Annotated in this window: 113 protein-coding genes, 4 pseudogenes and 1 riboswitch (2 of these 118 only partly in view); of the genes and pseudogenes, 68 read left to right on the top strand and 49 right to left on the bottom strand. The window is 63.1% G+C overall.

Going from position 1 to position 110,041, the window contains the following annotated elements:
- The 7 genes from tkt to ACSQ3L_RS07160 form a co-directional block, all read left to right on the top strand.
- A protein-coding gene (tkt, locus tag ACSQ3L_RS07190) for a transketolase (protein WP_436159311.1) crosses the window boundary here: on the top strand, positions 1-1,554 show its 3' portion. It extends 438 nt beyond the left edge of the window; 1,554 of the gene's 1,992 nt are visible here — the last part of the coding sequence; its start codon lies off the left edge, out of view; it ends in the stop codon at positions 1,552-1,554.
- Positions 1,555-1,710: 156 nt separating this feature from the next.
- A complete protein-coding gene (gene gap, locus ACSQ3L_RS07185) occupies positions 1,711-2,721 on the top strand; it encodes a type I glyceraldehyde-3-phosphate dehydrogenase (RefSeq protein ID WP_436159310.1) in 1,011 nt (336 codons plus the stop codon).
- Between the two features lie 217 nt (positions 2,722-2,938).
- The gene (locus ACSQ3L_RS07180; protein ID WP_436159309.1) at positions 2,939-4,828 is read left to right on the top strand and encodes a potassium/proton antiporter; all 1,890 of its coding nucleotides are present in this window, start codon (positions 2,939-2,941) and stop codon (positions 4,826-4,828) included.
- Between the two features lie 146 nt (positions 4,829-4,974).
- Positions 4,975-6,171 carry a phosphoglycerate kinase gene (locus ACSQ3L_RS07175; RefSeq protein ID WP_436159308.1) on the top strand — a complete coding sequence of 399 codons (1,197 nt, stop codon included), beginning with the start codon at positions 4,975-4,977 and terminating at the stop codon, positions 6,169-6,171.
- Positions 6,172-6,318: 147 nt separating this feature from the next.
- Positions 6,319-7,344: a class I fructose-bisphosphate aldolase gene (locus ACSQ3L_RS07170; RefSeq protein WP_436159307.1), complete on the top strand. Its 1,026-nt coding sequence runs from the start codon at positions 6,319-6,321 to the stop codon at positions 7,342-7,344.
- A gap of 157 nt (positions 7,345-7,501) precedes the next feature.
- Positions 7,502-8,242 (top strand): DUF899 domain-containing protein, encoded by a 741-nt coding sequence (locus ACSQ3L_RS07165; RefSeq protein ID WP_436159306.1) that lies wholly within the window; start codon positions 7,502-7,504, stop codon positions 8,240-8,242.
- A gap of 62 nt (positions 8,243-8,304) precedes the next feature.
- On the top strand, positions 8,305-9,018 hold the full coding sequence (locus ACSQ3L_RS07160; RefSeq protein WP_436159305.1) for an SGNH/GDSL hydrolase family protein: 714 nt from the start codon (positions 8,305-8,307) through the stop codon (positions 9,016-9,018).
- A 17-nt stretch (positions 9,019-9,035) separates the two neighbouring features.
- Here ACSQ3L_RS07160 and ACSQ3L_RS07155 read toward each other — a convergent pair whose 3' ends face one another.
- Together ACSQ3L_RS07155 and ACSQ3L_RS07150 are read right to left on the bottom strand one after the other, a co-directional pair.
- Complete coding sequence (locus ACSQ3L_RS07155; RefSeq protein WP_436159304.1) at positions 9,036-9,197, bottom strand: hypothetical protein; 162 nt, start codon at positions 9,195-9,197, stop codon at positions 9,036-9,038.
- 117 nt (positions 9,198-9,314) lie between these two features.
- A complete protein-coding gene (locus tag ACSQ3L_RS07150; protein WP_436159303.1) occupies positions 9,315-10,262 on the bottom strand; it encodes a ring-cleaving dioxygenase in 948 nt (315 codons plus the stop codon).
- A gap of 309 nt (positions 10,263-10,571) precedes the next feature.
- Between ACSQ3L_RS07150 and ACSQ3L_RS07145 the strand changes: the two genes are divergently transcribed.
- From ACSQ3L_RS07145 to ACSQ3L_RS07130, 4 genes are all read left to right on the top strand, one after another.
- A complete protein-coding gene (locus ACSQ3L_RS07145) occupies positions 10,572-10,739 on the top strand; it encodes a hypothetical protein (protein ID WP_436159302.1) in 168 nt (55 codons plus the stop codon).
- A gap of 88 nt (positions 10,740-10,827) precedes the next feature.
- On the top strand, positions 10,828-11,418 hold the full coding sequence (locus ACSQ3L_RS07140; RefSeq protein ID WP_436159301.1) for a DJ-1/PfpI family protein: 591 nt from the start codon (positions 10,828-10,830) through the stop codon (positions 11,416-11,418).
- A gap of 73 nt (positions 11,419-11,491) precedes the next feature.
- Positions 11,492-11,899, top strand: a complete 408-nt coding sequence (locus tag ACSQ3L_RS07135; protein ID WP_436159300.1) for a hypothetical protein — start codon at positions 11,492-11,494, stop codon at positions 11,897-11,899.
- Positions 11,900-11,969: 70 nt separating this feature from the next.
- Positions 11,970-12,689, top strand: coding sequence for a helix-turn-helix transcriptional regulator (locus ACSQ3L_RS07130; RefSeq protein ID WP_436159299.1), 720 nt, complete (start codon positions 11,970-11,972; stop codon positions 12,687-12,689).
- Positions 12,690-12,740: 51 nt separating this feature from the next.
- On the opposite strand, the gene ACSQ3L_RS07125 is transcribed toward ACSQ3L_RS07130, so the two are convergent.
- The 3 genes from ACSQ3L_RS07125 to ACSQ3L_RS07115 all read right to left on the bottom strand — a co-directional run bounded on the left by ACSQ3L_RS07125 (position 12,741) and on the right by ACSQ3L_RS07115 (position 15,167).
- Positions 12,741-13,436: a DUF1013 domain-containing protein gene (locus tag ACSQ3L_RS07125; protein ID WP_023810957.1), complete on the bottom strand. Its 696-nt coding sequence runs from the start codon at positions 13,434-13,436 to the stop codon at positions 12,741-12,743.
- 399 nt (positions 13,437-13,835) lie between these two features.
- Positions 13,836-13,976, bottom strand: coding sequence for a DUF1127 domain-containing protein (locus ACSQ3L_RS07120; RefSeq protein WP_352864678.1), 141 nt, complete (start codon positions 13,974-13,976; stop codon positions 13,836-13,838).
- 180 nt (positions 13,977-14,156) lie between these two features.
- A complete protein-coding gene (locus tag ACSQ3L_RS07115) occupies positions 14,157-15,167 on the bottom strand; it encodes an NAD(P)H-quinone oxidoreductase (RefSeq protein ID WP_436159298.1) in 1,011 nt (336 codons plus the stop codon).
- Positions 15,168-15,289: 122 nt separating this feature from the next.
- Here ACSQ3L_RS07115 and ACSQ3L_RS07110 point away from each other — a divergent pair, with 122 nt between their 5' ends.
- The 3 genes and pseudogenes from ACSQ3L_RS07110 (at position 15,290) to ACSQ3L_RS07100 (ending at position 17,118) form a co-directional block, all read left to right on the top strand.
- Positions 15,290-15,484 (top strand): DUF1192 domain-containing protein, encoded by a 195-nt coding sequence (locus tag ACSQ3L_RS07110; RefSeq protein WP_436159297.1) that lies wholly within the window; start codon positions 15,290-15,292, stop codon positions 15,482-15,484.
- Positions 15,485-15,562: 78 nt separating this feature from the next.
- Positions 15,563-16,822, top strand: a pseudogene (locus ACSQ3L_RS07105) (MFS transporter); the annotation flags it as partial.
- A gap of 32 nt (positions 16,823-16,854) precedes the next feature.
- Positions 16,855-17,118 carry an ArsR/SmtB family transcription factor gene (locus ACSQ3L_RS07100; protein WP_292186609.1) on the top strand — a complete coding sequence of 88 codons (264 nt, stop codon included), beginning with the start codon at positions 16,855-16,857 and terminating at the stop codon, positions 17,116-17,118.
- A gap of 74 nt (positions 17,119-17,192) precedes the next feature.
- Here ACSQ3L_RS07100 and ACSQ3L_RS07095 read toward each other — a convergent pair whose 3' ends face one another.
- Both ACSQ3L_RS07095 and ACSQ3L_RS07090 read right to left on the bottom strand, forming a co-directional pair.
- Positions 17,193-17,849: a glutathione S-transferase family protein gene (locus tag ACSQ3L_RS07095; RefSeq protein WP_436159296.1), complete on the bottom strand. Its 657-nt coding sequence runs from the start codon at positions 17,847-17,849 to the stop codon at positions 17,193-17,195.
- 105 nt (positions 17,850-17,954) lie between these two features.
- Complete coding sequence (locus ACSQ3L_RS07090; protein ID WP_436159295.1) at positions 17,955-18,791, bottom strand: alpha/beta fold hydrolase; 837 nt, start codon at positions 18,789-18,791, stop codon at positions 17,955-17,957.
- Positions 18,792-18,889: 98 nt separating this feature from the next.
- On the opposite strand from ACSQ3L_RS07090, the gene ACSQ3L_RS07085 reads away from it, so the two are divergent.
- From ACSQ3L_RS07085 to ACSQ3L_RS07075, 3 genes are all read left to right on the top strand, one after another.
- Positions 18,890-19,411: a winged helix-turn-helix transcriptional regulator gene (locus tag ACSQ3L_RS07085; protein WP_436159294.1), complete on the top strand. Its 522-nt coding sequence runs from the start codon at positions 18,890-18,892 to the stop codon at positions 19,409-19,411.
- Between the two features lie 77 nt (positions 19,412-19,488).
- Positions 19,489-19,722 (top strand): hypothetical protein, encoded by a 234-nt coding sequence (locus tag ACSQ3L_RS07080; protein WP_023810948.1) that lies wholly within the window; start codon positions 19,489-19,491, stop codon positions 19,720-19,722.
- A 161-nt stretch (positions 19,723-19,883) separates the two neighbouring features.
- Positions 19,884-20,315: a GlcG/HbpS family heme-binding protein gene (locus ACSQ3L_RS07075; protein ID WP_436159293.1), complete on the top strand. Its 432-nt coding sequence runs from the start codon at positions 19,884-19,886 to the stop codon at positions 20,313-20,315.
- A 108-nt stretch (positions 20,316-20,423) separates the two neighbouring features.
- Here ACSQ3L_RS07075 and ACSQ3L_RS07070 read toward each other — a convergent pair whose 3' ends face one another.
- From ACSQ3L_RS07070 to ACSQ3L_RS07060, 3 genes are all read right to left on the bottom strand, one after another.
- On the bottom strand, positions 20,424-20,825 hold the full coding sequence (locus ACSQ3L_RS07070) for a hypothetical protein (RefSeq protein ID WP_292186587.1): 402 nt from the start codon (positions 20,823-20,825) through the stop codon (positions 20,424-20,426).
- A gap of 244 nt (positions 20,826-21,069) precedes the next feature.
- On the bottom strand, positions 21,070-21,252 hold the full coding sequence (gene rpmF, locus ACSQ3L_RS07065; RefSeq protein WP_008834724.1) for a 50S ribosomal protein L32: 183 nt from the start codon (positions 21,250-21,252) through the stop codon (positions 21,070-21,072).
- A 141-nt stretch (positions 21,253-21,393) separates the two neighbouring features.
- Positions 21,394-22,155, bottom strand: a complete 762-nt coding sequence (locus ACSQ3L_RS07060) for a biosynthetic peptidoglycan transglycosylase (protein WP_436159292.1) — start codon at positions 22,153-22,155, stop codon at positions 21,394-21,396.
- Between the two features lie 222 nt (positions 22,156-22,377).
- On the opposite strand from ACSQ3L_RS07060, the gene ACSQ3L_RS07055 reads away from it, so the two are divergent.
- The 3 genes from ACSQ3L_RS07055 (at position 22,378) to ACSQ3L_RS07045 (ending at position 26,761) form a co-directional block, all read left to right on the top strand.
- The gene (locus ACSQ3L_RS07055) at positions 22,378-23,295 is read left to right on the top strand and encodes a polyprenyl synthetase family protein (RefSeq protein ID WP_436159291.1); all 918 of its coding nucleotides are present in this window, start codon (positions 22,378-22,380) and stop codon (positions 23,293-23,295) included.
- 159 nt (positions 23,296-23,454) lie between these two features.
- Positions 23,455-24,261 (top strand): class I SAM-dependent methyltransferase, encoded by an 807-nt coding sequence (locus ACSQ3L_RS07050; RefSeq protein ID WP_436159290.1) that lies wholly within the window; start codon positions 23,455-23,457, stop codon positions 24,259-24,261.
- 160 nt (positions 24,262-24,421) lie between these two features.
- Positions 24,422-26,761 carry a response regulator gene (locus ACSQ3L_RS07045; RefSeq protein ID WP_436159289.1) on the top strand — a complete coding sequence of 780 codons (2,340 nt, stop codon included), beginning with the start codon at positions 24,422-24,424 and terminating at the stop codon, positions 26,759-26,761.
- Between the two features lie 12 nt (positions 26,762-26,773).
- Here the strand turns inward: ACSQ3L_RS07045 and ACSQ3L_RS07040 are convergent, their stop codons facing one another.
- The 6 genes from ACSQ3L_RS07040 to ACSQ3L_RS07015 all read right to left on the bottom strand — a co-directional run bounded on the left by ACSQ3L_RS07040 (position 26,774) and on the right by ACSQ3L_RS07015 (position 31,387).
- Positions 26,774-27,256 (bottom strand): GNAT family N-acetyltransferase, encoded by a 483-nt coding sequence (locus ACSQ3L_RS07040; protein ID WP_436159288.1) that lies wholly within the window; start codon positions 27,254-27,256, stop codon positions 26,774-26,776.
- 88 nt (positions 27,257-27,344) lie between these two features.
- Positions 27,345-28,109 carry a Stf0 family sulfotransferase gene (locus tag ACSQ3L_RS07035; RefSeq protein ID WP_436159287.1) on the bottom strand — a complete coding sequence of 255 codons (765 nt, stop codon included), beginning with the start codon at positions 28,107-28,109 and terminating at the stop codon, positions 27,345-27,347.
- Between the two features lie 48 nt (positions 28,110-28,157).
- Complete coding sequence (locus ACSQ3L_RS07030; RefSeq protein WP_436159286.1) at positions 28,158-28,709, bottom strand: chloramphenicol phosphotransferase CPT family protein; 552 nt, start codon at positions 28,707-28,709, stop codon at positions 28,158-28,160.
- A 50-nt stretch (positions 28,710-28,759) separates the two neighbouring features.
- Positions 28,760-29,614, bottom strand: a complete 855-nt coding sequence (locus ACSQ3L_RS07025; RefSeq protein ID WP_436159285.1) for a lytic transglycosylase domain-containing protein — start codon at positions 29,612-29,614, stop codon at positions 28,760-28,762.
- A gap of 5 nt (positions 29,615-29,619) precedes the next feature.
- Positions 29,620-30,873: a flavodoxin-dependent (E)-4-hydroxy-3-methylbut-2-enyl-diphosphate synthase gene (ispG, locus tag ACSQ3L_RS07020; RefSeq protein ID WP_436163387.1), complete on the bottom strand. Its 1,254-nt coding sequence runs from the start codon at positions 30,871-30,873 to the stop codon at positions 29,620-29,622.
- A 334-nt stretch (positions 30,874-31,207) separates the two neighbouring features.
- Positions 31,208-31,387, bottom strand: a complete 180-nt coding sequence (locus ACSQ3L_RS07015; RefSeq protein ID WP_013529217.1) for a YdcH family protein — start codon at positions 31,385-31,387, stop codon at positions 31,208-31,210.
- A gap of 240 nt (positions 31,388-31,627) precedes the next feature.
- Between ACSQ3L_RS07015 and ACSQ3L_RS07010 the strand changes: the two genes are divergently transcribed.
- Entirely contained in the window at positions 31,628-31,831 is a 204-nt protein-coding gene (locus ACSQ3L_RS07010; protein ID WP_023757446.1) for a YdcH family protein, read from the top strand.
- A gap of 24 nt (positions 31,832-31,855) precedes the next feature.
- Here the strand turns inward: ACSQ3L_RS07010 and ACSQ3L_RS07005 are convergent, their stop codons facing one another.
- Positions 31,856-32,644, bottom strand: a complete 789-nt coding sequence (locus ACSQ3L_RS07005) for an IclR family transcriptional regulator (RefSeq protein ID WP_436159284.1) — start codon at positions 32,642-32,644, stop codon at positions 31,856-31,858.
- A 127-nt stretch (positions 32,645-32,771) separates the two neighbouring features.
- Between ACSQ3L_RS07005 and ACSQ3L_RS07000 the strand changes: the two genes are divergently transcribed.
- The 18 genes from ACSQ3L_RS07000 to ACSQ3L_RS06915 all read left to right on the top strand — a co-directional run bounded on the left by ACSQ3L_RS07000 (position 32,772) and on the right by ACSQ3L_RS06915 (position 48,979).
- Positions 32,772-33,644, top strand: a complete 873-nt coding sequence (locus ACSQ3L_RS07000) for a transporter substrate-binding domain-containing protein (protein WP_292643047.1) — start codon at positions 32,772-32,774, stop codon at positions 33,642-33,644.
- A gap of 240 nt (positions 33,645-33,884) precedes the next feature.
- Positions 33,885-34,550 carry an amino acid ABC transporter permease gene (locus ACSQ3L_RS06995; protein ID WP_436159283.1) on the top strand — a complete coding sequence of 222 codons (666 nt, stop codon included), beginning with the start codon at positions 33,885-33,887 and terminating at the stop codon, positions 34,548-34,550.
- 1 nt (position 34,551) lies between these two features.
- Positions 34,552-35,202, top strand: coding sequence for an amino acid ABC transporter permease (locus ACSQ3L_RS06990; RefSeq protein ID WP_436159282.1), 651 nt, complete (start codon positions 34,552-34,554; stop codon positions 35,200-35,202).
- A 2-nt stretch (positions 35,203-35,204) separates the two neighbouring features.
- The gene (locus ACSQ3L_RS06985; protein ID WP_436159281.1) at positions 35,205-35,999 is read left to right on the top strand and encodes an amino acid ABC transporter ATP-binding protein; all 795 of its coding nucleotides are present in this window, start codon (positions 35,205-35,207) and stop codon (positions 35,997-35,999) included.
- A 38-nt stretch (positions 36,000-36,037) separates the two neighbouring features.
- Entirely contained in the window at positions 36,038-36,499 is a 462-nt protein-coding gene (locus ACSQ3L_RS06980) for a RidA family protein (protein WP_436159280.1), read from the top strand.
- A 26-nt stretch (positions 36,500-36,525) separates the two neighbouring features.
- The gene (locus ACSQ3L_RS06975; RefSeq protein WP_436159279.1) at positions 36,526-37,731 is read left to right on the top strand and encodes an aminotransferase class V-fold PLP-dependent enzyme; all 1,206 of its coding nucleotides are present in this window, start codon (positions 36,526-36,528) and stop codon (positions 37,729-37,731) included.
- A gap of 155 nt (positions 37,732-37,886) precedes the next feature.
- Entirely contained in the window at positions 37,887-38,834 is a 948-nt protein-coding gene (locus ACSQ3L_RS06970; RefSeq protein ID WP_436159278.1) for a metallophosphoesterase family protein, read from the top strand.
- Positions 38,835-38,858: 24 nt separating this feature from the next.
- Positions 38,859-39,203, top strand: a complete 345-nt coding sequence (locus ACSQ3L_RS06965) for a cupredoxin domain-containing protein (RefSeq protein WP_436159277.1) — start codon at positions 38,859-38,861, stop codon at positions 39,201-39,203.
- 46 nt (positions 39,204-39,249) lie between these two features.
- Positions 39,250-39,789 carry a sigma-70 family RNA polymerase sigma factor gene (locus ACSQ3L_RS06960; RefSeq protein ID WP_436159276.1) on the top strand — a complete coding sequence of 180 codons (540 nt, stop codon included), beginning with the start codon at positions 39,250-39,252 and terminating at the stop codon, positions 39,787-39,789.
- Complete coding sequence (locus tag ACSQ3L_RS06955; RefSeq protein ID WP_436159275.1) at positions 39,786-40,703, top strand: anti-sigma factor family protein; 918 nt, start codon at positions 39,786-39,788, stop codon at positions 40,701-40,703. The genes ACSQ3L_RS06960 and ACSQ3L_RS06955 overlap by 4 nt, the downstream gene beginning before the upstream one ends.
- A 197-nt stretch (positions 40,704-40,900) precedes the next feature.
- Positions 40,901-41,890 (top strand): sugar phosphate isomerase/epimerase family protein, encoded by a 990-nt coding sequence (locus ACSQ3L_RS06950; RefSeq protein ID WP_436159274.1) that lies wholly within the window; start codon positions 40,901-40,903, stop codon positions 41,888-41,890.
- A gap of 43 nt (positions 41,891-41,933) precedes the next feature.
- Positions 41,934-42,986, top strand: coding sequence for a sugar ABC transporter substrate-binding protein (locus ACSQ3L_RS06945; RefSeq protein ID WP_436159273.1), 1,053 nt, complete (start codon positions 41,934-41,936; stop codon positions 42,984-42,986).
- 67 nt (positions 42,987-43,053) lie between these two features.
- A complete protein-coding gene (locus ACSQ3L_RS06940) occupies positions 43,054-44,571 on the top strand; it encodes a sugar ABC transporter ATP-binding protein (RefSeq protein ID WP_436159272.1) in 1,518 nt (505 codons plus the stop codon).
- A 5-nt stretch (positions 44,572-44,576) separates the two neighbouring features.
- Positions 44,577-45,545: an ABC transporter permease gene (locus ACSQ3L_RS06935; RefSeq protein ID WP_436159271.1), complete on the top strand. Its 969-nt coding sequence runs from the start codon at positions 44,577-44,579 to the stop codon at positions 45,543-45,545.
- Positions 45,542-46,417, top strand: coding sequence for a MurR/RpiR family transcriptional regulator (locus ACSQ3L_RS06930; protein WP_436159270.1), 876 nt, complete (start codon positions 45,542-45,544; stop codon positions 46,415-46,417). The genes ACSQ3L_RS06935 and ACSQ3L_RS06930 overlap by 4 nt, the downstream gene beginning before the upstream one ends.
- Complete coding sequence (locus ACSQ3L_RS06925) at positions 46,414-47,307, top strand: ribokinase (protein WP_436159269.1); 894 nt, start codon at positions 46,414-46,416, stop codon at positions 47,305-47,307. The genes ACSQ3L_RS06930 and ACSQ3L_RS06925 overlap by 4 nt, the downstream gene beginning before the upstream one ends.
- Positions 47,308-47,408: 101 nt before the next feature.
- Positions 47,409-47,906, top strand: a complete 498-nt coding sequence (gene purE, locus ACSQ3L_RS06920; protein WP_436159268.1) for a 5-(carboxyamino)imidazole ribonucleotide mutase — start codon at positions 47,409-47,411, stop codon at positions 47,904-47,906.
- A complete protein-coding gene (locus tag ACSQ3L_RS06915; protein ID WP_436159267.1) occupies positions 47,903-48,979 on the top strand; it encodes a 5-(carboxyamino)imidazole ribonucleotide synthase in 1,077 nt (358 codons plus the stop codon). Before purE ends, ACSQ3L_RS06915 begins: the two co-directional genes overlap by 4 nt.
- A 9-nt stretch (positions 48,980-48,988) precedes the next feature.
- Here ACSQ3L_RS06915 and ACSQ3L_RS06910 read toward each other — a convergent pair whose 3' ends face one another.
- Complete coding sequence (locus tag ACSQ3L_RS06910; RefSeq protein ID WP_436159266.1) at positions 48,989-49,411, bottom strand: lysozyme inhibitor LprI family protein; 423 nt, start codon at positions 49,409-49,411, stop codon at positions 48,989-48,991.
- Positions 49,412-49,652: 241 nt separating this feature from the next.
- On the opposite strand from ACSQ3L_RS06910, the gene ykgO reads away from it, so the two are divergent.
- The 3 genes from ykgO (at position 49,653) to ACSQ3L_RS06895 (ending at position 51,691) form a co-directional block, all read left to right on the top strand.
- Positions 49,653-49,778: a type B 50S ribosomal protein L36 gene (gene ykgO / locus ACSQ3L_RS06905; RefSeq protein WP_006327841.1), complete on the top strand. Its 126-nt coding sequence runs from the start codon at positions 49,653-49,655 to the stop codon at positions 49,776-49,778.
- 109 nt (positions 49,779-49,887) lie between these two features.
- Positions 49,888-50,493: a tetratricopeptide repeat protein gene (locus ACSQ3L_RS06900; RefSeq protein ID WP_436159265.1), complete on the top strand. Its 606-nt coding sequence runs from the start codon at positions 49,888-49,890 to the stop codon at positions 50,491-50,493.
- Between the two features lie 130 nt (positions 50,494-50,623).
- Positions 50,624-51,691, top strand: coding sequence for an alpha/beta fold hydrolase (locus ACSQ3L_RS06895; RefSeq protein WP_436159264.1), 1,068 nt, complete (start codon positions 50,624-50,626; stop codon positions 51,689-51,691).
- Between the two features lie 15 nt (positions 51,692-51,706).
- Here the strand turns inward: ACSQ3L_RS06895 and pyk are convergent, their stop codons facing one another.
- On the bottom strand, positions 51,707-53,143 hold the full coding sequence (gene pyk / locus ACSQ3L_RS06890; RefSeq protein WP_436159263.1) for a pyruvate kinase: 1,437 nt from the start codon (positions 53,141-53,143) through the stop codon (positions 51,707-51,709).
- Complete coding sequence (locus ACSQ3L_RS06885; protein ID WP_436159262.1) at positions 53,140-53,628, bottom strand: DUF1036 domain-containing protein; 489 nt, start codon at positions 53,626-53,628, stop codon at positions 53,140-53,142. Before ACSQ3L_RS06885 ends, pyk begins: the two co-directional genes overlap by 4 nt.
- Positions 53,629-53,873: 245 nt before the next feature.
- On the opposite strand from ACSQ3L_RS06885, the gene ACSQ3L_RS06880 reads away from it, so the two are divergent.
- The 3 genes from ACSQ3L_RS06880 (at position 53,874) to ACSQ3L_RS06870 (ending at position 56,304) form a co-directional block, all read left to right on the top strand.
- On the top strand, positions 53,874-54,671 hold the full coding sequence (locus ACSQ3L_RS06880) for an N-formylglutamate amidohydrolase (protein WP_436159261.1): 798 nt from the start codon (positions 53,874-53,876) through the stop codon (positions 54,669-54,671).
- 11 nt (positions 54,672-54,682) lie between these two features.
- A complete protein-coding gene (locus tag ACSQ3L_RS06875) occupies positions 54,683-54,991 on the top strand; it encodes a DUF1244 domain-containing protein (protein WP_013529201.1) in 309 nt (102 codons plus the stop codon).
- Between the two features lie 137 nt (positions 54,992-55,128).
- Positions 55,129-56,304 (top strand): MFS transporter, encoded by a 1,176-nt coding sequence (locus tag ACSQ3L_RS06870; RefSeq protein WP_436159260.1) that lies wholly within the window; start codon positions 55,129-55,131, stop codon positions 56,302-56,304.
- Here ACSQ3L_RS06870 and ACSQ3L_RS06865 read toward each other — a convergent pair.
- Entirely contained in the window at positions 56,268-57,176 is a 909-nt protein-coding gene (locus ACSQ3L_RS06865; RefSeq protein WP_436159259.1) for a LysR family transcriptional regulator, read from the bottom strand. The genes ACSQ3L_RS06870 and ACSQ3L_RS06865 overlap by 37 nt on opposite strands.
- Positions 57,177-57,287: 111 nt before the next feature.
- Here ACSQ3L_RS06865 and ACSQ3L_RS06860 point away from each other — a divergent pair, with 111 nt between their 5' ends.
- Together ACSQ3L_RS06860 and ACSQ3L_RS06855 are read left to right on the top strand one after the other, a co-directional pair.
- The gene (locus tag ACSQ3L_RS06860) at positions 57,288-57,497 is read left to right on the top strand and encodes a DUF680 domain-containing protein (protein WP_436159258.1); all 210 of its coding nucleotides are present in this window, start codon (positions 57,288-57,290) and stop codon (positions 57,495-57,497) included.
- A 64-nt stretch (positions 57,498-57,561) separates the two neighbouring features.
- Positions 57,562-58,521 carry an SDR family oxidoreductase gene (locus tag ACSQ3L_RS06855; RefSeq protein WP_436159257.1) on the top strand — a complete coding sequence of 320 codons (960 nt, stop codon included), beginning with the start codon at positions 57,562-57,564 and terminating at the stop codon, positions 58,519-58,521.
- A gap of 98 nt (positions 58,522-58,619) precedes the next feature.
- On the opposite strand, the gene ACSQ3L_RS06850 is transcribed toward ACSQ3L_RS06855, so the two are convergent.
- The 6 genes from ACSQ3L_RS06850 to ACSQ3L_RS06825 all read right to left on the bottom strand — a co-directional run bounded on the left by ACSQ3L_RS06850 (position 58,620) and on the right by ACSQ3L_RS06825 (position 66,863).
- Entirely contained in the window at positions 58,620-58,778 is a 159-nt protein-coding gene (locus tag ACSQ3L_RS06850; protein WP_436159256.1) for a DUF3309 family protein, read from the bottom strand.
- Between the two features lie 149 nt (positions 58,779-58,927).
- Positions 58,928-62,107 (bottom strand): efflux RND transporter permease subunit, encoded by a 3,180-nt coding sequence (locus ACSQ3L_RS06845; RefSeq protein WP_436159255.1) that lies wholly within the window; start codon positions 62,105-62,107, stop codon positions 58,928-58,930.
- An 86-nt stretch (positions 62,108-62,193) separates the two neighbouring features.
- Positions 62,194-63,366, bottom strand: coding sequence for an efflux RND transporter periplasmic adaptor subunit (locus ACSQ3L_RS06840; RefSeq protein ID WP_436159254.1), 1,173 nt, complete (start codon positions 63,364-63,366; stop codon positions 62,194-62,196).
- Positions 63,367-63,520: 154 nt separating this feature from the next.
- The gene (locus ACSQ3L_RS06835) at positions 63,521-64,129 is read right to left on the bottom strand and encodes a hypothetical protein (RefSeq protein WP_436159253.1); all 609 of its coding nucleotides are present in this window, start codon (positions 64,127-64,129) and stop codon (positions 63,521-63,523) included.
- The gene (locus ACSQ3L_RS06830; protein ID WP_436159252.1) at positions 64,126-66,399 is read right to left on the bottom strand and encodes a molybdopterin cofactor-binding domain-containing protein; all 2,274 of its coding nucleotides are present in this window, start codon (positions 66,397-66,399) and stop codon (positions 64,126-64,128) included. Before ACSQ3L_RS06830 ends, ACSQ3L_RS06835 begins: the two co-directional genes overlap by 4 nt.
- 2 nt (positions 66,400-66,401) lie before the next feature.
- Complete coding sequence (locus ACSQ3L_RS06825) at positions 66,402-66,863, bottom strand: (2Fe-2S)-binding protein (protein ID WP_436159251.1); 462 nt, start codon at positions 66,861-66,863, stop codon at positions 66,402-66,404.
- Positions 66,864-66,986: 123 nt separating this feature from the next.
- Here ACSQ3L_RS06825 and ACSQ3L_RS06820 point away from each other — a divergent pair, with 123 nt between their 5' ends.
- Complete coding sequence (locus tag ACSQ3L_RS06820) at positions 66,987-67,583, top strand: TetR/AcrR family transcriptional regulator (RefSeq protein WP_436159250.1); 597 nt, start codon at positions 66,987-66,989, stop codon at positions 67,581-67,583.
- A 33-nt stretch (positions 67,584-67,616) separates the two neighbouring features.
- On the opposite strand, the gene ACSQ3L_RS06815 is transcribed toward ACSQ3L_RS06820, so the two are convergent.
- From ACSQ3L_RS06815 to ACSQ3L_RS06805, 3 genes are all read right to left on the bottom strand, one after another.
- Positions 67,617-68,747: a patatin-like phospholipase family protein gene (locus ACSQ3L_RS06815; RefSeq protein ID WP_436159249.1), complete on the bottom strand. Its 1,131-nt coding sequence runs from the start codon at positions 68,745-68,747 to the stop codon at positions 67,617-67,619.
- Positions 68,748-68,796: 49 nt separating this feature from the next.
- Positions 68,797-69,630, bottom strand: coding sequence for a 3-hydroxybutyrate dehydrogenase (locus ACSQ3L_RS06810; RefSeq protein WP_436159248.1), 834 nt, complete (start codon positions 69,628-69,630; stop codon positions 68,797-68,799).
- A gap of 135 nt (positions 69,631-69,765) precedes the next feature.
- Positions 69,766-70,854 (bottom strand): citrate synthase/methylcitrate synthase, encoded by a 1,089-nt coding sequence (locus ACSQ3L_RS06805; RefSeq protein ID WP_436159247.1) that lies wholly within the window; start codon positions 70,852-70,854, stop codon positions 69,766-69,768.
- A 93-nt stretch (positions 70,855-70,947) separates the two neighbouring features.
- Between ACSQ3L_RS06805 and ACSQ3L_RS06800 the strand changes: the two genes are divergently transcribed.
- The gene (locus ACSQ3L_RS06800) at positions 70,948-72,087 is read left to right on the top strand and encodes a citrate synthase (RefSeq protein WP_436159246.1); all 1,140 of its coding nucleotides are present in this window, start codon (positions 70,948-70,950) and stop codon (positions 72,085-72,087) included.
- 89 nt (positions 72,088-72,176) lie between these two features.
- On the opposite strand, the gene phaR is transcribed toward ACSQ3L_RS06800, so the two are convergent.
- Positions 72,177-72,788 (bottom strand): polyhydroxyalkanoate synthesis repressor PhaR, encoded by a 612-nt coding sequence (gene phaR / locus ACSQ3L_RS06795; RefSeq protein ID WP_436159245.1) that lies wholly within the window; start codon positions 72,786-72,788, stop codon positions 72,177-72,179.
- 298 nt (positions 72,789-73,086) lie between these two features.
- On the opposite strand from phaR, the gene ACSQ3L_RS06790 reads away from it, so the two are divergent.
- The 6 genes from ACSQ3L_RS06790 to ACSQ3L_RS06765 all read left to right on the top strand — a co-directional run bounded on the left by ACSQ3L_RS06790 (position 73,087) and on the right by ACSQ3L_RS06765 (position 81,161).
- A complete protein-coding gene (locus tag ACSQ3L_RS06790) occupies positions 73,087-74,265 on the top strand; it encodes an acetyl-CoA C-acetyltransferase (protein WP_436159244.1) in 1,179 nt (392 codons plus the stop codon).
- A gap of 126 nt (positions 74,266-74,391) precedes the next feature.
- Positions 74,392-75,117, top strand: a complete 726-nt coding sequence (phbB, locus tag ACSQ3L_RS06785) for an acetoacetyl-CoA reductase (protein ID WP_436159243.1) — start codon at positions 74,392-74,394, stop codon at positions 75,115-75,117.
- Between the two features lie 691 nt (positions 75,118-75,808).
- The gene (locus ACSQ3L_RS06780) at positions 75,809-79,234 is read left to right on the top strand and encodes a helicase-related protein (protein WP_436159242.1); all 3,426 of its coding nucleotides are present in this window, start codon (positions 75,809-75,811) and stop codon (positions 79,232-79,234) included.
- A 16-nt stretch (positions 79,235-79,250) separates the two neighbouring features.
- On the top strand, positions 79,251-79,637 hold the full coding sequence (locus tag ACSQ3L_RS06775) for an RNA-binding S4 domain-containing protein (RefSeq protein ID WP_436159241.1): 387 nt from the start codon (positions 79,251-79,253) through the stop codon (positions 79,635-79,637).
- A gap of 236 nt (positions 79,638-79,873) precedes the next feature.
- A complete protein-coding gene (fdxA, locus tag ACSQ3L_RS06770; RefSeq protein WP_095487362.1) occupies positions 79,874-80,212 on the top strand; it encodes a ferredoxin FdxA in 339 nt (112 codons plus the stop codon).
- Between the two features lie 367 nt (positions 80,213-80,579).
- On the top strand, positions 80,580-81,161 hold the full coding sequence (locus ACSQ3L_RS06765; protein ID WP_006327799.1) for a CarD family transcriptional regulator: 582 nt from the start codon (positions 80,580-80,582) through the stop codon (positions 81,159-81,161).
- A 116-nt stretch (positions 81,162-81,277) separates the two neighbouring features.
- Here the strand turns inward: ACSQ3L_RS06765 and ACSQ3L_RS06760 are convergent, their stop codons facing one another.
- The 3 genes from ACSQ3L_RS06760 to ACSQ3L_RS06750 all read right to left on the bottom strand — a co-directional run bounded on the left by ACSQ3L_RS06760 (position 81,278) and on the right by ACSQ3L_RS06750 (position 83,659).
- Positions 81,278-82,069, bottom strand: coding sequence for an amino acid ABC transporter ATP-binding protein (locus tag ACSQ3L_RS06760; RefSeq protein ID WP_436159240.1), 792 nt, complete (start codon positions 82,067-82,069; stop codon positions 81,278-81,280).
- Positions 82,066-82,746 carry an amino acid ABC transporter permease gene (locus tag ACSQ3L_RS06755; protein ID WP_095089467.1) on the bottom strand — a complete coding sequence of 227 codons (681 nt, stop codon included), beginning with the start codon at positions 82,744-82,746 and terminating at the stop codon, positions 82,066-82,068. Before ACSQ3L_RS06755 ends, ACSQ3L_RS06760 begins: the two co-directional genes overlap by 4 nt.
- 139 nt (positions 82,747-82,885) lie before the next feature.
- A complete protein-coding gene (locus ACSQ3L_RS06750) occupies positions 82,886-83,659 on the bottom strand; it encodes an amino acid ABC transporter substrate-binding protein (protein WP_436159239.1) in 774 nt (257 codons plus the stop codon).
- A gap of 327 nt (positions 83,660-83,986) precedes the next feature.
- On the opposite strand from ACSQ3L_RS06750, the gene ACSQ3L_RS06745 reads away from it, so the two are divergent.
- Positions 83,987-84,850 (top strand): RNA polymerase factor sigma-32, encoded by an 864-nt coding sequence (locus ACSQ3L_RS06745; RefSeq protein WP_436159238.1) that lies wholly within the window; start codon positions 83,987-83,989, stop codon positions 84,848-84,850.
- Positions 84,851-84,902: 52 nt separating this feature from the next.
- On the opposite strand, the gene ACSQ3L_RS06740 is transcribed toward ACSQ3L_RS06745, so the two are convergent.
- From ACSQ3L_RS06740 to ACSQ3L_RS06720, 5 genes and pseudogenes are all read right to left on the bottom strand, one after another.
- The gene (locus ACSQ3L_RS06740) at positions 84,903-86,372 is read right to left on the bottom strand and encodes a M48 family metalloprotease (protein ID WP_436159237.1); all 1,470 of its coding nucleotides are present in this window, start codon (positions 86,370-86,372) and stop codon (positions 84,903-84,905) included.
- Between the two features lie 261 nt (positions 86,373-86,633).
- Positions 86,634-87,415: pseudogene (thiQ, locus tag ACSQ3L_RS06735) on the bottom strand (thiamine ABC transporter ATP-binding protein).
- Entirely contained in the window at positions 87,408-89,018 is a 1,611-nt protein-coding gene (gene thiP, locus ACSQ3L_RS06730; protein ID WP_436159236.1) for a thiamine/thiamine pyrophosphate ABC transporter permease, read from the bottom strand. The pseudogene thiQ and the gene thiP overlap by 8 nt, the downstream one beginning before the upstream one ends.
- 247 nt (positions 89,019-89,265) lie before the next feature.
- Complete coding sequence (gene thiB, locus ACSQ3L_RS06725) at positions 89,266-90,264, bottom strand: thiamine ABC transporter substrate binding subunit (RefSeq protein WP_436159235.1); 999 nt, start codon at positions 90,262-90,264, stop codon at positions 89,266-89,268.
- A gap of 43 nt (positions 90,265-90,307) precedes the next feature.
- Positions 90,308-90,422, bottom strand: a riboswitch (TPP riboswitch).
- Positions 90,423-90,479: 57 nt separating this feature from the next.
- A pseudogene (locus tag ACSQ3L_RS06720) lies at positions 90,480-90,709 on the bottom strand (DDE-type integrase/transposase/recombinase); the annotation flags it as partial.
- A 95-nt stretch (positions 90,710-90,804) separates the two neighbouring features.
- On the opposite strand from ACSQ3L_RS06720, the gene ACSQ3L_RS06715 reads away from it, so the two are divergent.
- The 7 genes from ACSQ3L_RS06715 to ACSQ3L_RS06685 all read left to right on the top strand — a co-directional run bounded on the left by ACSQ3L_RS06715 (position 90,805) and on the right by ACSQ3L_RS06685 (position 96,431).
- Positions 90,805-91,086, top strand: coding sequence for a hypothetical protein (locus ACSQ3L_RS06715; protein WP_436159234.1), 282 nt, complete (start codon positions 90,805-90,807; stop codon positions 91,084-91,086).
- 54 nt (positions 91,087-91,140) lie between these two features.
- Positions 91,141-92,235: a hypothetical protein gene (locus tag ACSQ3L_RS06710; RefSeq protein ID WP_436159233.1), complete on the top strand. Its 1,095-nt coding sequence runs from the start codon at positions 91,141-91,143 to the stop codon at positions 92,233-92,235.
- A gap of 199 nt (positions 92,236-92,434) precedes the next feature.
- Positions 92,435-92,851, top strand: coding sequence for a hypothetical protein (locus ACSQ3L_RS06705; RefSeq protein WP_436159232.1), 417 nt, complete (start codon positions 92,435-92,437; stop codon positions 92,849-92,851).
- Entirely contained in the window at positions 92,851-93,420 is a 570-nt protein-coding gene (locus ACSQ3L_RS06700; protein WP_436159231.1) for a hypothetical protein, read from the top strand. The genes ACSQ3L_RS06705 and ACSQ3L_RS06700 overlap by 1 nt, the downstream gene beginning before the upstream one ends.
- Positions 93,421-93,463: 43 nt before the next feature.
- Positions 93,464-95,437 carry a VWD domain-containing protein gene (locus ACSQ3L_RS06695; RefSeq protein ID WP_436159230.1) on the top strand — a complete coding sequence of 658 codons (1,974 nt, stop codon included), beginning with the start codon at positions 93,464-93,466 and terminating at the stop codon, positions 95,435-95,437.
- A gap of 9 nt (positions 95,438-95,446) precedes the next feature.
- Positions 95,447-95,905 (top strand): hypothetical protein, encoded by a 459-nt coding sequence (locus ACSQ3L_RS06690; protein ID WP_436159229.1) that lies wholly within the window; start codon positions 95,447-95,449, stop codon positions 95,903-95,905.
- A complete protein-coding gene (locus tag ACSQ3L_RS06685; RefSeq protein ID WP_436159228.1) occupies positions 95,898-96,431 on the top strand; it encodes a hypothetical protein in 534 nt (177 codons plus the stop codon). The genes ACSQ3L_RS06690 and ACSQ3L_RS06685 overlap by 8 nt, the downstream gene beginning before the upstream one ends.
- A gap of 20 nt (positions 96,432-96,451) precedes the next feature.
- Here ACSQ3L_RS06685 and ACSQ3L_RS06680 read toward each other — a convergent pair.
- Positions 96,452-96,709, bottom strand: a pseudogene (locus tag ACSQ3L_RS06680) (IS6 family transposase); the annotation flags it as partial.
- Positions 96,710-96,811: 102 nt separating this feature from the next.
- On the opposite strand from ACSQ3L_RS06680, the gene ACSQ3L_RS06675 reads away from it, so the two are divergent.
- The 4 genes from ACSQ3L_RS06675 (at position 96,812) to ACSQ3L_RS06660 (ending at position 99,990) form a co-directional block, all read left to right on the top strand.
- The gene (locus ACSQ3L_RS06675; protein ID WP_436159227.1) at positions 96,812-97,456 is read left to right on the top strand and encodes a thiamine diphosphokinase; all 645 of its coding nucleotides are present in this window, start codon (positions 96,812-96,814) and stop codon (positions 97,454-97,456) included.
- 1 nt (position 97,457) lies between these two features.
- Positions 97,458-99,278: an ABC-F family ATP-binding cassette domain-containing protein gene (locus ACSQ3L_RS06670; protein ID WP_436159226.1), complete on the top strand. Its 1,821-nt coding sequence runs from the start codon at positions 97,458-97,460 to the stop codon at positions 99,276-99,278.
- 170 nt (positions 99,279-99,448) lie between these two features.
- Positions 99,449-99,691 (top strand): type II toxin-antitoxin system CcdA family antitoxin, encoded by a 243-nt coding sequence (locus ACSQ3L_RS06665; protein ID WP_013529165.1) that lies wholly within the window; start codon positions 99,449-99,451, stop codon positions 99,689-99,691.
- Complete coding sequence (locus tag ACSQ3L_RS06660; RefSeq protein WP_436159225.1) at positions 99,691-99,990, top strand: CcdB family protein; 300 nt, start codon at positions 99,691-99,693, stop codon at positions 99,988-99,990. The genes ACSQ3L_RS06665 and ACSQ3L_RS06660 overlap by 1 nt, the downstream gene beginning before the upstream one ends.
- 19 nt (positions 99,991-100,009) lie before the next feature.
- On the opposite strand, the gene ACSQ3L_RS06655 is transcribed toward ACSQ3L_RS06660, so the two are convergent.
- The gene (locus ACSQ3L_RS06655) at positions 100,010-101,662 is read right to left on the bottom strand and encodes a hypothetical protein (protein WP_436159224.1); all 1,653 of its coding nucleotides are present in this window, start codon (positions 101,660-101,662) and stop codon (positions 100,010-100,012) included.
- 75 nt (positions 101,663-101,737) lie between these two features.
- Positions 101,738-103,036 carry an adenylosuccinate synthase gene (locus ACSQ3L_RS06650; RefSeq protein ID WP_292188139.1) on the bottom strand — a complete coding sequence of 433 codons (1,299 nt, stop codon included), beginning with the start codon at positions 103,034-103,036 and terminating at the stop codon, positions 101,738-101,740.
- Positions 103,037-103,243: 207 nt separating this feature from the next.
- Between ACSQ3L_RS06650 and ACSQ3L_RS06645 the strand changes: the two genes are divergently transcribed.
- Positions 103,244-104,164 carry a DMT family transporter gene (locus ACSQ3L_RS06645; RefSeq protein WP_436159223.1) on the top strand — a complete coding sequence of 307 codons (921 nt, stop codon included), beginning with the start codon at positions 103,244-103,246 and terminating at the stop codon, positions 104,162-104,164.
- 6 nt (positions 104,165-104,170) lie between these two features.
- Here the strand turns inward: ACSQ3L_RS06645 and ACSQ3L_RS06640 are convergent, their stop codons facing one another.
- From ACSQ3L_RS06640 to glmM, 7 genes are all read right to left on the bottom strand, one after another.
- Positions 104,171-104,365, bottom strand: a complete 195-nt coding sequence (locus tag ACSQ3L_RS06640) for a type II toxin-antitoxin system HicA family toxin (protein WP_436159222.1) — start codon at positions 104,363-104,365, stop codon at positions 104,171-104,173.
- Positions 104,366-104,468: 103 nt separating this feature from the next.
- Complete coding sequence (locus tag ACSQ3L_RS06635) at positions 104,469-104,681, bottom strand: DUF1902 domain-containing protein (protein WP_436159221.1); 213 nt, start codon at positions 104,679-104,681, stop codon at positions 104,469-104,471.
- Positions 104,682-104,778: 97 nt separating this feature from the next.
- On the bottom strand, positions 104,779-106,380 hold the full coding sequence (gene serA, locus ACSQ3L_RS06630; RefSeq protein WP_436159220.1) for a phosphoglycerate dehydrogenase: 1,602 nt from the start codon (positions 106,378-106,380) through the stop codon (positions 104,779-104,781).
- 69 nt (positions 106,381-106,449) lie between these two features.
- Positions 106,450-107,625: a phosphoserine transaminase gene (locus tag ACSQ3L_RS06625; RefSeq protein WP_436159219.1), complete on the bottom strand. Its 1,176-nt coding sequence runs from the start codon at positions 107,623-107,625 to the stop codon at positions 106,450-106,452.
- A gap of 203 nt (positions 107,626-107,828) precedes the next feature.
- The gene (locus ACSQ3L_RS06620) at positions 107,829-108,593 is read right to left on the bottom strand and encodes an outer membrane protein (protein WP_436159218.1); all 765 of its coding nucleotides are present in this window, start codon (positions 108,591-108,593) and stop codon (positions 107,829-107,831) included.
- A gap of 211 nt (positions 108,594-108,804) precedes the next feature.
- Complete coding sequence (locus ACSQ3L_RS06615; RefSeq protein WP_436159217.1) at positions 108,805-109,641, bottom strand: outer membrane protein; 837 nt, start codon at positions 109,639-109,641, stop codon at positions 108,805-108,807.
- Between the two features lie 252 nt (positions 109,642-109,893).
- Positions 109,894-110,041, bottom strand: the end of a protein-coding gene (gene glmM / locus ACSQ3L_RS06610; RefSeq protein WP_436159216.1) for a phosphoglucosamine mutase. The gene runs 1,205 nt beyond the window's last position; the window shows 148 of its 1,353 coding nt (coding positions 1,206-1,353); its start codon lies off the right edge, out of view; it ends in the stop codon at positions 109,894-109,896.

Genomic DNA, 110,041 nt, shown 5'->3' with positions numbered 1-110,041 from the left:
GACCACTACACCTATGTGCTGGCCGGCGACGGCTGCCTGATGGAAGGCGTTTCCCAGGAAGCCATCGCACTTGCCGGCCACCTCAAGCTCAACAAGCTGATCGTCTTCTGGGACAACAACAACATCTCGATCGATGGCCCGGTCTCGCTGTCCGACAACACCGACCAAGTCGCCCGCTTCCAGGCCTCCGGCTGGAATGCCAGCCACATCGACGGCACCGATCCGGAAGCCATCGCCTATGCCATCGAGGCAGCCCGTCATTCCGACAAGCCGACGATGATAGCCTGCAAGACGACCATCGGCTTCGGCGCGCCAACCAAGGCCGGCACCAACAAGGCGCACGGCTCGCCGCTCGGCGCCGACGAGATCGCCGGCGCGCGCAAGTTCTTCAACTGGGATTTGCCGCCCTTCGAGATTCCGGCCGACATCCTCGACGCCTGGCGCACCGCTGGCAAGGCCGGCGCCAAGGCACGCACCGACTGGGAAGGCCGCCTGGCCAAGGCCGACGCCAAGCTGAAGGCCGAGTTCGAGCGCCGCCTCAGCGGCAAACTGCCGTCCAATTTCGACGCCGTCATCTCCGACTACAAGAAGAAGCTCTCGGTCGACAAGCCGAAGGTCGCCACGCGCAAATCGTCCGAAATGGCGCTTGAGGTCATCAACGGCGCCGTGCCCGAGACCATCGGCGGCTCCGCCGACCTGACCGGCTCCAACAACACCAAGACCAGCCAGACCAAGAACATCACGTCGGACGACTACGGCCAGCGCTATGTCCACTACGGCATCCGCGAGCACGGCATGGCCGCCGCGATCAACGGCCTGACGCTGCATGGCGGCCTCATCGCCTATGGCGGCACCTTCCTGTGCTTCTCCGATTACGCCCGTCCGTCGATGCGGCTTGCCTCGCTGATGGGCATCCGCTCGATCTTCGTCATGACCCATGATTCCATCGGTCTGGGTGAAGACGGCCCGACCCACCAGCCTGTCGAACATATGGCCGCGCTGCGCGCCATCCCCAACCACAATGTCTTCCGCCCGGCTGACGCGGTAGAAGCCGCCGAGTGTTGGCAGATCGCTCTCGAGTCTGAAAAGACACCTTCGACGCTGGCGTTGACCCGACAGAACCTGCCAACGGTGCGCACTGAGTTCGTTGCTGAGAATCTCAGCAGCCAGGGCGCCTACGAGCTGGCAGCCGCCAGCGGTGAAGCGGCGGTGACGATCTTCGCTACCGGGTCCGAGGTCGAGATCGCGCTCGGCGCCCGCGACCTGCTGGAAAAGCATGGCCATCCGACCCGCGTCGTCTCGGTTCCCTGCTTCGAACTGTTCGACAAGCAGAGCGACGGCTACCGCAAGAAAACGATCGGCAACGCGCCGGTGAAAATGGCCATCGAAGCCGGCATCCGCCAAGGCTGGGATCAATTCATCGGCTCCGACGGCATCTTCGTCGGCATGACCGGCTTCGGCGCTTCAGGCACGATCGAGCAACTCTATCCGCATTTCGGCATCACCGCTGAAGCGGCTGCCAAGGCGGCGGAAGCCCGCCTGCATACCAGGTAGGTTCAAAGTCTGGCGAAACCGCGCAAGCGGCTTCGCCGGGCTGGCCTAACTTAATCGATTTAAATCCATGCCACTGCGGCTGGATTCTTTCTGCTTCCGCCGCTATGAAACTGCGGACCCATCGTCTGCCCTCCAACTCCCAGGGAGAGAATAATAATGACCGTCAGAGTTGCCATCAACGGATTCGGCCGCATTGGCCGCAACATCCTGCGCGCCATCCATGAATCCGGCCGCAGGGACATCGACGTCGTTGCCGTCAACGACCTCGGCCCGGTCGAGACCAATGCGCACCTGTTGCGCTACGACAGCGTGCATGGCCGCTTCCCGCATGAAGTCTCGGTATCCGGCGACCAGATTACCGTCGGCAAGGAGACGTTCAAGGTCACCGCGATCAAGGATCCGACGCAGCTGCCGTGGAAGGAACTCGGCATCGACATCGCGCTCGAATGCACCGGCATCTTCACCGCTCGCGACAAGGCAGCCGCCCACCTGACCGCCGGCGCCAAGCGCGTCGTCGTTTCGGCCCCGGCCGAAGGTGCCGACCTTACCGTGGTCTACGGCATCAACCACGACCAGCTGACCAAGGACCACATCGTCATCTCGAATGCGTCGTGCACCACCAACTGCCTGGCGCCGCTGGCAGCCGTGCTGCACGAGACGGTCGGCATCGAAAAGGGCATGATGACGACGATCCATTCCTACACCGGCGACCAGCCGACGCTGGATACCATGCACAAGGATCTCTACCGCGCCCGCGCCGCCGCCCTGTCGCAGATCCCGACCTCGACGGGTGCCGCCAAGGCGATCGGCCTGGTGCTGCCCGACCTCAAGGGCAAGCTCGACGGTATCTCGATCCGCGTGCCGACCCCGAACGTCTCGGTCGTCGACTTCAAGTTCATCGCCAAGCGCTCGACCACGGTGCAGGAGATCAACGACGCGGTGATCGCCGCTTCCAACGGCAAGCTGAAGGGCATTCTCGGCGTCACCCATCACCCGAATGTGTCGATCGACTTCAACCACGATCCGCGCTCCTCGATCATGGCGCTCGACCAGACCAAGGTGATGGACGGCAACTTCGTTTCGGTGCTGTCTTGGTACGACAATGAATGGGGGTTTTCCAACCGCATGGGCGACACCGCTGTCGCCTTCGGCAAGACCATCGCCTGATCGCAAAGCTCTCTTTTCGAGACCTGAAACGCCCGGCTTTGTCCGGGCGTTTTCATGTGGGGTGGCTTGCGTCCAGCTAATTTGTGTCCTGAGCGTCAAAAGACCCGAAAATCAGCGGCATAGGCCAAAAAGCCACCCTGCCGCCTTGCACTGGTCACGTCTTCGCCCCACTCTGTCGCGAAGCAGGAGGCAGACGAATTCGAGGGGCAAATCACGGATGGAGCACGCGATCTATCTCGTTACGCTGGTCGGCACAGCGCTTGTCGTCGCCGCCGCGTTTTCGAGCCTGATCGCCTTCCGCTTCGGCGCTCCTCTTCTGCTCCTGTTTCTCTGCATTGGCCTGGCCACAGGCACCGACGGTCTCGGCATCCAGTTCGACAACGCCCGCATCGCTTATTTTGCCGGCTCACTGGCGCTGGCGGTCATCCTGTTCGATTCCGGTTTCGGCACGCCGCTCAATGCCTTGCGGCAGGCGGCGGGTCCGGCTCTGTCGCTGGCGACCTTCGGCGTGCTTCTGACCACCGGCCTGTTCGGCGTCGCCGCCCACTATCTGCTCGATCTCACCTGGCTGGAATCCTTCCTGCTCGGCGCCGCCGTCGCCTCCACCGATGCGGCGGCGGTGTTCTTCCTGCTGCGCGCCGGCGAGATCAATCTGCGCGAACGCGTGCGCTCGACGCTCGAGGTGGAATCGGGCACCAACGACCCGATCGCCATTTTCCTGACGATCACGCTGGTCGAGATCATTGCCGCCCACGCCAATCCCGAGACCAATGTCCTGGTCACCAGCCTGTTCCTCGGCTTCCTCCTCAATATGGGCCTCGGCGCTGTCGTCGGCGTGCTCGGCGGCCTCGCCATCGTGCGCCTCGTCGACCGGCTCAATCTCGACCACGGCCTGCTGCCGATCTTCGTGCTGACCTTGTCGCTGATGGTCTTTGCCGCGGCCGGCGCCATTGGTGGCTCGGGTTTCCTGGCGGTGTATATCGCCGGCCTCATATCAGGCAATTCCGATATCCGCGCCGTCACCATCCTCAAGCGTTTCCAGGACGGCATGTCGTGGCTGGCGCAGATCATCATGTTCCTCATCCTCGGCCTGTTCGCGACCCCGTCGCAGTTTCCGGCGATCATGGTGCCGGCGGTCGCGCTCGGCCTGTTCCTGATGTTCGTGGCGCGGCCGATCGCCGTCTGGCTCTGCCTGGTCCCCTTCCGTCTGCCGCGCCCCGAAGTGGCCTTCGTCTCCTGGGTCGGCCTGCGTGGCGCGGTGTCGATCTTGCTCGCTATCACCCCGCTGCTCGGCGGGCTGGAAAACGGCCGTGTCATCTTCAACACCGCCTTCATCATCGTGCTCGTGTCGCTGGTCATCCAGGGCTGGACGGTCGGACCGCTGGCGCGCCGCCTCGGTCTGATCGTGCCGGCGCGGCTTGGGCCGCTGGACAAGGTCGAGCTGGAACTACCCGGCTCGGCCCATCACGAGCTTCTCGCCTATCGCGTCGCACACGGCAGTCCTGTGGCGCGCGGCGAGCGCATCCCGCGCTGGGCACGTCCCTCGCTGGTGCTGCGCGACGGCCGCTCGATGCGCTTCCAGGACATGGGCCGGCTTGCCGCCGGCGACCAGGTCTACATTTTCGTGCCGGATCGCTATCCGCGCCTGCTCGACAAGCTGTTCGCCAGCCGCGCCGTGGTCGACCCGGAGGACGCCGATTTCTTCGGCGCCTTCGCCGTCGACCCCGCACGCTCCGCCGCCGAACTGGAGGCGGCCTACACGCCAGGCCTGGATGAAGCGGAGCAAAAACTCACCGTTGGCGCGCTGGTCACCGCGCGGCTCGGCGGCCATGCCGAATATGCCGACCGCGTTCTGCTCGGCCCGATCGAGCTGATCGTCCGCGACGTCGACGACAAGGGCAAGATCACAGGCCTCGGCCTTTCCTTCGAGCCGACCGCGCCGGTGGCGCGGGTGCCGGTTTTCCTCAGCGCCGGCGAAATCGGCGACCGTCTCTCTGCCTTCATCCGCAACTGGCGCAAGCCGGCCGAGACGCGGATGGCAGAGGCACAAGCGGACGAGAAACCGGCCCCGGAGCCCGCACCAGAAAAGGCTACGACCGCGAGCTGAACGCTTCCGATCGTGGAGTACTGCCTTCATCCGCCCGCCGGCACGGAATCGTACCGGCTTCAAAATTTCGTTTCGAACCCGGGCTAAGCCTTGCATCGTCGTTGGCGCGGGGTATGGTCCCCCCGATTTTCACGAAAGGAACCCGCATGGCCGCCTTCAAGACACTCGACGATATCGGCAACATCAGCGGCAAGCGCGTGCTGGTGCGCGTCGACCTCAACGTGCCTGTCGCCGAGGGTAAGGTCACCGACGCCACCCGCATCGAACGCATCGCACCGACCATCGCCGAACTGTCGGCCAAGGGCGCCAAGGTCATCCTGCTCGCCCATTTCGGCCGGCCCAAGGATGGCCCCTCGCCCGAATTCTCGCTGGAGCCGATCGCCAAGGCGACGGCTGATGTGCTCCGCCGCCCCGTTGGTTTTGCCTCCGACTGCGTCGGCGACACGGCGGCAAGCGCCATCGCCGCCATGAACAAGGGCGACGTGCTGCTGCTCGAAAACACCCGCTTCTACAAAGCCGAGGAAAAGAACGATCCGGCCTTCACCGAAAAACTCGCCGCCAATGGCGATATCTTCGTCAACGACGCCTTTTCGGCGGCGCACCGCGCCCATTCCTCGACAGAAGGCCTGGCGCATCTGTTGCCGGCCTTTGCCGGCCGCACTATGCAGGCCGAGCTTGAAGCGCTGGAGAAAGGTTTGGGCAATCCGGTCCGTCCGGTCGTCGCCATCGTCGGCGGTGCCAAGGTCTCGACCAAGATCGACCTGTTGATGAACCTGGTGAAGAAGGTCGACGCGCTGGTCATCGGTGGCGGCATGGCCAACACCTTCCTTGCCGCGCGCGGCACCGATGTCGGCAAATCGCTGTGCGAGCATGACCTCGCCTCGACCGCCAAGCAGATCATGATCGAGGCGGCCGAGGCCGGCTGCGCTATCATCCTGCCGGTCGACGGCGTCGTCGCCAAGGAATTCAAGGCGGACGCGGCCTGCGAGACCGTCGCCATCTCGGATGTACCGGCGGACGGCATGATCCTCGATGTCGGCGCAAAGACCGTGACGACCATCGGCGAATGGATCGACCGCGCCGCGACGCTGGTCTGGAACGGCCCGCTCGGCGCCTTCGAGATCGCGCCCTTCGACCATGCAACGGTGGCGGCGGCCAAGCACGCGGCGGCGCGCACCAAGGCCGGCAAGCTGGTCTCGGTCGCCGGTGGCGGCGATACGGTGGCAGCACTCAACCATGCCGGCGTCGCCGATGACTTCACCTATGTCTCGACCGCCGGCGGCGCTTTCCTGGAATGGATGGAAGGCAAGCCGCTGCCCGGCGTCGATGTGCTGAAGCGCTAAAGCAATTCCAGGAAAACGAGCGACCCGATCAACTCGACGAGAGCCGGCGAGGCTCGAGGCTTTCAATCGATTCGAGCTTTCCGATGCCATTCCTTTGGCGGTAGAGTTCCGTTAAGCGCGAAACGAACCCTCTGAGGAGAAGCAACAATGAGCGAACGTCTCGAAGATATTGCCGCAGCGATCGTCGCCGACGGCAAGGGCCTGCTGGCAGCCGACGAAAGTTCTGGCACCATCAAGAAGCGCTTCGACGTGATCGGCGTTGAATCGACCGCCGACAGCCGCCGCGACTACCGCGAGATGATGTTCCGCACTAGGGAGGCGATGACCCGCTACATTTCCGGCGTCATCCTCTATGACGAGACGATCCGGCAGAAAGCCGCCGACGGCACGCCGCTGGTCGACATCATCAAGGCGGCCGGCGCCATCCCCGGCATCAAGGTCGACGCCGGCGCCAAGCCTCTGGCCGGGTTTCCCGGCGACACCATTACCGAGGGCCTGGATGGCCTGCGTGAGCGCCTTGCCGACTACTACAAGCTCGGCGCCCGCTTCGCCAAATGGCGCGCCGTGATCGACATCGACCAGGCCAAGGGCGTGCCCTCCGCCAATTCGATCGGCTCGAACGCGCATGCACTCGCCCGCTATGCCGCCCTTTGCCAGGAGGCCGGCATCGTGCCGATCGTCGAGCCGGAAGTGCTGATGGACGGCGCCCACGACATCGACACCTGCTACGACATCTCGAAGGCAACGCTGATCAAGCTTTATGACGAACTCCATGCGGCGCGCGTCGTGCTCGAAGGCACCATCCTGAAGCCCAACATGGTGCTGGCAGGCAAGAAATCGGGCAAGGTGAGCAGCCCGGAAGAAGTCGCGGAAAAGACCATAAGACTGTTTCGCGAGACCGTGCCGGCAGCGGTGCCGGGCATCGCCTTCCTTTCCGGCGGCCAGGAGGACGAGGAGGCGACCGCCAACCTCAACGCCATCAACGCCATCGGGCCGCACCCGTGGAAGCTGACCTTCTCCTATGGCCGCGCGCTGCAGGCAGCGCCGCAGAAAGCCTGGAGCGGCAAGGCCTCGAACGTCGCCGCCGGCCAGGCCGCCTTCACCCATCGCGCTCACATGAACCATCTGGCGGCACTGGGAAAATGGAAGGCGAGCCTGGAACAGGCCGCCTGATCACAGTCCTTCCGTCTCTCCTTGAACCCGGGCCGCTGCGCCCGGGTTTTTGTTTGCCCGGGCTTGGGGCGGAGCCTCTCCGTCCTTATTTCCTCTCCGGCGATGTCGGTTTGCGCCCATCCCGAACGTCCTTGGGATGCCATTCAGGGAGAGGTTCATGCATCGCAACAAGATCGTTTCGCGCGAAGACTGGTTCCAGGCGCACAAGGCGCATCTGGCGCGCGAGAAGGAATTGACGCGGTTTCGCGAGCGGATCGCGGCTGAACGGCGTGCACTGCCCTGGCTGAAGATCAGGAAAGACTATGTCTTCGAGACCGAACAAGGGCCAAACAGACTGACCGACCTGTTTGGCACCAAAAGCCAGCTGATCGTCTATCATTTCATGTTCGGGCCGGGCTGCGTTCATCACTGCGAGGGCTGCTCGTTCCTCGCCGACCATATCGACGGCGCCAACCAGCACCTCAAACATCACGACGTGTCGCTGGTCGTGGTTTCACGCGCGCCACTGGCGGAACTTCTGCCCTACAAGCAGCGCATGGGCTGGAAGTTCGATTGGGTGTCGTCCTATGCCTCGGATTTCAACTTCGACATGCAGGTCTCCTTCACCGACAGGCAGATCGCCGCCGGCGAAACCACCTACAATTTCGAGACCCGCCCCCGGACGTCGAAGGAGCTTCCCGGCACCAGTGTTTTCTTCAGGGACGAGACCGGCGACCTCTTTCTCACCTTCATGTCGCGCGCCCGCGGCGGCGAGGCGCTGATCGGCACCTACGACTATCTCGACATGACGCCGAAGGGTCGCAATGAAACCGGCCCCTATCATGGGCTTATGGATTGGGTGCGGCTGCATGATGAATATCAGGGCAAGCAAGCGGGGCAGGCGAATTGCTGCGATTGAAGATCGTTCCCGTCAGCCAAAACATGCGCTAAGGCTGCCGCTGATCGTTTAACGGTATTGCCATGCGCTTCCCGGCCCTTCTCACCTGGCTCGCCTTCCCGGTCTATGTCTGGCAAGGCCTCGGCGTGCGCCGTCGCACGACGCGCATGCTGCCTGCGCAAGGGCCGGTCATGCACGAAATATCAGGCAAGGCGCCAGCGATCTCGCTTCTGGTGCTGGGCGATTCCTCTGCCGCTTCGGTCGGCATCGGCAATTCGGAAGATGGGCTTGCCGCGCAACTCGCCGTGCTGATGTCACAAAGTACAGGCCGTGCGGTGTGCTGGCGGGCCGCCGGCTTCAATTCGGCAACGTCGGGCCAGATCCGCGACCATGTCCTGCCCAATCTGTCGGCCGATCCGTGGACGCATATCCTGCTCGCCATCGGCACCAACGACACCAAGAATTTTCACTCCGTGCCGCGCTTCAAGAAGGAGTTCGGCGGCCTGCTCTACGCGCTGCGCGCCAAATGGCCGGAGGCGCGTGTGGTGTGGTCGCCGGTGCTGGAGTTCACGCGGGCGCCGGCCATGCCGCCGCTGCTCGGAAAAATCCTTGAGATTCGCGCCACCGAAATGAACCGGATGGGTGAACGGCTTTGCCTGGAGCGCGGCGCGGTGCCGGCGCCGCGCCTGCCGATCACCAATCCCGAGGCCGGCTTTGCCTCCGACGGCTTTCACGCCTCGGAAGCCGGCTACCGGGCCTGGGCCGAGCATCTCGTCGGCCCGGTGCTTTCCAGTTGAAAGGCCGTCGGCCTTGCCTAAGCCCAATGCCCAAGCACGGCTGTCATCGAAATCGCGGCCATCGCCAGCAGCGCCAGCTTCCAGAAGTCACTGCGCCGTTTCAGCCCCGGCCAGCCGAGCGGCTTGATCAGCTGGATGACCATGATGCCAACAATGACAAGCGCGAGAAGTTTCGACATGCCGCCTTTGACCAGCAACGCGGCCGGCTGTCAAAGCACGTCCTTCGTTGCCTGAAAAAGAACAGGCACCGCGATCCCGAACCGGAGCACGGCGCCCGCCTTTGACCGGCGAGCGATCTACTTCAGCGGCTTGAGGCCAGCCTCGATCGAAGCCCGCTTCGGTTCGAGGAACGGCGGCAGGGCCAGGCTTTCGCCCAGCGTTTCCAGCGGCTCGTCGGCGGTGAACCCCGGCCCGTCGGTGGCGATCTCGAACAGGATGCCGTTCGGCTCGCGGAAGTAGAGCGAGCGGAAGTAATAGCGCTCGACCTCGCCGCTCGACGGCAGCCGGAACTCGGCCAGCCGCGCCGTCCATTGATGCAAGGTCTCCTGGTCCGGCGCCCTGAAGGCGACATGGTGAACCGCACCCGCGCCTTGCCGTGCCGGCGCCAGTCCCGGCTGCACCAGGACTTGCAACTCCGCCGCCGGCCCGCCCCCGCCCATTTCGAAGACGTGCACCTGGCCCTCCGGCGAGGCATAGTCGCGTGCCTTGCGCATGTTCATCACCTCGGTCACCACCGCCTCGGTGTTGGTGATGTCGGGAACGCTGATGACGATCGGCCCGAGCCCGCGAATCTGATGCGCGGCCGGTATCGGGCTTTGCGCCCAGGGATGGCTGCCGCCCTGGCCGCCATCACTGACCAGGCGCAGGCGCTGGCCCTCGGGATCTTCGAAATCCAGGCTGGGGTAGCCGCCGACGTCGGCGATCTCTCCCGTCGCGATGCTTTCGCCCGCCAGGTGCTGTTTCCACCAGGCAAGGCTTTCCTGGCTGCCGACCCTGAGGCTGGTCCGCACGATGCTGTGCGTGCCGCGCCGCTCGCGGCCAACCGGCCAGTCGAAGAAGGTAAGGTCGGTACCCGGTGTCGCTTCGCCGTCCGCATAGAAGAGGTGATAGGCCGAGGTATCGTCCTGGTTCACCGTCTTCTTGACCAGCCGTAGGCCCGGCACCCTCGTGTAGAAGTGAAGGTTACCCGGCGCATTGGCGGTTATGGCGGTGAGATGGTGGATTCCTGTCAGTTGCAAGCTCATGGTCGTCTCCCTGTTTTTGGGAAAGAATTTTCTCTCTCCATATCAGAACCGCGGCCATGTCGCTGAAGGCCGCGTATCCCGACGGTCCGTCGCCGGATGCTGAACAAAGGCGCCTGGATCAGTGTCGTTGCGATGAACAATCGGCATCGAGCAAGCCTGTGCCAACCACGGTTCGATGTCGCGAAAGAAGGATCCCTTCCTGGCAAATGCACCGGTCGGAATTATTGTCGCCGCCCTGCCATCCTCCTGACAGACTGCTGTCAGGAGGGGTATGCGATAGTGTCTCCATCGAAAGAGAGGAGACTAGCCATGAACGGTCTTACCATTCTGCGCGGCATGCAGCACTATGTCGGCAAGATACGGACGATACGTAACGAGATCCGCACCCAGCGGTTCATGAACTCGCTGCCCGCGGACATTCGCAAGGATATCGGCTGGCCAGACATGTACACCGACCGTGGCCGTCGCGGCAATTGAGGCGAATTTTTCGGCCCGACGATTGGATGCGGGCGCGTCAACGCCCAGATAACAAGCCAGTAGCAGGTTTGGCACGCGGAGCGAGCTCATGCCCGGACAGAAGACAATCGGCTTTCTTTTCATCGAAGGCTTTGCCGACTGGGAGTATGGGCTGCTGGCGGCCTCGGCGGTCGAATGGTTCGGCGCGCGTGCCGTGTCGCTAGCGCCAGTTGGCAAGCCGGTGTCCGGGATCAGCGGCTTTCGGCTGACACCCGATCGCTCGACGAAGGCGGACGAGAATACCGATCTCGACGCTGTCGCCGTCATCGGCTCCGACCTGTGGTATGGCAAGGCGCCGCCGGATGTCACCGGCCTGCTTACCTCCATTGCATCGCGCGGCGGCGTGGTCGGCGGCATCTGCGCCGGCACGCTGGCGCTGGCCCGGGCCGGCCTGTTCGAGAAAGCCAGGCATACCAGCAATGGCCGCGACTGGATCAATGGTCATGAAGCCGGCTATGCCGGTGCCGAGAACTATGAGGATGTGCCGCATGCCGTGGCAGACGGCAAAATTGTTACCGCGCCCGGTTCGGCGCCGGGCACTTTCGCGCTCGCCTTTCTAAAGACGCTCTATCCCGAAAGAGACAGCGATCTCGCGCAGATGCGGACACTGTTCGCCAAGGAATATACTGAAGCCTCCTGACAGTATGCTGTCAGGAGGGACGTGCAATGGTGCGAGCCTCATAGACTGCGCATCGGCGGTCAAAGGACGATCGATGATGAGATGGAACGACAGATTGAGCACACCGGGTAGCCACAGCGTAAAGGCGACGCCGCGCACGGTGGCCGACGTCGTCGAGGGACAGCCCATGCTGGTGCCGACAGCTCGTCAGGTCGATGAATTCATCCGCTCGATACCGGAAGGCGTCGAAATGGATGCGCGCGCGTTGCGTACAGCACTTGCCATCGAGCATGGCGCCGAAGTGACATGCCCTGTCACCATAGGCTATCATCTGCGCACTGTTGCCGAAGCCGCCAACGAGGATCTCCAGCGCGGCATTACGCTGAGCGATGTGGCACCGTTCTGGCGCGTGCTCGATGCGAAAACGCCGACGACGAAGAAACTGTCCTTCGGCGCGGAGTTCGTCGCCGCGCAGCGCAAGCGCGAAGGGCTGAAACCATGATGCATGCCGCCCAAAAGGTGGACACCGGTTTTGGGCGGCATGCATAGAGACAACGCCGAGGGACCATACGATGCGCCGCGCCGACAGGCTCTTCCAGATCGTGCAGCATCTGCGCGGTGGCCGTTTGGTCACCGCACAGAAGCTCGGCACGTGGCTCGAGGTTTCCGAGCGAACCATCTATCGCGACATTGCCGATTTGCAGTCGACCGGGGTGCCGATCGACGGCGAAGCCGGCGTTGGCTACATGATGAGGGAGGGTTTCGACCTTCCACCGCTCATGTTCACGCGTGACGAGATCGTCGCGCTGGTTGCCGGCGCACGCATGGTGCGCGCCTTTGGCGGTGCCGCCATGGCGCGTGCCGCCGACGAAGCGCTGGTCAAGATCGGCGCCGTGCTGCCCGATGCCGAAAAGGACCGCATCGCTCGCACCGAGATCCACACGCCGATGTGGGTGGTCAGCGACGCTGCCCGCGAGGCGATCGACCTGATCGAGCGCGCGGTCGAAAAGCGCCAGGTGCTGACCATCGACTACTCCGACGAGGCTGGCCGCAGCACCGCCCGCGATATCCGTCCGCTCGGCCTGTGGTTCTGGGGCAAGGTGTGGACGCTGGTCGCCTGGTGCGAGATGCGCGACGATTTCCGCGCCTTCCGCATCGATCGCATCGCCTCGGTGGTCATCGCCGGCCGCATCTTCAAGCCGGAGCGCGGCAAGCAGCTTGCCGACTTCTATCGGGCGGTGGAGCGCAGCGAGGACTACGGCATGGCGCCGGACCGCGCAGCGCGAAGCTGAGACAAAAAAGCCCGCTCGAAGCGGGCTTTTTTGTTGGAATATCGGGCGATCTCACTCGTCGTCGTCATTGTCCGTGTTCTTCGACTTCAAGGCCGAGAGCTTGGCGAACACGGCGTTGGCGTCGAGTTCGGCATCCTCGTCCTTCGGCTTCTCGGGAGCCGGCACCAGCCGCTCGGTCAAGGCCGCCGGCAGCAGCGTGTCACCGACTGGCTGCGCCTGTTCGCGGCCACGCGAGGCGCGGTTGACTTCCATGTCGAGGTCGATCTGCGAGGCAAGGCCGAGCGTCACAGGATCCATCGGCTGCAGATTGGCCGAGTTCCAATGCTTGCGCTCGCGGATCTGCTCGATCGTCGACTTGGTGGTGCCAACGAGGCGCGAGATCTGCGCGTCCTTGAGCTCGGGATGGTTGCGCACCAGCCAGAGGATGGCATTCGGCCGGTCCTGGCGCTTCGACAACGGCGTATAGCGCGGACCCTTGCGCTTGGATTCGGGCACCCGCACCTTGGGGTCCGAAAGCTTCAGGCGCTGGTTCGGATCCTTCTCGGCGCGCGCGATCTCGTCGCGCGTCAGCTGGCCAGTCATGATCGGGTCCATGCCCTTGATGCCTTGCGCCGATTCGCCATCGGCGATTGCCTTGACTTCGAGGGGATGCAGCCCGCAGAACTGCGCGATCTGCTCGAAAGAAAGCGCGGTGTTGTCGACCAACCAGACGGCGGTCGCCTTGGGCATCAGCAGCGTATTGGCCATTTTACAAATCCTTCTCGTTCGCCCGCGTTCCCGCGCGGGCGGTGGTTTAGAGCCACCAAAATGGGAAATTCGCGGTCTGTATAACCGCTCTCGGGTCGTTTCGCAACGTTTTTGGCGGTCATCGCCATAAAGCGCGGACCCGTCCGGTCGCCATCGAACGGCACGACACCCTTGAGCAGCGGCGGGCTGGCTTTGCGGATCGGTTTCCTGTCTTGGCGAAGATCCGTTCGATGCCAAGCGGGCCTTGGCTGGCGGCTGTCCCACCCGCTATCCCGGTCCCAGAACGACAAAACCCGCCGGACTGGGTCCAGCGGGCTCGGAACCGCGACGAAAGTCGTCTGATGCGGCTCTGGCTTCTATGGCACGCTCCGGCTTTTCTGGGCCGGACCGTGCTCGACTTCAGATGGCCCTGCGGGCGATCTTTTCGATGTCGGCGCGGTTGATGCCGAGATCGCTGAGCTGACGTGCGTTGAGACGGTTCAATTCGCGGACGGTCTCGTTGTACATACGCCAGTTACGGTAAGCGCGGATCGGGTTCATGGTAATCCTCCAGAATGATGTTTGTTTCGATGGTGCTCAAATAGGCGTCATCGATGAGGACTTGAATGCATGATTTTGCATAGCAATGATGCAATGCTGCATTGCAGCATTAAGCTTCTGTTCATCTTGTAGGCAGGGAGGGCGCACACCCAGGACGTACCGAGATTCAGGGATGCCGGCTTAGCCGACGTCGAGCACGATCTTACCGATATGCTCGCCATCCTCCATCCGCTCATGCGCCCGCCAGGCTTCGCTGAGCGGGAAGATCATGTCCATGACGGGCGCAACCTTGCGGGTGCCGAGCAACGGCCACACCTGCGCTTCAAGCGCCGCCGCGATCGCCGCCTTGAACTCGACGGTGCGCGGCCTCAGCGTCGATCCGGTGTGGACGAGCCGCTTGACCATGATCTTCGAGAAGTCCGCGCTGGCGACAGCACCGGCCTGCAGGGCGATCTGGACGATGCGGCCTTCGACCGCCGCGGCCTCGTAGTTTCGCGCCACATAGTCGCCGCCGACCATGTCGAGGATGACATTGGCGCCCTTGCCGCCGGTTGCTTCCTTCACCGCGGCGACGAAATCTTCCTCGCGATAATTGATCGCACGGTCGGCGCCGAGCTTCAGGCAGGCGTCGCACTTCTCCTTGCTGCCGGCGGTGGTGATGACATAGGCGCCGAAGGCAGAGGCAAGCTGGATCGCCGTGGTGCCGATGCCGGACGAGCCGCCATGGACCAGTAATGTCTCGCCTTTCTTCAGGCCGCCGCGCTCGAACACATTGTGCCAGACGGTAAAATAGTTTTCCGGCACCGCCGCGGCCTCGGTGTGGGTGAAGCCAGCCGGCAGCGGCAGCACGCTGCCGGCATGAACCTTGACATATTCGGCATAGCCGCCGCCGGGCGTCAGCGCGCAGACGCGGTCGCCGATGCGCCAACGCGATATGTCGTCGCCAAGGGCCGCCACTTCGCCCGATGCCTCGAGGCCCGGCAGGTCGGATGCGCCGGGCGGTGGCGGATAGGCGCCCTTGCGCTGCTGGACATCGGGCCGGTTGACGCCGGCAGCGTGCACCTTGATCAGTATCTCGCCGGGACCGGGCTGCGGCACGTCGCGCATTTCCGGCTTCAGCACCCGAGGGCCACCCGGCTCCGAGATCGCGATGGCCGTCATTCTTGCCGGAACTTTCTGTCCGCTCGCCATGAGATTTCCCGTCTTCCTTCGCGGTTTCAGATCGGCTGTTTGCATCGACGCCCCTGCCCTATGTATGCTGATTGGCAAATCAGGCAAATGGCCAATCTGGTCTTGGCGGAGGAGGAGCGACGATGGCGATCTTCGACGACGAACCCAAGAAGAAGGCGCGCCCGCATGAGATCGGGCAGGACCTGTCGCTGCTTTCGGTCAGTGACTTGACTGAGCGGATCGGCATCCTGCGCGACGAGATCGCCCGCCTGCAAGCCGAGCTCAAGGCCAAGGACACCACCAAATCGGCGGCCGAAGCACTCTTCCGACGCGGATAGACATGCGGGCGCCAAAGTCCGCCGCCGAAAAGCCCGAATGCGACTGTCTTCAGACCCAGCGCCCCTGTCAAACACGAGCCGGATCAAACAATGTTCGCAACCTACAGGCCGATCCTTTCGCTGCTTCGCGGCACCGCCTTCCTGCTCGCGGCGTCTGGATTGCACGGGCTGCTGCTGCCTCTGCGCGGTCAGCTTGAGGGCTTCTCGACCGCATCGCTTGGCCTGATGGGCACGGCCTGGGCCGGCGGCTTCGTCACCGGCTGCTTCTTCGCGCCGCGCATCGTACGCCGCGCCGGCCACGTGCGCGCCTTCGGCGCCTTTGCCGCGTCGGGCGCCATCGTGGCGCTGCTCACCGGGCTGATCATCGACGAATATGTCTGGATCCTGCTGCGCGCCTTCACCGGCTTCACCATGGCCGGCGCCTTCATGGTCATCGAAAGCTGGCTGAACGAGAAGGCCACCAACGAGAACCGCGGCACCGTCTTCGGCCTCTACATGATGGTCACCTATGCCTCGATCATGGGCGGGCAGATGATCGTCGCCGGCGGCGACGTGAAGTCGGCGTCGCTGTTCATGATCACCGGAATCCTGTTCTGCCTGTCGCTGATACCGACGGCCGTCTCGACCGCTTCTCACCCCAAGCCGCTGCAGGATGTCTCGCTCGACGTCAAAGGGCTCTATGCCAATTCGCCGGTGTCGGCGGTCGCTTGCGTGTTGATCGGCATCGCCAACGGCGCCTGGGGCACGCTGGGCGCCGTCTATGGTGCCCGCATCGGCATTTCCACGGCCGAGATCGCCCTGATGATGAGCCTTGTGGTCGTTGCCGGTGCCGCCATGCAGCTTCCGGCCGGGCGCCTGTCCGACAAGACCGACCGGCGTTTCGTGCTGGCGGGGGCGGCTTTCGGCGCGGCCCTGTTCGCCCTTGTGATCTTCCTGTTCGAGCCACATTCCGGCGTCTTCGTCATCGTCTTCACCGCAGCCTATGGCGCCTTCGCCTACACGCTCTATTCGATTGCCGTGGCGCATGCCAACGACCACGCGCGCTCGGAGGATTTCGTCAAGGTGTCGGGCGGCCTGCTGCTTCTCTACGGCTTCGGCACGATGATTGGACCCTTGCTGGCCGCAGCCCTGATGGGCTGGATGCGCCCGGAAGGCTTGTTTCTGGCAACCGCCTTCGCGCATCTCTGCCTGGCGGGCTATACGCTGCTGCGCATCAGCCGCCGTGCTCCGGTGCCGATCGGCGATCGTGACGCGTTCAAGACGCAGCCGGCCGACCGTTCGGTCACCCCTGAAGCATTGCGGCTTGATCCCAGAAGAAAAGCAGAAGCAGACGGTTGAGATTCGAAAGGCTTTGCCTCACTAATACAGGCATGATGTTTTCCGACGCCTTCATGGCGATTGCCGATCCCAACCGGCGCCATCTTCTGGAAGAACTTCGCCGCGGCCCGAAAACCGTCACCGAACTGGCCGCCGGTTTGCCGGTCTCACGCCCGGCCGTGTCGCAACATCTGAAAGTGCTGCTCGATGCTGGGCTGGTCAACGCCAAGCCGGAAGGAACAAGGCGCGTCTATACGGTGAGCGGCACCGGCTTCCTCAAACTCAACATCTGGCTCGATCAATTCTGGGAAGCCTGACCTTTTCAGCGACAGCCGGTCTGCCGCCGCGCCGGATCGCAAGCACGTTGGGGCATGATCGTGCGGCATCCCGATCAGCCATTGTTGTAGGGAAAGAACTTGAAATAGGGCTGCGCTTCCTCGATCACCCGGGCGAAGGAAGGCCGTTGCAGCAGCCGGTCATGATAGCGTTTCAAGGCCGGGTATTTGTCGCCAAACGGCTCGACCTTGTTGGCATAGAACAGCGCGGGGGACGCCGCGCAATCGGCCATGGTGAAGGTGTCGCCTATCGCCCAGATCTTCGTCTGCATGTCCTGCTCGATGATGGCGTAGGAGTTGCGAAGCTGGTCGCGAGCCTGCTCGACGCCGAACGGGTCGGTCTTGTCCTGCGGCCGCAACCGGTCGCCGACGATCTTCTGCATCGGCTCCTGCACGTAGAAATCATAGAACCGATCGGCCTGGCGGACTGCTAGCGCCAAGTCGATGTCGGCAGGAACGAGGTCGACCGGCCCCGGATAGTGCGCGGCCAGATATTCGACGACGATGGTCGATTCCAGCACCGTGCGGTCGCGCGCATCGTCGCGCAGCGCAGGCATCTTGCCGGTCGGAGAAATCTTCAGGAACGCCTCGCGCGATTGAGTATCGCCGAGATCGACGATGACAGGCGTGAACGGCGTGGCGTTCTCATAGAGCGCGATCAACGGCTTCCAGCAGAAGGAGGCCAGCGGATGGAAATGGAGCGTCAGGGACATTTTTTGCTCGTCTGTTTCGTGGTTCGTCGGTGGCCGGCGTCGTGCTGTTCGCCAAGGGTTAAACACTGCGGCAAGCATCGCCCGTCAAGGCCCGCTTTTGCCGCTTCAGCCGGCATGGGCGTGGGCGACGATGCCGGCAACAATCACATCCCAATCGTCCGGATGCAGTTCATGGCCGCCGCCTTCTATCCGGATGATTTTAGCGTCGGCGACCGCGTCGGCCAGCGCCTCGCCATGCTCGACCGGAAAGATCGGATCGGCCGTGCCGTGGATGACCAGCAATGGCGCCGTGATCTCGTGCAGGCGGCCCTTCCACGCGTCGCCGCCCCTAAGCATGAAATGATTGGTCGCGCTCAGGAAGCCGCCGGAGCGGTCGTAGTCCTGCTCGACGAAGGCCCGCATCCGGGCCTCGTCGAATGGATGTGCGATGCTGGCGATCGCTCGCGCATCCCTGACGATGAAATCGATCACCTGGCCACGGTCCGACCAATCGACTTTGGCGCCTTCGGCCGAATGCTCGATATAGGCATCGCTCGTCTGCGGCAGATGCGAAGTGTCGGTTCCCACGGGCGAGCTGCTGATGACGGTCAGCGATGTGACACGGGACGGGTGTTTCAACGCCACAAGCTGCGCGATCATGCCACCCATCGACATGCCGACGACATTCGCCTTGCCGATACCGTGGTCGTCGAGAACATGCATCGCGTCATCCGCCATGTTGTCGAATGTGTAGGGCGGCTCTCCCGGCTTGTATTTGGTCGAACGGCCGGTATCGCGATTGTCATAGCGGATCACGAACAGGCCGGCGTCGGCCAGTTTCAGGCAGAACGCCGCCGGCCACCACAGCATCGAAGCCATCGCCCCCATGATCAGCAACAGCGGCGGGTTCGCAGGATCGCCAAAGGCTTCGGATATGATTTCGGGGCGTTCGGTGGTCGTCATGGGCGCGTCTCCCGTTTCATAAACTGATTGCATTTTGCAATCGGTTGCACGATAATAAAACTGATACGATAATGCAACCGGTTTTGGAGAAAAATTTCATGAGCATGGATCGCCGGTCCGGATGCCCGATCAACCTGTCGCTGGAAGTGTTCGGCGACCGCTGGAGCCTGATCATCCTTCGCGACATGATCTTCGGCGGCAGACGCCATTTTCGCGAGCTGCTCAATGGATCGATGGAAGGCATTGCCTCCAACATCCTCGCCGACCGGCTGAAGCGGCTGATGGAGCTGGGCATGCTGACCAAGGCGGACGACCCCTCGCACAAGCAGAAGGCGATCTACAGCCTGACCGAGATGGCGATCACGCTGGTGCCGATTCTGGCCCATCTCGGCGCCTGGGGCCGCGTCTGGCTGCCGGTCAGCGACGAACTGTCGATCCGCGCCGAACTTCTGGAAAAGGGCGGACAGCCGATGTGGGACAAGTTCATGGACGAGTTGCGCCACGAACATCTCGGCATGCCGCTCGGCACAGCTTCCGGTCCTTCTGTCCGCGCGACCCTGCAGGCCGCCTATGAAGCGGTGGTTGCGTGCAAGGCCCTCGCCGCCAGCCCGGCCGCTTGACCAACTTATTTTCCCGTTTGGGGGCCGGCTCTGCTAGAAGAGGCGGAAAATCACAATTCACGGGATTGGATAAGGTCTTGGTTGAGAACTCTCGGGATGCTGCCCGCGCGCGCGCCGATCTGCGCTTCAAGAAGCAGGAAGAGGCGGCAACCGTACGCCAGAAGGCGATGGCCGAATACGTCGCCGAGAGCGACGCCCGCCAGGCCAAGACCAACAAGCTGCGGGCGCTGCGTCTCGCCAAGGAAGCCGAAGACCTTGCCAATGCACCGGCGGCACCCGCCAAGAAGCCGGCCCGCGCCAAGAAAAAATAGCCGCTACCCCAGCCATGGAAGCACCAACGCCGTGTCCGGATGGTGTCGGTGAAAGCTGCTTCCATCCCGGCTCTTCACGCGAAGCAATTTCAACCGAAACCGGGATGTTATCTCGCCCGTCGACGGTCAATGATCGACGCGTTTTCAAACAGGAGACTGCCATGACCGCACTGCCGCTCGAAAAAGCCAGGCAAATCATCGATGCCGCCTTTGCCAAGGGTGCCGATCTCAAGCTCAAGCCGCTCGGCGTCTCGGTGCTCGATGCCGGCGGGCATCTGGTCGCCTTCCAGCGCCAGGACGGCGCCTCGTTCCTGCGCCCGCAAATGTCGGCCGGCAAAGCCTATGGCGCGCTGGCCATCGGCATGGGCTCACGCAAGGTCGAGGCCTTCGCCAAGGAGCGTCCGCACCTCGTCGCCGGCATCTCGGACGTGTCGGGCGGACGCGTGCTGCCGGTCGTCGGCGGCGTGCTGATCCGCGACGAGGCCGGGACCATCGTCGGCGCCGTCGGCATTTCAGGCGACACGTCGGACAATGACGAAGCCGCGGCAATCGCCGGCATCGAGGCCGCCGGCTTCACCGCCGATCCGGGCTGAGTCCTCTCCACCTTCGTCATCCCTGGGCGAAGCAGGAGCGAAGCTCCGTCGCGGAGACCCTGGGATGACGAAGCGATGGGCGTTTCCGCTAATCGCTTCGCCGAGGAACTAATTCAGATTGATGTCCCGGCTCGCCGACCGCATCGACACCGCGAACCCGGCCAGCACATCGAACAGTGCGATGACCATCAGCGTGAAGAAGACGGAATGGGCGGCGCCCTTCACCAGCAGGAACTCGACCAGGAACGCCACGAACACCAGCGTCGACAGAAGGTGGTCCATGATCGAGGCATTCGTCGTGCGCACCGACTTCGCCATTTCGAGGAACAGGAAGACCAGCCCGATCAGCACCATCAGGTCGCCCAGCGTCATCGAGAACACGCCGCCCGACATCATGCTGAAGGAGAAGACCTCGCTCGCCCACGGATCGTCACCGCTGCCGAATATTCCCAGAAGTCCTAGGTTGTAGAGCACAAAAGGCACGATCAGCAGCGGAATGGCACCGAACATCTGGCGTCTCCATGTGGGGGCAATCCTTTGTAGAATGCGCCACAGGTACGCCGTCAAGATTTTTCGGTGGCAGCGTTGAACACGGTCGAAGACCGCACGCAACAACCATGTCAGCGGTTGCCCGGCTGGAGTATCCCGACGATTGCCGCCCGCGCTTCGAGATGAGCGCGTCTTGGCCGGACAACGCAAAAGGACCAGCCACGGGCCGGTCCTTTGACAACTCAACCTTCGAAAAAAGCTGGTCTCAGCTTTCCTTGGGCGTCAACACCTGGCGACCGCGATACATGCCGGTCTTCAGGTCGATATGGTGCGGGCGGCGCATTTCGCCGGAATTCTTGTCCTCGACATAGGTCGGGGCCTTGAGGGCGTCTGCCGAGCGGCGCATGCCGCGCTTGGACGGAGAGGTTTTGCGTTTCGGAACGGCCATGGATATGCTCCACTACATGGTCAAAAAGCCCCGCCTGCCCTCGTGAAAGGGCCATGTCGGGGCCGGAATCTGAGAAAGTCGGGTGCCTATACACGCCCTGCGCCGTTTTGGCCAGCACTGCAGCAAACTTTTTTGAGCTGGCTAGCGGAGACAACCGACATAGGCGCCTGAGCGGCCGGCTCGACGCTCGATCAGATTGGCAAGCCGCCTCAGGCCCGGTCCGGGTTTCGCTGGATTGCGCGCGATCGGATTGGGCAACGAGACGGCGAGCAGCGCCGCCTGCCGCCGCGACAGCTGTTTTGCCGAAACGCCGAAATGGTGCTGTGCCGCGGCCTCGATGCCGTAGATACCCGGACCCCACTCGGCGATGTTGAGATAGATTTCCATGATGCGCCGTTTCGACATCACCGCATCGAAATAGACGGCCAGCGGCAGTTCGACCACCTTGCGCACCGAGCCCAGCGGGCGCGACCAGAGAAACAGGTTCTTGACCGTCTGCATGGTGATGGTCGAGGCGCCGCGCGTCGCTTCACCGGCCAGCGCGTCGTCGACGACGCCCCGCAATTCGCCAAGATCGATGCCGCGGTGAAAGCAGAACTGCCCGTCCTCCGACATGATGACGGAATTCGCCAGCACCGGCGACACGTCGTCGATCGACACCCAGCGGCGGTCATAGCCGGAGAACGTCGCCAGATCCTTCAGCATCAGCGTCGAGACCGGATGAACGAAGAACGGCAGGTAGAGAAAGGTCAGCACGACCGGAATCAAAGCCAGCACCGCGGCCACGACGATGCCGCGCCGGACCCGGCGCTTGAGACCGCGGCGGTTCACGCCCCGCGATCTCGTCGCCATGTCCAGCTTTTCGGTTTCATGATCGACGATCGGTTCCGCCAAGCCGCCCAATCCGTGCCAGAGAGCTCGTTTTGAAACTCGCTCCTGTGAGTCATATGACGGTGTTTTCGAGAACCGGAGCGGAGCGTACATTAGAGTACGTGAGCACCGGAAGCGCAGAAAACGCCTTCAGATGACCGCAGGAGTAGAGTTTCCAAACGGGCTCTTACTGCTCCGGCATAATGGCGCTTGCCTTCTTGCGCAACGTCTGAGTGTCGGCTACCGGTCCCGCCCATGACGAATGACGACCAAATGGCGTTCGAAATGGCGCTCATCCGGCGCGCTGCCGCCGTCGAGGTGCTGCTGCGTCGGCTGCTCGACGACCGCCCACTTTCCGGCGAGATCGCCCGGCCCGACCGGCTGATGGCAGCCATGCGCCACGGCGTGCTGAACGGCGGCAAGCGCCTGCGCCCCTTCCTGGTCATGGAAAGTGCGGCTCTTTTTTCCGCCGACGGCGAGGCGGCACTGCGCGTCGCCGCCGCACTTGAATGCGTCCATTGCTATTCGCTGATCCACGACGATCTGCCCGCCATGGACGACGATGATCTGCGCCGTGGCCAGCCGACTGTGCACAAGGCCTTCGACGAGGCCACCGCCATCCTGGCCGGCGATGCCTTGCTGACGCTTGCCTTCGACATCATTGCCGGAGAGGCGACCATGCTGCCGGCGGAGCGGCGGGCAACCCTGGTGCTGGCGCTTGCCCGCGCCGCCGGGCCTGGCGGCATGGTCGGCGGCCAGAAGCTCGACCTTGAGGCCGAACAGACGCCGCCGGACGAGGCCGGCATCATCCGGCTGCAGGCGATGAAGACCGGCGCGCTGATCCGCTTTGCCTGCGAGGCGGGCGCGCTCATCGCCGGCGCTCCCGCCGAAGACCGTGAGCGGCTGGCCGAATTCGGCTCCGCGATCGGCCTTGCCTTCCAGCTTGCCGACGACCTGCTCGATTTGACCGCAGATGCCAACCAGATGGGCAAGGCAACCGGCAAGGACGCCGCCGCCGGCAAGGCAACGCTGGTGGCGCTGCATGGCGCCAATTGGGCACGCAGCCAGCTTCACGGCCTCGTCGAACAGGCGCATGCGCTGCTTGAGCCCTATGGCGACGATGCCCAGTTGCTGAAGGAGGCGGCGACATTCGTGGCAGCGCGCAACAGCTAAGTTGGCGCCAACCAGGACCGAGCCTGATTGAAGCATGCGTGTCCTGAGCCTGCCGGTTCAGAAATAGAACTTGAGCGGAAGCCTGCCGAAGCAGAGGATCGACATCGCTTTGCCATCCACACTACAAACACGCGGTGCGGACAGAGTTGGAGAGATGCCATGTCGACCACCGACAAGCTGTTCGCCGGTTCCATTCCCGAGGTCTACGACCGAGCGATGGTGCCGCTGATCTTCGAGCACTATGCACGGGATCTGGCGGAACGGGTGTCGAAGCTCGGGCCGCAATCGGTGCTCGAAGTGGCGGCGGGCACCGGTGTGGTGACACGTGCGCTCGCGGCAAAGCTGCCGGCGCAAACACGCATCGTTGCCACCGACCTCAACCAGCCCATGCTTGACCACGCGCGCACGCGGATGACGGACGATCCTCGCATCACCTGGCAGCAGGCCGATGCCCAGGCGCTGCCCTTCGAGGACGCACAGTTCGACGCCGTGGTCTGCCAATTTGGTGCGATGTTCTTCCCGGATCGGGTGGGCGCCTACGGCCAAGCGCGGCGGGTGATGCTGCCGGGCGGGCATTTCCTGTTCAACGTGTGGGGTGCCATCGAAGACAACGAGTTCGCCGAGGAAGTGACGCGGGCACTTGGCCATTTCTTCCCCGCCGATCCGCCTCGCTTCATGGCGAGGACGCCGCACGGCTATCACAATGCGGACGCCATCCGCGCCGACCTGCATGCCGCTGGCTACCACGACGTCACCATCGAGCCTCTGGATGCCGTCAGCGCCGCGCCGTCGCCATATGATGCGGCCGCGGCCTATTGCCAGGGCACACCCCTGCGGGCCGAGATCGAGGCGCGCGGCGGCGCGCTGGAGGAGACGACGCGATACGTGACGAATGCCATGGGGAAGCGCTTCGGGGAAGGCCCGGTGAGCGGCCGCATCCGCGCTCTCGTCGTGGAGGCGGCCTGACGCATGTCGCCCAAAAGCGACCTAAGTTTGGTTGCGAAAGGACGGCAAAGAGCTGTCAGCCATCCGGCGATTTTCATGGCTCGCCTGTCCACACGAAATTTTAATGTAAATGAAGCGTAATCCCGACCATTAAAATGGTGCGTATGTGTTGGGGTTGCGCATGCCTGAATATTCGTCCTTCATCCGGTCGGTCCGGATCCGCTATATTTCAGGGTTGCTGATCTTCGCGCTGGCATCCGCCGGCATCGTGATTGCGCTCGATCGTGTCAATTCCTTTCGCCGCGACATCGATACGCTGAGCAGCAACCTTGTCGTCTTCGCCCGCGACCTGCGCAACGCAACCAGCTTTGCCGAGACGACCGGTACCGCCTGGCGGGCGGAGACACGCGATGCGCTAACCACATCGGCGCGCGGCCATTCGGAGCGTCTGACCAGCGAGATCGAGACGCTGACCGCCCAGCTTGCGGCGGTCAAGTCGCGCCTGTCGGCCAAGACCGCCAACGAACTCCAATCCGCTTCCGTCAACGGCGATCTCTTCTGGTCGCCGCGCGACATGGTGCGCAATTTCAACCTGATGTCGGTGGCACAGAAGGTCGATGAATGGAGCTATCGCGAAATCCGCAACCAGAACGACCTATTTGCCCAGCCGATGCTGGTCCGTGTCCGCACTGCCATGGATGATGAGCGTCACCTGGCTGATGCTTCCAGCGACAGGCTGCTGATGTGGGCGAGCGGCATCCTGGTCGCGGCACTTGCCATCGTCGCCTTCTGGATATTCCGCCCGATGGAAGTGGCGATCCGCCGCGCCTTTGCCGAATCCGCCGAATCCCTGTTCAAGGCCGAGGCCGCCGACCGCGCCAAGTCGGAATTCCTGGCCAATATGAGCCACGAAATCCGCACGCCGATGAACGGCGTGCTCGGCATGGCCGAACTTCTGGCCAAGACCGATTTGACGGCGCGCCAGAAGACTTTTACCGACGTCATCGTCAAATCCGGTAATGCGCTGCTCACCATCATCAACGACATCCTCGACTTCTCCAAGATCAACGCCGGCCAGCTCACCCTCGACCCTGCACCCTTCCGTCTCTCCGAAGCGGTCGAGGATGTGGCGACGCTGGTCTCGGCGCGCGTCGCCGAAAAGAACCTCGAACTGATCGTGCGCGTCGACCCGCGCCTGCCGGCTCATGTCGTCGGCGACGCCGGCAGGTTCCGGCAGATCATCACCAACCTGCTCGGCAACGCGGTGAAGTTCACCGAAAAGGGCCATGTGCTGATCGATGTCGGCGGCGAGATCGTCAACGACGTTGTCCAGCTCAAGGTTCGCGTCGAGGACACCGGCATCGGCATACCGGCCGAAAAGCTGCAGAACGTGTTTGAGAAATTCGCCCAGGTCGACGGCTCGTCCACCCGCCGCCACGAGGGTACCGGGCTGGGCCTTGCCATTGCCGCCCGCCTCGTCGACCTGATGGCTGGCAAGATCGGTGTCGAGAGCGAGATCGGCCGCGGCTCGGTGTTCTGGTTCGCAGTGCCGCTGCCGGCGCACCAAGCCGCCGCGCGCGACGAAATCGTGCCGGTCGACGTCACCGGCGCGCGCGTGCTGGTCATCGACGACAATCCGGTCAACCGCGAAATCCTGCTCGAGCAGCTCAGAAGCTGGAGCTTCGACTGTGCCGCCGCCGAAAGCGGCGCCGTCGGCCTGGCCTTCCTCGACCGCGCCTACCAACTTGGTGCCGCTGTCGACTGCATCATCCTCGACTATCAGATGCCGGGCATGAATGGCGCCGATGTCGCCAGGGCCATTGCTTCCGACAGCCGGCTATCTTCCATCCCGGTGGTGTTGCTGACCTCGGTCGACCAGGTCGATTTCGGCAAAATGATTATCGATTTCGGCATTGCCGCGCATTTGACCAAGCCGGCGCGCTCCGCGATCCTGCTCGGCACCGTCATCTCGGTCATCCAGAAGGCCCGCTCGCAAGTTGGCAAGGCGCAGTTCGTCCGCGAACCGATCGTGCAGGCTCCCCCGGCAGCACCACCTGCCTTCACCGTCATCCGTGGCCCGGCAATGCCGCCCACGGCAGTACCGGAATCGACAACCACGCCGAACGGGCCGATCGACATCCTCATTGCCGAAGACAATGACGTCAATCAGTTGGTCTTCGGCCAGATCCTCAACGGTCTTGGCCTCAGCTACCGCATCGCCGGCAACGGCCGCACAGCGGTCGAAATGTACCGGGCGCTGCGCCCCAAGCTGATCCTGATGGACGTCTCGATGCCGGAGATGAACGGCTACGAAGCGACCCGCGCCATAAGGGCGATGGAGACCTCGACGGGCACCCACATTCCGATCATCGGCGTCACCGCGCACGCGCTGAAGGGCGATCGCGACAAGTGCATCGAAGCCGGCATGGACGACTATCTGCCCAAACCCGTTTCGCCCGACCGGCTCGGCACCAAGATCGGCACCTGGCTCAGCGAGACGGTGGTGGCGAAGACGGCCTAGCCAGGTAAACCATCAACATTTACTTTTGATGGCTTTGCTCATGTTGACGCCGGTGACACGAAAGCCGGTTACCTCATAGACATGTTTGGCGCGCTTGTTATCCTCGGCGACGCGCAACTTAATCTGTTCGAACCCCGTCTGCGCCAGTTCAGTTTCCAACGCATATAATGCCTGTTTGCCGAACCCTTTGCTCTGGTGTGCAGCGAAGATATAAAAGTCTTTGATGAATACGGAACGACTTGCTGGATCCGGTCGGTACCAAAAATAACCCACGACGCTCTCAGCTTCCGGCGTTTGGTTTAGGATACAGAGCAAGACCTCGCCGGGCGTATTGATGCCATGCGGCAGGTCGTTCGCGATTTCCTGCTTGGCCTGTGCTAAGGCCTGAAGGTCTGAAAGACCGTAGTTGGCCGAAATCTCGGTTGCATAATCGGTGATGAAATAATCGAGGTAAGCCGGATATTCGCTATCACGCATGGGTCTGAATGAGATCATTGTACTTCCTGTTTTCGAGCCTAAGTCCCCGAATCCGGCGCGCTCCCAAATCTGCCCCGTGTACATTTGCCCGCAGCCATCGATACATTCAGGCGGCTGCGTCCCGACGATAGCGGCGCATCCAGTCAAGGCTTGTCTCGTCGGAGAGCTTTGCAACGCCGGGCCTCACATCCTCCGCATCTGGCGCTTGAACGCCTAAGGCGTCGCAGATGCCCAGCAACGTCGTCGCCGGATTGCTCGAAAGGCGCTCATAGCCAACCCGCAGCGGCGTTATGCCTTGCTCAGCGAACCAAATGTTCCAGGCCGCATCATAGGCTTCGAGTTCCATGACCTCGCGTTGGATCCGCTCGAAATCATATTGGGGCTCTTTCGGCGGTGCGACCCTTTCGATCTCGGTGCCGTCGGGAGCGATATGCCAAAGACCGGTCTGCTCGGCCTTGATCAGGGAGACGGCCTGCGCAAGCTTATCCTCCCGCGAAAGGTGTATGTAGAGAACATTGCCGAATGCTCTTTCGAACCGCACTCCGTCCGATGCAAGTTTTGGGAAAATCCGGTCGAGGATTGCCGAGAGCTCATCCAGATTTTCGCGCATCAAGCGAAGGCCGAAAATGCCTGTTCCACCCTTGCCGGCGGCGATCGCCGCGTTGAGATAGGCAACGTTGAATTCGAGCTCGCTCATCGTATCGCGATTGGGCAGCTTCCACTCTTCGGCCCACTCCCACACATCCTGATGCCGATAGAATGAGTGCGGATTGCCGGCCGTCTTCGTGGACGCCAGGAGCTTGCACAGCAAAGTGCTCCCCGTCCTCGGCGTGCCGCAGATAATGTATCCATCGAACATGTTGCGGCCCATGCTGCTCGCCAAAGGCAGGGCTGTTGCCCCAGATAAAGTTGGTCGCCGCTATAGCTGAAATCTTTGCTGGATGCGACGGGCGCATTCGAGCGGCGTCAGCACGCTGGTGTCGACTTCGAGATCGTAGTCTATGCCCTTGTGCACGCGTTCATATTGCCAGCGCGCCAGCCCCGGCAACCGGTCGGTGCGTAGCACTTCTCGCGCTTCCAGCACCTCCAGCGGCGCCATGACGCCAACCAGATGCAGATCGAAAGCCGACAGCAGTTCGAGATATTCTGACATTTCGCCATTGCACAGCACGTCGTCGACAATGAGATTGTTACCTTGACCGGCCATCGCCGCGATGGCGTGGCGCATGCCGCGCAGGGTTCGCGAGCCCACGGGTCCGGTCCTGATCGCGATCGAAGGCTTGCCATCCTGCCGGGTGACCTCATAGGAAAAACCATCCGCATGGTCCTGCAAGGCGTCGGGCAGCATCTCGATGAAAGTGTCCATCTGGACATGCAGGAAGGGCGCCGCGGTGATCTGCTGCAGCGCCCTGGCGATAGAGCCTTTGCCGGCACTGCCGACGCCGTTGAGGAGAACGATCTTGGCTGTCACCTTCAAATGCCTCTTTAAGACAAAACATCGTTCCAGCAGCGGGCCAAAAATCACCGGTTGCGCACCACCACACATGCGCCGCCGACACTTTGCAATTTCTGGCAGATGACGTTGGCATCGGCGCGATGGTCGACACCGATCCTGACCGCATAGATGCCGCGCCGGCCGATTGGCGTGCGCACACGGCTGACCACCGGATCGTGCCCGTTGAGCAGGGCCGGAAACCGGCTCCTTACCCTGAGCCACTGGTTGATCGCGGCACTGCGGCGGAAATTGCCGGCCACCTGGATGCCCCATGGCTTTATGTTGATCGAGGCCATCGCCACGGTTCGCGACATGATCACCGGCAGCCTGCGGCAAGCGACGGCAAAATCCATCTTTGCGTCGAGCGGTTCGACCTTTCCGGCATAGGCCCGATCGGTGAACTTGTCGGCCGGCTCGCCCATGATGTCGAAGACATAGCTTTCGGTCTCCATCGGCAGGAAACCGCCGGAGCTGAGCCAGCGCGACACCCGGCTCTCACCGGCATTGTAGGCAGCTGCCGCCAGGCCGAGATTGCCGTAGCCGGTTTTCATTTCTGAGAGATATTTCGCCGAAGCCGGGATCGCCTGGTTGATGTCGAAGGAATTGGCCAGCCCGCGCATCTTGGCGGTGCCCGGCATGAACTGGGCGATACCCTCGGCGCCGACCGGACTGACTGCATTGGGATCGAAACGGCTTTCCTTCCAGATCAGCCGGGCGAAGAAATCCCTGGGCAGGCCGTTCTGGTCGGCATGCGCCTCGATCAGGTTGCAGACCTTGTCGATCAGCCGCTGCTTGGCGGATTGCGGCGGATCGGCCTGCACAAGAGTCGACCAAGTCAGCCCGTACAGCAGGATCAGCGTTGCCCATAGGAAACGCCGCATTTGACCTACTCTGCCGCGGCCTTGCCGCCGCGACCGAACCTCTGTTCGATATAGTCGGCGACCATTTTCTCGAAATCCGCGGCGATCGATGGCCCGCGCAGCGTCGCCGCCTTCTTGCCATCGACGAAGACGGGCGCCGTCGGAGTCTCGCCGGTGCCGGGCAGCGAAATGCCGATGTCGGCATGCTTGGATTCACCTGGGCCGTTGACGATGCAGCCCATCACCGCGACCTTGAGGTTCTCGACGCCGGGATATTTTTCGCGCCACACCGGCATGTTCTTGCGCAGATCCGCCTGGATGTTCTGGGCGAGTTCCTGGAACACGGTCGAGGTGGTGCGGCCACAGCCTGGACACGCTGCGACGATCGGCACGAACTGCCTGAACCCCATGGTCTGCAGCAGCTCCTGCGACACCTGCACCTCGCGCGTGCGGTCGCCATTCGGCTCCGGTGTCAGCGAGATGCGGATGGTGTCGCCAATGCCTTGCTGGAGCAGGATGCCCATCGCAGCCGACGAAGCCACGATGCCTTTCGAACCCATGCCGGCTTCGGTAAGGCCGAGATGCAGCGCATGGTTGGAGCGGGTAGCGAGTTCGGTATAGACGGCGATCAGATCCTGAACGCCGCTGACCTTGGCCGACAGGATGATCTTTTCCCGGCCCAGGCCGATCTCTTCCCCCATCTCGGCTGAGAGAATGGCTGACTGCACGATCGCCTCGCGCGTCACTTCTTGCGCGGTCAGCGGAAAACCCTTGTTCTGGTTATCGTCCATCAGCCGGGTCAAAAGCTCCTGGTCGAGCGAGCCCCAGTTGACGCCGATGCGCACCGGCTTGTCATGCTTGATCGCCATCTCGACGATCGCGGCGAACTGCCGGTCCTTCTTGTCCTTGAAGCCGACATTGCCCGGATTGATGCGGTATTTGGCCAGCGCCTCGGCGCAGGCCGGATGATCGGCCAAAAGCTTGTGGCCGATATAATGGAAATCGCCGACCAGCGGCACATTGATGCCGAGCCGCAGAAGCCGCTCATGAATACGCGGGACGGCGGCGGCACTCTCGTCGCGATCGACGGTGATGCGCACGATCTCGGAGCCGGCACGGTGAAGTGCTGCAACCTGTGCAACGGTCTGGTCGACATCGGCCGTGTCGGTGTTGGTCATCGACTGCACGACAACGGGCGCGCCGCCGCCGACGACCACGCCGCCGACATCGACGCCAACCGAGGTCCGGCGAGGGAAAGGTGAGGAAAAATATCCGGTCATGCCGGCAGCCTTTTGTCTCTGGAGCATCCTGTGTCCTGCATGGACGCATACCGACGCCCCGGGCCGATGCGCTGAGGTCCGGGCATGAGTTGGATGAGCAAAGATGGCTTGTCAATGGCGACAGGTCGCCACTGGCCGGAATCGGCCCGCCGCCAGCGACCAGAAACAATCGATGATCCGGTGAAAACTGGCGACGGCCGAAGCGGAAATTGAGCCGGATGGAAGTCCAGCCTCGGCTGGCAGCCAAGTGCTGGAAATTAAAACCCGTCGTGCCGAAGGCAGGCGCCGCCGGGAAAAGAGGCCGCGGGTGACCAGCGGCTATGTCAGGAGGGCATCAATGTGTGGTCGGTTTCCCTCTGAGTTTTTCAATCTCGTCCTTGAGTGCCAGCTTGCGTCGCTTGAGATTCACGATTTCGAGGTCGTCGACCGATGGATGATTCATCGCGTCATCGATTTCACGTTCGATGTCGCCGTGTTTCCGCTGCAACTCATCAAGATGGGATGCAAGAGACATGATTGGTTCTCCCTTTCATGGTTTCCTCGATTGCAGCCGTCACGGCGCGTCCACCGCAGGTTCGCTTCTGTGACGGCACGGTGACAGTGTGTCACCTTCCGGCAGCTATGTCGAATGATCCGTGGTAGCATTCCACGACAATGTGAAATGTGATATGGGCTGCGCGCCGGTTGCAAAATCTCGCCGGCCCCGCCCAACAAGGCCCATTTTTGGGCGCCGCAGACGTGCAGACGGTAGATAATGTCCGATCAGGAACAGGCTGATATCCGGCTCGAATATTCCCGGCTGAAGCAGGAACACGCCGATTTTGATGCGGCCATCAACGCCATGATCGCCATGGCCTGCGATCCACTGCAGATCCAGCGCATGAAGAAGAAAAAACTGTTCCTCAAGGACCGGCTGATGGCGCTGGAAGACAAGATCATTCCCGACATCATTGCCTGAACGGCGTGCACGGCTTTCGGGCGTCTATCCGGCGATCGAAAGCCTCGCGGCACGGTCGCGCAGCAGGCCGATGAGTTCGCCGGTCCGCTCCTCGGACGTATCGATGGGAACCACCAGGCACATCGTCGCCTCGACCTTGCCCGGCGCTGAAAACACCGGCGCTGCAAGGCATTTCGTGTAGGCATCGACAAGGCCCGAGGTGACGCAATAGCCGGCGACTCTGGCCTTTGCGATGTCGGTGACAAAATCGTCGAGCCGCAGTTTGCGGCCGTCGGGCAGCACGAGATCGTCGTCGGACACCATGCCTTCGATCTCAGCCCTCTCCAGCCCCGCCAGAAGCAGTCGACCCGAAGCCGTCCACGGCAACGGTATCTGCAAGCCGGTGGCCGAGCTGATGCGGAACGGCCTGGTGCCGGGGCTCGCATGGACGATGGTATAGCGGCCGCTTTGCAGCATGCACAATTCCGATGTCTCGCCGGTCTCGCGCGACAGATTGTCGACCTCCTGGCGTCCACGCCTCAACAGGTCGTTGCCGCGTACATAGTCCATTCCGTAGAGATAGAGCTTCTTGCCGAAATAGACGCGATTGCCGTCGCTTTCCATTTCAAGCAGGCCAGCATCGACCAGCGACCCCACCAGCGTATAGGTCGTCGAGCGGGGCGCGTTCACGCCCTTAGCAAGATCGCCAATGCCGATCGCCCGCTGGGTGGTGTGAAGAAACTCCAGAATCTCGAGCACCCGGTTGAGCCCCTTTTCACGGGAGCCCGAAATCTTCTCGCCGGCTGAAACTGCCAAGGCCTTGCCATCTTGCATTGTTGATTCCCGGTGTTAGTATCTGTCCTGTACAGGATACACTCGTCTCTTGTAAGAGACAATCGTTCTGAAGTCACCGACGCGTGTATTGCCTGTGCAAGGGGAACACAAACGAAAGGAGGTCGCCGTGAACGACACATCCGGAAGACGTGATTTTCTGAAATTGGGAATGGCGGGACTGGCGACGGCTGGCGTGCTGGCAACGGTCGACGCCCAAAAGGCCGCTGCCCAGGCAGCATCCGACAGCCTGCTACGCACCGTGCTCGATCGCGGCAAGCTGATCGTCGGCACCGGCAGCACCAACGCACCGTGGCACTTCGAGAACGATGCCGGTGAACTCGTCGGCATGGACATCACCATGGGACGCATTCTCGCCAAGGGCCTTTTTGACGATCCTACCAAGGTCGAATTCGTCATGCAGGATCCGGCTCAGCGCATTCCCAACGTGACCACCAACAAGGTCGACATCACCATCCAGTTCATGACCATGAGCGCCCAACGCTCGCAGCTGGTCAACTTTTCCAGGCCCTATTATGTCGAGGGCGTCGCCCTGCTGAGCCTTCCAACCGCCGAGAACAAGACCTTCGACAAGCTGCTTGCCGGCGGCGCTGCAACGCGCATTTCCATTCTGCAGAATGTCGATGCCGAGGCGCAGGTGCATTCGGTGCTGCCCGAGTGCCAGGTCATGCAGATCGATACCCAGGCCAACGTGCTGCAGGCGCTGGAATCGAAACGCGTCGACGCCGCTGCCGTCGATCTGTCGACGGTTCGCTGGCTCGCCTCGCGCAACCCGGACAAATATTTCGACGCCGGCAAGAGCTGGCTGAGCATGCTTTATGGTGCGGCACTGCGGCAGGGCGACCTCGACTGGCTGACCTTCGTCAACTCGACCTTCACCATCGCCATGTTCGGCCACGAAAATGCACTCTACGATGCCGCCTTCAAGGACTATTTCGGACAGGAGCCGCCGGCGCGCCATCCCGGCTTCCCGGCCATTTGATCTGCATCATGCGGAAGGGCGCATCCAGCGCCCTTCCGCCTCCGACAACCCTCGGCACCAAGGCTTGTTGAGATTCAGGTCAGGCCGAGTCGAAAACGGTGGTTTTCGAGAACCGGAGCGGAGCGTACTTAAAGTACGTGAGCACAGTTCTACCGCGACGCGGTAGAACGGGGAAGCGCAGAAAACCGGCGTTTGCAGGCCGGCATCACCTGAATATCAACAAGCCTTTAAGGCGGACGCATGGGCTATGCCCTTAACTTCAACCTGATCTGGCGGCATTTCGACAAGCTGTGGGGTGGCCTGCTGCTGAGCCTCGAGCTTGCCGTCATATCGATCGCCATCGGCATCGTCATCGGCCTGGTTCTGGCGGTCTGGTACGTGTCTGCCGGACGCACCGTGCGCACCATCATCGCCGCTTATGTCGAATTCATCCGCAACGTGCCGCTGATCCTGCTCGTCTACCTCGTCTTCTACGGCCTGCCGACGGTGGTCGATATCGCCTACAGCGCGCCGACCTCGTTTGTCGTCACGCTGTCGCTCTACAGCGGTGCCTATCTGGTCGAGGTGTTTCGCTCGGGGCTCGAAGCCGTTCCGCGCGGACAGCTGGACGCCGGCAAGGCGATCGGCCTGACACCCTGGCAAAGACTGCTCAACGTGCGCCTGCCGACCATGCTGCGCATCACCTTGCCGGCACTGTCCAACACTTTCATATCGCTGTTCAAGGACACCTCCGTCGCCTCGGTCATCTCGGTGCCGGAACTGACCTATGGCGCCCAGTGGATCAACTTCAACACCTTCCGCATCGTCGAGGTCTATCTCGTGGTCACCGCGATGTATCTGGTGACCGGCTACGCATTGCTTTTTGCGCTTCGCCTTGTCGAGCGCCGGTTCAGGGCGGCGCGCTGACATGCTGACCCAGGTCGCCTATGCCTTGCCTTTCCTCGCCCAAGGCTTTGCCCTGACACTATGGGTATCCCTGCTGGTCGTGGTGTTTTCCCTGATCGCCGGCGTGATCATGGGCGTCGGTCTCGTCTATGGCCCCGTGCCGCTGCAATGGGCCGTGCGCATCTTCAGCGACACCATCCGCGGCATCCCGATCCTGGTGCTCATCTTCTTTGTCTATTACGGTCTGCCTGCCGTCGGGCTTCACCTGCCGTCCTTCTGGGCGGCGGTGCTGGCGCTGACCCTGTTCAAGACGGCGCAGGTCGTCGAATATCTCAGGGGTGCGGTCGGCTCCATTCCCAAGGGGCAGTCCGAGGCGGCGATGGCGATTGGACTGACCTTTCGCCAGCGCCTTGCCTACGTCATCTTCCCGCAGGCGTTCAGGCGCTTTCTGCCGCCCTGGATCAACGGCGTCACCGATGCGGTCAAGGGCAGTGCGCTGGTGTCGCTGCTCGGCATCACCGATCTGATGCAGGCCATCAACCAGGTCATCGGCCGCACTTACGAAGCCATGCCGCTCTACATCCTCGGCGCGCTCATCTACTTCGCGGTCAACTATGCCCTTTCGCTCGCCAGTCGGCGGCTCGAGCGGCGTTTCTCCTTTATCCGGGATTAGCAATGTCTACTGGTTCGAACGACACCCCGGCCCTTCTCGACATCCGTGACGTTTCCAAAGCCTTTGGGACCGTCCAAGTCCTGCGCTCTGTCAGCCTGCGGGTGGCAAAGGGCGAGGTGGTGACCGTCATCGGCCCCTCCGGCAGCGGCAAGACCACGCTGCTGCGTTGCGTCAATTTCCTCGAAAGCTATGACAGCGGCTCGATCCGCATCGACGGCAAGGAGGTCGGCTTTCGCGAAACCGGAACCCGCCAGCGCCGCAGCGAACGCGACCTCGCCGCGATGCGCGCAGAGACCGGCATGGTGTTCCAGAGCTTCAACCTCTTTCCGCATCTGACGGCGGCCGGCAACATCATGCTTGGTCTCACCAAGGTGCGTGGCAAGAGCCGTGCGGAAGCCCGCACCATCGCCGAACACTGGCTCGGCCGGGTCGGCCTCGCCCACAAGGCCGACAGCCTGCCCGCCGAACTGTCCGGCGGCCAGCAACAGCGCGTCGGCATTGCCCGCGCCGTGGCCATGGGGCCGAAAATCCTGCTTCTCGACGAGATAACCTCCGCCCTCGACCCTGAACTGGTCGGCGAGGTGCTCGAGGTCGTGCGCAGCCTGGCCGAGGACGGCATGACGATGGTGATGGTCACGCACGAAATGGCTTTTGCCCGCGATGCCTCGAGCCGCATCGTCTTCATGGCCGATGGCGGCGTCAGCGCTGCGGGTCCGCCTGGCGAAATCCTGGCGGCCGACACCGACAATGAGCGCCTGCGCACCTTCCTGGCACGCTTCCGCGCCTCGCATTTCTAGAACGAGACAGCGAATGCTGTCGCAAGGAGCCTTCCTTCATGACGCCTTACATCCGGCTCGCCGCGTTGGGCCTGACGCTGCCCGAGCCGCCGACCCCGATCGCCAACTTCGTCACCCATGCCGAAAGCGGCCGGCTGATCTTCCTGTCCGGCCAGGGGCCGCTGCGGACCGACGGCACGCTGTTCACCGGCAAGGTGGGAGACGATGTCACCGTCGAGCAGGCCTATGGCCATGCCCGCCTCACCGGCCTCAATCTGCTTGCCGTCATGCACGCAGCCACTGGCGACCTTGGCCGGATCGTGCGCATCGTCAAGCTGCTCGGCTTCGTCAACGCGATACCGACCTTCAGCGACCACCCGAAAGTGGTCAATGGCTGTTCCGACCTGTTCGCCGATGTGTTCGACAATATCGGCGGCCATGCCCGCTCAGCGATCGGCGTTGGCTCCTTGCCTGGAAACATCACCGTCGAAATCGAGGCGGTCGTCGAGATCGCCGCCTGACCCGTTAGAAAATGGAATCTTAAGAGATGAAAACCACTTCCACCGACGGCTCCAACACCACAATCCGCGAACGGCTCGGCCTTCGCCCGATCATCAACGCCTCCGGCACGATGACCGCGCTCGGCGCGTCGATCATTGTCCCGGAGGCGATCAGCGCCATGGCGGAAATGGCATCGCAATGGGTGGAGATGGATGATCTGCAGCGCGCCGCAAGCACGGTGATCGCGCGTCTGACCGGCGGCGAGGCCGGCTTCATCACCGCCTGTTGCGCCAGCGGCATCACCATGGCAATCGCAGGCGCGATGACGGGAACCAACCTGCTCGCCATCGAGCGTCTGCCTGATAACACGGAGGGCCTCAAGTCGGAGGTCATCGTCCAGCTCGGCCACATCGTCAACTACGGTGCGCCGATCGACCAGTCGGTTCGGGTGGCGGGCGCCAGAGTCGTTCCGGCCGGCACGGTCAGCGTGACGCAGGACTATCATGTGCGCGACGCGATCAACGACCGCACGGCGGCGGGCCTCTATGTCGTCGCACATCACACCGTGCAGTACGGCATGCTGTCGCTGGAGGAATTCTGCGAGATCTGCCACGCCCGGGGTCTCCCGGTGATTGTCGACGCGGCTTCAGAATATGATCTGCGCGGCTTCCTCGCGCGTGGCGCCGACATCGTCATCTACAGCGGCCACAAATTCCTGAGCGGGCCGACCAGCGGCATCGTCACCGGGCGCAAGGATCTGGTTCGCGCCGCTTATCTGCAGAACCGCGGCGTCGCCCGCGCCATGAAGGTCGGCAAGGAAAGCATCGCCGGCACCATGGCCGCACTGGAAGCTTGGGAAAAACGCGACCATGCCGGCATCCGCCGGCGCGAAGAAGCAGCACTCAATTTGTGGAAGGACGCGTTGCAGGGACTGCCGGGCATCATCGCGCAGATCATCCCCGACCCGACCGCAAACCCTCTCGACCGGTTGCAGATCTTTGTGTTGCCCGAAAGCCGCTTCACGGCGGCCGGCCTCACCTCGGCGCTGGCCGCCGGCTCGCCGCCGATCATCGTGCGCAACCATGAGGTGGAGCGCGGCCATTTCTTCCTCGATCCATGCAATCTCCATCCCGGCGAGGTTGAGATCGTCGCCGAACGGCTGCGCGCCGTATTGACCACGGCCGAGCGGCCCGCCGATGCCATGAAGGCGCCGCGCAAGGATTCGTCCGGTGCCTTGCGCTGGCCGGATTGAAACGCCCGCAGACCACTGCCTGAAGATGTACCGGTCGCGATCGGCACACGCCATCACGCGACCGTGAACGGCTGGACTCGCGCCAGCCGGGAATAAACCGCCGCCGCGCCGGGTCTCCTCAGCATACGCCGCTCCTGGCGTTGAGGAGAACCGACATGACCCATCATCACGACGACGAGAACGGGCACATCAGCCGCCGCCATGCGCTGGAATGCATGATCTGGGCCGGCACCGGCGTGCTGTGGACGATTTCAGGCGGCATACCGGTGTCGCTCAACCTGCTCGGCGCCGCACAAGCTGCCGAAGCCATGGCCACCGGCTTCACCTTCCTGCAGATATCCGACAGCCATATCGGCTTCGACAAGACGGCCAACCCGCATGCCATCGATACGCTGAAGGAAGCGATGGGCAAGATCCAGGCGTTGCCGCAAAAGCCGGCCTTCATGATCCATACCGGCGACATCACCCATCTTTCCAAGCCGGCACAGTTCGACAATGCGGCTGAGATCATCGGCGGTGCCGGTTTCGACGTCCATTACGTGCCGGGCGAGCACGATCTGATCGACGACGGCAACGGCAAGGCCTATCTCGAGCGCTACGGCAAGGGCACCAAGGGCGCCGGCTGGTATTCCTTCGACCAGAACGGCGTGCATTTCGTGGCGCTGGTCAATGTCGTCAACCTCAAGGCGGGCGGGCTCGGCAATCTCGGCGCCGAACAGCTGGCGTGGCTGGCGGACGACCTGAATGCGGTCAGCGCCTCGACGCCGATCGTCGTCTTCGCTCACATCCCACTATGGGCCGTCTATCCCGAATGGGGTTGGGGCACCGACGACGCGGCACAGGCGCTCGGCCTGCTCAAGCGCTTCGGCTCGGTCACCGTGCTCAACGGCCACATCCATCAGATCATGCAGAAGGTGGAAGGCAACGTAACCTTCCACACGGCGCGCTCGACCGCCTTCCCGCAGCCGGCGCCGGGCACCGGCGCCTCACCCGGACCAATGACGGTGCCGGCCGGACAGCTGCGCGGCCTGCTCGGCACCAGCAGCATCACCGTGAAGCAAGGCGGGCAGGATCTCGCCATCATCGACTCGACGCTGGCTTGAGCCGAAACAGCAAAGGAAATCACCATGCTTTGCATACGCCTTCCGGCCCGGCACATGGCCGCGATCCTCACCGCCTTCACCTTGACCACGGCGACCTGTCAACCGCTGCGCGCGGCCAACGCGCCGATGGTCAAAATCGAGAATTTCGCCTTCACGCCGCCGATACTGACGGTCAAGCCCGGCACCACGGTGATCTTCAGAAACGACGACGACATCCCGCATCAGGTCGTTGCCAACGATTCCTCCTTCCGCTCCAAGGCGCTTGACACCAGTGACACTTATGAATTCACCTTCACCAAAGCAGGCGACTTTGCCTATTTCTGCGGGCTTCACCCGCATATGCAGGGCAAAGTCACCGTCGCTCCCTGAGGGGGCGCGACAAATCCTGCCCGGAGTGCCGGATCATGGTGCTGACTTGAGCGAAAAGGCCCTGGCCGAGCGCTTCGGCGAGGTGGTGCTGCCCCATCTCGGTGATGCGCTTGCGCTCGCCCGCTGGCTGACCGGCAACGCCGCCGACGCCGAAGATGTGGTGCAGGAAGCCTGCATGAAGGCCCATGCCGGCATATCAGGCTATGCCGGCGGCAATGCCCGCGCCTGGCTGCTGACCATTGTACGCAACACCGCCTACACCTGGATGTCGCGCAACCGGCCGCGCGGTATGGTCACCGTCGGCAACCTCGGCGATCTCGACGACATGGCGGCAGCGCACGGCACCAACCTGCCCGACGAAGACGGACCGGAAGCGCGCCTGATCGCCAGGGCCGACGCGGTGGCCCTTGAAGCGGCGATCGCGGCACTGCCGCGGCCGTTCCGCGAGACGCTGGTGCTGCGCGATATCAGCGGTCTCAGCTACCGCGAGATAGCGGCCATGCTGGGGGTACCGATGGGCACGGTAATGTCGCGGCTGGCCCGCGCCCGCGGCCTGCTTGTGTCCGAACTGGGGAGAGCGCCATGACCAACCATGACGACGGATTGCCCAACGATCCCGAGGGCATCAGGCTGATGATCCATGCCCTCATTGATGGCGAACTCGATGCGGCGGCCGCACTCGCGGTGGAGCGGCGCATCGCCGCCGACCCGCGGCTTGCCGCCGAACACGCCCGCATCATTGCCTTGCAGGGCGCACTCGGCCGCTTGCCGCGCCCCGATGTCAGCGATGCCTTTCGGGCGCGCATCGCGGCACTTGCTGCGACGGCCACGGCACAACGGACGCAGGACGACGCGGCCGGGCCGCAGCGGGGCACGCCGTCGCCGCAACCGGGATTGATCGCGGGTGCACCGGTCGGGGGCGGCCAGAGACGAAACGCCGAGACACGTCCGTCGCAGACGCGGGCGCTGCCAGGAGCGCGCCGCTTCGGCTCGTTCGACTGGCGTGCGCTGGCTGCGTCCATCGTGGTCAGTGCGGTGCTGGCCAGCGGAGTGACGCAATGGGTGATGGTAAACAGTGCCTCCGACAGTTTCGCGGCGGCGGTCGCCAGCGGCCATCGCCGCAGCCTGCTTGCCGCCAGCCCGATCGACATCGTCTCGTCCGACCGCCACACGGTCAAGCCGTGGCTCGACGCCCGGATCGGCGTGTCGCCGCCGGCGCCCGACCTTGCGCAGGACGGCTACGCGCTCATCGGCGGCCGGGTCGAGGTGATATCAGGCCGGCCAGTGCCGGCGCTGGTCTACCGCCACCGCGAGCACCTGATCACGCTGGTCGCCGAGCCGCAGCAGGGCGGGACCACCACCGAGCCCGAGGATCTCTCGTCGGGCGGCTTCTCGCTGGTGCGCTGGAGCGACGGCGCCTTCTCCTACTGGGCGATCTCCGACATGGAGCGGCCCGAACTCGACGACTTCGTCGCCCGCTTCCGCAAGGCGGCGGTGTGAGGGCGGTCCTGCTCGGTCACTGACCCCACAGCCTGACGGATTCTCCAAACTGCGACGCCGGTCGGATACTGCCGGCGCGTCTTTGCGCGGCTCAGCCCGGGCCGCCGGTGCGGCCCGGCGGCTGCTCGCCATCTTTAAAACAATAACTTTACAAATATTCATGCTTGTGTAAAGTTATGACTATTGAAGGGCCGATCATGACAACCACTCGTTTCGCCACGCGCCTGAATTCCTTCGCCTCGCGGCCGCAGGCCGAATGGCCTGATCTCACCGGCAAGCCGTCGCTGCTGCAGATGGCGGCGCGCGCCGCAAAGGTTGCCGGGCTGACCGATCTCGATCTGAATTTCCCCGACCACGTCGATGAAAAGCCCGCTGAAATCGCCCGCAAACTTCGCGATCTCGGCCTTTCCATCAATGGCTTCGCCATGCGCTACTACTCCAATCCAGCCTTCAAGCTTGGCGCCTTCACCAATCCTGATCCGGCGGTGCGCCGTGAAGCCATCGACCTGACCAAAGCCGGCATCGATGCCGTACGCGAGGCGGGCGCCAGCCTGATGACGCTGTGGCTCGGCCAGGATGGCTTCGATTATGCCTTCCAGGCCGACTATTCGACGCTCTGGCAACACGAAATCGATGGGATTCGTGAAGTAGCCGCCCATGACTCCGGCTGCCAGATCAGCCTTGAATACAAACCAAACGAACCGCGCTCCTACAGCCTGATGCCGGACGCAGCGACGACCTTGCTGGCGATCCGCGATGTCGGCCTGCCCAATCTCGGCGTCACCCTCGATTTCGCTCATGTGCTCTATGCCGACGAACAGCCGGCCTTTGCCGCGGCCCTGGTGGCGCGCCACAGCAAGCTGCTCGGCGTGCACCTCAACGACGGCTACGCCAAGCGCGACGACGGCCTGATGGTCGGCGCGGTGCATACGTTGCAGACCATCGAGTTGCTCAGGCAAATCCGCCGCGACGGCTACGCCGGCGCCATCTATTTCGACACGTTCCCCGACATGACCGGCCTCGATCCTGTGCATGAGTGCGAAGTCAACATCGCCACCGTCAAGCGCATGCTGCGCGTCGTCGACCGGCTGGAGCAGGACAATCGCCTCTCCGCCGCCATGGACAGCCAGGACGCGGTGACGTCGCAGGCCATCATTCAGGAAATCATGCTCGGGCCGGATAGCTGAGGCGCGGCCGAGCCATCATCGTTTTCAACAAGGGAGGAATACAATGAAACTTATGCTTGCCGCCGCTACCGCCGCACTGATGGCACTCTCCATCGGCTCGGCTTTTTCCGCCGACCTCGCGCCGCTCAATTCCGATACCGAGAAGGACCGCATCGACTGGTCGCAGGTCGAGGCCAAGTTCGGGGCGTTGCCCAAGCTCCCCGAAGGCACCAAGGCCGGCGCGGTATCGAAGACGCTGACCAATGAATACTGGCGCTCGCTGGGCGAAGGCTACAAGGCGTTCGGCGAGAAGGTCGGCGTGCCCGTCGTCTATCAGGCGGCCCAAAGCGAGGGCGACCAGCTCGGCCAGCTCACCATCGCCGAAGGCCTGGTGACGCAGGGCTACAACGTGCTGCTCGTCTCGCCGCAGACGGATGCCAATCTGCAGCCGATCATGGAGCAGGCCAAGGCCGCCAATGTGCCGGTGGTCAACGTCAATGACGCTGTCATCCCGCAGGCCGAGCACTATGTCGGCAATGTCCAGCGCGACAATGGCGTGCGCGTCGCGAAATGGTTCGTCAAGAACCGCCCGAATGGCGGCAAGGTCGCCATCGTTGAGGGCCAGGCCGGTGTCTATGCCGCCGTGCAGCGCACCGATGGCTTCAAGTCGACCATCACCGAAGCGGGCAAGTTCGAGGTTGTCGCCAGTGTTCCCGGCAACTGGGACCGCCAGACCTCCTATGATGCGGCCACCAACATCCTGCAGCAGCACCCTGACCTGATCGGCTTCTACGCCAACAATGACGGCATGGCGCTCGGCATCGTCGAGGCGGTCAAGGCCGCCGGCCTGCAGGACAAGGTTGCGGTCTTCGGCACGGACGGCATTTCCGACGCCTATGCCTCGATCCGCGCCGGCGAACTGACCGGCACGGTCGACAGTTTCCCAGTGCTGACCGGCGAGGTGGCGCTGGAAACGGCGCTGCGGCTGGTGGCCGGACAAAAGCTGCCCCGCGTCGTCGCCACGCCGCAGGCACTGATCACCAAGGACAATGCCGACCGCTATTCCGGCGACGGAGCGCGCAAGGCCCTGCTCGAGGACGCGGCTGCTGGCCAGTAAGGCCAATCAATGGTGCCGGCCGGGGCATTCGCTCCCGGCCGGCACCATGGCCCGGAGATAGAACCCCATGTCACCCCGGCTGCAATTCCAGGGCATTTCCAAGCTGTTTCCGGCGGTACGGGCGCTCAACGACGTGTCGTTCTCGGTCGGCGCCGGTGAAATCCACGGTCTGCTCGGCGAGAACGGCGCCGGCAAGTCGACGCTGCTGCGCATCCTGTCGGGCGTCTACCGGCCGACGGCGGGAAGCGTCCTCATCGACGGCAAGTCGGTGACGCTCGCCAACCCGGTCGCCGCACGCGCTGCGGGCGTCGCCATGATCCACCAGGAACTGCAACAGGTGCCACGCCTCAGCGTCGCCCAGAACATGTTCCTCGGCCATCCGCTGACGCGCGGCGGCATCTTCGTCGCTCGACGCGAGCAGGAGGGCCGTGCTGCCGGGGCTCTTGCAGCCCTTGACCCGTCCATCGATCCGGCCGCCCCACTCGGCGCCCTGAAGGTGGCGCAGCGGCAGATCGTCGAGATCGCCCGCGCGCTGCTCGATCGCGCCCGCATCGTCGCCATGGACGAGCCGACATCGAGCCTGACGCCGAGCGAATTCGAACGGCTCGCCGAAGTCATTGCAGGTTTGGCCCGTGACGGCGTTGCCGTCGTCTATGTCTCGCACAAGCTGGACGAGGTATTCGGCATCTGCCGGCGCGCCACCATCATGCGCGACGGCGTCGTCGTGGATTCCGTCGATCTGAAAGACCTGTCGGAAAAGGCGGTCGTGGCGATGATGGTCGGCCGCGAACTGGCGCAGGAACAGCATAACTCCCATGCCTCCGGCGAGGTCATGCTGAGCGCGCGTGGCCTGTCCTCGGCGACAAAGGTGCGCAACGTATCGTTCGATCTGCATCGCGGCGAGGTGCTGGGCATTGCCGGACTGGTCGGTTCCGGCCGCACTGAACTTTTGCGGCTCCTGGCGGGCGCCGATCGCGCCACGGCCGGCACCATTGCGATCGATGGCAAGGCGACGCGATTCTCCAGCCCGCGCGATGCGATTGCCGCCGGCATCGGCCTGGTGCCGGAGGAGCGCAAGCGCGAAGGCATCGTGCCGCTGCGCTCGATCACCAGCAACATGGCGCTGGCCTCGATGGGCGTGTTCGCGCCGCGCGGCCTCATCGATCACGCCAGGTTGAAACACGTGGCCGTCGACAAGATGAGCCGCGTCAACCTGCGGCCGCTCCTGCTCGACCGGCCGATCCGCCTGTTCAGCGGCGGCAACCAGCAGAAGGCTATCATCGGACGCTGGCTGGCGGCGGGAACGCGCATCCTCTTGTTCGACGAACCGACGCGCGGCATCGATGTCGGCGCCAAGGCGGAGATCTATCACCTGATCGAGGAACTCGCCGCCGAGGGCCATGCCGTGATCGTCGTCTCCTCCGAGCTTCCCGAAGTGATCCGACTCGCCGACCGCGTGCTGGTCATGCGCGACGGCTCGATCGCGGCCGAACTCCACGGGGAGGATATCAGCGAACAGGCGATCGCGGCGCGCGCCATCCCGCAGACGCAAACGCCGGCCGCACAGAAGGCAAGGCAGAGGTGACGGATATGTCGGATACCACTCTTGTGCGGCCACACGCCGAATTCCTGCGCGGGGTTTCCATGCGCGACGCCGGCACGCTGATCGGTCTCGTCGTGATCCTCGCCGTCTTCGGTGCGTTGGTGCCCGGCTTCTTCGCCGAGCGCAACCTGATCAACATCCTGCAGCAGTCGAGCATCAATGCCTGTCTGGCGCTGGGCATGACGCTGGTCATCATCTCCGGCGGCATCGATCTGTCGGTCGGCCCGACAGCCGCACTCTCGGCCGTCATCTCGGCCTCGATGATGGTCGCCGGGGTGCCATTTCCGCTGGCCATCGCCAGCGGCTTCGCCATTGGCCTTGCCTGCGGCCTCGTCAACGGCGTGCTCGTCGCCTATGTCGGGCTGCAGCCCTTCATCGTCACATTGGGGACGCTCAGCACCTACCGGGCGCTGGCGTTGATCTACACCGGCGGCAATCCGGTGCTCGGCCTGCCCGCAAGCTTTCGCGCCATCTTCAACGGCTCGCTGTTCGGACTGCCGCTGGCGGTCGTCATCGTGGCCTTCGTGGCTGTCGTCACCTGGGTCGTTTTGAAGAAGACGCCCTTTGGCGAATATCTGCTCGCCGTCGGCGGCAATGAGGAGGCGGCCTACATCGCCGGCGTGCCGATCGCCCGCACCAAGATCGCGGCCTACATGATCTCAGGCCTGCTGGCGGCCCTTGCCGCGCAGATCCTGATCGGCCGGCTCGGTGCCGCCGAACCCATCCTCGGCAATCTCTGGGAACTCGACGCCATCGCGGCTGCCGCCATCGGCGGTGCCTCGCTGATGGGCGGCAAGGGCAGCGTCGTCGGCACCGTCCTGGGCGCCGTCATCCTCGGCGCCATGCGCAACGGTTTGACGCTCATGAACGTGCAGTCCTTCTATCAGCTTCTGGCAACTGGTCTTATAATCCTCGCCGCGATGCTTATCGATCGCGTGACGAGGGGGCGTGGATGACATTGAGCGGGCTGGACCTGAAAGCGGTAGGACCGCGCATCCGCATGATGATGCCGCATCTCACCCCGCTGGAGGCGAAGGTGGTGGAAACCGTCTTCGGCCGGCGCGGCTTCGACGAGAGCATTCCGCTGAAGCAGATCGCCGAGGAGTCCGGCGTGTCCGAGGCGATGGTGGTCAAGATCGCCAAGAAGCTCGGCTTCTCCGGCTATCGCGATTTCCGCAGCGCCGTCTACGAATACAGCCGCCTGCCGACCGCCGAGATGCACCAGGAACTATCGTCCGACGACAGTTCGGCCGAGATCGTGCAAAAAGTGTTCCGCACCTCCATCCAAGCGCTGGAGGAGACGCTGGCGATCCTCGATATCGAGGATTTCGACCGCGCCGCCGATCTCCTCTACCGTGCGAAGAACCGGGATTTCTATGGCGTCGGCGGCTCGGCGCAGATCGCGCGCGACGTCTCGCACAAGTTCCTGCGCATCGGCATCCGCGCGTCCGTCTACGACGATTCGCACATGATGCTGATGTCGGCCTCGCTGCTCGGCGGCGACGACATCGCCGTCGGCTTCTCGCATTCGGGCAACACGTCGGCCGTCATCGACGCCATCCAACTGGCCCGCAAGAACGGTGCCCGCACGCTGGCCATCACCAATTACGACAATTCGCCGCTGGCCGCGGTTGCCGACATCGTGCTGTGCTCGACCGCGCAGGGCTCGCCGCTGATGGGCGAGAATGCGGCGGCGCGCATTGCGCAGCTCAACATCCTCGATGCGTTGTTCGTGGCGGTGGCGCAACGCGACTACCAGGCGGCGGAGCGCAACCTCGGCCGCACCATGTCGGCGGTGACATCGAAACGAAAAGACCGAGGCTCATGACCACAACGCCGTTGGTCACCGTGTTCGGCAGCCTGCACTACGACATCATGGTCGACGCCGCTGACCGTCCGCGCAAGGGCGAGACGGTGACCGGCCATGCCTGGCACCCGAAATGCGGTGGCAAGGGCGGCAACCAGGCCGTCTCGGCGGCGCGGGCTGGCGTGCGCGCGGCGATGATCGGCGCCGTCGGCGACGATGATTTCGGGCGAGCGTTGCTGGCCAATCTCGGTCGCGCCAAGGTCGACCACCGCTTCGTGCGGGTGGCCGCTGGCGCCAGCTCCGGCATGAGCGTGGCGATCTTCGACGCAGGCGGCGATTATGGCGCTGTGATTGTCTCAGGCAGCAATCTGACGCTGGGCGATACCGACATTGCCTCTGCTTCCGATGTGGTGGCGCAGACGGCGGTACTTTTGTTGCAGAATGAAGTACCGGAAGCCGCCAACATTGCCGCCGCGCGCTCGGTCAAGACACAGGGCGGCCGCATCGTGCTCAACGCGGCCCCCGCGCGCAAACTCTCCAGCGAGATGGCCGCGCTGGTCGACATCCTTGTCGTCAACGCCATCGAGGCGGAATTCCTGGCTGGCATGGCGGTGGTCGAGACGCTTGAAGGGGCCGCGCAGGCCGCCCGGCTATTGGCCGATCTCTATCCATTGGCGATCGTCACTGCGGGCGGCGAGGGCGTCGCCTGTTGCGATCGGACCGGCGAAGCCTTCGCGCTGCCCGCCATCCCGGTCAAGGTCGCCAGCACGCATGGCGCGGGCGATGAATTCGTCGGTGCACTGACCGCGGGGCTTGCCCGTGGAGAGACCATACGCGCGGCCGTCACTGCCGCCAATGCCGCTTCGGCCTTGCTGGTCTCGACGCCAGAGGCCGAGCGCGACGGCATCTGATGACTTGATACCGCCTTGCCAAGGAGCCGCGGCAGCCGCTGATCCTTGCGGCTTCGCGCGAATTCCGCTAAGGCGCGCCTTTGTCGCCGGGGAACACAGACTTGGACGATCAACGCGCCGACGTCGCCATCATCATGGGCAGCCAGTCCGACTGGGCGACGATGCGACATGCGGCCGAAACGCTGGAAGCACTCGGCATCCCGCACAAGCGGCTGATCATCTCCGCGCATCGCACACCGGACCGGCTCTATGATTTCGCCAAGGGCGCCAAGGCGGCCGGCTATAAGGTGATCATTGCCGGCGCCGGCGGTGCCGCGCACCTGCCCGGCATGACGGCGGCGATGACGCCGCTGCCGGTGTTCGGCGTGCCGGTGGAATCGAAGGCACTTTCCGGACAGGATTCGCTGCTGTCCATCGTCCAGATGCCGGCCGGCATTCCCGTTGGAACGCTGGCCATCGGCAAGGCCGGTGCCGCAAACGCAGCCCTTCTGGCCGCTGCCGTGCTGGCGCTCTACGACGACAAGCTTGCCGTCCGTCTGGATGCCTGGCGCGCCGCGCAGACCGCCAAGGTCGCTGCCGAACCGACGGATGCGCCGTGAGCCTGCCCGCCGGATCGACCATCGGCATCATTGGCGGCGGCCAGCTCGGCCGGATGCTGGCTGCTGCTGCTGCCCGCCTCGGCTACCGCATCGTGGTGCTGGAGCCGCAAGCGGATTGCCCGGCGGCGCAAGTCGCCAACCGGCAGATCACTGCCGCCTATGACGACCCGACCGCCCTTGCCGAACTGGCAGCGTCGAGTTCTGTCGTCACCTACGAATTCGAGAACGTGCCGGTCGCCGCCGCCAGCGCGCTGGCCACCAAGGTTGCGGTCTATCCGCCGGCGCGCGCGCTGGAAGTGGCGCAGGACCGGGTGAGCGAAAAAACATTCCTCAATGGCATCGGCATCGCCACCGCGGATTTCCACGCCGTCGACAATGATGACGAGCTGACGGCGGCGCTGAAGGCGTTCGATGGCAGCGGCATCCTGAAGACGCGCCGCATGGGCTATGACGGCAAGGGCCAGCGCGTTTTCCGCAACATGGAAGCCGGCGGCTTTGCCGGCACCTACGAGGCGATGGGCAATGTACCGCTGATCCTGGAATCCTTCGTGCCTTTCGAGCGCGAGATCTCGGTGATCGCGGCGCGTGGGCTGGACGGTGTGGTCGCCGCCTACGATCCGGCCGAGAATGTCCACCGCAACGGCATTCTCCACACATCCACCGTGCCGGCCGCCATTATGCCCGAAACGGCGCAAGCCGCACGAACGGCGGCATCGAAGATCCTGTCGGCCCTGAACTATGTCGGCGTCATCGGCGTCGAGTTCTTCGTGCTGGCCGATGGCTCGCTGCTGGCCAACGAGATCGCGCCGCGCGTGCACAATTCCGGCCATTGGACGGAGGCAGCCTGCATCGTTTCGCAGTTCGAGCAGCACATCCGCGCCGTCGCCGGCCTGCCGCTCGGAGGCCCGAACCGCCATTCCGACTGCGTGATGGAAAACCTGATCGGCGACGATGTGCTGCGTGTTCCGGCCCTGCTCGCCGAGCCCGATCTGATGCTGCACCTCTACGGCAAGGCCGAGGCGCGCGCCGGCCGCAAGATGGGTCATTTCACAAGGGTCAGCCGTCGCGGCTGATAGCCCTGCCTACTGAACGTCGTCGCTCTCGTCCTCGTCGGGACTGGCGCAACTCGCATCGCCTTCCTCGCAATCGGCCGAAGCAGCCAGCTGTTTGGTGCGATCATCGGTCAGTCTGGTCAGGCACTGCGAAACCTCCATCGGATGGATCGAGCCGCCCTCGCTGGCTGCGGTGGAATGCGCGCACTCGGCATCGCGAAAGGTGATCCAGGCGCGTTGCGCCACTTGCAGCGATCTCTTGCCGTCGGCATCATCCGAGCCGATGAGATCCTGGTAAGCCGTATTGAGCCTGGCGTCGGCAGCCTGGTAATCCTCGTCGGCACAGATGTTCATCATCTGCTGGCTGTCGTCGCTGCGGTCGCATTCCTGCGCGCGAGCAACCGAAGCTCCCGCCAGCAGGACAAGGCAGGCGGACAGGAACATTCGGCGCATGGTTCTCTCCAAATCACTTCACGGCGACTGCATCATCCCAGCCGGTCCGGGACCGCGCAATGCCGCAAGGCCGACAAGGCGGATATTTGATGATAGGGATGATTCACAGCCGCTGTGGAGCACGCTTGCGGTTGACACGGACAAGGCTCCTCGTTTATGAGCCACCCACAGTTCAAAGGCGCGTCTTCTGGCGCGCCTTAAAATTTCGACCCGAACCGGGTCCACACCGACAGGCAAGACCATGAAGATCAAGAATTCGCTCAAGGCGCTGAAGGCGCGTCACCGCGACAACCAGCTGGTTCGCCGCAAGGGCCGCGTTTACATCATCAACAAGACCGCCCCGCGCTACAAGGCACGTCAGGGCTGAGCTTTTGGCTGGAGGCGTTGCCTCCGCCAGTTGATGCTTGTCGCCGGCCTGCCGGCTTCTCACGCTAAAATCACTTTGATGTTCCGCCGCCCAGGACTAGAGTCCGGCGATGCGGATTCTTTTTGCATTTTTGACATCCCTGCTTGTTTCCGGCGCGATTTACGCCCCGGCATGGGCCGATGATGCTGTCGTGCCACCGGCCACCAAGGGCGCACCGCCGGTGGCAACGACAAAACAAGCCCGCCTCGACCAGTTGTTCAGCGACCTGAAGCGCGAGCGCAACGAAAAGGCTGCCGAGCGCATTGCCGGCAACATCTGGAACGAATGGTCTCAATCCGGCAGCGCTTCGATCGACCTGATGATGCAATGGTCGCAAAAGGCCGTAGAGGGCCAGAAGTTCGACGTTGCGCTCGATTTCCTCGACCAGGTGGTGACCTTGCAGCCGGCCTATGCCGAAGGCTGGAACCGGCGCGCCACCGTGCATTTCATGATGAAGAACTACGGCAAGTCGATGTCCGACATCGATCATGCGCTGCAGCTTGAGCCACGCCATTTCGGTGCGCTGTCCGGCCTGGCCCAGATCATGGCCCTGACCGGCCACAAGCAATCGGCGCTCGAGGCCTGGCAGAAGGTGCTGGCCATCTATCCGATGATGCGCAGCGCCCAGGACCAGGTCGGCACGATTTCGGAAGAGCTTGCCGGAGAAGGCATTTGATCTAAGGGAATAGGCAGTAGGAATTAGGCAGTAGGTGCAGATCGCGCTGCGGAACACACATGCCTACTCCCCTACTCCCCTACTCCCCTACTCCCCTACAACTTATCCCTCTCCACCCCGTATCTCTCCCATGAACCTGGTCTACGCCGCTTTTGCTTTCCTGATGGCGCTTGTCTTTGCCTTTGTCGGCGTCACCCGCGTCGGCTCATGGCTGATCGAGCGCCGCAACCCGTCGGTCGGTGAATTCGCCGACATCGACGGCGCCCGCATCCACTATGTCCATGTTCCGGCGCCCGCCAATGCCGCGCTGCCGGCGATCGTCTTCATCCATGGCGCCAGCGCCAATCTCAGGGACCAGATGGTGCCGCTGCGCCCGGAGCTCGAAGGACGCGCCGAAATGCTGTTCTTCGACCGGCCGGGCCACGGCTGGTCGGGGCGCGGCCCCGGCGACAACGAGAACCCGTCGGCGCAGGCCAACACCATTGCCGCGCTGATGGACCGTCTCGGCATGAAAAAGGCTGTCATCGTCGGCCATTCCTTCGGCGGCGCGGTGACGACGGCCTTTGGCCGCGAGCATCCCGACAAGACACTTGGCCTGGTCTTCCTCGCACCGGCGACCCACCCATGGCCGGGCGGCGCAACGTCCTGGTACTACGATCTGACCACCATGGCGGTGATCGGCCGGCTGTTTTCCGAGACGCTGACCTACTCGGCCGGAACGCTGCAGATGACCGACGCCACCACCTGTGTCTTCTCGCCCAACAAGGTGCCGGACAATTATCTCAGCACGGCCTCGATCCCATTGGTGCTGCGCCCGACAGCCTTTCGCGCCAACGCCACTGATGTCGCCGGCCTCTATCGCTATGCCGTCGGCGCAGCACCGCACTACGCCGAGATCAAGGCGCCGACCGTGGTCATTTCAGGCGATCGCGACAAGGTCGTCTATGCGCAGGTTCACTCAGTCGGCCTTGTGCGCGACATCCCCGGCGCCGAACTCGTCTGGGTGCACAATCTCGGTCACAAGCCGGACTGGATCGCGCCCGACCTCGTCGTCGGCGCCATCGAGAAGGTCGCCGGCAGGGAGATCGACCTGCAGGCGATGGCCAGGACCGTGGAGGCGCGCATCGCCGGCGACGCCTATGGCGCCGGCAGATGCGTCGATATCAAGGAACCGCAGGCCGAACTCGCGCCGACTTGATCCCGCCCGGGGAATCTAGCGGCTGACTTGCGTGTCCGACCCGATATAGGCGATGCGCAGCATGTTGGTCGAACCCGGTGTCCGCAGCGGCACGCCCGCGGTGATGATGACGCGGTCGCCCGGCTTGCCGAAGCCTTCGTCGAAGGCGATGCGGCAGGCGCGATTGACCATGTCGTCGAGGTCGACGGCATCGGGCGAGACGACGCAATGCGTGCCCCACAAAAGCGACAGACGCCGCGCCGTGTTGAGGATCGGCGACAGCGCGATGATCGGCACCTGCGGACGCTCACGCGCGGCGCGCAGACCAGTGGTGCCTGATGCCGTGTAGGTGATGATCGCCGACAGTTTCAGCGTCTCGGCGATCTCGCGCGCGGCCAGCGAAATGGCGTCGGCGCCGGTCGCTTCCGGCTCGGAGCGCTGGGCATTGATGATGCCGGCATAGGTCGGGTCGGTTTCGACCTTGGTGGCGATACGGTTCATCATCGCCACGGCTTCGACGGGATAGGCGCCGGCCGCCGATTCCGCCGACAGCATGATGGCATCGGCGCCTTCGAAGACGGCGATCGAAACATCGGACACCTCGGCGCGGGTCGGCACTGGCGCTGTGATCATCGATTCCAGCATCTGCGTTGCAACCACCACCGGCTTGCCGGCGCGGCGTGCGGCGCGCGTGATCTGCTTCTGGATGCCTGGCACCGCCTCGAGCGGCATCTCGACGCCGAGATCGCCGCGGGCGACCATCAGTGCGTCGGACAGTTCGATGATCTCGGCCAGCCGGGCGACGGCCTGCGGCTTTTCGATCTTGGCCATGATCAGCGCCCTGCCGCGCGCGATCTTGCGTGCCTCGGCCAGATCCTCCGGCCGCTGCACGAAGGACAGCGCGACCCAGTCGACGCCTGTCGCCAGCACGGCATCGAGGTCCTTGCGGTCCTTCTCGGTCAGCGCGCCGACCGGCAGGTCGGTGTCGGGCAGGCTGACGCCCTTCTTGTCGGAAATCGTGGTCCCGGCGACGACGGTGCAGACGATCGACTTGCCGTCGCTCTTCACCGCCTTCAGCTCGAGCTTGCCGTCGTCGATCAGCAGGCGATGGCCGGCTTCGACCGAACTCAGGATTTCCGGATGCGGCAGAAAAACCCTGGTCGAGGTGCCGGGCTCGGGATTGTCGTCGAGCGTGAAGGTCTGGCCTTGCGTCAACACTTCCTTGCCATTGGCGAACTTGCCGACGCGCAGCTTGGGGCCTTGCAGGTCGGCCAGGATGCCGATCGGCCGGCCAACCGCCTCCTCGACGGTGCGGATGCGTCCGACCAGCGTGCGCATCAGCTCGTGATCGGTGTGGCTCATATTGATGCGGAACACATCGGCGCCCGCTTCGAACAGTTTCTTCAGCATCTCCTCCGACGAGGAGGCCGGACCGATGGTGGCTAGGATCTTGACCTTGCGGCTACGTCTCATTGACTGTTTGTTCCCGGGGCGGCTGGGGCGCCTCCCGTTGTGGACTCATCGGTCAGCTGGACCATCCAGCTTGCCTGTTCGCCCGTGTCATATTCCTGGAATCCGGCGCGCTGGAAGCCCCGGGCGACGCAGTCGGTTACGCCGGCGATCTTGAACTCTTTTTCAGCCACGCACATGTTGATCGGGCCGTCCCAGCGTCCGCCGCGCTCGGCGTCTTCTGCATAAAGATAGTAAAACCTTGATGACAGCGGCCCTTCGATCAGCGTCTTGCAGCTCGATCCCTCGATGTGCCACCAGCCTTCGGTGATCCAGCCGGCCTTGGCGCGATAGCCGATGCCGACGCCGACCAGGTTCTGCGTGGCGTTGCAGACGCGGAAATCGGCACGCGCCGGCGGGGCCATGACCATCGCCGACAGGCCCACGGCAAGGGTGAGGAGCGGCATGGCAAAGGCGGAGCGCTTACGCTGCCTGCCGGCGGAACCCATCCGAAAACCCCTCAAGAACCACATCAGCATCTCTCTGCGCCCCTTTTGGGAAAAGTCCGGGCGCATGTCAACGCACCGTTTTGTTCAATTCCAATCGATTTAGAAAGGCTCCGGCGCATAATTCGCCGACCCCTGCCAGATTTCCCGGGAAACCTTGGCCAAACAACGGCATTGCGCAAGCGTCGTCTTCATGGAATGACGATAGCACCCTCCCCCGAAGCCAGCGAACAGACCATTTCCCACCGATGACCCGATCCACAGTTTTCGCGCCTTTCGACATCATCGAGGGCGACCGCAAGCGAGGCATCGTGCTCCTGGGCGATCATGCCCGCCGCGACCTGCCCGATGAGTATGGCAGCCTCGGCTTGCCGGCGGCGGAGTTCGACCGCCACATCGCCTATGATATCGGTGTCGAAGCGGTGACGCGCGAACTGGCAGCGCTGCTCGGTGTGCCGGCGGTGCTCGCCAATTTTTCGCGCCTGCTGATCGATCCCAATCGCGGCGAGGACGATCCTACGCTCATCCGCCAGCTCTATGACGGCACCGTCGTGCCGGGGAACTACCCCATCGCCGCCGAGGAGCGCGAAAGGCGGCTTGATGGCTTCTACCGGCCCTATCACGACGCCGTCGGCGCCATGATCGCCTCGGTAGCGCAGGCCTCCGCTCAAGTACCCTTCATCTTCTCGGTACATTCCTTCACCCCAACCATGCAAGGAAGCCAGCGTCCCTGGCATGTCGGCATCCTGTGGGACCTGGACGATCGCGTGGCACGACCCCTGATCGACATGCTGGCCGAGGATAAAAATCTCGTCGTCGGCGACAATGAACCCTATGATGGTGCGCTGCGTGGCGACACCATGTACAAACACGCCATCGTCAACGGCTTCGCCCATGCGCTGATCGAAATCCGCCAGGATCTGATCGCTGACCAGAAGGGCGCGCTCGCCTGGGCCGACCGGCTGGCGCCGATCGTTGACGCCATCGACCGCCGTCCCGATATACATGTGGTGAAGATGTTCGGCTCGCGCACCGGGCCGCTATGACGGAGGTTTCGATGACCGAACTCAGCGACGAGCAGCAACGCGATTTCGAGGCGGCCGCCTTCCGCCGGCTGGTCGAACATCTGCGCGAGCGCAACGACGTGCAGAACATCGACCTGATGAACCTGGCCGGCTTCTGCCGCAACTGCCTGTCGAACTGGTATCGCGAGGCGGCCAATGCCGAGGGCGTCGATCTCACCAAGGACCAGTCGCGCGAGATCGTCTACGGCATGCCGTATGCGCAATGGCAGGCGCTCAACCAGACCGAGGCCTCCGACGCCAAGAAGGCCGAATTCGAGGCAAGGCGCCCCAAGGACCATTAGTTCAACTGTCGGCAGGCGCCCTCTCTTTCGGCTCCAATTCTCTGTTTGGCCCAAATGCTTTCCCGAAAGAGCGCTTGACTGGAAATTGAATCGATCTAATTTGCAGCGAAAAGCCATTTTTGACCGGATTCGTTTCGATGCGCGCCCAAGACGTCATGCAGACTGCCATTCGCGGACGATGGGCCGTGGCGGCGATTTTCCTCGCCAACGGCTTCTTGACCGGCAGCTGGGCGCCACAGATTCCGGTGTTCCTGACCCGGCTGGACATCTCGAAATTCACGCTCGGCCTGCTGATCCTGCTGTTCGGCGCCGGCGCCGTCGCCGCCATGACCTGGTGCGGCCATTTGATCTCCAGACATGGTTCGCGCACCGTGCTGCGCTGGTTCGGCCTTTGCGGCAGCCTCGGCCTGCTGGTTGTGGCATTGGCGCCCAACGTGCCGCTGGCAGCCATCGCCATGTTCATCTTCGGCGGCTCGATCGGCGGCATGGACGTCGCCATGAACGCCAATGCGGTGGTGGTCGAACGACGGCTCTTCCGCGCCATCATGTCGTCGTCGCATGGCTTCTGGAGTCTCGGCGGTTTCGCCGGCGGCGGCCTCGGCGGCTTTGCCATCCAGCACTACGGCCACCTCGCCCACGCGGCGGCGGTGACAGCCCTCGCCTTCGCGGTGATCGCGGTGGCTGTTCGCCATCTAGTCGGTGAGGACAGGCCGCAGGCGACCGAACATCACAAATTCACGCTGCCGGCGAACCCGCTGGTCTACCTCGTCGGCCTGATGGCGCTACTGACGATGATCTCCGAGGGAGCGGTGCTTGACTGGGCAGCGCTGTATCTCAGGCAGGAACTTGGCGCCGACCTTGCTGTCGCCGGTCTCGCCTATGCTGCCTTTTCCGGTGTCATGGCGATCATGCGCTTCTTCGGCGACGGCGTGCGCAACCGCTTCGGCGCGGTGACGACGCTACGCGGCTCTGCGGTCGTCGCGGCCGCCGGCATGCTGATCGCCGGGCTATCGCCCTCGCCCTGGCTCGCGATCGCCGCCTTTGCCTTGTGCGGCTTCGGCATCGCCAACATGGTGCCGATCATCTTTTCGGCCGGCGGCAACCAGGAGGGCATGTCGTCGGGCACCGGCATGAGCGTCGTCACCACCATGGGTTATTCAGGCATTCTGGTGGCACCTTCGGCGATCGGCTTCGTTGCCGAGCATTCCAGCTTCGGCCCGATCTTCATCGCCATGTCGGGGCTGCTGATCGTCGTGTTGCTGATGGCCGGGCTCGCTCACCGCGCCGAATTCGCGCCAGCGCCAGCCGAATAGCGTTTCAGCTCCTCGTAGAGAAAATCCGCCACGCGGCGAATGCGCACACTGGCGCGCACGTCGCGGTGCATCGCCAGCCACACGGGCAGGACAGGCAAAGGCAGGCCCGGCAGCAATTTCTCCATCGACGGATGCCGGTCGACCAGCGGCTCTTGGCCAAGACCGATGCCGTTTCCCGCCCGTACCGCTTCCCACAAAACCATCTGGTTGTCGGCCCTGAAGCGGAAGCTGCTCCGGGTGACCGGAATGCCATACTGGGTAAAGCCCCTGATGATGTCGTCGCTGCGGTCGAAGCCGACCAAATCGTGGTCGACAAGATCGGCTGGCTTCAGCGGGCGGCCGCGCCTGTCGAGATAGGATTTCGCCGCGCAGGCGCAAAGCTCGATGTCGCAGACCTTGCGCGACATCAGCTCGTTCTGCGCCGGCTTAACCATGCGGATGGCGATGTCGGCATCGCGACGCAGCAGGTTTTCGACCTGGTTGGAAGCAACGATCTCGACCTCGATGCCGGGCTCTTCGATACCGAGCCGCATCGTCATCTCCGGCAGCACATAGGCCGCCACCACCTCGCTGGCGGCGATGCGCACCGTGCCTTCGATTGCCTCGACCGAGCCCAGCGCCAGCAGTGAAAAGGCGGCTGCCTGCTCGCTGACCGCCTTGCCGCGTTCGAACAGCGTGCTGCCGGCTTCCGTCAGTTCATAGCCGCGCCGCCCACGCCGAAACAGCGTGATATCAAGCGCCTGTTCGAGCTCGCTGATGTGACGGCCAAGCGTCGGCTGGCTGGCCGAGAGCTTTCGCGCTGCCGCCGACAGGCTGCCGGTTTCCGCCACGGTGACGAAGCTCTTGATCAGGTTCCAGTCGATTTCACTCATTCATTTTTGAATATCAGAATCCCATTCATAGTCAATTTCCATTCGGAGATGAGGCGATCATATTCGGACTGCAAGACCAACAAGCTGCAAACACCAACAAGGAGACCAGAAATGAACAAGATCGCACTCGCCGCCGCCGCCATCCTCATCGCTACGGCCACCGCTTTTGCCGGCAGCGACAAATTTGGTTCGAACAATGCCAGTCAGCCGGCAGTCACCAGCACCGACAGCACGATCACCACCTCGATCCGCAAGTCGGACGTAGCCGTCCAGAAGCCGGTCACACAGGGCGGCAGCCGCGACCTCTTCGGCAACCGCTGATCTCGATCGCGCTTGTCGCTGATCCCCAACCGACCACGCAAATCCGAACCCAGGAGTACTTCCAATGACCAAGATCGCAATTCTCGGTGCCAATGGCCGGCTCGGCCGCGTGGTCGCCAGGGCCTTCATCGACGCCGGCTATGATGTCCGCGCTATTACCCGCAACGGCAAGCTGCCAATCGAACTCAAGGGAGCTACGGCCGTTGCGGGTGACGCGCTCGACCGGGAAGCGCTCATCCGCGCAACGGAGGGTGTCGACATCATCTTCAACGGCCTCAACCCGATCTATACGGACTGGGGCAAGTGCATGCCGATGGCCGAAAACGTCATGGCCGCTTGCCATGCCAACAACGCGCTGCATCTCTTTCCCGGCACCGTCTACAATTACGGCTCGCCGATGCCGCAGGTGATCACGGAAGACACGCCTTTCCGCCCGACGACCGAGAAGGGGCGCATCCGCGTCGCCATGGAAGACCTGTTTCGCCGCGAGGCCGACGCGGGCCGCGTCCGCACCATTCTTCTGCGGGCTGGCGATTTCTTCGGCGGCACCGGCAGCGGCTCGTGGTTCGATCTGGTCGTCGCCGCCAAGATCGGCAATGGCGTCTATACGGCGCCCGGCCCGGCCAGCCTGGTGCACGAATGGGCCTATCTGCCGGACTTCGCCGTGGGCTTCGTCGCACTGGCCAAGAATCTCGACAAGCTCGGCTTCTACGAGGCGCTGAATTTCCCGGGTCACCCGGTCACCGATCTCGAACTCAGGGCCGCTGCTGAAAAGGCGGTCGGCCGCCCGCTCAAGATGACCTCGATGGCCTGGTGGGTGCTGCGTGCCGGCAGCCCGTTCGTGGCGATGTGGCGCGAGATCGTCTCGATGTCCTATCTTCGCTTCGAGTCACACGAACTGGCTTCAATGCGCCTGGAAGACATTATCGGCGAGATCCCGCATACGCCACGGGACCAGGCGGTCCGTGAAGCTCTCGAAGATATCGGCATCGCTACCGTGAGCGCCGTTGCGAAAGTTGCCTGACAGGCACAGCGGCGGCACAGCCATGGCTTGCCCGCCCGCCTCTTCACATCGAGGATATCTTTTCCCTGAAAAGTCTCTTCTCCGTCCAGAAAGCCGGCTCAGAGCCGCCCCATCAACAGCAATATCAGAAGCACCACCAGCACGACGCCGACGATACCCGACGGCCCATAACCCCAGGAGCGCGAATGCGGCCAGGCCGGCACCGCGCCAATGAGGACAAGGATCAGGATGATGATGACGATGGTGGTGATCGGCATGATAAACTCCCAGCACAATGCTTTGCGTTGCTCCGGTGACAACGCTTTGTTGCCCCCGAGACAATGCTTGGCATTGCTCTTGGGAAGAACAATGCAAAAGGCCGCCCGGTTGTTCCGGGCGGCCTTTGCCGGTCAAATTGGCAAGGGGGCTATTCGGCGGCCTTCGGAAAGGCAATCTCCGGCTCTGCTCCGGCTTCCTGCCCCGGCGCGTCGGTCGAGGAAATCTCGCCCTTGCCGCGGCGGAACAGCCGGCTGATCAAGCCGCGCCGTGCGCCCGGCTTGACCTTGGCGCGGGTGAACACCATCAGCATTGACGGCGTCACGACCAGCGTCAGCACCGTGGCGAACGAAAGGCCGAAGACGATCGCCGAAGACAGCGAAATCCACCACTGCGTCGAAGGCGCGTTGATCGTCGTCTCGTGATGGAAGATTTCGAGGCCGAGCCCGAAGGCGATCGGCAGCACGCCGAGAATGGCCGACACCGCCGTCAGGACCACCGGACGGGCGCGTTCGCGGCAGGTTTGCAGCACCGCCTCGACCTTGTCCCAGCCCTCTTCGCGCAGCCGGTCATAGGTGTCGATCAGCACGATGTTGTTGTTCACCACCACGCCGGCGAGCGCGATGACGCCGATGCCCGACATGACGATGCCGAACGTCTCGCCTGTTATCAGCAGCCCGAGGAACACGCCGATCGTCGCCATGACCACGCAGGACAGCACCAGCCAGACGCTGGTGAACTTGTTGAACTGCGCCAGCAGCACCAGGAAGATCAGGAAGATCGCCGCACCGAAGGCCTTGCTGAGGAAGGCGCTGGCTTCGGCGCTGTCCTCGTTCGAGCCGGCCAGCTTCCAGCGGATGCCGCTGCCCAAATTCATCTCCGAGACAGCCTTGGTGACCTGCTCCTGCACGGCCGCGACCTGGGTGCCGGCGGCAACGTTGGCCTGGACGACTACCGTGCGCGCGCCGTCGATGCGGTTGAGGATGCCGACCGTCGGTTCGGGCTTGCGCACGACGAAGTTCGAGATCGGCACCGAGCCTTGCGAGGTCTGCACCCTGAGTTCGTCGAGTGTCGACAGAGTGCGCCGGTCCTCGGGCAGGCGTAGCCTTATGTCGACGGCGTCGTCGGCGCCGGCTGGACGGTATTCCGAGAGCTTCAGCCCGTTGGTCACCAGTTGCACCACGGTTCCGACCGAAGTCGGGCTGATGCCGTATTGCGCCGCCTTGGCGCGGTCGACCGCGAGCGCCCAGTCGACGCCGGGTGGCGGCAGGCCATCGGAAATGTCGATGACGCCAGGAACCTTGCCGATGCGCGCCGCGACAGCACGGGCCTTGTCGTCGAGCCCCTTGGGGTCGACGGCCGAAAGCCTGATCTGGATCGGCTTGCCGGTCGGCGGACCGGCCTCCGGCACGCGCACCTCGACATCGACGCCGGGAATGCCGGCCATAACGCCGCGCAGATCGTCCAGGATGTGGTTCGCCGACTTGCGCTCGCGCCAGTCGATGAATTCGTACTGGATGACGCCGACGACGTCTTCGGGAATGTCCTGACCGCCGCCTTGCGTCTTGCCGACGCGGGTGTAGACCGATTTCACGCCCGGCCAGCCGAGCAGCCTGTCTTCCGCGATCTTGGTCGCCGTATCCATTTCGGCCAGCGAAAGATTGCCGCGCGCATGCACGTAGAGCAGGCCGTAATCCGGCTCGACATTCGGGAAGAACTCGACGCCGGCGCCGTATTTCGAATAGGCGAAGCCGACGCCGAACAGCAGCGCGACGGTCAGCACCAGCACGGTGATGGGGAAGCGCACCGCTTGCTTGACGATTGACATGTACCAGCCGTCGCGATTGTCATCCTCGTGATGCGGCGGCGCCTTGGCGAAGATCGCACCCAAGGTCGGCGCGAACACCAGCGCATAGAGCATCGAGGCCGACAGCGTGACGATCAGCGTGATCGGCATGTATTTCATGAAGTCGCCGATGATGCCCGGCCAGAACAACAGCGGCGAGAAGGCAGCGATGCGCGTCATCGTCGCGGCGATGACCGGACCGGCCATGCGCTTGGCGGCGAGCGCGAAGGCTTCCTCCTTCGGCATGCCTTCGCTCATCCGTCGCTCGGCGAACTCGGTGACGATGATGGCGTCGTCAACCAGCATGCCGACGGCAAGGATCAGGCTGAACAGCACGATCATGTTGATCGTGTAGCCCATCATCGCCAGCAGCAGGATGCCGATCAGGAAGGATGACGGAATGGCAAGCCCGATCAGCAACGAGGCACGGCCGGACAGCGCATAGAGGATGACGATGAACACCAGGATGACTGCGATCATCACATGGTTCTGCAGATCGCCGAGCAGCTGGTTGACGAAGACCGACTTGTCCTGCGTGTAGGTGACGTTCATGCCTTGAGGCATGGACTTGACGAACTCGTCGGACACCTCTCGCACCTTGGCGATGGTGTCGATCAGGTTGGAGCCGATGCGCTTCTTGACTTCGATGGCGATGGCCGGCTTGCCGTTGAGGCGCGTCACCGTCTCGGCATCCTTGAAGGTCGAGCGGATCGTGGCAATGTCCTTGGCCTGGACGACGGCGTTGGGGCCGGCAACCACCGGCAGTGCCGCGACATCCTCCGGCGTCTCGATCAGCGACGGCACCTTGACGGCGTACTTGCCTTCCGAGCCCTCGATGTTGCCGGCGGCGACCAGACTGTTGGAGTTGCCGACCGCACCGATCAGCTGGTCGAGCTGCAGCCCGTAGGAAGACAGCTTCATCGGGTCGATAACAACTTCGACGAGATCGTCGCGTGCACCCTGCAGCGAGCCTTCGAGAACACCGGGCACCTCCTCGATGCGGTCGCGCAGTTCGCGCGCAGCGGCGGTCAGCACGCGTTCGGGCAATTCGCCCGACAGCGTGACGACGAGCACCGGAAACTCGGAAATGTTGACTTCGTTGACAGTCGGCTCCTCGGCTGCCTGCGGCAGGTCGGCCTTGGCGTCCTGCACCTTGCTGCGCGTGTCCTGCAGCGCCGTGGCGAGGTTGGTCTGCGGCTGGAATTCGACCAGCACGTAGCCGCCGCCCTGGAAGGCGGCCGAACGCATTTCCTTGAGGCCCTTCAGGTTCTTCAGCTTGCTTTCCATCGGCCGCAACAGCAGCCGCTCGGAATCCTCAGGCGAAATGCCCTGATAGATCAAGCTGATATACATCATCGGAATCGGAACGTCGGGCTCCGCTTCCTTTGGCGTCGACTGATAGGCGACCGCGCCGGCCAGGATGAGGAACACCAGCACCGAGATGGTCAGGCGGGCATTGTTGATTGCGAGTCTGACGATATCCATGGCCAACGCCTGTTCTTGAATTTTCACGAGCTGCGTCGCAGCCGATTGTCCCCGCCCAGGGCTAGTCCGTCGCGACCTGTGCTACGCTACTGGGTGCCGGCGGTCGCCTCGCCCAGCAGCTTCTTGATGGTCGCCTGGTCGGCCTCGACCGGGTTGACCAGGTCGCCTTCCTTCACCAGTTCCTGGCCGGCGACGATGATGCGCGCGTCGGCCGGGATGCCGCCGAGCACGAGGCCGGTCGGCGTGTCGTCGACGAGGTCGATCGGGAAGAACGCCACCTTGTTGTCCTTGCCGACGGCACGGATGCCGAGGTCGCCCTTGTCGCCAAGCGTCACCACCGAGCGCGGCAAAAGGACCGCGTCGGTCGGTTGCGCGTTGAGCGCGATTTCCGCCGTCATGCCGGCCGGCACGGAGCCGTCGCCATTGGGGATCGCCACCTCGACGCGGAAGGTGCGGGTCGCCGACGAGGCGTCGCGGCTGATGTAGCGCACGGTGCCTTCGACGTTCTGGCCGCTGACCAGCCGTATAGTGGCCTTGTCGCCGAGCTTCAGGTAGCCGAGGTCGCGTTCGCTGACTTCGCCGCGGGCAATCACCGGATCGAGCTTGAGGATGGTTGCCACCTCGCCGCCCTGCATGATGGAACTGCCAAGTTCCACCGGCACCCGGTCGATCACGCCGTCGAAAGGCGCCTTCACCTCATTGCGGTCGAGTTCGGCCTGTGCCGTATCCAGCAGCGACTGCGCCGAGGTCAGGTTCGAGCGCGCGGTGTCGAGCTGCAGCTTCGGCAAATTGCCAGTCTTCATCAGCCGCAGGGCTGCGTCCAGTTCGGCCTGGCGCTGCACCACGAGCTGCCTGGCGTTGTCGACCATCGAGATCTTTTCTTCCGCCGCCAACATTAGCACCAGATCACCGGTCTTGACGTGATCGCCTTGCTTGACAGGCAGCTTGTCGATGACGCCGGCAACACGGGTTGCGAGCACCGCGCGCTTGTCGGCTTCGGTAAGCCCGGAAATGCGGATGGCGCGCGCATAGGTCTTGCGCGGCGGCGTCACCACCGCGACGGTGCGCAGCGGCGCCTTCGGCTCGGCTTCCGCCGCCTTGGGCTTGTTCGTGTCAGGCGCCTTGCCCTGCTCGACTTCGGCTGCCTTGGCTTTGTCCGCCGCTGCGCTGCCGACCGACGAAAACTCGCCTGTCGCCATCCAGGCCGCGAAACCAATCAGCACAACAACGGCTGCAAGCTTGTGAAACCTGAATCTCATCGTCGTTTTTTCCACTGCGGGTTCGGCCAGCGTCCTCATAACGCGGGCGCGTCGCCGATATGGGTGCGCGCCGGGCCGTGTTCAATTTGCCGTGATCGGCGAAGCGCGCTTCTACATCAAAGTTGCACCGCAATATAGTCCGAAAGTTGCAAGATCATTGCGCCACCGGACAAGATGCGCCCGCCGCAGCCCAGGTTTCGATTGCTTGATAGGTTGCTTCGGCGGAGCCCGGAGCCGGTTCACGACCCGATCCCGGCGCCCAGCCCCAGGCCACCAATTTGTCGTCGCGTACATGCAACGCGATATCCTTCAAGCTACGGTTGCCATTGCGCAAGGTATCCTTGATCTGGGCGCAGACTTCGGCCGAGGATTTGCCGAACCAGGCCATCTCGGCTGGCGCCAGATGCCAGTTCTCGGCCCCGGGCGGCCCGTGCAATGCATTGGAATTGCTGAAGAAATGGCAGGTCGTGCAGCGCAGGCCAGGATTGCCGAAGCCCGATCCGTCGGCACCGCGCTGGACATTGAAGGCGTGAACGCGGATGCCGCCATAATGCGCACCGGACCAGCGCGGCCGCTCGTCCGCGACATGACAGTCGGCGCAGCGCGGATGCGAGAACACCGCATAGATCTTGTCCCATTCGGACAGGCCTTTCGCCGCGTCGACCATTACCGGCACCAGCGTCTGGTTCTCTTGCGCGATTGCGAACGGCACTGCCAAGACAAGCATGGCAGCAGGCGTCAGCATGATGAGGAGCTTCTTCATGCGAAGGCCACCGCTTTCGACAGCGGCAGCGTGCGGATGCGCTTTCCGGTAAGCGCGAAGATGGCGTTGGCGAGCGCCGGAGCCGCCGGCGGCGTGCCGACCTCGCCAACGCCGCCCATCTTGTGGAAGTTCTCCAGGATGGCGACTTCGAAGACCGGGCACTGGAAGATGCGCATGGCGTCGAAATCGTGGAAGTTCGACTGTTCGACCATGCCGTCGGCGAAGGTGATTTCCTGACCCATCGCGGCCGACAGGCCGTAGATGGCGGCGGAAATCAGCTGCGCCTCGATGATGCCAGGATCGAGCGCGGTGCCGACATCGGCGGCGATCCACACCTTCTCGATGCGGATGCCGGCCGGCGTGTCCGCCACCTGGACGATCTCGCCGACCCAACTGCCGAAGGACAGCGTGAAGGCCATGCCCTTGGCCTTGCCGGCGGGCAGCGCCTCGCCCCATTTCGCCATCGCGGCGACTCTCTCCACCACCTTCACCGCCGAGGGATAGGCGGCCATCAGTCTCTTGCGCATCTCGACCGGATCAATTTTTCCGGCAACGGCGATCTCGTCCATGAATCCCTCATGGAAGAAGCCATTGACGGAACTCCCGACCGAGCGCCAGGAGCCGACAGGGATGGAGACCGGCGCCGCGATACCGCTGACCCGGTAATTCGGGATGGTGTAGGGCTGGTCATAGGCGCCATCGACAATGGTCTTGTCGGGACCGAGCGGCGATATCGAGGGAAACAACCGCCGCAACGTGCCGGCAATCACCGATGGAGAGGCCATCTTCATGTCGACGGCGACCGGCATGCCGTCGTCGCCGAGCCGCGCCTGGAATTTGCCGATTGCGGCTGGCCGATAGGCGTCGTGGCGCATGTCTTCTTCACGCGTCCAGGTCACTTTGATCGGGCGCCCGCCCGTCTCCTTCGCCATCAGCGCGGCGCACAGCGCGTAATCAACCTCGACGCGCCGGCCGAAACCGCCGCCCATGAAGGTTGTATGCACGGTGACCTTGTCCTGCTCGATGTCGACCGCGTTGGCGCAAAGCTGCCGCACCAGGGTCGGCGCCTGGTTGCCGCACCAGATGTCGAGCGCGCCGTCCCTGAACTGTGCCGTGGCGTTCATCGGCTCCATCGTCGCATGCGCCAGATAGGGCACCGCATAATCGGCCTCGAGGATCCTTTCGCGCGGCGCATCGGCAAAGGCGGTGTCGACATCGCCATTGTCGCGCATCACCGAGCCCTTGGTGCCAAGCGCGTGCTTCAGCACATCGGATATGGCGGCGCTGCCGAGCGGATATTCGGGATCGGACCACTGGGCGTCGATCGCCTCGGCCGCCTTGAACGCCGCCCAGGTATTTTCCGCGATGATGCCGAAGCCATGGCCGTAATTCGTCTCGAGCGGCACGATCTTGATCACGCCGGGCATTTTTTCGGCCTTGGTCAGGTCGGCCTTGACCGGCTTTGACCAGAAGCGCGGGCTCATCTTGACAGTACCGTAGAGCATGTCCGGCAGCCTGACATCGATGCCGAAGATCGGCGCCCCGGTGACCTTGGCCAGCATGTCGATGCGCTTTTGCGGCTTCCCAAGCAGCTTCCAGTCGGTCCGGTCCTTGAGTTTGACTTCTGCAGGCAGCGCCATCGCGGCAGCGGCGGCAGCAACCGCGCCATAAGTCAGCGACTTGCCGGATGCCTTGTGCAGGATCGAACCGTCGGCCGTTTCCAGATCGGCGGCGGCGACACCCAGTTTTTGTGCCGCGGCAGCGATCAGCATCTGTCGGGCGGCCGCGCCCGCTTGCCGCATCTTGTCAAAACCATCGCGTGTCGAAGCCGAACCACCAGTGCCTTGCAAGGCAAGGAATTTGCCGACCACACCGAGGCCCGAGCGCACCGCCTGCGCCGTCATGCTCTCGTCGAAGAAGGCGAACGGGCCGCCCTCTTCGAGGATCGCAGCGTTGTAATAGGCATGGGAGGCCGGCCCGTGCTCGACCTTGACCCGGTCGAGGCCGACATCGAGCTCTTCGGCGACCATGGCGGCAAGCGTAGTCGAAATGCCTTGTCCCATCTCGGCGCGCGGCGCGACGATGGTGATGGTGTTGTCGGCACCGATCTTCACATAGGGATTGAAGGTCGCCTCGCCCTTGCCGAGTTCGGCCTCGAGCGGGTTCGGAAAAGGTTTGCGGTAATAGTAGTAGCCGACGGCGACGCCGCCCGCGATGGCGGCCGCGCCAATCAGAAACGTGCGGCGGGCAATCTTTCCAACACTGGCCATGATCACAGCCCCGCCGTCTTGAGCGCCGCGGCCTTCTTGATCGCCGAGCGGATTTTTGGATAGGTCCCGCAGCGGCAGAGATTGCCGCCCATGGCGTTGTCGATGTCGGTGTCGCTCGGGTCGGCGACCTCGTCGAGCAGCGCCACCGCGCTCATGATCTGGCCGGCTTGGCAGTAGCCGCATTGCGCGACCTGTTCCTCCAGCCATGCCTGCTGCACCGGATGCAGTCTGTCCGCCGTGCCGATGCCTTCGATGGTGGTGACGGCGCCGCTGACCTGGCCAACCGGAAGCGAACAGGAACGCACCGGCTGACCGTCGACATGCACGGTGCAAGCACCGCAGGCAGCGATGCCGCAGCCGAACTTCGGCCCGGTCTTGCCAAGGAGATCACGCAGCGCCCACAGCAGCGGCATGTCCGGATCGGCATCGATGTCGAATGATTGTCCGTCGACGGTGAGGCGCATGGGATACCCTCTGTTGTCGTCCACTGCCCAGGGCGAAGCGTCCTCTCGGGTCGCTTTGTCCCGATACAGATTGACAAATTCCGTCATTTTGTCAATTGAGATTTAGCAAGGTATTATTGCTCCATGAATCAGATCGAAGACATTGCCGCGACCGACCCCAAACGCCTCCGTATCCTGGACGGGGCGATGAAGGTTTTTTTGGCCTATGGCTTCTCCCGCACCACCATGGACGACATCGCCCGCGCCGCCGATATGTCGCGCCCGGCGCTCTATCTCTTGTTCAAGAACAAGACCGACATTTTCCGCGCCATCGCCATGATGATCCTGTCGCGCTCGGTCGAGGCGGCCAAAATGGCCCTGGCCGGCGACGGCGCTTTCACCGAGCGCATGATGCGGGCCATCGACGAGGCATTCATCTCGATGATGGGCGCGGTCGTTGCCTCGCCGCATGGCGCCGAACTGCTGGACATGAAATCGAGCCTTGGCGATCTGGTCGGCTGCTGGCGCGGCGGGCTTGGGAAACACATCGCCACCGCGATCGAAGGCGAGGCAGCCAGGAACGGCGTCGATCTGGCGGCCAGGGGCCTGTCGACGCAACTGCTTGCCGACATGCTGCTCGATGGGCTGGAAGGCATGAAGGCGCGAATCAGAGATCCGGAGGGGCAGCGGCAGGCGGCCGCTGCCCTGATCAGGGTGATTGATCTGACCTTGAAAGCATGATCGCGGACCAATCGATGCACATCGATTGGTCGCTCAGGCCCGACGGCGAACCACCTCGGGATTCTTGCGCACAGCGAGGAATTCCTTGACCCGCCGTCCAGGAGCCGGACCGCGCACCGGCTTGAAGCCGTCATCGAGTTCACCGGAGAGATCGAGCGTCGGGTGCTTGCCGACGGCATCGTAATTCTCTTCCAGCCAGTCGCTGGCGGCGGTGCGGCCGAGATCTCTGAGATAGCTCAGGAACGCCCATTCGGCATTGACCTTCGAGGACGCCGACAGGTCCTTGAACGCTTCATCGGCATCGATGCGATGCATGCGAATGTCGCGATATTCGCCATGCGGCAGACGGCCGGCGGCGATCAGCTCCTTGACGAAGGCAATCGAGCGGAATTCGCGCAGCAGCCCGGCGTTGAAGGTGATCTCGTCGATGCGGTTCTGGATCTCGTTAGCGCTTCTTGGTGTTCCCTCTCGCACCACTGGATTGATCTGCACCAAAAGCACGTCCTCGGTCGCGGCCGTCTTGAAGAACGGATAGAGCGCCGGATTGCCGCCATAACCGCCGTCCCAGTAGGGCACGCCCTTGATCTCGACGGCGCGGAACAGTTGCGGCAGGCAGGCCGAGGCCATCACCGTGTCCAGGTCGATCTCGCCGTCGGAAAAGACGCGCAACTGTCCGGTCTCGACATTGGTCGCCGAAATGAACAGCTCCATAGACTTGCAGGCGCGGACATTCTCGAAATTGATCTCCTCCGCGACGACGTCGCGCAGCGGGTTGAGGCCGAGCGGGTTGGCGACATAGGGCGAGAACACCCGCGACATGGTGTCGAAGAAGACATAGCCCGGCGTGTTCTCGATCGACCAGTTGCCCCAGGCGACATCCCACGGCATGCGCTGCACCGGGCTGAACCGGCCCTTGGCCGCCACCGCACGCCAGAAATCGTCGAGTTTTTGCCGCGCGCCGTCAACTCCGCCGCGGACGAAACCGTCGGCCAGCGCCACCGCGTTCATGGCGCCGGCACTGGTGCCGGACACGGCTGATAGCTCCAGCCTGCCGTCCTCCAGCAGCCGGTCGAGCACGCCCCAGGAAAAGGCTCCGTGCGAGCCGCCCCCCTGAAGCGCGATGTTGATCTTCTTCGTCTCCTCCGCCTTGCCGTTTTTGGTCATGGCGTCGTCCTTGATCTGTCCGTTTGGGGTGATGGGAAAATTTTAGGCCTCACGCGGCGGTCCAGCCGCCGTCGACGGAGAGATGGGTGCCGTTGACCTGTGCCGCCGCGTCCGAACACAGGAACACCGTTGCTGCCGCGATCTGCTCGACCGTGACGAATTCCTTGGTCGGCTGCTTGTCCAGCATGACCTCGCGGATGACGGTCTCCCGGTCCATGTTGTGGGCTTTCATCTGGTCGGGGATCTGCGCCTCGACCAGCGGCGTCAGCACATAGCCCGGGCAGATGGCGTTGCAGGTGATTTTTTCACGCGCCAGCTCGAGGGCGACCGTCTTGGTCAATCCCATGATGCCGTGCTTGGCCGAAACGTAGGCCGACTTGAACGGCGAGGCGACCAAGCCGTGCGCCGAGGCGATGTTGACGATCCGGCCGCCGCCGGCCTGTTTCATCAGCGGAATTGCGGCTGCGATGGTGTGGAACGCCGACGACAGGTTGATGGCGATGATGGCGTCCCACTTCTCGGTTGGAAACTCCTCCACCGGCGCGACATACTGGATGCCGGCATTGTTGACGAGAATATCGACCGCCCCCAATGTCTCGGCCGCCCTGGCGATCAGCGCCCGGCATTCGGCAGACTTGGACATGTCGGCCTTGATGTAGGCGGTCTTCACTCCGTGCTGTTTGGCGATCGAATCGGCGATGGCGTGGTCGGCGGCCGTATCGGAGAAGGAGTTGACGACGATGTTATGGCCTTCGGCCGCCAGCGCCTGGGCGATGGCCAGGCCGATGCCCGATGTGGAGCCGGTGACAACTGCGGTTTTTCTGGCGGCCAAGGGCGGAATCCTCTGATTGCGGCAAGAGCGGTCTATGTTGCAGTGCAGCATATATGCTCAATGCGACGCAATAACAGCGGCCAGAATTTTTCGACGAGATGAAATTTTCGTCATGAGCGGCCGCATGGCCGCTCGCCAGGATGGTACCGGTCGGACCGCCCGTCGCTCGACGGGCGCCGAAAAGCTTCAGGCAACCAGGTCCGGCACCGGCCCGATATAGCGCGACTGCGGACGGATCAGCCGTCCGGTCGTCTGCTGCTCGCGCGCATGGCCGATCCAGCCTGCGACGCGCCCGGCAGCGAAGACGTTGCTGAATGCCTCCTCCGGAAAACCCGCCGCTTCCAAAAGCAGCGCGGTGTAGAACTCGACATTGGTCTGCAGCGAGCGCGATGGCTTGGCGACCCGCAGCACGTCGAGCGCCGCTTGTTCTACTGTCTCCGCGAAGGCCAGCCGGCGACCGGTTTCGCCCTCGCCGCCGAGTTGCCGCACCACCGCCTTCAGCACATCGGCGCGCGGATCGCGCACGCGGTAGATGCGATGTCCGAAGCCCATGATCCGCTCGCCATGCGCGACCTCGTCGCGCAGCCAGCCGGCGGCATCGCCATGCGCGGCAATCGCATCCAGCATCTCGATCACCGGGCCTGGTGCGCCGCCATGCAGCGGCCCTTTGAGCGCGCCAAGCCCGGCCAGCACGGACGACGTCAGGCCGGCCTGTGTCGACGCCACCACGCGCGTCGCAAAGGTCGATGCGTTGAGGCCATGGTCGCAGACGGTTACCAGATAGGTGTCGAGCGCTTTCGCCATCGCTGGCGAGGCGGCGTCGCCGCTCAGCATCCTCAACATGTCGGCGGCATGATCGGCCCCGCTGTCGGGCGCGATCGGCTGCTCGCCGCGCCGCAGGCGCAGCAGGGCCGGTGTTAGTACCGCAGGCGCCGCGATCAGCAGCAAGGCGTCGCTCAGCGTGTCGCCGTCCGGCAGTAGCGCCATTCCGGCGCGCATGGCGCTATAGACATGCAGCGACGCCAGCAATGGCAGCGACGGCAGAAGTCGTTCGAACACGTCCGCACGCGCTTGGCCCAGCGCCTGTGTCAGTTCCGCATCGCCGGGAAGGTCGTCGAAAAAGCCATCCAGCAGCAGCCGAACGACCTGGGCGTAACGCCAGCGGCCGGCCAATTCCGGTAGCGAATGACCTCGGATCGTCAAACGGCCGCCCAGACCATCCACATCGGACAAGACTGTTTCCGCCACCACCACGTCATCGAGCCCATTCGTCATAGCTTTGTCTCCTTGAAGCATTTCCGGATCGGAGATAAGGCTGGGCAACATATCCATCAATCTTGATCAATAGAATCAATATCAGAGTTCGATATGTCCGAATGGTTGTCCCGGGAAGAAGCGCTTGATCGCCTCAAGGTGCGGGCGCAGACGCTGTACGCCTATGTCAGCCGCGGGCGCATCGGCATGCGGCCCGACACTGCCGATCCGCGCCGCAGCCAATATCGTGCCGACGACATAGCCATGCTGGCAACGCGGAGGGCACGCGGGAGGAGCCCCTCGGCCATCGCCGAAAGTGCGATCGCCTGGGGCGAGCCGTCGATCGCAACGGCGATTTCGACCGTCTCGCATGGTCGACTCATCTATCGCGGGCGGGACGCTGGAACGCTCTCCGCGCACGCCACACTGGAAGAGGCCGCTGCCGTCCTGTGGGCCTTGCCGGAACCGGTGGCTTTCGAAGCACCGTCGCCGGACGCGCCTCGCCAGGCTGGCCGGGCCGCGGCCTTTGCGCAACTTGCCGTCCTTGCCGGCCAGGGACGCCCCTCGCTTGGGCGCAACGCAGCCTCGCTGCATGCCGATGCCGCGCAAGCTGTGGGCGTGCTGGCCAGCGCGCTGGGCGCACCGGCAGGACCAGGTCCGGTCCATCGGCGGCTGGCACAGGACTGGTCGGTAGGCGCGACCGGAGCGGAAACGATACGCCGCGCGCTTGTCCTGTTTGCCGATCACGAACTGAACGCATCGACCTTTGCCGCGCGCGTCGCAGCCTCGACCGGCGCGTCGCTGGCGGCATGTCTGCTGGCGGGACTGGCGACACTATCAGGACCGCGCCATGGCGGCGCCGCCGATGCGGTGATGCAGCTGGCGGACGATGCCGCGCGGTACGGCGCTGACGCGGCTCTCCGCCGCTGGCTCGATCATGATCGGCCGTTGCCGGGCTTCGGCCACCCGCTCTACCCCGATGGCGATGCCAGGGCGGCTGCATTGCTGGCAACGGTTGCTGTCGATCAGGTCTTGCAGTCGCTACGCGACGCCGCCTTTGCAGCAACCGGCGCGCTCCCCAATATCGACTTTGCCCTCGCCGCGCTGACGCGCAGCCTTGGCTTGCCGCGCGACGCGCCGTTCCGCCTGTTCGCGCTCGCACGCAGCGTCGGCTGGTCCGCGCACGCCATCGAACAGATAACCAGCGGAGGCCTGATCAGACCGCGCGGCCGCTATGTGGGAATGCTTCCATAGAGCATGATCCCGTGACTACCGGTTTCGGGAAAGACCGTGCTCGAACAAACAGATAGAGGTTGCCGATCGGATCTTTCGATCCGATCGTCTCACGACATGGTGTCGAGTTTGCGCTGCATGGCCGCGATCTGGTCCTTCAGTTCCTGAAGGTCGTCGGGCTTGTCAGCCGTTTCCTTCCTGGCCGGCTCGGGCGTAGGCGTGGCGGCTGGTGCTGTGCCGGCCGGCGGAAACGGCGTGAACAACCGCATCGCATTCTGGAACATCTCCATGTTGCGGCGCGTTTGCTCCTCCAGCGCCTTGATCGGCGTGGTGATCTTCATCATGTCGAGCGGCGACTTGCCGAGCGCACCCTTCATCTGCTCGCGAAAGCGTTCCTGCTCCTTGGAGAAGGCGAGCATCGACTGTTCAAGGAAGCTCGGCACGATCATCTGCATCTGGTCGCCGTAATAGGCGATCAGCTGGCGCAGGAACGGGATCGGCAGCATGTTCTGCCCGTCCTTGTTCTCCAGTTCGAAGATGATCTGGGTCAGCACCGGATGCGTGATGTCATCGCCGGTCTTGGCGTCCTGGACGGTGAACTCCTCGCCCTTCTTGACCATCTCGGCCAGATCCTCGAGCGTCACATAGGTGCTGGTGCCGGTGTTGTAGAGGCGGCGATTGGCGTATTTCTTGATAATGATCGGATCGTCTTTCGCGGCCATCTGGATCCTCCCGGGACACCGGCGCGCCGAGAGAAAGCTCGCCGGTAACGATTGTGCCTTTTTTGAGGATATGCGCAAAAGCTCCACAATTCCAAGCAGTTTGTGCACTGCGGGATCACTAAATGCTGCATAGCAGGCAAAATATGCTGCGCAGCAATGGATGGAGTGCCGCGTTCGCAAGGCGTGACCTGCTTGCCGCGCGTGGACCCCATGCCCATTTCCGGTTTGACTTGGGGTTGGGAAAGGGCAAGAAAAGTCCCCAACGACAGAACAACACCCTTGAAGTCTGGAGAAGAAAATGTCCGCTTCCATCGTCATTGCCAGTGCGGCGCGCACGCCGGTCGGCTCCTTCAACGGCGCCTTCGCCGCCACCCCGGCGCATGAGCTCGGCGCCGTCGTCATCAGGGAGTTACTGTCGCGTGCCGGTGTCGAACCAGGCGAGGTCGACGAGGTCATCCTCGGTCAGGTGCTGACCGCCGCGCAAGGGCAGAACCCGGCCCGCCAGGCATCGATCAATGCCGGCCTGCCCAAGGAAACCACCGCCTGGGGCCTCAATCAGGTTTGTGGCTCGGGCCTGCGCGCCATTGCGCTCGGCATGCAGCAGATCGCCACCGGCGATGCCAAGGTGATCATCGCAGGCGGCCAGGAGTCGATGTCGCTTTCGACGCATGCCCAGCACTTGCGCGCCGGCGTCAAGATGGGCGACTTCAAGCTGATCGACACCATGATCAAGGACGGACTGTGGGATGCCTTCAACGGCTATCACATGGGCAACACCGCCGAAAACGTCGCGCGTCAGTTCCAGATCACCCGCGAAGACCAGGACCAGTTCGCGCTTGCCTCGCAGAACAAGGCCGAGGCCGCGCAGAAGGCCGGCAAGTTCAAGGACGAGATCGTCGCCGTCACCCTCAAGGGCAAGAAGGGCGACACCATCGTCGACCAGGACGAATACATCCGCCACGGCGCCACGCTCGACGCCATGACCAAGCTGAAGCCGGCCTTCGACAAGGACGGCACCGTGACCGCCGCCAACGCCTCCGGCATCAATGACGGCGCCGCCGGCGCATTGCTGATGAGCGAAGCGGAAGCGGTGAGGCGCGGCATCGCCCCGCTGGCACGCATCGTGTCATGGGCAACCGCCGGCGTCGATCCGCAGATCATGGGCACCGGACCTATTCCCGCCTCGCGTAAGGCATTGGAAAAGGCCGGCTGGTCGGTCGGCGATCTCGACCTGATCGAGGCCAACGAGGCCTTTGCCGCGCAGGCCTGCGCCGTCAACAAGGACATGGGCTGGGATCCCTCGATCGTCAACGTCAATGGCGGCGCCATTGCCATCGGCCATCCGATCGGTGCTTCGGGTGCTCGCGTCTTCAACACGCTGGTCTTCGAGATGCGCCGGCGTGGCGCCAAGAAGGGGCTGGCGACCCTATGCATCGGCGGCGGCATGGGCGTCGCGATGTGCGTGGAAGCGCTCTAAAAGAGAAGTGAATAGCGAATAGGGAGTAGCCAATAGGGAAGAATGGCGTCAGCGCGACGGGGCATCAAATCCCACTTGCTATTCGCTACTCCCTATTCGCTCTCCCGACCAAAGGGAGGAGAGCGCATGACCAAGGTAGCAATCGTCACAGGCGGATCGCGCGGTATCGGCGCGGCGATCTCGATCGCATTGAAGACCGTCGGCTATTCGGTTGCCGCGAACTATGCCGGCAACGACGCCGCGGCGGCGAAATTCAAGGCCGAGACCGGCATTCCGGTCTACAAATGGTCGGTCGCCGACTATGATGCCTGCGCCGCCGGCATCAAGCAGGTCGAGGCCGATCTCGGCCCGGTTTCGGTGCTGGTCAACAATGCCGGCATCACCCGCGACGCCATGTTCCACAAGCTCACGCGCGAACAGTGGAAAGAGGTCATCGACACCAACCTGTCCGGCGTCTTCAACATGACGCATCCGCTGTGGAGTGGTATGCGCGACCGCAAGTTCGGCCGCGTCATCACCATCTCCTCGATCAACGGCCAGAAGGGCCAAGCCGGCCAAGTCAACTATTCCGCCGCCAAGGCCGGCGACATCGGGTTCAGCAAAGCTCTCGCTCAAGAGGGAGCTCGAGCCGGCATCACCGTCAACGTTATCTGCCCCGGCTACATCGCCACCGAAATGGTCAAGGCGATCGACGAGAAGGTGCTCAACGACCGCATCATTCCGCAGATCCCTGTCGGCCGCCTCGGCGAACCGGAAGAGATCGCGCGCTGCGTCGTCTTCCTCGCATCCGAAGATGCGGGCTTCATCACCGGTTCGACCATCACGGCCAATGGCGGCCAGTATTTCGTCTGACGACGCGGCGATATAGCGGCAGATCGACGGGCCGGGGCATACCGGCCCGTCCGTCGTCGCCAACCTGTCCTCTCGACATGATCCAATCTGGCACGCAGAGTTAACAGTTGCGGCTGCCCTGTGCGAAACCATGTCCCCAGCCTGTGGATTCTCGGTGGATAAGCTGTTCACAACACAAGATATTGGGGTGAACAAACAGGGAAAATTGAGCCAACGCTGATTCGTCGTCGATTCGTTCCTGCTTTGACCGGAACGTTAACAGCGAAGCCCGAAATCACCTTCCAAATGCTTAAGGCATGTTAGGAAAAGTAAACAATTTCATAATCTTGGGCTAGGCACGCCAAGCCGTCATGATCCTTTACCGGCAAAGATTAACGGCGACGCTCGCCCTGCATGAATCGGGCCAGTTCGGCGATTCAGCATGTGGTGAGTTCAGTGGCCAAAAAATCCACATGTAGCCGTGAACAAAAGCTGAATCTGCGGGAGTCACTGATTCGTCGCCGATTCGTTCCAGACTCGTTCTATCCGTTAATCCGCGAGCGATCTGGAGCTTGACACGAACGACTTCGAGCCGAGGGTGGAACATTCCGCTTTCGCTTCGCGCCCGAAATCCCTATGTGTCGCCTGTCATACGCGCCACGCGAGGCACGCTCCCGACAACCAGAGGCCAGAAAGCCTTAGTTCCAGGTCGATGAACATCCAGCCCAAACACTCCGAGCCGCTGATCCTGTCGGGCCGCGACGTGACCGCCGTGCTTGGGCCGACCAACACCGGCAAGACCCATCTCGCCATCGAGCGCATGGTGGCGCACGACAGCGGCATCATCGGCTTGCCGCTCAGGCTGCTGGCGCGCGAAGTCTACGCCCGCGTCTGCGAAAAGGTCGGCGCCCACAAGGTCGCGCTCATCACCGGCGAGGAAAAGATCCAGCCGGCAGGCGCCAGATATTCGGTCTGCACGGTCGAGGCCATGCCGCGCGAGACCGACGCCGCCTTCGTCGCCATCGACGAGGTTCAGCTCGCCGGCGACCTCGAGCGCGGCCACATCTTCACCGACCGCATCCTGCATCTGCGTGGCCGCCAGGAGACGCTGCTGCTCGGTGCAGCCACCATGCACGGCATCCTGCAGCGCTTGCTGAGAGGTGTCTCGGTGGTGACGCGGCCGAGACTGTCGCATCTTGCCTATGCCGGCTCCAAGAAGCTGACCCGCCTGCCGCGGCGCACGGCGATCGTCGCCTTCTCGGCCGATGAGGTCTACGCCATCGCCGAACTGATCCGCCGCCAGCAGGGTGGTGCGGCGGTCGTGCTCGGCGCGCTTTCGCCGCGCACCCGCAACGCCCAGGTGGCGCTGTTCCAGTCCGGCGATGTCGACTATCTCATCGCAACCGACGCCATCGGCATGGGCCTCAACCTCGATCTCGACCACGTCGCCTTCGCCCAGAACCGCAAATTCGACGGCTATCAGTATCGCAACCTGACCGCAGCCGAGCTTGGCCAGATCGCCGGCCGCGCCGGCCGGCATCTGCGTGACGGCACCTTCGGCGTCACCGGCCAGGTCGACCCGCTGGACGAGGAGCTGATCAGGAAGATCGAAGGCCATGAATTCGATCCGGTGAAGGTGCTGCAATGGCGCACCGCGCATTTCGACTTCGCCAGCCTTGATGCGCTGAAGCGCTCGATCGAGACCAACGCCCCGGTCGAGGGGTTGACGCGGGCATTGCCTGCCGTCGACGCGCAGGCGCTCGAGCATCTGTCGCGCGACGAGGACATCCGCGCACTCGCCACCAATGCCAAACGCGTGGCGCTGCTGTGGGAAGCCTGCGCGCTGCCCGACTACCGCAAGATCGCACCGGCCCAGCATGCCGACCTCATCGCCTCGATCTACACCGACCTCGCACGCCACGGCCATGTCGACGAGAATTACATGGCCGAGCAGGTGCGCCGCGCCGACACCACCGAGGGCGACATCGACACGCTGTCGCATCGCATTGCACAGATCCGCACCTGGACATTCGTGTCGAACCGGCCCGGCTGGCTGGCCGATCAGGCACACTGGCAGGAAAAGACGCGCGAAATCGAAGACAGATTGTCGGATGCGCTGCATGAGCGGTTGACGAAACGCTTCGTAGACCGCAGGACTTCCGTCCTCATGCGGCGCCTTAGAGAAAATACCATGCCTGAAGCCGAAATTAGTCCTACCGGAACCGTCCTTGTCGAAGGCCACCATGTCGGCGAGCTGCAAGGGTTCCGCTTCACCGCCGACCAGACCGCCGGCGGCGAAGACGCCAAGGCGGTGCGCACCGCCGCCCAGAAGGCGCTGGCAGCCGAGTTCGAAGCGCGCGCCGAACGCTTCGGCGCCTGCGCCAACGGCGACATCGCGCTTGGCTCGGACGGTACGCTGCGCTGGATCGGCGCGCCGATCGGCACGCTGGTATCAGGCGAGGACGCGCTGAAGCCGCGCTTGGTGCTGCTGGCCGACGAGCAATTGACCGGCCCGGCCCGCGACAAGGTCGCCGCGCGTGCCGAGCGCTTCGTCAATTTCCAGATCGAAACGCTGCTGAAGCAGCTGGTCGATCTGAAGAACGCCGACCAGATTTCCGGCATCGGCCGCGGTATCGCCTTCCAGCTGGTCGAGAATTTCGGCCTCATCAACCGCCGCGACATCGCCGAAGAGATGAAGTCGCTCGACCAGGAAGGTCGCGCGGCACTTCGCCGGCTTGGCGTGCGCTTCGGCGCCTATCATGTCTTCGTGCCGGCGCTGATCAAACCGGCGCCCGCCGGGCTGGTGACGCTGCTGTGGGCGCTGAAGAACGACGGCAAGGACAAGCCAGGTTTTGGCGACGTGGTCCATGCGCTCGCCTCCGGCCGCACCTCGGTGGTCATCGATCCTGCCTTCGACAAGACCTTCTACAAGCTCGCCGGCTATCGCAATCTCGGCCGCCGCGCCGTGCGCATCGACATCCTGGAACGGCTGGCCGACCTGATCCGCCCGGCGACCAACTGGAAGCCCGGTCTCGGCCAGCGTCCGGACGGCGCCTACGATGGCCAGTCCTTCATGGTGACGCCTCCGATGATGTCGATCCTCGGCGCCACCGCCGACGACATGGAAGAGATCCTGAAGGGTCTCGGCTACCGTGCCGAGCCGAAGCCGGCCGTCGAGGTCAAGGCGCGGCTCGAAGCACAAGACAATGCCGCGCGCGAAGCGGCTGCGGCCAAGCTGGCAGCGGAAGAGGCTGCAAAAGCCGAGCAGGCCATGGCGGTCGAAGCCGCAGCAACGGATGCCGCAGCAGAGGCAGTAGTCGAGGGTCCGGAGCCGACGTCGGACGCAGTGGCCGTTTCGGAAACGGCCGAAACTCCAGTCGAAATCATCGCTGACGCTGCCGCAGCAGAACCGGCCGTGGAAGAACAGGCGGACGCTCCGGTCGAAACCGTGCAGGACGAGGCGCCGGTAGCCGAGACGATGGCCGAAGCCGCTGAACCTGCGCCGGTTGAACCGCAGGCAGAGGCTGAAGCTGCCGAAATTGAAGCCGCACCGGCAGAAGAAGCCGCACCAGCCGAGCTGGCGTCAGAAGCCGTGCCCGCAACGGACGCGGCGCCGGACGAACCTGCAGCGGTGACTGAAGCTGCTGTCGAGGAGCCTGTACCGGAAGCCGAAGCGCCAAAACCCATCCTGTTGTGGCGTCAGGGCCGTTTCGAACAGCGCCCGCGCAACCGCGACGACAACCGCAGGAACAATCGCCCACGCAACGGACAAGGGCGCGGCCGAGGCGACGCACCCACGGATGCCGCTGGCGCAGCGGCCGCAGTTGCACCCGGAGAACGCCCAGCCCATGAAGGCCGGCGCGATGGAGCCGGCAAGCCGCGCTTCGATCGCTCGAAGTTCAAGCCCAAGCCGCAGGCGGAAGGTGAACAGCGGCGTGACGGCCGGCCGCAAGGTGAGCGCCCCGACCGCCGTGAAGGCCGGCCCGACTGGAAGGGTGGCAGGCAGGATGGCAAGGGTGGTCCGCAAGCCGGAAAGCCCGCTTTCCAGCCAAAGCCGCGCGAGGAGCGCCCGGTGCGCTTCGATCCGGACTCGCCCTTCGCCAAGCTCGCCGCTTTGCGCGACCAGCTGAAGAAGTAGAACCCGGCTCGCTTCGATGGTTGCTGAAGGCCGCCAGCGTATCGACAAATGGCTGTTCTTCTCGCGCGCCGTGAAATCGCGCTCGCTGGCGGCAAAGCTGGTGGTTGCCGGCCGGGTCCGCATCAATCGCGACAAAGCAGCGCAGGCCTCCGATCTGGTCAAGCCTGGCGACGTGCTGACCATCACACTTGAGCGGCGAATCTTCGTCTGGAAGGTGCTCGGGGCCGGGGTGCGGCGCGGCCCGGCCGACGAGGCCCGCACGCTCTATGAAGATATCTCGCCACCGTCCGCGCCGAAAGGCGAAGCCCCTCCAGATGCAATTCCAGCGCTGCGCGAGGCCGGCAGCGGCCGCCCAACCAAGAAGGAACGCCGCCAGACCGACCGCTTGCTTGGCGAAGACTGATGCCTGGCGCCCAAGAACACGCGGCGGTTTTGGGACAGCGACATGCCCGAGGCTAAAACTGAACCCGGCAAACAAGACACTCCGCGGGACATGATCGACTTCCGCCGGGCCTGCCGTCTGGAATTCCATTCCGAAAACACTGGCACCGCCCGCAATGGCTACCCTTGCAAGCAGCCGATAAAGGCGTTACCTGACGGAAAAAGCCCAACAAAAATGGGACGTCCCGGAGCCGACCGATGACCTATGTCGTGACCGACAATTGCATCAAATGCAAATACATGGACTGCATCGAGGTCTGTCCGGTCGACTGTTTCTACGAAGGCGAGAACATGCTCGTCATCCATCCCGACGAGTGCATCGACTGCGGCGTCTGCGAACCGGAATGCCCGGCCGACGCGATCAAGCCCGACACCGAGCCCGGTCTCGACAAATGGCTGCAGATCAACACCGAATACGCCGACAAATGGCCCAACATCACCGCCAAGAAGGAGCCTCCGGCAGACGCCAAATCCTTTGATGGCGAAGCCGGCAAGTTCGAGAAATACTTCTCCGCCGAGCCCGGCGAAGGCGATTGACAACACGGCCGCGATGGCCGGTATTGCGCGACGTAAGAGACGCGCCACATTAACCGCCTTGACAAGCGGCGTCGGCCTGTGGCCTTCGCCGATGCAGCAAAACCTTGATTCTTCCGACTTTTTGTGTTACATCAGCCAAACATGCCGGTGACACAACGTCGATTTATGGCGCAGACGCCCCAAATCACTGAAAGGTGAAGATCCCATTCCGGACCAGAGCGATCTGGGCCAGGCGGTCGCGATATTGCGTTTGCCGGTCCGGCTTTTCCGGTGGGTTCATCTGTTGTGCGGCTAACGGTCGGTTCCCCCGATCGCGCGAGTTCGGGCCGGCAGGACGCCGGTACCACAACAAGGAGTTCAGGGCGTAATGGCAACGATCACCCCGCAGAAGAAGTCCACCGCTGCGCGTCACGGTTTCAAGACCGGCGAGTACATCGTCTATCCGGCGCATGGCGTCGGTCAGATCGTGTCGATCGACGAGCAGGAAGTTGCTGGACACAAGCTGGAACTGTTCGTCATCGACTTCCAGAAGGACAAGATGCGCCTGAAGGTGCCGGTTGCCAAGGCGACCTCCATCGGCATGCGCAAGCTGTCGGAAGAAGATTACGTCGAGCGCGCGCTGAAGGTCGTGCAGGGCCGCGCCCGCGTCAAGCGCACCATGTGGTCGCGCCGTGCCCAGGAATATGATGCGAAGATCAATTCGGGCGACCTGATCTCGATCTCGGAAGTCGTGCGCGACCTCTACCGCGCCGACAACCAGCCGGAGCAGTCCTATTCCGAGCGTCAGCTTTACGAGGCGGCACTCGACCGCATGGCCCGCGAGATCGCGGCCGTCAACCGCATGTCGGAAACCGAAGCCGTGCGCCTGATCGAGGTCAACCTCAACAAGGGTCCTAAGCGCGGTGCCAAGGCCGACAATGAGGAAGCCGAGCAGGAAGAAGCTGCCTGAGCTTTTTTCCGTCTTTGAATTCATGAAAAACCCGGCGACGCGCCGGGTTTTTCATTGCAGATCACCCTCCCCTTGCGGGAAGGGTCGCTGCGAAGCAGCGGGGGTACAGCGCCAACCTACGAAGAAATCGTCCCTGCCCCCTCGCCGCCGCCTTCCCTCTCCGCCTCCTGCTTCAGCGTCGCAATAAACCGTTTGGTCCGTTGCCGCTCCGGATTGTTGAACAGCACCGCGGCTGGCCCCTTCTCGACGACGACACCGGCATCGAGGAACACCACTTCCTGGGCGATCTTGGAGGCGAGGCGCAGATCATGCGTTGCCATCACCATGGTCGTGCCTTCGCTGGCAAGCTTGCCAAGCACGTCCACCACCTCTTGCGCTAGTTCGGGGTCGAGCGCCGAAGTCGGCTCGTCGCAGAGCAGTACTTTCGGCGACGGCGCCAAAGCGCGAGCGATCGCCACGCGCTGCTGCTGGCCGCCTGACAGGGTCGCCGGCCAGGCGTCGGCCTTGTGCGCCATGCCGACCTTTTCCAGCAAGGCAAGCGCCCGCTCGCGCGCCCGCTCCGTCGGCCATTTCAGCACCGTCACCAGCCCTTCCATGACATTTTCGATCGCGGTGCGGTGCGGAAACAGCTGAAAATTCTGGAACACCATGCCGGTCTGCAGGCGAAGGCGCTGGATATCCTTGGCCGGAACCCTGCCTCCAGGATGGAATTCGAGCGTCTCGTCGCCGATACGCACCGTGCCCGAGGTCGGAATTTCCAACAGGTTGATGCAGCGCAGCAGGGTGCTTTTTCCCCCGCCCGAAGGGCCGACCAGCGCCGTGACGCTGCCTTCGGCAATGGTAACGGTCACGCCCTTCAGCACGAGATTGTCACCGAAGCGCTTTTCGATGTTGGTGAGGCCGATCATGAGCGTGCCTCCAGGAAGCCGCCATAGCGGTTGAGCCGTTCTTCCAGCCGCGTCTGCAAGGCCGAGAGCACCGAGCTCATCGCCAGATAGAGGATCGCCGCCTCGACATAGAGGATCAGCGGCTCATAGGTGGTGGCGACGATGCGCTGCGCCGCCTGGAACATTTCCGGCACGGTTATCGCGGCCGCCAGCGACGTGTCCTTGACCAGTGAGATGAAGGTGTTGGAGAGCGGCGGCACCGCGACCCGGCCGGCTTGTGGGAGAATCGTGCGCCGCATCGCCTGGCTCCAGGTCATGCCGATCGAATAGGCGGCTTCCCACTGGCCTTTCGGCACCGAGCCTATGGCCGCGCGGATGATTTCCGACGTGTAGGCGCCGATGTTGAGCGTGAAGCCGATCAACGCCGCCGTGAAGGCGTCAAGCAGGATGCCGACCGACGGCAGGCCGTAGAAAATCAGGAATAGCTGCACCAGGAGCGGCGTACCGCGAAAGATCCAGACATAGAAGCGCACAAGCGCGACCAATGGCTTGGGGCCGAACAGCCGGGCAAGTGCTGCACCGAGGCCAACCGTCAAGCCAAGAACGAAAGACAACAGCGTCAGCGGCACGGTGAAGATCAGCGCCGCCCACAGGAGCGAAGGCAGCGACTCCAGCATCAGTTGCAGCCAGTGCGGCACGTAAAACCCTCCAAATGGTCGAGGCAGTCTAGTCAAGGCGCGAATGCGCCAGCCATATCGCGCGAAAAGCGACGAGCCGTCAAAGACGGCTCGCCGCTGGATATGTCTCATGGGCCGGAGACCGGCCCACCTCACCGAACTACTTCGAAACGTCCTGGCCGAAATAGGTGTCGGCGATCTTCTTATAGGTGCCGTCGGCCTTGATGTCGGCCAACGCCTTGTTGATCGCGGCGACCAGCTCCGGATCGCCCTTGCGCACGATGACGCCGGAATAGTCGGCGTTTTCCTCTTGCGCGGCAATCTTCACATTGGCGTCGGGCTTGTGTTTCTTGAAGTCGAGGAATGACAGGCTGTCGTTGATGGTGGCGTCGGCACGGCCGGTCAAAAGCAGCTGGATCGACTGGTCGAAGCCATCGGTGCCGACCAGCTCGGCGCCGTTCGTTTCGGCAAGCTTGCCGAAATTCGAGGTCAGCGACTGTGCCGCCTTCTTGCCCTTGAGATCGGCGAAGGTCTTGATGTCGGTGTTGTCGCCGCGCACGATCAGCACCGCCTTGGAGGCGATGTAGGGATCGGAGAAGTCGTACTTGGCCTTGCGCGCGTCGGTAATGCCGACCTCGTTGATGACGGCGTCGTAGCGATTGGCGTCGAGACCGGCGATCAGTCCGTCCCACTTGCCTTCGAGGAACTCGGCCTGGACGCCGAGCTTGTCGGCGATCGCCTTGGCAATTTCGACGTCGAAGCCGACCAGCGCACCGGACGTGTTATGGTAGGTGAACGGTGCATACGTGCCTTCCGTACCGATCTTGATGACACCGGCGTGCTTGATCTGGTCGAGATTGGGACCGGCATGACCTGATGCGACAGCCAGGGCCTGCAGCGTTCCGGCAACGATGAGCGACTTGAGCCATTTCATTTTTCTGTGATCCCGTCCTTGGCCGGATATCCGGCATGTTGTGAGCGCTGGAAACTGACAGATGCAGGTCGAGAAAATAAGGAACAGAATTTCAAAAACACCACGTTTCTGAAATCAGATTCTCGTAACAGCGTTTTTCGGTCGCAATCGGCACCATCGCGGATCATCCTCGCAGTCCCTCGGGCGACACAATCCATCCACCACGGTCGCGGAACCTTTCTCGCGCATGGCAGTTTTGGCTGTTCTAGGGCACGGCGCCGCCATTTCAACCCGGACGTCAGCCAAGTTTGCGAAGTCATCCGCATCACCCGAGCCAGGGAGCGCCTCATGATGGAAGACACGGCAGGACGGATCATGGTCCGCGCGGCAATGAAGGCTCCCTACCTCGAACGTGACGAAGAGCATCGACTTGCATTGCTCTGGAAAGAGGACAACGACCAGAACGCGCTGCACAGCATCACCGTCGCCCATATGCGGCTGGTCATTTCCATGGCCTCCAAATTCCGCCATTACGGCCTGCCGCTTGGCGACCTGGTCCAGGAGGGCCATGTCGGCCTGCTTGAGGCCGCCGCCCGCTTCGAGCCGGAGCGCGAAGTGCGGTTCTCGACCTACGCCACGTGGTGGATCCGCGCCTCGATGCAGGACTACATCCTGCGCAACTGGTCGATCGTGCGCGGCGGCACAAGCTCGGCGCAGAAGGCACTGTTCTTCAATCTGCGACGTCTGCGCGCCCGGCTGGCGAATGGCGCGGAGCCGTTGTCCAACGCGGCGCTCTATCGTGAGGTATCGGAGGCACTCGGCGTCTCCGAAGCCGATGTGGCGATGATGGATTCGCGGCTGTCGGCACCCGACTCCTCGCTCAACATGCCGATAGCCGACGATGCGGGCTCGACCGAGCGGATGGATTTCCTGGTCTCGGACGATCCTTTGCCCGACGAGGTCGTCGGCGATACGATCGATGTCGAGCGCCGTTCTGTGTGGTTGAAGGCGGCGCTCGCCGCCCTCAACGCGCGCGAACTCCGGATCATCGAGCAACGCCGGCTGAGCGACGAGGGAGCAACGCTCGAGGCGCTTGGCGAGACGCTTGGCATCTCCAAGGAACGCGTCCGCCAGATCGAGGCCCGCGCCATGGAAAAGCTCAAGGTCGCGCTGGTAAAGCAGAACCCGGAATTTTTGGCGACTGCCGCCTGACGCCCCGACGCAGGGCGACCGGCTCAGACATCCGGCAACTTGCAACGAGCTCTTACTTGTCGGTGACGATCTTGACCTTGTCGCCCGCCGAAACCGCGGCGCCCGGCGACAGCGCGTTGAGCACGCGGAACAGATCGAGCTTGCGGTCGACGCCAACCATCTGAGCCGAAAGCGAACCCATCGTCTGTCCGGGTTGAACGGTGACGACGCGGATATGCAGCGGCTTCAAAGCTGCCTTTTCGGCAGCGCTGAGGATCCGGAACGATCCGCTGACCGAACGCGCGACGGTGTCCAGCGAGGTGCTGGCCGAAGGTGCCGCGGTCAGCAGCCGATAGACCTGGCCGCCGGCACGGATCACGGCGATGTCGAACTGCCAGCCTTCGGCGCCGGCATGCGCGGTCGCCGCCTCATTGCCGTTGATGGTCTCCTGCCTGACGCTGCTGTCGTCGAGACCAGCCACCCAGCCGCTGCGGATATAGTCGGTCAGCGCGCGGTTCTTGTCGATCGAAACGCCGTCGAAGCGGATCGCGATGTCGCCGGGGCCGGTTGCGGTCACCGCGGCGGCCGAATTGTCGATGATGAAGCCCTGCGGCACCGAGAAGGACACGCCGAGGCCCGGATGCAGGAAGGTTTCGCCGCGCACATAGCCTTCCTCAGGCGTGTCGCCGTAAAGCAGGCCGTCTATGCCGGCGAGGAAGGAATCGCGGTCGCGTGTGCCGACGCCCGGCGCGCCGAACTGGCGGGCATGGCGCTGCGCCAGATCGATGCGCTGCGGCGTGTTGGGGTGGGTGGCCAGGAAGTCGAGGCTGGCGTCGGTGGCGCCGCTGATCGAACGGAAATCGGTATAGGCCGACATCGACTGCAGGAAGCGGCCGGCGGCGAAAGGATCGTAGCCGGCCTCGCCGATCGATTTGATGCCGATGGCGTCGGCTTCCAGCTCCTGGTTGCGCGAGAATTGCGCGAGCCTGAGCTTGCCGCGGATCAGCGCCGCCTTGGCGGTCGGGCTGTCGCCGAGCACGTCCGAAACCACCTTGGTCGCCAGGCCTTCCTCGGCCTCCAGTTGCTGGCGCTGCAAGCCGTGATTGGCGGTGACGTGGCCCATCTCGTGCGCAATAACGGCGGCAAGCTCGGCCGAATCATTGGCCAGCGCCAACAGGCCGCGCGTGATGTAGAGATAGCCGCCCGGCAGCGCGAAGGCATTGACGTTGGGCGAGTTCAGGATGGTGATGCGATAAGTCTGCGTCGGGTTGGCCGACACCACCGTCAGACTGCCGACCACCTTGGCGACCATGCGCTCGAGTTTGGGATCGGAATATTCGCCGCCATAGGTCGCCAGGATGCGCGGGTGCTGCGCCTTGGCCAGTTCGGCGAGCTTGTTGTTGGCGCCGACATTGTCGACCGTGATCGGCCTGTCGGAAGGCTGGAAGCCGGATTCCTGGACCTCGGGCGGCGTGAACATCTGGCAGCTCGCCAGCGCCACGGCAAAGCCGGCCAGCGCGAGAAAGCGCGCCAGCGGTTTCATTCGTAGTGTGTTAGCGCCGATCGCCAGAACGGCTTCCTTTCGGGTCCCGGCGCATGATCACGAAAATCAGGGGCGATCTTCGGAATATCTCATGCGCCACATCTCAACTGCTACAGGATCCATTGCCCGTCCCTTAGGGCGCGGCCGGCGGATACTGCAGGCAAATCACGGCCTGTGCCGGACCGGTAGGGCGGACCTAGCCACACTCCTCCAGCCATGGCAAGCAAGCGCTACATCGCCTGGAGCCGGTTTGACCGTAAATTATGTCCGCTTCCGGGCAACATCTCGTGATGCGCATGTCAGGTACTCGCGCCGATATAGCGCCGGAACGCTTCCGGACCAGCCCCGGCAAAGAAATCATCCGCCTTGCCGGTTGCGGCAACCAGGCCATTGTCCAGAAACACCATGTTCTGGCCGATGCGACGGGCATCCTCGGGCTGATGCGTGACGAACAGCACCGTCATGCCGCGTTCGGCGTGAACAGCGGCGACCATATCCAGCATGTCGTCGCGCAGCGCCGGGCCGAGCGAAGCGAAGGGTTCGTCGAGTAGCAGCACCGGTCGGTCGCGCACCAGCACGCGGGCCAGTGCGACGCGCTGGCGTTCCCCGCCGGAGAGTTCGCGCGGCAGGCGCTTTTCCTTGCCCCCAAGGCCGGTGCGCTCAAGCGCCTCAGTGATCGCCGCATGATCCGCTTCGGTCAGCCGCAGGGATGGCGAACGGCCGAGCCCGACATTCTGCGCAACGGAGAGATGGGCAAAGAGGTTGTTCTCCTGAAACACCATCGACACCGGTCGCACCGAGGGCGGTTCGGCGCTGACATCGGCCCCGCCGATCAGCACACGGCCCGACTGCGGGGTCTCGAACCCGGCGACCAGATTGAGCAGCGTCGACTTGCCCGAGCCGCTCGGACCCATGATGGCGGTAATTTTCGCAGCGGCGAACTCGACGTCGAAGACAAGCGGCGCTTCGCCATAACTGAACGACACCTTGTCCAGCCGCACCGGAGCGCCCTTTTCAGATCTGCTGGCCGCCCCGTCACGCATCCTGGACTTTCTCCCTTCCCAGCCAGTGCGCCGTCACGATCAGCGCGAGGCAGACGAGGCCGAGCAGCAATGCCAGGCCGGCGGCGTCCTCGGTGCGGTAGCTGCCCATGCGCGCCAGGAGAAGGTAGGGCAATGTCTGCACGGAATCACTGCCGAACAAGGCAATGACACCGAGATCGCCGAGCGACAGCGCCATGGCGAAAGCGAACGCCGTGGCAAGCGGCCGCCGCAGCGACGGCCAATCAACCAGCATCAGCCGGTTCCAGCCCACAATGCCGAGCTGTGCACAAAGCCGTTCGTGACGCTCGCTGGCCGCATCATAGGCGGGGCGGATGGCACGCAGGGCGAACGGCATCGCCATCACCGCGTTGACGGTGACGACCATGACCGGGGCGATGGCGAAGACATCGCCGACATAGCGCAGCAACAGGAACCAGCCGGCGCCGACGACGATCGGCGGCACGACCAGGACAAAGCCGGCGCCGGTATCGGCGGCATGTTCGAGCAGTGTCTTGCGGCCAGCCCGGCTGTTCAGCGCCAGTGCCCGCCGCGCCATGGTCAGCGCCAGCGACAGCATCACCGAGAGCAGCGCCGACTGGAAGCCGAGCACCACGCTGGTCAGCGTCGCCTGCCGGACCGTGGCCTCGCCGGCCAGCCGGCCGAGATCGGCACCCAACCCAGCCATCATCGTCGCCGCCATCGGCCCGACGACGAAGAGCAGCGCCAAGACGATGAGCATGGCGTTCAACCAGGTCTCGCTCCCGCCGACCGAGAGATAGCGACGTTGCGCGACCGGCAAATTGGTGTCGCCGACCACATTGGCGCCCAGCCGCGTCAGTGCAAGCACCACGATAAAGGTCAAGGCGATCTGCAGCAATGTCAGTGTGACCGCCCGCGCGGGATCGAAATCGAAGCGCAGCGCCTGGTAGATGCCGACTTCCAGCGTCGTCGCGGCCGGCCCGCCACCGAGCGTCAGTACGATCGTGAAGGATGTGATGCAGAGCATGAACACAAGCCCAGCGACCCCCGGCAGGGCGGCACGCAGCGTTGGCCATTCGATCAGCCGGAACGCCGGCCGCGCCGCCATGCCGAGCTGGCTCGCCAGCCGCCACTGATCGGCTGGAATGGTTTGCAGCGCTTCGAGGAACAATCGCGTCGCCAGCGGCAGATTAAAAAAGACATGCGCGACGAGAATGCCAGACAGGCCATAGATGCCCGGCCAGCTTCCACCGCCGATCACGGCGGCGAAATAGCCGGCACGGCCATAAAGCGCCAGGATGCCAAGCGCCGCGACTATGGCCGGCAGCGCCAGCGGTATCGCGAAGAGCTGCAGGATGAAGGCGCGGCCGGGAAAGCGTGGATGTCGCGACAGCGCGCGTGCCACGAACAGCGCGGGGACAACGGAAAGCAACGTCGACAAGGCAGCTTGCCAGAGCGTGAAGCGGACGACGCGAAGCAGATAGGGATCGAAGGCTGCCCAGGCACCCGAGAAATCGTGGGCGCCCTCGAAAAGCAGCCCAGCAAATGCGCCGCCGATCAGCAACGCGATTGCGACGAGCGCGATGACGCCGGCGGTGATGCGAGGATTAGACGCGCTTCGCACGTTCGACCGCCTGTCTTCGCATCGCGGCAATTACAAAGGATTGCGTTCCTTCGCGCCCCCCTCTGTCCTGCCGGACATCTCCCCCACAAGGGGGGAGATTGGCAGTTTCGACGCCTCGCTCACGCCCGCAGCATTGGCGATTGGCGAAATCGCCGATGACGGCCAATCTCCCCCCTTGTGGGGGAGATGTCCGGCAGGACAGAGGGGGGCGCCGTAGAGCACTCATCTTTCGATTATACGGCCAAAGCTACTTGCTCATCACCGCCAGCCATTCATCCACCCAGGCCTTGCGGTTGGCCGCAACCTCCTCCGGGCTGAACAGCAAGGTCTTGGTCGGCTTGACCAGTTTGTCGAAGGCCGGGTTGAGCGGCTTGTCGGTCTTCCCCGCCGGGAACATCCAGTTGGTCTCCGGGATGGCGTCCTGGAATTTCGGTCCGGTCATGAAGGTCATGAACTTGGCCGCTAGCGGGTTCTTGGCCCCCGTCGTGGTGATGCCAGCCACCTCGATCTGCAGGTACTCGCCTTCCTCGAAGGAGGCCGCCTGGTAGCGTTCGGTGTTCTCGGCGACCATGTGGTAGGCCGGCGACGTCGTGTAGGATAGCACCATCGGCGCCTCGCCCTTGGTGAAGAGGCCATAAGCCTCGCTCCAGCCCGGCGTCACGGTCAGCACCTTCGCCTTGAGCTTGGCCCAGGCCTCCGGCGCCTTGTCGCCATAGACCGACTTGACCCATAGAAGCAGGCCGAGGCCCGGTGTCGAGGTGCGCGGATCCTGGATGACGATCTTGTCGTCAGCACTGCCTTCGACCAATTCCTTCAGGCTCTTCGGCGGCGTCTTCAGCTTCTCGGTGTCGTAAACGACGGCAAAGTAGCCGTAGTCAAAGGGGACAAAAGTATCGTCGCTCCAGCCGCCTGGTACATTCACGTCCGTCACCGCGCCATGCGGCGCGAACAGGCCCGTGGCCTTGGCATCGGCGGTCAGATTGGTGTCGAGGCCAAGCACGATATCGGCCTTCGTCGATGCGCCTTCCAGCTTGACACGGTTGAGCAGCGCCACGCCATCGGCGACCGAGACGAACTCGACGTCGCAGCCGCATTCGGCCTCGAATTCCTTCTTCACCACGGGGCCTGGACCCCAGTCGGCGGTGAAACTCTCATATGTGTAGACGGTGAGCTTGTCCTTGGCCAAGGCCGGCCCGGACAGGATCACGACCGCAGCTGAGACAAGAGCGTATAAAAGCGTGCGCATCGGCGCCTCCTTCGTTCGAATTGAAAGGAATTGAGGCGTCGGACTGTCCGAAACGTCTAATCCCTCCGCCGGTACAAACCGGATCAGGTTCAGCGGGTTGGCGAGATTGCCTCTCAGCCGGTCCGCGAAGATCGCGTCCGGCACCCCGTTAGAGCGTTTTGACACATAGGCCGGGCCAATAAACCGCGCAAGTGGGAGTCTGCTGGGATCCGTCCATCGCAGGAGATGATCGCTTGTCGATTTGTCTTGCTGCCGTCGATAACAATGCGATCGGGTCGGCCATCGCGCTTGAAAGCTTTTCGGAAGAATCGCTTTGACGCGAGCATGTCGCGGTTCTCGCTGAAGAGGAACTGCACCGGTCACCGGCACTGGCCATGGCGCGGTCAAGGTGTATCCACCGACCACGATACCTCTCGTCAACATGCCACTTGCCCGTCACTGAACGCGGCACGTCGCTCCTCGGCGGCAATAAACGTCACTATCATTGCCATACTTGCCATGTGACGGCATGATTGCGGATCTGGGATCCGGGGCGACAATGTGAGAATCAACCATGCTATCCTGATCCACGCTCTTCCCACGGATCGCCTGGAGGACTTCGTCAACGACCGGCTGGCCCAGCGCTACAAGGACGACCACAGCCATGAGTTATGGCGCGGCGCGGGGAACGTGGGCCGCGACGTCACAGCTTACGTGGCGGACAAGCCCACGAAAGGTCCATGGGACAACTTCCGGTGCAAACAGCTCAGCAAGACGCTGCCCGAAAGCGCTGCCTTCGTCGGAGCCGGCAAAATCTTCATGCACTCCGCAGCTGGCGAGTAAGCAGGTGGAATGATGAGACTATCGACGGAATCTGTCGCGACGACAATCGGCCTCGTGTACGAAGCCGCCTATGATCCCAGCCACTGGCCGGACGTGTTGCGGGCTATTGGAGAATTTTTCGGCTCGTCCCGCAGTTGTATCTGCTGCTTCGACGCCCGGCCGGGCGCGACACGCGTCAGAGACAGCGTGGGGTCGTCTCCCGACCCTGAGCTGGAAACATTTGCCTTTCAGGCAACAACGGAGAGCACGCTTATCGTCGGCATGGACAAATGGCCTGCCGGCCAAGTCTATCGCCGCCGCGATATCCTCAATGAGGACCATTTCCGCAATTGCGATTTCTGGCACGATTGGCTGAAGCCAAGGCAGATGGACGAAGCGGTTGTCAGCAATCTCGCTATCTCCGGCAGCACGCTCTGGACCTTGGATGTCTCGCGTATGGCAAAATTCGGCGAGTTCCAGCGCCGGGAGCTTGAGTTGCTGCAGAAGATGACCCCTCACATCGCGCGGGCAGGCCAGATCGGGGAAGCCCTGCAGCAAACTGTCTTGACGAAGTCGGTTCAGGCCAGCATGTCGTTAGGCATGCTTGTCGTCGATCCCGAATTGCGGTCGCTCGATATCAATGAATGTGCGGAAACCCTGTTGAGCCGCAGCAAGGGGCGGATCGGCCTGTCGCGCGGAAAGGTTTGCGTGCGGGAGCCCCTGCATGCGCACAGATTGGCGGAGATGGTCGTAGATGCCTGCTCGACGCCAATGGGAAGCGTGCCAGCGATGGGCGGGATGATGCTGCTGCCCGGACAGCTACCCGGCGAGTCCGGCCTGCTCGTTTCCGTCGCTCCGCTCGCGGCCAGCCAAAGATTTGGACTTCGCGCCAGGCAGTGCGCCACCATCATGATCCGAGAGCTGGGCGGCAAGCCGACGGAGGGCCTGGAGAAAACCTTGTGTTCGCTTTTCGACCTTAGCCCTTCCGAGGCAAGGCTTGCCTCGTCAATCGCAGCGGGCAGGTCCCTGAACCAGGCAGCTTTCGCTGCCGGCATCACAGTGAGTTCAGCCCGGACATATCTCGCACGCGTATTTGCCAAGACGGGCGCGCGGCAGCAGAGCCAGCTTGTCATTCTGCTCAAGGATATCGGACCGCTCATCCAGCGCTGAATACGGTCGGCAGGCCTTGTGCGTGCCGGAAGCTCTTGCCCGCTCCGGCCTACGCCATAAGCCGGCGGACCGTCATCATATGAGGACTGGTCAAAACCGCGTGCGCATTCGATTCTGCGGCATGGTCTCCGTTGCATCCTGCCCAACATGTCAGAGTGAATGAAAAACGATGGTTCATCAATTCGCGTGGCGAAAAACTATGCTCGGACTGGCCGTGGCGCTGGGTTGCCTTGCCGTGGCCCGGGCAGCCGAACAGGACCTGGACAAGGGCAAGGATGGCGACATCATGTTCGTCACGCCCAGCGGCAATATCGGCTGCCACTATATCCCCAAAGGCGGCACATCGACCTATCAGCCGATGACGGGTGGTCCCGAGCTCCAGTGTGACCGGGTCGAACCTGCCTATGTTGCGGTATTTCTCGACCACAAGGGCAAGGCGGTGAAGACCGAGAATCCCGGCGAGCAAGGCTGCTGTTCGCTGGAGCAAAAGCTGGAATATGGGAACAGGTGGTCCGAAGCTCCTTTTACTTGCCTGTCGGCCAAGATCGGCCTGACCTGCACGTCCTCCGACGGGCATGGCTTCTTCATCAGCAAATCCAAGATCACGGTGCACTGATGTTCGAACGCCTGACATGCGTGGCGCGAACGGGACTCGCCGCCCTGGCGCTCATGGTGGCGATGCTGCCGGCGCAAGCGGAGACGCAGACCTTCGGCGAGCCGCGTTACAAGGGACGGCTCATCGACTGGTGTTACACATGGTCGACCGATTGCGGCAAACTCCCGGCCGACCGCTACTGCGCCATGAAGCACTTCAGCAACGCCACCGATTTCGAACAGAAGAACGGCCCGCTCGGCGAACCGACGATCCTGATGGGAGACGGCAAGACCTGTAGTGGTAACAATTGCTCGGCCTTCGAGTCGATTACCTGCGAAACCGCCGGCGCTAAACGCTTCGACGCGCCGACTTTCAAGGGCAAACGGGTCGACTGGTGCTATCGATGGTCGGCCGACTGCGGAAAGAAGGCAGCCGACAGGTTCTGCTCGACCAAAGGCTTCGCCCGGGCGCTCGAATTCGAGCAGGACGAAAACATAGCTCCCACCACCACCATCACCCTGTTCGATGGCAAGCAGTGCACGGACGGCAAGTGCGACGGGTTTAGCTACATTCTTTGCGGGAACGACTAGTGAGGCGGCGCTGCATGTGCCGACATAGTGACCGGGCGAACAGATGAAATCGAGAGTCCTGACGGCGACTGCCGTCCTCCTTCTGATCGGCGTTTCGGTCTATGCCTTCACAGCCCTGAAAGTCGCGCCGGACGCGGCCGGACCGATGCCGGCTGCCCCGCCTGTTGCTTCATCCACGGCTCCGGCCACGCCCAAACCGGCTTTGCCTGCGGCTCCGACGGCAATCGAGCGGGATATGAACGATCCGCTGAACTGGCCGGTAACGGTCCCTCTCGGGCCGGACGGCAACGCGTTGCCTAACACGACGAGGAAGACGCAGTATCTGGGTCCTTCCAGGCTGTTGCTGGCCTCCCTGCCTGTTTTGACCGTTGTCGAAACCCGTCCGATCATCCTGGCGCGGGGGCCGGTTCGCCTCGGCACAGCCGGGCCGGGCTGGCACGATATCCAGCACCCACCGCAATCGGGCGGTTCCGGCCCCAGCTACGGCGCCTCCCCCGGTGGCGGAAAGTCCCAGAGCGGTTCCGGGAGCACCAATGTCTGGAATGGCGATGGTTCGTTCGATAGCTGGGACAAGGACGGCCACACGCATTTGGATCCTCCAGGGCCGGATGGCTCGCTAAGCGGCTATACGGAACCCAACAACGGTGGCGGAAAGACCTCGATGTCGATCGATCCGGATGGCGGCTCGACCGCCTGGCTTCCCAACGGGAACATTGAAGTGGCGGACCCGGATGGCGGCAAGATCATATACCACCACGATGACGGCAGCATCGAGCGGATTTCCCCCGGCGGCGAAAGGACAATCGATCTCGATCCTCCCCCGCCGCCTGCCGGTAAGGGCGCCAGCAATGGCATCGGCGAACCCCATTTCCAGACATTCGACGGCACGAGCTTTTCGACCCAAGCTGTTGGCGAATTCACGCTGGCGCACGGCATCTCAGGCCAGGACTTGCAGGTGAGGTTCCAACCCTACAGGGACAGCAGATCTGCCAGCGCCGTCACCGGTCTGGCAGCGCGAGCCGGCGGGGCGGTTGTCCAAATCTTGCTCGACGGGTCGGTGCTTGTCGACGGCGCGCCCGCATCGGACCGGTCGCCGACGCAATACGACCTGCCCGACGGCGGCGCGATCGGTGTCTGGCGCGAAAACGGGAAACTACTCCATGCAGTGCTGGTCTGGCCGGATCTGTCGACGCTGTGGGTCAGCCGGCATGATGGCTACCTGAATTTCTCGATGCAATGGCGCACGTCCGATGCCGCACGACAGGGCCTGCTTGGGCGCGATGACCGAAACCCGGACAACGACCTGACCGGTCGGGACGGCGTGGTCGCCAAGCCGTCCGACGACAATGCGGTCAAGTCCTTCGTCGATTCCTGGCGTGTCACCGACGAGGAGTCGCTGTTTTCCTATGACGAAGCCGAGTCCACCGAGACGTTTACCGACAGGAACTTCCCGTATGAGCTTCCCAAGCTGACGCATCGGGATCTGGCCGACGTGGCCTGTGTCGCCCTCACCGGCGTTTTTGCGCGCAAGGCCTGCCTGTTCGACGTCGCGGCGACCGGCAACGGGGATTTTGCCAAATCCGCACTGGACGCGGAGAGACGGGCTGCAACACTGAAAGATCAGGACGCCGGTAACGCCGCCGCACCTGCGGCTCAAACTCAGGTCGAGGGCGACTGCGCCTCCGCCGGGGATGACATTGCTGCTGCCGAAGCGCTCGACGGCGACAGCCTGTCGGTGACGCCAACCAGCGGCGCAAGCAGGATCTACATTCTGGAGACAAGTCGGGGCGTCACCATCCAGACGCGAGCCGACGACGTCGTCGCCGGAGGATATGAGGCGGGCAAGCCGGGCTACTGCGTGTTCGATAAGGACAAGAAGACCGTCATCCCGCTCACCAGGTCAAATTCCGATTCCTATTTCTCGAGGCATGACAGCGCCGACCTTGCAGCAGGCGCCTATTACCTCAAGGTCGTCGGCAACGGCGAAAGCAACCTCAACATCATTCTCAACCAGTAAGCCCGGTCAATGGCACGGCTCTACCCATCACCTTCCCAAGTCGCGATTGCGTATCTGGCCATCATGTTCGCCATGACGCTGGCCAAAGCCGAAAACCCTGACGGATTGAAGCTCTATCACAGCGGCTCGGTCATGTCGGTCAGGACCAGCGGCACGGCGCTGACCATCCGTTACGCCAGGCCGCGAACCGGCCTTGCCGTGACGAAGGGTACGCTGTTGTTTACCGGCGCACTAACCGGAGGTACCTGGGAGGACGGCGAGATCGAAGGCAAGGCCGCCGTGTTCAGCAAGGGGTGCAAGTCGGCTCCATACGCCGTGACCGGCACGATCCGCGACGAAGGCCCGAACACCGTCATAGAACTCTCCGGTGCCGCTCCCGTCCGCGCGCCGGGCAGTTGCAGCGTGATCCGGTATTCTACCAGTTCCAACAATTCGCACCTGATCATTGAAAGTGGGATAGATGAATAGACTACGGCTGCTTTCTCCGGCCCTTGCCGCCGGTCTGTCCATATTGAGCTTCGCCTGCGTTGCGCAAGACAAGCCCGCCGGCATCGATCCCGAACACATGAAGGCCGCGTTTCCGGAGGCCTGGGAAGGCTATGAGCGTTCACCGCCGGAATATGAAGCCTCGACGCCGCCGATTGGTCAGATCGGCAAGTCGTCAGCGCGCTTTCGCGATGTGCGGGGCGGCACCAATTTCTTCGAGGTGGAGTTGGAGATCACGGATCTCGGGCTGCCTGGAGGGAAGATGTATCAGGATTATGGAGCAGACTATCTGAAAGCGCAGATCGAGAACGACACGCAGAAAAGCGTGACCGTGAAGGGCCTGCCGGGTCTCATGACCCGCACAGGCGAAGACCACATGATGATCGACACCTTCGTCGCACCTCGCCTGCATGTCGGGGCCTTTTGCCAGAAGGCTCAGCCGGCAGACTGCGTGGCGGCGATCGAACGTTTCGATTTCGATAGACTGAAGGCACTGGCCAGCGAATAGGGGCGGTTCGGGCAGGATGGCCTGCTGCCGATATACGTCTCGTCAATATGCCACTTGCTCGTCACTGAATGCTTGCGCTTGTTGAAACGCCTCAGAAGTTTCGGCGCGAAGTGGACGACCCAGCGATACACGGTGGAGTGGTCGACGCTCAGGCCGCGTTCGGCCATCATCTCCTCCAAATCGCGTAGGCTGAGATCGTGGGCCAGGTACCAGCGGACGCACGCCAGGATTACCGATCGATCGAAATGGCGACCTTGAACATGGCAGGCTCCTCGTATCCCGAGGCGCCTTCCATGCCTGACCACACTTACCGAAGCGTTTGCGACGGAGCCGTTTGCGGCCTTCCGTTTCCGCTGCCGGGCTGGTAAGGGCCACACGATATGAGCACATTCACCATCCTGCTTGGCGGCGATCTCATCCGCACGCCACGGCTCGACCGCCAGGTCGAAGGCTGCCGCGTGATCGCTGCCGATGCTGGCATCGGCCATGCGCCGCTGCTGGGTCTCGTGCCGGAGCTGTGGGTGGGTGATTTCGATTCGGTGCCGGCCAACCTGCCAGACGATCTCGCTTCCGTGCCGCGCCGGACCTTCCCGGCGGAAAAGGATAAGACCGATGGCGAATTGGCTATTGCCGCCGCACTGGAGCGCGGCGCGACCAGCCTGGTGCTCGCCGGCGCCTTTGGCGGCAAGCGCGCCGACCACGCTTTTCTGCATCTGGCGCTTGCCCTGCGCCTGGCCGAGGCCGGGACTGAGGTGCTTCTGACCAGCGGCGCCCAGGAAGGCGTCCCTCTTCTGCACGGGACCGCTGGCTTCGACTATGCCGACGGCACGCTGTTTTCAGTGCTCGGTTTTTCCGAACTCGCCGGGCTGACCGTCAGCGGCGCAAAATGGCCGCTGAACAACGTCGAGGTGGCGTTCGGCTCGTCGCTGACCATCTCCAACGAGGTCAAGGGCCGCCTCGAAATCGCGCTCGGCCACGGCCGCGCGATGCTGCTTGCTCACCCCTATCCACTACCTGAAAGCTGACATGGCCCCGCCCCTTCTCAATCTCGACGGGATAAAACTGACCTTTGGTGGCACGCCGCTGCTCGATGGTGCCGCCTTGACCGCCTCGGCCGGCGACAAGATTGCGCTGGTCGGCCGCAACGGATCGGGCAAGTCGACGCTGCTGAAGATCGCCGCCGGCCTGATCGAGCCGCAGGACGGCGAGCTGTTCCGCCAGCCTTCGGCGACCGTCCGCTATCTGCCGCAGATGCCCGACATGGAAGGCTTTGCCAGTGTCCGCACCTATGTCGAGGCCGGCCTTGGCCCCGCCGACGATCCCTACCGCGCCAGCTATCTGATGGAGCATCTCGGCCTGTCGGGCGAGGAGCGGCCGAACGACCTGTCCGGCGGCGAGGCGAGGCGCGCGGCCCTTGCCCGCGTCATGGCGCCCGAACCCGACATCCTGCTGCTCGATGAGCCGACCAACCATCTCGACCTCTCGGTGATCGAATGGCTGGAAGAGGAACTCATTCGCACCTCCTCGGCACTGATCGTCATCTCGCACGACCGCCGCTTTCTCGAGCGCGTGTCGCGCGCCACCATCTGGCTCGATCGCGGCCAGACCCGCAGGCTGGACAAGGGCTTTGGCCATTTCGAGGAATGGCGCGACTTGGTGCTGGAGGAAGAAGAGCGCGAGCAGCACAAGCTCGGCCGCCAGATCGTGCGCGAGGAGCATTGGCTGCGCTATGGCGTGACGGCGCGGCGCAAGCGCAACATGCGCCGGCTCGGCGAGTTGCAGACCATGCGCCAGCGCTTTCGCGGCCATCGCGGCGCCGAAGGGTCGGCCACCATGGTGGCGAGCGACGCCACCGAATCCGGCAAGCTGGTGATCGAGGCCAAAAACATCGAGAAGAGTTTTGGCGACCTCACCGTGGTCCAAGGGTTTTCAACACGCATCCAGCGCGGCGACCGTGTCGGCCTGGTCGGACCGAACGGGGCCGGCAAGACGACGCTCTTGAAGATGCTGACCGGCGAGATGAAGCCCGACGCCGGTTCGGTGCGGCTCGGCACCAATCTGGAGATCGCCACGCTCGACCAGAAGCGCGAGGCGGTCGACCCGCAAGAGACGCTGGCACAGTATCTCACCGACGGGCGCGGCGAGAACCTCGTCATCAATGGCGAGCAGCGCCATGTCGTCTCCTACATGAAGGATTTCCTATTCAAGCCGGAACAGGCGCGCACGCCGGTGCGCGAGCTGTCCGGCGGCGAGCGGGCACGCCTGCTGCTGGCGCGCGTGCTGGCCCGGCCGGCAAACCTTCTGGTGCTCGATGAGCCGACCAACGATCTCGACATGGAAACGCTGGAACTCCTGCAGGAACTGGTCGCCGGCTTCGCCGGCACCGTCATCCTGGTCAGCCACGACCGCGATTTCCTCGACCGCACCGTGACCAGCATCATCGCGCCAGACGGTGCTGGCCGCTGGATCGATTATGCCGGCGGCTATTCCGACATGCTGGCGCAGCGCGGCGGCACCAAGCTCGATGACCGCAAAGCGCGCGCAAAGGCCGAAACCGGCGAAACGGTGGCGACGACCAAGAGTGAAGCCGGTGCGCCAAAGGGGCCGGCGAAGAAACTTTCGTTCAAACAGAAATTCGCGCTGGAATCCCTACCCAAGAAAATCGACGCAGTGATGGCGTCGATCTCAAGGCTTGAGAACAACATCGCCGATCCGGCCTACTACGAGCGCGACCCGGCCTCGTTCCAGAAAACCATCGCCGCCCTCGACAAGGAGCGCGCCACGCTGGCCGCGCTTGAAGAGGAGTGGCTGGAGCTGGAGATGCTGCGCGAGGAAATGGAAGGGTGAGGAGCGTTAGCCCGCATCGCCTTCAGGCGAATCGAAAGGTCCAGTGGACCTTTTGAAGGAATTGAACGCCCGGACGGCTGGGAGCCATAGCGAAGGGCCGGCAAGCCATGTAACCTCATTGATCCGACGCGGAAATGCGCATATATTATGCGCATGTTGCGGAGGCTAATATGCGCAAGATTGCTTTGAGTGCGATCCGTCAGCCAGCAAATCTGTCGATCGATTCGAACCTCATGAGGGAAGCCAAGGGGCTTGATGTGAATGTCTCGCGCGCTGCGGAAGCCGGCATCGCGGAGGCGGTGGCTGCCGAAAAAACGCGGCTGTGGAAGCTTGAGAACCGCGCCACGATGGACGCGTGGAACGACTATATCGAGAAACATGGCATCCCGCTGGAAGAGTACCGACAGTTCTGATGCCCCGCTATGATGTCTTCGCCGGTCGCATCGAAGGCAGCTATTTGCTCGACGTTCAGTCCGAGCTCCTCGACAATTTCAAGACGCGTGTAGTCGTGCCGCTTCTGCCGGTCGCAACGGTGCCGCCGCCGATGCGAAAGCTTCATCCGATCTTCGAGATCAACAGTCGAAGGCTGGTTATGGCAACACACCTGATTGCCACCGTTCCGGCCAGCGAATTAGGCGAAAGTCGGCTGAACCTGATGAAGCACCACGACGACATCGTCGCCGCGCTCGACATGCTGTTCCAGGGCTTCTGAACGACAGCTACGGCGTTTCTCAGCCCGCCGTCTTGGCCTGCCAGGCTTTGATCGCCTCGTCGAACACCTTTTCGCCGGGAATGCCCTTTTCCATGGTCAGCAGCGCCCGCCGTCCGGTCTTGTAGACGACCGGCACATCGATCCAGTCCTGGCCACGAAGCAAGGTCATGTTGGCGTCTTCGTCGGCTTTGGTATCGTTAAGTGCGACGAGGAAGAAACCATCGGCGATCTTGGCCGGAATGCCGATCAGCGGGCTGCCGGCATCCTGTTCCGAACCCTTCATGGCGACGCGCAGGATATTGTCGACGCCGCCGCCCTCGAAGCCGTCGGGCGTCAGGAAGATCATCTCGATAATATGGCTGGCCGGCAGTGTCTGGTCGGTGTTGCGGCGGATGGTCATGCGCAACTGGATGTCCTTGCCGGGAATGGTGGCCTCGGCGCGGATCGCCGGCTCCGGCGGCAGGTCGCCACCGGGTGATTCCTGCACCAGCGACCAGACGATGTTGCCAGGCTCGGCGGAGCCTTGGGCGGTGCTGGTGCGTTCTTCATAGAAGATCGCCTTCTGGCCAACCGGCAAAGCGGTTTCCGTCGGCGCGGCTGCCGGTGCCGCCGGCGCGGCGCCCGCCGGTGCCGGCGGGGTTGCGGCGGCATCGGCCGGTGCCGCAGGGGCAGCGCCGGTGGCAGGCGGTGTTGCGGGTGCGGCACCTGTCGCCGGGGGCGTGTTGGCGGCTGGCGCAGGTGTGCCGGCGGCCGGTGCGGAAATCGCTGGCGCGTTGGTCGCCGAAGGCGGCGTGGTCAGCGCGGCGACCGATTCGCCTTCGCCGATGCCGCTTTGACCGCCGGCTGGACCGGGGTCGACTTCGCTGCCTTGAGGCGTCAGCCGTTGCGTGAACTTTGTCGCCTCGCCTTCTGTGCCCGCCGCTGGCGCCGGCGGCGGTGCCGCGGCATCCGTTGCGGGCTTCGTCGGCACCGGCTTCACGGGCTCGGTCTTCGCGACCTTGGTGCCGTCTAGCCCCAGCATCTTGCCGAAGGCGTCCTTGTTCAGCCAGATGCCATAGCCGCCGCCGGCAACGACCAGCAGCGCCACGACGGCGGCGATCAGCCCGCCATAGCTGCGCTTGCGCTCGGCGGGACGCAGGCGCTGGAAGGTGTCCGATACCGGCTCTTCGTTGCTGGAAAAGACATCGGCCTCATCGTCCGCCTCTTCGGCATCCATACCTGGAAGAGGCGCCTCGGCCTGGGCCGGTTGAGCCGGTGCGGGCGTCGCCCTCTGCCAGCTTGGCTCGACCTTGGCGGCAGGCGGAGGAGCGGGCTGATAGGGTTCAGGCTTGGCGGCGGGCGGTGCCGGCCAGGCCGATTCCGCCTTCGCCGGTTGCCGTGTGTGGCTCGGCTGGTTCTTGTTGCGATCGATCGAGGAAAAGATGTGTTCCAGTTCCGCGAGCGGGTCGGGCTCCGGCACGCTCTTGGCATAGTCGCGCTCGACACTTGTAATGGCGTCTTCCAGCGAACGCATCTGCGTGTCTATGGCTTCGGTGGCCAGCGGCGGCGAATATTCTCCAAGCTTCTTCGCCAGCATTGTACGAACGCTGGCATAGATGCGCGTACGCTTTTCCGGCGTCTCGTCACCGTGCTTGTCGAGCGCCTTTTTCAGAATAGCAACGAAATCTGCCATGCTTCAGTCGACCTGTATTTTGTTTCCGCGCCGGCCCCCGCAAATCAGCCGCGATGCCCGGAAAGGCTTCAGAAACTAGTCTTGAAACGGGTCGGTCACAAGTATTGTGTCGTCCCGTTCCGGGCTGGTGGAAAGGAGCGCGACCGGGGCGCCGATCAGCTCCTCGATGTAGCGGACATATTTGACGGCCTGGGCCGGCAGATCGTTCCAGCTGCGCGCGCCGGCGGTAGTGCCTTTCCAGCCTTCAAGCGTCTCATAGACCGGTTCGACACGCGCCTGCGCGCCCTGGCTGGCCGGCAGGTAGTCGATCATCTCGCCGTCGAGACGATAACCGGTGCAGACCTTGATCTCGTCCAGCCCGTCGAGCACGTCGAGCTTGGTCAGCGCGATGCCCTTGATGCCGTTGACGGCGACAGCCTGGCGCACCAGCACCGCGTCGAACCAGCCGCAGCGGCGCTTGCGGCCGGTGACGACGCCGAATTCATGGCCGCGCGTGCCGAGGAATTCGCCGATCTCGTTCTTCTGCTCGGTCGGAAACGGGCCTTCGCCGACGCGCGTCGTATAGGCCTTGGTGATACCGAGCACATAGCCGATGGCGCCCGGACCGACGCCAGAGCCGGCGGCAGCCTGTCCGGCAACCGTGTTCGACGAAGTGACGAACGGATAGGTGCCGTGGTCGATATCGAGCAGCGTGCCTTGCGCGCCCTCGAACAGGATGCGCTCGCCGGCCCGGCGCTTGTCGTCGAGGATTTTCCAAACCCGGTCCATATAGGGCAGGATGTCGTTAGCGACGGACGTCAGTTCCTGCATGATCGCGTCATGCGTGACTTCCGCATGGCCAAGCCCGCGACGCAGCGCATTGTGGTGCGTCAGCAGCCTGTCGACTTTCAAGGGGAGCGTTTCCAAATCCGCCAAATCCATCACCCTGACCGCACGTCTGCCCACCTTGTCCTCGTAGGCGGGGCCGATGCCACGACGGGTCGTGCCAATCTTTGTTCCGGAATTGGAGGCGGCGTCCTCGCGGAATCCATCCAGCTCCCGATGCAGGGACAGGATTAGCGCTGTGTTTTCGGCTATTTTCAGGCGATCCGGCGCCACTTCGACACCTTGCGCCTTGAGCTTTGCCACTTCGGCAACAAAAGCGTGCGGATCGAAAACGACGCCATTGCCGATGATGGACAGCTTGCCCTGGCGCACGACGCCCGACGGAAGCAACGACAATTTGTAGACCTTGCCGTCGACGACCAGCGTGTGGCCGGCATTGTGGCCACCCTGGAAACGCACCACGACATCGGCGCGCTCCGACAGCCAGTCGACGATCTTGCCCTTGCCTTCGTCGCCCCACTGCGAGCCGACGACCACCACATTGGCCATGTTTCTTTTCCCTTGAGACGCCGCCAAGCGGCTTGAATATGGTTCGAAACGACAGGCCTCTATAACGTCAAGACCTCGCGAGCGCGACCTTTCTTTGCCGCCGAAAATGCCCTGAGGCACAACAATTTTCGGCTTTGACATCATTTACTTGAGCGCGCGGGGGCAATAGGCCCCGCAAACACCGCCATTGGCCTCCGGAATCCCGCGATGCATCGAAGCGCCTACATATTCCTGCTGCTCACCACCTTGCTGTGGGGCGGCAACTCGGTGGCCGGCAAGCTGGCGGTCGATCACGTCTCGCCGATGACTCTGGTCTTCCTGCGCTGGGTGCTGGCCGTGGCGATCATGCTGCCGATCGGCTGGAACACGATCCAGAAGGACTGGCCGGTGGTGCGCAAGCACTGGCTCGTGCTGGCTGCCCTCGGTGCCAGCGGTTTCACCCTGTTCAACACCATCTTCTACACGGCGCTCAACTACACCACCGCAATCAACGTCTCGATCGAACAGGCGGCCATGCCGATCGTGATCATGACAGCGAATTTCGTCTTCTTCCGCTTGCGCGTGAATTGGGCGCAGATTGTCGGCGTCGTGCTGACCATCGCCGGCGTTATCTTGACCGCCTGCCACGGCGACCCGCGCCGGCTGTTGACGCTGGAGCTCAATTTCGGCGACGCCATCATGCTGGTCGCCGTGTTCCTCTACAGCGGTTATTCGGTCGGGCTGAGGCTGAAGCCGGTGATGCGCTGGCAGAGCCTGATGCTGGCCCTGTCGGTTACGGCACTCGTCACCTCGCTGCCGTTCTTCCTGTGGGAGGTTGCCGCCGGCAAGGTCATCGTGCCCGACGCGCGCGGCTGGATCGTCATTGTCTATACCGCGATCGGCGCCTCGGTCATCTCGCAGATCCTCTACATCAGGGGTAACGAACTGATCGGCGCCAATCGCGCCGGCCTGTTCATCAATCTGGTGCCGATCTTCGGCACGCTGCTTTCGGTGCTGATTGTCGGCGAGACGTTCCAGCTCTATCAGGCGCTGGCATTGGTGCTGGTTTTGGGCGGCATCGGGCTTGCAGAATACAGCGGGCGCAAGATGGCCATCGCTCGGCAAGCGACAAGTAGACAATCAAGCTGACGTCGGTCAGAACGCCTTCGGCAACCCCGCCTGTTTCAAAATGCCATTTGCTGTGTGGCGAGATTTGATTGTGTGATCGACGGTGACCTTATTACCCGAATTGGGATTGTGCCATATTTCATGGTCCCCCTTGCCTGAGCGAAGAAACTGCCAGCCAGCTTGCGACAGAAGCTTTTTCGTTAACGGAGCAAAATTATTCATCGCGACTGCCTGGTGCACGAAATTGATTCGTGCTCGATTTAACGCGAAAAACAATAAAAATATCTTAAGAAAGTATTAAACTGCAGCTAATAAAAGTTAACAGCTAGGCGGCTACTGTCTGATGGCTTCGGGCAATCAACTCGATCTCGAACGGCCCTTTATGGTCATCGCCGAGTAGATCCGGAACTATGATCGCCAATCTGCGCTGAAGCGCCTCTATCGTATCAGCCTCTGTCGCCAGACCGATCTTTTCGCGTGACGACGCTACCCAGACCTTGGCTTCATCATCCCAGAATGCGTCGATAACAATCTTCATTGCATACTCCTCAGCGGGAGATATTCTATAGCATCAGGTCGTAAATCGAAAGGTGCGGACGATGCCGCGCCTTTCGATCTTTCACGGCAAGTCCGGATCACATCGCGTTAACGTCGAAATGCAGCCGCTTGGCGGAATCGATCGACTTGTGCGCCTTGACCTTTTCCAGCACATTCTCGGGGAACGGTGCGTCGAGGTAGAGCAGCGCGATGGCATCGCCGCCCGGCCGGTTGCGGCCGAGCTGGAAGTTGGCGATGTTGACGCCATTCTCGCCGCAGACGGTGCCGAGCAGGCCGACGATGCCCGGCGCGTCGGCATTGGTCGTGTAGAGCATGTGCTGGCCGACCTCGGCATCGAGATTGATGCCCTTGATCTGGATGAAGCGTGGCTTGCCGTCCGAGAAGCAGGTGCCGGCGATCGAGCGCGTCCTGTGCTCGGTCGTCACCGTCAGCTTGATGTAGCCGTCGAACACGCCCGACTTGTCGCGCTTGACCTCGGCAACGATGATGCCGCGCTCCTTCACCATGATCGGCGCCGACACCATGTTGACGTCGGAGACCTGCGGCCGGATCAGCCCGGCGAGTGCTGCACTGATCAGCGCGCGCGTGTTCATCGTCGCCGTCGAGCCGTCGAACAGGATCTCGACCTCCTTGATCGGATCCTCGGTGACCTGGCCGACAAAGGCGCCGAGCACTTCGGCAAGCTTGACGAAGGGCTTCAGCCGCGGGGCTTCCTCGGCCGTGATCGACGGCATGTTGATGGCGTTGGAGACGGCGCCCTTGATCAGATAGTCGGCCATCTGCTCGGCGACCTGCAGCGCGACATTTTCTTGCGCTTCCGCCGTCGAGGCGCCGAGATGCGGCGTTGCCACCACATTCTCCATGCCGAACAACGCGTTCTGCTCGGCCGGTTCGACCTCGAACACGTCGATGCCGGCGCCCGCCACCTTGCCGCTCTTCAGCGCCGCGATCAGGTCGGCCTCGACGATCAGCCCGCCACGCGCGCAGTTGATGATGCGCACACCATTCTTCATCTTGGCGATTGCCGCCGCGTCGATGATGTTGCGCGTCTTGTCGGTCAGCGGCGTGTGCAGCGTGATGAAGTCGGCGCGGGCGAAAAGCTCATCCAGCTCGACCTTCTCGACACCGAGTTCCTCGGCACGCTTGTCCGACAGGAAGGGGTCGAAGGCGATGACATGCATCTTCAGCCCGACGCCGCGCGTCGCAACGATCGAGCCGATGTTGCCGCAGCCGATGATGCCCAGCGTCTTGCTGGTGATCTCGACGCCCATGAAGCGGTTCTTCTCCCATTTGCCGGCATGGGTCGAAGCGTTGGCTTCCGGGATCTGGCGCGCAAGCGCGAAGATCATTGCCACCGCATGTTCGGCGGTGGTGATCGAATTGCCGAAGGGCGTGTTCATCACGATGATGCCCTTGCGGCTCGCCGCCGGGATGTCGACATTGTCGACGCCGATGCCGGCGCGGCCGATAACCTTGAGCTTGGTGGCGGCGTTGATCAGCTTTTCGGTGACCTTGGTCGCCGAGCGGATGGCGAGGCCATCATACTGGCCGATCACTTCGGCAAGCTTTTCCTTGTCCTTGCCGAGATCGGGCAGGTAGTCGACCTCGACGCCGCGATCCTTGAAGATCTGCACGGCGGTGGGAGAAAGTTTGTCTGAGACGAGAACGCGGGGCGCCATGACGGCCTCCTTCAAAATGGGATTTGATCCGTTTGGGAATCAGCGGCCCGAAGGCCGCCGCGAATGATCTCAGGCCGCTGCTTTCAGCGATGCCTTCTGCGCGGCGAAGGCCCAGTCCAGCCAGGGCAGCAACGCTTCGAGATCCGATGTCTCGACCGTCGCGCCGCACCAGATGCGCAAGCCGGGTGGTGCATCGCGATAGGCGCCGATGTCGTAGGCGATACCTTCCTTGTCGAGCACTGAGACCAGCCCTTTGGCGAAGGTTGCCTGCCCGTCGGCATCGAGTGCAGCGACATCCGGGTCGGTGAAGGACAGACACACTGAGGTGTTCGACCGTGTCGCCGGCTGGGCCGCGAGGTGACCGAGCCATGAGGACTTGGCGACAAAGCGATCGAGGACGGCCGCATTGGCATCCGCCCTGGCGATCAGCGCATCGAGGCCGCCGACCGATTTCGCCCAGTTGAGAGCGTCGAGATAGTCCTCGACGCACAGCATCGAGGGGGTGTTGATGGTCTCGCCCTTGAAGATGCCCTCGATCAGCTTGCCGCCCGAGGTCAGGCGGAAGATTTTCGGCAGCGGCCATGAAGGCTTGTAGGTCTCCAGCCGCTCGACGGCGCGTGGGCTGAGAATGAGCATGCCGTGCGCGCCCTCGCCGCCCAGCACTTTCTGCCAGGAGAAGGTGACGACATCGAGTTTTTCGAAATCGAGTCTTTGCGCGAAGGCGGCCGAAGTCGCGTCGCAGATGGTCAGGCCCTTGCGGTCCGCGGGAATGAAGTCGCCGTTCGGCACCCGCACGCCGGACGTGGTCCCGTTCCAGGTGAAAACCACATCGCGGTCGAAATCGATCTTTGTGAGGTCCGGCAGTTCGCCGTAGCCGGCTTCGATCTTGCGCACGTCGGCCAGCTTCAATTGCTTGACCACGTCGGTGACCCAACCGGAGCCAAAGCTCTCCCAGGCGACCATATCGACGCCGCGCTCGCCGAGCAGTGACCACAGCGCCATCTCGACGGCACCGGTGTCCGACGCCGGCACGATGCCGATGCGGTAGTCAGCCGGGACCTGAAGAATTTCCCGCGTCAGCTCGATCGACTGTTCAAGCTTGGTCTTGCCGATCTTGGCGCGGTGGGAACGGCCGAGCGCAGCAGCTTTCAGCGCCTCGACCGACCAGCCGGGGCGTTTTGCGCAGGGACCTGAGGAAAAATTGGGGTTTGCCGGACGGAGTCCGGGCTTCGTATGCGTCGTCATCGTGGTCTATCCTTCCAGATAGTGGCCCCTCGTTGGGGAGGGGTGGCCCACGGACGGCGATATTCGTTCAAGCTTCGGGCGTCAAGAGGAAAGTTTTTGTCGCTGTCGGGATATCGACGATCCGTGATCAGGATGTCGTGACCTCAAACGCGAACGGCGGACCCGAATATCCGCCGTCTGTGTTTTCGTGCATGCCGTGGCTACTACCAAAGATCGTAGCGCAGCCCGAGCTTGACCTGATGGTTGCTGATCCCCTTGTGAACCGGAAAGGAGGTCAGGCTTTCGGCCGTCACATATTCGGCGTCGGGGGCGGAAAAGTACTGATAGCCCAGATCGACGGAAACATTCTTGGACACCTGATAGGCAAGGCCCGCATTCAGCGTATAGGCGAGGGAGTATTTGGTCTTGTCGTCGTTCATGACGAAATCGTCGGTATCATCGCCATTGGCGGTGGAATAGATCGCCGAAAGCTTCCGCGTGCTGCGGACAAAACCGATACCGGCGCCGAGATAGGGCGTGATCCCGACATAGGTGCCAAGATCGACATAACCGTTGAGAATGCCCGAGAAGGCATAGTTCTTCAGCGATGCCGATGCCACGGTCGGCTCTGCCGCAGTCGCGCTATCGTCATAGCCGACGCCGACCTTGTTGCCGGGCAGATAGCCGAGATTGAGATCGGCACGCAGATAGTCGTTGAAATGATAGCCGAAGCCGATGCTGGCAAAGATGGGGTCTTCCTTGTTGCTGAAGCTTGCCGGCGTGAAGGCGAAATCCTCATCGTCGAAGCTTTTCTCCACCAGATAGGAAACATCGCCGCGCAGATACCAGCCGGAACCGACCTCGACCGGGACGTAGTCGGGCGCCTGGTCGACATAGATCGGCGGGTCATAGTCGGCGGCATGCACGGGCGTCAGCGGCAAGAGGGCCAATGCACCGAATGCCAGCGCCATACGCGAAATGAGTGTCATGGTCCCCGGACTCCCGAATTTGGCGCCGCCAGCAATTGCAACGGCAGCCATCGTTTCAGGAAGCATTGTTAACCATAGTGGTTAAGTGGCAGTTAAGGATAACAGGGCGTTAGCGAATTCATTCACGGCAGAGTTTTCATCGCGGTTGGCCCAAGCGAAAACCGCCCGGCTGATGCCGGGCGGTTCGCGAAAATCTCAAGCAATACGGATGTTACTTGGTGTAGATCGGCTCGGGTTCGGGCTGATAGGCCACGACCGGCGCGGCGCACCCATTGTTGCCGCCGAACTGATAGCGCAGGCCACCGCGCACTTCGTGCGTGTTGATGCCACGGTCGAAGCCGGGGCCGGCGCTGCTCACGTCCCATTCGAACATGCGGCCGCCCTGGATGTGGCTGAAGCGATAGCCAGCATCGAGGATGATCTTGTCGGTCAGGCAGTACGAAGCGCCGGCCATCAGCGCGTAGGCGAAGCGCCAGTTGGACGCTCCCGGATTGGTTTCGGTGGTGTTCGGGTCGTAGACGGTATCCCACTTGACGCGCGCACCGCCGATGCCGGCGCCGACGTAAGGCGTAATGCCATGATAGGTGCCGAGATCGACATAGGCATTGGCAAGCAGCAGCAGAGCGCTCATTTTCGACACTTCGGTCGATGTTCCGTTGATATCCGAGGTGCCGCCGTTGAAGTTCGACTTGAACCAGTAGTCGGCGGTCAGATCGGTACGGAAGTAGTCGTTGACCTTGTAGCCGACGCCGGCGCCGAGCGAGAAACCGCCCTTGAGCTTGCCGAAATCGAAACTTCTGGTGCCAGGCGTGACTATACAGTTACAGGGATCGACAGTGTAGGTCATATAGTCGATGCCGCGCACGGTCGACTTGTGATAGTCGATGTCGCCGCGGATGTACCAGCCGCCGACTTCGACCGGCTGTTCGTAGACGGCCTGAGGCGGAGCCTCTTCGACCATCGGTTCCTGCAGGTCGGCTGCGAACACCGGCCCTGCCAGACCCGCGAACAGTAAGGCGAGCAGGGCCTTTCTTGCTGTATTGAACATGCTTGTCACCCCTGAGAAGCTCGGAACGGCGAATCCGCCCGAAATGCGATTGGCTTTCAGTCGTGGATAATGAATAGCAAAGGTTAAAAGGCGTTTAACCTTGTTGCTTAACCACGAATCTCGAAACTTTTAGGGATCGTGCGCGGTTTCCGGAACCCCGGAGCACCCGCTGGCCAACGAAAAAGCCCGCCGAAAGGGCGGGCTTTGAACCGGTGAATGCGCGCGGGGCGACGCCCTTGCGAGGCGCAGGGATTAGGCGGCGCTGCGCGTTTCGGAGATGACGTCCACGATGCCATTGACGACGGACTCGACCAGTTGTGGGTCGTCGCCTTCGGCCATGACGCGGATCAGCGGCTCTGTGCCGGATGGCCGGATAACCAGCCGCCCGGCCTTGCCGAGG

It is taken from the genome of Mesorhizobium sp. LjRoot246 (genome assembly GCF_964254115.1).
Lineage (GTDB): Bacteria > Pseudomonadota > Alphaproteobacteria > Rhizobiales > Rhizobiaceae > Mesorhizobium.
This window is presented reverse-complemented; position numbering and strand designations above follow the sequence as displayed.

Coding starts and splice junctions, on each gene's coding strand:
- gap (WP_436159310.1), top strand. CDS start 1,711: ATGACCGTCAGAGTTGCCATCAACGGATTCGGCCGCATTGGCCGCAAC.
- ACSQ3L_RS07180 (WP_436159309.1), top strand. CDS start 2,939: ATGGAGCACGCGATCTATCTCGTTACGCTGGTCGGCACAGCGCTTGTC.
- ACSQ3L_RS07175 (WP_436159308.1), top strand. CDS start 4,975: ATGGCCGCCTTCAAGACACTCGACGATATCGGCAACATCAGCGGCAAG.
- ACSQ3L_RS07170 (WP_436159307.1), top strand. CDS start 6,319: ATGAGCGAACGTCTCGAAGATATTGCCGCAGCGATCGTCGCCGACGGC.
- ACSQ3L_RS07165 (WP_436159306.1), top strand. CDS start 7,502: ATGCATCGCAACAAGATCGTTTCGCGCGAAGACTGGTTCCAGGCGCAC.
- ACSQ3L_RS07160 (WP_436159305.1), top strand. CDS start 8,305: ATGCGCTTCCCGGCCCTTCTCACCTGGCTCGCCTTCCCGGTCTATGTC.
- ACSQ3L_RS07155 (WP_436159304.1), bottom strand. CDS start 9,197: ATGTCGAAACTTCTCGCGCTTGTCATTGTTGGCATCATGGTCATCCAG.
- ACSQ3L_RS07150 (WP_436159303.1), bottom strand. CDS start 10,262: ATGAGCTTGCAACTGACAGGAATCCACCATCTCACCGCCATAACCGCC.
- ACSQ3L_RS07145 (WP_436159302.1), top strand. CDS start 10,572: ATGAACGGTCTTACCATTCTGCGCGGCATGCAGCACTATGTCGGCAAG.
- ACSQ3L_RS07140 (WP_436159301.1), top strand. CDS start 10,828: ATGCCCGGACAGAAGACAATCGGCTTTCTTTTCATCGAAGGCTTTGCC.
- ACSQ3L_RS07135 (WP_436159300.1), top strand. CDS start 11,492: ATGATGAGATGGAACGACAGATTGAGCACACCGGGTAGCCACAGCGTA.
- ACSQ3L_RS07130 (WP_436159299.1), top strand. CDS start 11,970: ATGCGCCGCGCCGACAGGCTCTTCCAGATCGTGCAGCATCTGCGCGGT.
- ACSQ3L_RS07125 (WP_023810957.1), bottom strand. CDS start 13,436: ATGGCCAATACGCTGCTGATGCCCAAGGCGACCGCCGTCTGGTTGGTC.
- ACSQ3L_RS07120 (WP_352864678.1), bottom strand. CDS start 13,976: ATGAACCCGATCCGCGCTTACCGTAACTGGCGTATGTACAACGAGACC.
- ACSQ3L_RS07115 (WP_436159298.1), bottom strand. CDS start 15,167: ATGGCGAGCGGACAGAAAGTTCCGGCAAGAATGACGGCCATCGCGATC.
- ACSQ3L_RS07110 (WP_436159297.1), top strand. CDS start 15,290: ATGGCGATCTTCGACGACGAACCCAAGAAGAAGGCGCGCCCGCATGAG.
- ACSQ3L_RS07100 (WP_292186609.1), top strand. CDS start 16,855: ATGATGTTTTCCGACGCCTTCATGGCGATTGCCGATCCCAACCGGCGC.
- ACSQ3L_RS07095 (WP_436159296.1), bottom strand. CDS start 17,849: ATGTCCCTGACGCTCCATTTCCATCCGCTGGCCTCCTTCTGCTGGAAG.
- ACSQ3L_RS07090 (WP_436159295.1), bottom strand. CDS start 18,791: ATGACGACCACCGAACGCCCCGAAATCATATCCGAAGCCTTTGGCGAT.
- ACSQ3L_RS07085 (WP_436159294.1), top strand. CDS start 18,890: ATGAGCATGGATCGCCGGTCCGGATGCCCGATCAACCTGTCGCTGGAA.
- ACSQ3L_RS07075 (WP_436159293.1), top strand. CDS start 19,884: ATGACCGCACTGCCGCTCGAAAAAGCCAGGCAAATCATCGATGCCGCC.
- ACSQ3L_RS07070 (WP_292186587.1), bottom strand. CDS start 20,825: ATGTTCGGTGCCATTCCGCTGCTGATCGTGCCTTTTGTGCTCTACAAC.
- rpmF (WP_008834724.1), bottom strand. CDS start 21,252: ATGGCCGTTCCGAAACGCAAAACCTCTCCGTCCAAGCGCGGCATGCGC.
- ACSQ3L_RS07055 (WP_436159291.1), top strand. CDS start 22,378: ATGACGAATGACGACCAAATGGCGTTCGAAATGGCGCTCATCCGGCGC.
- ACSQ3L_RS07050 (WP_436159290.1), top strand. CDS start 23,455: ATGTCGACCACCGACAAGCTGTTCGCCGGTTCCATTCCCGAGGTCTAC.
- ACSQ3L_RS07045 (WP_436159289.1), top strand. CDS start 24,422: ATGCCTGAATATTCGTCCTTCATCCGGTCGGTCCGGATCCGCTATATT.
- ACSQ3L_RS07040 (WP_436159288.1), bottom strand. CDS start 27,256: ATGATCTCATTCAGACCCATGCGTGATAGCGAATATCCGGCTTACCTC.
- ACSQ3L_RS07035 (WP_436159287.1), bottom strand. CDS start 28,109: ATGGGCCGCAACATGTTCGATGGATACATTATCTGCGGCACGCCGAGG.
- ACSQ3L_RS07025 (WP_436159285.1), bottom strand. CDS start 29,614: ATGCGGCGTTTCCTATGGGCAACGCTGATCCTGCTGTACGGGCTGACT.
- ispG (WP_436163387.1), bottom strand. CDS start 30,873: ATGACCGGATATTTTTCCTCACCTTTCCCTCGCCGGACCTCGGTTGGC.
- ACSQ3L_RS07015 (WP_013529217.1), bottom strand. CDS start 31,387: ATGTCTCTTGCATCCCATCTTGATGAGTTGCAGCGGAAACACGGCGAC.
- ACSQ3L_RS07010 (WP_023757446.1), top strand. CDS start 31,628: ATGTCCGATCAGGAACAGGCTGATATCCGGCTCGAATATTCCCGGCTG.
- ACSQ3L_RS07005 (WP_436159284.1), bottom strand. CDS start 32,644: ATGCAAGATGGCAAGGCCTTGGCAGTTTCAGCCGGCGAGAAGATTTCG.
- ACSQ3L_RS06995 (WP_436159283.1), top strand. CDS start 33,885: ATGGGCTATGCCCTTAACTTCAACCTGATCTGGCGGCATTTCGACAAG.
- ACSQ3L_RS06990 (WP_436159282.1), top strand. CDS start 34,552: ATGCTGACCCAGGTCGCCTATGCCTTGCCTTTCCTCGCCCAAGGCTTT.
- ACSQ3L_RS06985 (WP_436159281.1), top strand. CDS start 35,205: ATGTCTACTGGTTCGAACGACACCCCGGCCCTTCTCGACATCCGTGAC.
- ACSQ3L_RS06980 (WP_436159280.1), top strand. CDS start 36,038: ATGACGCCTTACATCCGGCTCGCCGCGTTGGGCCTGACGCTGCCCGAG.
- ACSQ3L_RS06975 (WP_436159279.1), top strand. CDS start 36,526: ATGAAAACCACTTCCACCGACGGCTCCAACACCACAATCCGCGAACGG.
- ACSQ3L_RS06970 (WP_436159278.1), top strand. CDS start 37,887: ATGACCCATCATCACGACGACGAGAACGGGCACATCAGCCGCCGCCAT.
- ACSQ3L_RS06965 (WP_436159277.1), top strand. CDS start 38,859: ATGCTTTGCATACGCCTTCCGGCCCGGCACATGGCCGCGATCCTCACC.
- ACSQ3L_RS06955 (WP_436159275.1), top strand. CDS start 39,786: ATGACCAACCATGACGACGGATTGCCCAACGATCCCGAGGGCATCAGG.
- ACSQ3L_RS06950 (WP_436159274.1), top strand. CDS start 40,901: ATGACAACCACTCGTTTCGCCACGCGCCTGAATTCCTTCGCCTCGCGG.
- ACSQ3L_RS06945 (WP_436159273.1), top strand. CDS start 41,934: ATGAAACTTATGCTTGCCGCCGCTACCGCCGCACTGATGGCACTCTCC.
- ACSQ3L_RS06940 (WP_436159272.1), top strand. CDS start 43,054: ATGTCACCCCGGCTGCAATTCCAGGGCATTTCCAAGCTGTTTCCGGCG.
- ACSQ3L_RS06935 (WP_436159271.1), top strand. CDS start 44,577: ATGTCGGATACCACTCTTGTGCGGCCACACGCCGAATTCCTGCGCGGG.
- ACSQ3L_RS06930 (WP_436159270.1), top strand. CDS start 45,542: ATGACATTGAGCGGGCTGGACCTGAAAGCGGTAGGACCGCGCATCCGC.
- ACSQ3L_RS06925 (WP_436159269.1), top strand. CDS start 46,414: ATGACCACAACGCCGTTGGTCACCGTGTTCGGCAGCCTGCACTACGAC.
- ACSQ3L_RS06910 (WP_436159266.1), bottom strand. CDS start 49,411: ATGCGCCGAATGTTCCTGTCCGCCTGCCTTGTCCTGCTGGCGGGAGCT.
- ykgO (WP_006327841.1), top strand. CDS start 49,653: ATGAAGATCAAGAATTCGCTCAAGGCGCTGAAGGCGCGTCACCGCGAC.
- ACSQ3L_RS06900 (WP_436159265.1), top strand. CDS start 49,888: ATGCGGATTCTTTTTGCATTTTTGACATCCCTGCTTGTTTCCGGCGCG.
- ACSQ3L_RS06895 (WP_436159264.1), top strand. CDS start 50,624: ATGAACCTGGTCTACGCCGCTTTTGCTTTCCTGATGGCGCTTGTCTTT.
- pyk (WP_436159263.1), bottom strand. CDS start 53,143: ATGAGACGTAGCCGCAAGGTCAAGATCCTAGCCACCATCGGTCCGGCC.
- ACSQ3L_RS06885 (WP_436159262.1), bottom strand. CDS start 53,628: ATGGGTTCCGCCGGCAGGCAGCGTAAGCGCTCCGCCTTTGCCATGCCG.
- ACSQ3L_RS06880 (WP_436159261.1), top strand. CDS start 53,874: ATGACCCGATCCACAGTTTTCGCGCCTTTCGACATCATCGAGGGCGAC.
- ACSQ3L_RS06875 (WP_013529201.1), top strand. CDS start 54,683: ATGACCGAACTCAGCGACGAGCAGCAACGCGATTTCGAGGCGGCCGCC.
- ACSQ3L_RS06870 (WP_436159260.1), top strand. CDS start 55,129: ATGCGCGCCCAAGACGTCATGCAGACTGCCATTCGCGGACGATGGGCC.
- ACSQ3L_RS06865 (WP_436159259.1), bottom strand. CDS start 57,176: ATGAGTGAAATCGACTGGAACCTGATCAAGAGCTTCGTCACCGTGGCG.
- ACSQ3L_RS06860 (WP_436159258.1), top strand. CDS start 57,288: ATGAACAAGATCGCACTCGCCGCCGCCGCCATCCTCATCGCTACGGCC.
- ACSQ3L_RS06855 (WP_436159257.1), top strand. CDS start 57,562: ATGACCAAGATCGCAATTCTCGGTGCCAATGGCCGGCTCGGCCGCGTG.
- ACSQ3L_RS06850 (WP_436159256.1), bottom strand. CDS start 58,778: ATGCCGATCACCACCATCGTCATCATCATCCTGATCCTTGTCCTCATT.
- ACSQ3L_RS06845 (WP_436159255.1), bottom strand. CDS start 62,107: ATGGATATCGTCAGACTCGCAATCAACAATGCCCGCCTGACCATCTCG.
- ACSQ3L_RS06840 (WP_436159254.1), bottom strand. CDS start 63,366: ATGAGATTCAGGTTTCACAAGCTTGCAGCCGTTGTTGTGCTGATTGGT.
- ACSQ3L_RS06835 (WP_436159253.1), bottom strand. CDS start 64,129: ATGAAGAAGCTCCTCATCATGCTGACGCCTGCTGCCATGCTTGTCTTG.
- ACSQ3L_RS06830 (WP_436159252.1), bottom strand. CDS start 66,399: ATGGCCAGTGTTGGAAAGATTGCCCGCCGCACGTTTCTGATTGGCGCG.
- ACSQ3L_RS06825 (WP_436159251.1), bottom strand. CDS start 66,863: ATGCGCCTCACCGTCGACGGACAATCATTCGACATCGATGCCGATCCG.
- ACSQ3L_RS06820 (WP_436159250.1), top strand. CDS start 66,987: ATGAATCAGATCGAAGACATTGCCGCGACCGACCCCAAACGCCTCCGT.
- ACSQ3L_RS06815 (WP_436159249.1), bottom strand. CDS start 68,747: ATGACCAAAAACGGCAAGGCGGAGGAGACGAAGAAGATCAACATCGCG.
- ACSQ3L_RS06810 (WP_436159248.1), bottom strand. CDS start 69,630: ATGCTGCACTGCAACATAGACCGCTCTTGCCGCAATCAGAGGATTCCG.
- ACSQ3L_RS06805 (WP_436159247.1), bottom strand. CDS start 70,854: ATGACGAATGGGCTCGATGACGTGGTGGTGGCGGAAACAGTCTTGTCC.
- ACSQ3L_RS06800 (WP_436159246.1), top strand. CDS start 70,948: ATGTCCGAATGGTTGTCCCGGGAAGAAGCGCTTGATCGCCTCAAGGTG.
- phaR (WP_436159245.1), bottom strand. CDS start 72,788: ATGGCCGCGAAAGACGATCCGATCATTATCAAGAAATACGCCAATCGC.
- ACSQ3L_RS06790 (WP_436159244.1), top strand. CDS start 73,087: ATGTCCGCTTCCATCGTCATTGCCAGTGCGGCGCGCACGCCGGTCGGC.
- phbB (WP_436159243.1), top strand. CDS start 74,392: ATGACCAAGGTAGCAATCGTCACAGGCGGATCGCGCGGTATCGGCGCG.
- ACSQ3L_RS06780 (WP_436159242.1), top strand. CDS start 75,809: ATGAACATCCAGCCCAAACACTCCGAGCCGCTGATCCTGTCGGGCCGC.
- ACSQ3L_RS06775 (WP_436159241.1), top strand. CDS start 79,251: ATGGTTGCTGAAGGCCGCCAGCGTATCGACAAATGGCTGTTCTTCTCG.
- fdxA (WP_095487362.1), top strand. CDS start 79,874: ATGACCTATGTCGTGACCGACAATTGCATCAAATGCAAATACATGGAC.
- ACSQ3L_RS06765 (WP_006327799.1), top strand. CDS start 80,580: ATGGCAACGATCACCCCGCAGAAGAAGTCCACCGCTGCGCGTCACGGT.
- ACSQ3L_RS06760 (WP_436159240.1), bottom strand. CDS start 82,069: ATGATCGGCCTCACCAACATCGAAAAGCGCTTCGGTGACAATCTCGTG.
- ACSQ3L_RS06750 (WP_436159239.1), bottom strand. CDS start 83,659: ATGAAATGGCTCAAGTCGCTCATCGTTGCCGGAACGCTGCAGGCCCTG.
- ACSQ3L_RS06745 (WP_436159238.1), top strand. CDS start 83,987: ATGATGGAAGACACGGCAGGACGGATCATGGTCCGCGCGGCAATGAAG.
- ACSQ3L_RS06740 (WP_436159237.1), bottom strand. CDS start 86,372: ATGAAACCGCTGGCGCGCTTTCTCGCGCTGGCCGGCTTTGCCGTGGCG.
- thiB (WP_436159235.1), bottom strand. CDS start 90,264: ATGCGCACGCTTTTATACGCTCTTGTCTCAGCTGCGGTCGTGATCCTG.
- ACSQ3L_RS06705 (WP_436159232.1), top strand. CDS start 92,435: ATGCTCGGACTGGCCGTGGCGCTGGGTTGCCTTGCCGTGGCCCGGGCA.
- ACSQ3L_RS06700 (WP_436159231.1), top strand. CDS start 92,851: ATGTTCGAACGCCTGACATGCGTGGCGCGAACGGGACTCGCCGCCCTG.
- ACSQ3L_RS06695 (WP_436159230.1), top strand. CDS start 93,464: ATGAAATCGAGAGTCCTGACGGCGACTGCCGTCCTCCTTCTGATCGGC.
- ACSQ3L_RS06690 (WP_436159229.1), top strand. CDS start 95,447: ATGGCACGGCTCTACCCATCACCTTCCCAAGTCGCGATTGCGTATCTG.
- ACSQ3L_RS06685 (WP_436159228.1), top strand. CDS start 95,898: ATGAATAGACTACGGCTGCTTTCTCCGGCCCTTGCCGCCGGTCTGTCC.
- ACSQ3L_RS06675 (WP_436159227.1), top strand. CDS start 96,812: ATGAGCACATTCACCATCCTGCTTGGCGGCGATCTCATCCGCACGCCA.
- ACSQ3L_RS06670 (WP_436159226.1), top strand. CDS start 97,458: ATGGCCCCGCCCCTTCTCAATCTCGACGGGATAAAACTGACCTTTGGT.
- ACSQ3L_RS06665 (WP_013529165.1), top strand. CDS start 99,449: ATGCGCAAGATTGCTTTGAGTGCGATCCGTCAGCCAGCAAATCTGTCG.
- ACSQ3L_RS06660 (WP_436159225.1), top strand. CDS start 99,691: ATGCCCCGCTATGATGTCTTCGCCGGTCGCATCGAAGGCAGCTATTTG.
- ACSQ3L_RS06655 (WP_436159224.1), bottom strand. CDS start 101,662: ATGGCAGATTTCGTTGCTATTCTGAAAAAGGCGCTCGACAAGCACGGT.
- ACSQ3L_RS06650 (WP_292188139.1), bottom strand. CDS start 103,036: ATGGCCAATGTGGTGGTCGTCGGCTCGCAGTGGGGCGACGAAGGCAAG.
- ACSQ3L_RS06645 (WP_436159223.1), top strand. CDS start 103,244: ATGCATCGAAGCGCCTACATATTCCTGCTGCTCACCACCTTGCTGTGG.
- ACSQ3L_RS06640 (WP_436159222.1), bottom strand. CDS start 104,365: ATGAATAATTTTGCTCCGTTAACGAAAAAGCTTCTGTCGCAAGCTGGC.
- ACSQ3L_RS06635 (WP_436159221.1), bottom strand. CDS start 104,681: ATGAAGATTGTTATCGACGCATTCTGGGATGATGAAGCCAAGGTCTGG.
- serA (WP_436159220.1), bottom strand. CDS start 106,380: ATGGCGCCCCGCGTTCTCGTCTCAGACAAACTTTCTCCCACCGCCGTG.
- ACSQ3L_RS06625 (WP_436159219.1), bottom strand. CDS start 107,625: ATGACGACGCATACGAAGCCCGGACTCCGTCCGGCAAACCCCAATTTT.
- ACSQ3L_RS06620 (WP_436159218.1), bottom strand. CDS start 108,593: ATGACACTCATTTCGCGTATGGCGCTGGCATTCGGTGCATTGGCCCTC.
- ACSQ3L_RS06615 (WP_436159217.1), bottom strand. CDS start 109,641: ATGTTCAATACAGCAAGAAAGGCCCTGCTCGCCTTACTGTTCGCGGGT.